Annotated in this window: 96 protein-coding genes and 18 pseudogenes (1 of these 114 running past the window's edge); 46 read left to right on the plus strand and 68 right to left on the minus strand. The window is 39.7% G+C overall.

Annotated elements, in window-relative coordinates; all coding sequences use genetic code 11:
• Positions 1-1,955 (minus strand): annotated as a pseudogene (locus IPK31_00005) (elongation factor G).
• Between the two features lie 155 nt (positions 1,956-2,110).
• A complete protein-coding gene (locus IPK31_00010) occupies positions 2,111-2,488 on the minus strand; it encodes a hypothetical protein (GenBank protein MBK8086491.1) in 378 nt (125 codons plus the stop codon).
• Positions 2,489-2,660: 172 nt separating this feature from the next.
• Here IPK31_00010 and IPK31_00015 point away from each other — a divergent pair, with 172 nt between their 5' ends.
• From IPK31_00015 to IPK31_00040, 6 genes are all read left to right on the plus strand, one after another.
• Complete coding sequence (locus IPK31_00015) at positions 2,661-4,001, plus strand: OmpA family protein (protein MBK8086492.1); 1,341 nt, start codon at positions 2,661-2,663, stop codon at positions 3,999-4,001.
• A 154-nt stretch (positions 4,002-4,155) separates the two neighbouring features.
• Positions 4,156-4,656 (plus strand): BON domain-containing protein, encoded by a 501-nt coding sequence (locus tag IPK31_00020; GenBank protein MBK8086493.1) that lies wholly within the window; start codon positions 4,156-4,158, stop codon positions 4,654-4,656.
• A gap of 20 nt (positions 4,657-4,676) precedes the next feature.
• On the plus strand, positions 4,677-5,099 hold the full coding sequence (locus tag IPK31_00025; GenBank protein MBK8086494.1) for an SH3 domain-containing protein: 423 nt from the start codon (positions 4,677-4,679) through the stop codon (positions 5,097-5,099).
• A 114-nt stretch (positions 5,100-5,213) separates the two neighbouring features.
• Complete coding sequence (locus IPK31_00030; GenBank protein MBK8086495.1) at positions 5,214-5,714, plus strand: YkgJ family cysteine cluster protein; 501 nt, start codon at positions 5,214-5,216, stop codon at positions 5,712-5,714.
• 66 nt (positions 5,715-5,780) lie between these two features.
• On the plus strand, positions 5,781-7,292 hold the full coding sequence (locus tag IPK31_00035) for a hypothetical protein (protein ID MBK8086496.1): 1,512 nt from the start codon (positions 5,781-5,783) through the stop codon (positions 7,290-7,292).
• Positions 7,193-7,522 (plus strand): hypothetical protein, encoded by a 330-nt coding sequence (locus IPK31_00040; GenBank protein MBK8086497.1) that lies wholly within the window; start codon positions 7,193-7,195, stop codon positions 7,520-7,522. Before IPK31_00035 ends, IPK31_00040 begins: the two co-directional genes overlap by 100 nt.
• Here IPK31_00040 and IPK31_00045 read toward each other — a convergent pair.
• Both IPK31_00045 and IPK31_00050 read right to left on the minus strand, forming a co-directional pair.
• Positions 7,519-8,571, minus strand: coding sequence for a formimidoylglutamase (locus IPK31_00045; GenBank protein MBK8086498.1), 1,053 nt, complete (start codon positions 8,569-8,571; stop codon positions 7,519-7,521). The genes IPK31_00040 and IPK31_00045 overlap by 4 nt on opposite strands.
• 51 nt (positions 8,572-8,622) lie before the next feature.
• A pseudogene (locus IPK31_00050) lies at positions 8,623-9,863 on the minus strand (imidazolonepropionase).
• A 60-nt stretch (positions 9,864-9,923) separates the two neighbouring features.
• On the opposite strand from IPK31_00050, the gene IPK31_00055 reads away from it, so the two are divergent.
• Both IPK31_00055 and IPK31_00060 read left to right on the plus strand, forming a co-directional pair.
• Positions 9,924-10,442 (plus strand): DUF1905 domain-containing protein, encoded by a 519-nt coding sequence (locus IPK31_00055; protein MBK8086499.1) that lies wholly within the window; start codon positions 9,924-9,926, stop codon positions 10,440-10,442.
• 181 nt (positions 10,443-10,623) lie between these two features.
• On the plus strand, positions 10,624-10,914 hold the full coding sequence (locus IPK31_00060; protein ID MBK8086500.1) for an isoamylase early set domain-containing protein: 291 nt from the start codon (positions 10,624-10,626) through the stop codon (positions 10,912-10,914).
• Between the two features lie 124 nt (positions 10,915-11,038).
• Here IPK31_00060 and IPK31_00065 read toward each other — a convergent pair whose 3' ends face one another.
• Together IPK31_00065 and IPK31_00070 are read right to left on the minus strand one after the other, a co-directional pair.
• Complete coding sequence (locus IPK31_00065) at positions 11,039-13,624, minus strand: cation-translocating P-type ATPase (protein ID MBK8086501.1); 2,586 nt, start codon at positions 13,622-13,624, stop codon at positions 11,039-11,041.
• Positions 13,625-13,707: 83 nt separating this feature from the next.
• A complete protein-coding gene (locus tag IPK31_00070) occupies positions 13,708-14,250 on the minus strand; it encodes a GNAT family N-acetyltransferase (protein ID MBK8086502.1) in 543 nt (180 codons plus the stop codon).
• A gap of 146 nt (positions 14,251-14,396) precedes the next feature.
• On the opposite strand from IPK31_00070, the gene ric reads away from it, so the two are divergent.
• Positions 14,397-15,116 (plus strand): iron-sulfur cluster repair di-iron protein, encoded by a 720-nt coding sequence (ric, locus tag IPK31_00075; protein ID MBK8086503.1) that lies wholly within the window; start codon positions 14,397-14,399, stop codon positions 15,114-15,116.
• 140 nt (positions 15,117-15,256) lie between these two features.
• Here the strand turns inward: ric and IPK31_00080 are convergent, their stop codons facing one another.
• Positions 15,257-15,649, minus strand: a complete 393-nt coding sequence (locus tag IPK31_00080) for a VOC family protein (protein ID MBK8086504.1) — start codon at positions 15,647-15,649, stop codon at positions 15,257-15,259.
• Between the two features lie 255 nt (positions 15,650-15,904).
• On the opposite strand from IPK31_00080, the gene IPK31_00085 reads away from it, so the two are divergent.
• The 4 genes and pseudogenes from IPK31_00085 to IPK31_00100 all read left to right on the plus strand — a co-directional run bounded on the left by IPK31_00085 (position 15,905) and on the right by IPK31_00100 (position 18,137).
• On the plus strand, positions 15,905-16,177 hold the full coding sequence (locus IPK31_00085; GenBank protein ID MBK8086505.1) for an RNA-binding protein: 273 nt from the start codon (positions 15,905-15,907) through the stop codon (positions 16,175-16,177).
• A 60-nt stretch (positions 16,178-16,237) separates the two neighbouring features.
• Entirely contained in the window at positions 16,238-16,480 is a 243-nt protein-coding gene (locus IPK31_00090) for a short-chain dehydrogenase (protein ID MBK8086506.1), read from the plus strand.
• An 80-nt stretch (positions 16,481-16,560) separates the two neighbouring features.
• Positions 16,561-16,956: a hypothetical protein gene (locus tag IPK31_00095; protein MBK8086507.1), complete on the plus strand. Its 396-nt coding sequence runs from the start codon at positions 16,561-16,563 to the stop codon at positions 16,954-16,956.
• Between the two features lie 107 nt (positions 16,957-17,063).
• A pseudogene (locus IPK31_00100) lies at positions 17,064-18,137 on the plus strand (ketoacyl-ACP synthase III).
• Positions 18,138-18,146: 9 nt separating this feature from the next.
• Here the strand turns inward: IPK31_00100 and IPK31_00105 are convergent.
• The 5 genes from IPK31_00105 to IPK31_00125 all read right to left on the minus strand — a co-directional run bounded on the left by IPK31_00105 (position 18,147) and on the right by IPK31_00125 (position 22,772).
• A complete protein-coding gene (locus IPK31_00105) occupies positions 18,147-19,394 on the minus strand; it encodes a DEAD/DEAH box helicase (GenBank protein MBK8086508.1) in 1,248 nt (415 codons plus the stop codon).
• Between the two features lie 203 nt (positions 19,395-19,597).
• Entirely contained in the window at positions 19,598-19,819 is a 222-nt protein-coding gene (locus IPK31_00110) for a ferredoxin (protein MBK8086509.1), read from the minus strand.
• Between the two features lie 3 nt (positions 19,820-19,822).
• Positions 19,823-21,073 (minus strand): U32 family peptidase, encoded by a 1,251-nt coding sequence (locus tag IPK31_00115; GenBank protein MBK8086510.1) that lies wholly within the window; start codon positions 21,071-21,073, stop codon positions 19,823-19,825.
• A 122-nt stretch (positions 21,074-21,195) separates the two neighbouring features.
• Positions 21,196-21,630: a hypothetical protein gene (locus IPK31_00120; protein MBK8086511.1), complete on the minus strand. Its 435-nt coding sequence runs from the start codon at positions 21,628-21,630 to the stop codon at positions 21,196-21,198.
• 152 nt (positions 21,631-21,782) lie between these two features.
• Positions 21,783-22,772 carry an ABC transporter ATP-binding protein gene (locus IPK31_00125; protein ID MBK8086512.1) on the minus strand — a complete coding sequence of 330 codons (990 nt, stop codon included), beginning with the start codon at positions 22,770-22,772 and terminating at the stop codon, positions 21,783-21,785.
• A gap of 271 nt (positions 22,773-23,043) precedes the next feature.
• On the opposite strand from IPK31_00125, the gene IPK31_00130 reads away from it, so the two are divergent.
• Together IPK31_00130 and IPK31_00135 are read left to right on the plus strand one after the other, a co-directional pair.
• Positions 23,044-23,487 (plus strand): cold shock domain-containing protein, encoded by a 444-nt coding sequence (locus tag IPK31_00130; protein MBK8086513.1) that lies wholly within the window; start codon positions 23,044-23,046, stop codon positions 23,485-23,487.
• Positions 23,488-23,666: 179 nt separating this feature from the next.
• Positions 23,667-24,553, plus strand: a pseudogene (locus tag IPK31_00135) (patatin-like phospholipase family protein).
• Positions 24,554-25,144: 591 nt separating this feature from the next.
• Here the strand turns inward: IPK31_00135 and IPK31_00140 are convergent.
• The 3 genes and pseudogenes from IPK31_00140 to IPK31_00150 form a co-directional block, all read right to left on the minus strand.
• Positions 25,145-25,531, minus strand: a complete 387-nt coding sequence (locus IPK31_00140; GenBank protein MBK8086514.1) for a DUF3037 domain-containing protein — start codon at positions 25,529-25,531, stop codon at positions 25,145-25,147.
• Positions 25,509-26,306: an aminotransferase class I and II gene (locus tag IPK31_00145; protein ID MBK8086515.1), complete on the minus strand. Its 798-nt coding sequence runs from the start codon at positions 26,304-26,306 to the stop codon at positions 25,509-25,511. The genes IPK31_00140 and IPK31_00145 overlap by 23 nt, the downstream gene beginning before the upstream one ends.
• A gap of 57 nt (positions 26,307-26,363) precedes the next feature.
• Positions 26,364-28,854: pseudogene (locus IPK31_00150) on the minus strand (cation-translocating P-type ATPase).
• Between the two features lie 219 nt (positions 28,855-29,073).
• On the opposite strand from IPK31_00150, the gene IPK31_00155 reads away from it, so the two are divergent.
• From IPK31_00155 to IPK31_00165, 3 genes are read left to right on the plus strand one after another with little or no spacing between them, the layout of a single operon-like run.
• Complete coding sequence (locus IPK31_00155; protein MBK8086516.1) at positions 29,074-29,682, plus strand: hypothetical protein; 609 nt, start codon at positions 29,074-29,076, stop codon at positions 29,680-29,682.
• Positions 29,658-30,140 (plus strand): OmpA family protein, encoded by a 483-nt coding sequence (locus tag IPK31_00160; protein ID MBK8086517.1) that lies wholly within the window; start codon positions 29,658-29,660, stop codon positions 30,138-30,140. The genes IPK31_00155 and IPK31_00160 overlap by 25 nt, the downstream gene beginning before the upstream one ends.
• Before the next feature lie 9 nt (positions 30,141-30,149).
• On the plus strand, positions 30,150-31,145 hold the full coding sequence (locus IPK31_00165) for a hypothetical protein (GenBank protein MBK8086518.1): 996 nt from the start codon (positions 30,150-30,152) through the stop codon (positions 31,143-31,145).
• Positions 31,146-31,151: 6 nt separating this feature from the next.
• On the opposite strand, the gene IPK31_00170 is transcribed toward IPK31_00165, so the two are convergent.
• On the minus strand, positions 31,152-31,562 hold the full coding sequence (locus tag IPK31_00170) for a hypothetical protein (protein MBK8086519.1): 411 nt from the start codon (positions 31,560-31,562) through the stop codon (positions 31,152-31,154).
• 268 nt (positions 31,563-31,830) lie between these two features.
• Here IPK31_00170 and gndA point away from each other — a divergent pair.
• From gndA to IPK31_00185, 3 genes and pseudogenes are all read left to right on the plus strand, one after another.
• Positions 31,831-33,700, plus strand: a pseudogene (gene gndA / locus IPK31_00175) (NADP-dependent phosphogluconate dehydrogenase).
• 32 nt (positions 33,701-33,732) lie between these two features.
• Positions 33,733-35,323 (plus strand): annotated as a pseudogene (locus tag IPK31_00180) (beta-lactamase family protein).
• 94 nt (positions 35,324-35,417) lie between these two features.
• On the plus strand, positions 35,418-36,002 hold the full coding sequence (locus tag IPK31_00185; GenBank protein MBK8086520.1) for a PhnA domain-containing protein: 585 nt from the start codon (positions 35,418-35,420) through the stop codon (positions 36,000-36,002).
• A 75-nt stretch (positions 36,003-36,077) separates the two neighbouring features.
• On the opposite strand, the gene IPK31_00190 is transcribed toward IPK31_00185, so the two are convergent.
• The gene (locus IPK31_00190; protein ID MBK8086521.1) at positions 36,078-38,081 is read right to left on the minus strand and encodes a carbohydrate-binding domain-containing protein; all 2,004 of its coding nucleotides are present in this window, start codon (positions 38,079-38,081) and stop codon (positions 36,078-36,080) included.
• A gap of 130 nt (positions 38,082-38,211) precedes the next feature.
• Here IPK31_00190 and IPK31_00195 point away from each other — a divergent pair, with 130 nt between their 5' ends.
• On the plus strand, positions 38,212-38,367 hold the full coding sequence (locus tag IPK31_00195; GenBank protein MBK8086522.1) for a hypothetical protein: 156 nt from the start codon (positions 38,212-38,214) through the stop codon (positions 38,365-38,367).
• Between the two features lie 97 nt (positions 38,368-38,464).
• Here the strand turns inward: IPK31_00195 and IPK31_00200 are convergent, their stop codons facing one another.
• On the minus strand, positions 38,465-39,454 hold the full coding sequence (locus IPK31_00200) for a Gfo/Idh/MocA family oxidoreductase (GenBank protein ID MBK8086523.1): 990 nt from the start codon (positions 39,452-39,454) through the stop codon (positions 38,465-38,467).
• Positions 39,455-39,899: 445 nt separating this feature from the next.
• Here IPK31_00200 and IPK31_00205 point away from each other — a divergent pair, with 445 nt between their 5' ends.
• A complete protein-coding gene (locus tag IPK31_00205) occupies positions 39,900-41,141 on the plus strand; it encodes a PQQ-dependent sugar dehydrogenase (protein MBK8086524.1) in 1,242 nt (413 codons plus the stop codon).
• A gap of 88 nt (positions 41,142-41,229) precedes the next feature.
• Here IPK31_00205 and IPK31_00210 read toward each other — a convergent pair whose 3' ends face one another.
• Positions 41,230-41,943, minus strand: coding sequence for an SDR family oxidoreductase (locus tag IPK31_00210; GenBank protein ID MBK8086525.1), 714 nt, complete (start codon positions 41,941-41,943; stop codon positions 41,230-41,232).
• A gap of 241 nt (positions 41,944-42,184) precedes the next feature.
• Between IPK31_00210 and IPK31_00215 the strand changes: the two genes are divergently transcribed.
• Positions 42,185-42,850: an EcsC family protein gene (locus IPK31_00215; protein ID MBK8086526.1), complete on the plus strand. Its 666-nt coding sequence runs from the start codon at positions 42,185-42,187 to the stop codon at positions 42,848-42,850.
• Positions 42,851-42,922: 72 nt separating this feature from the next.
• Here IPK31_00215 and IPK31_00220 read toward each other — a convergent pair whose 3' ends face one another.
• A complete protein-coding gene (locus IPK31_00220; protein MBK8086527.1) occupies positions 42,923-43,327 on the minus strand; it encodes a hypothetical protein in 405 nt (134 codons plus the stop codon).
• A 24-nt stretch (positions 43,328-43,351) separates the two neighbouring features.
• On the minus strand, positions 43,352-44,530 hold the full coding sequence (locus IPK31_00225; GenBank protein ID MBK8086528.1) for a beta-lactamase family protein: 1,179 nt from the start codon (positions 44,528-44,530) through the stop codon (positions 43,352-43,354).
• A 147-nt stretch (positions 44,531-44,677) separates the two neighbouring features.
• Here IPK31_00225 and IPK31_00230 point away from each other — a divergent pair, with 147 nt between their 5' ends.
• Positions 44,678-46,606 carry a hypothetical protein gene (locus IPK31_00230; protein MBK8086529.1) on the plus strand — a complete coding sequence of 643 codons (1,929 nt, stop codon included), beginning with the start codon at positions 44,678-44,680 and terminating at the stop codon, positions 46,604-46,606.
• A gap of 112 nt (positions 46,607-46,718) precedes the next feature.
• Here the strand turns inward: IPK31_00230 and IPK31_00235 are convergent, their stop codons facing one another.
• Positions 46,719-46,988 (minus strand): hypothetical protein, encoded by a 270-nt coding sequence (locus tag IPK31_00235; protein MBK8086530.1) that lies wholly within the window; start codon positions 46,986-46,988, stop codon positions 46,719-46,721.
• A 135-nt stretch (positions 46,989-47,123) separates the two neighbouring features.
• Here IPK31_00235 and IPK31_00240 point away from each other — a divergent pair, with 135 nt between their 5' ends.
• A complete protein-coding gene (locus IPK31_00240) occupies positions 47,124-47,777 on the plus strand; it encodes a response regulator transcription factor (protein MBK8086531.1) in 654 nt (217 codons plus the stop codon).
• 8 nt (positions 47,778-47,785) lie between these two features.
• Here the strand turns inward: IPK31_00240 and IPK31_00245 are convergent, their stop codons facing one another.
• On the minus strand, positions 47,786-48,277 hold the full coding sequence (locus IPK31_00245; GenBank protein MBK8086532.1) for a DinB family protein: 492 nt from the start codon (positions 48,275-48,277) through the stop codon (positions 47,786-47,788).
• Between the two features lie 320 nt (positions 48,278-48,597).
• Between IPK31_00245 and IPK31_00250 the strand changes: the two genes are divergently transcribed.
• Positions 48,598-49,422: a hypothetical protein gene (locus IPK31_00250; GenBank protein ID MBK8086533.1), complete on the plus strand. Its 825-nt coding sequence runs from the start codon at positions 48,598-48,600 to the stop codon at positions 49,420-49,422.
• A gap of 84 nt (positions 49,423-49,506) precedes the next feature.
• On the opposite strand, the gene IPK31_00255 is transcribed toward IPK31_00250, so the two are convergent.
• Entirely contained in the window at positions 49,507-49,899 is a 393-nt protein-coding gene (locus IPK31_00255) for a DoxX family protein (GenBank protein MBK8086534.1), read from the minus strand.
• Between the two features lie 12 nt (positions 49,900-49,911).
• A complete protein-coding gene (locus IPK31_00260) occupies positions 49,912-50,784 on the minus strand; it encodes an SDR family oxidoreductase (protein MBK8086535.1) in 873 nt (290 codons plus the stop codon).
• Between the two features lie 122 nt (positions 50,785-50,906).
• Between IPK31_00260 and IPK31_00265 the strand changes: the two genes are divergently transcribed.
• A complete protein-coding gene (locus IPK31_00265; protein ID MBK8086536.1) occupies positions 50,907-51,269 on the plus strand; it encodes a helix-turn-helix transcriptional regulator in 363 nt (120 codons plus the stop codon).
• A 58-nt stretch (positions 51,270-51,327) separates the two neighbouring features.
• Here IPK31_00265 and IPK31_00270 read toward each other — a convergent pair whose 3' ends face one another.
• The 3 genes from IPK31_00270 to IPK31_00280 all read right to left on the minus strand — a co-directional run bounded on the left by IPK31_00270 (position 51,328) and on the right by IPK31_00280 (position 53,128).
• A complete protein-coding gene (locus tag IPK31_00270) occupies positions 51,328-51,801 on the minus strand; it encodes a flavodoxin family protein (GenBank protein MBK8086537.1) in 474 nt (157 codons plus the stop codon).
• 125 nt (positions 51,802-51,926) lie between these two features.
• The gene (locus IPK31_00275; protein MBK8086538.1) at positions 51,927-52,475 is read right to left on the minus strand and encodes a GNAT family N-acetyltransferase; all 549 of its coding nucleotides are present in this window, start codon (positions 52,473-52,475) and stop codon (positions 51,927-51,929) included.
• Positions 52,476-52,855: 380 nt separating this feature from the next.
• Positions 52,856-53,128: a hypothetical protein gene (locus IPK31_00280; GenBank protein MBK8086539.1), complete on the minus strand. Its 273-nt coding sequence runs from the start codon at positions 53,126-53,128 to the stop codon at positions 52,856-52,858.
• A 656-nt stretch (positions 53,129-53,784) separates the two neighbouring features.
• Between IPK31_00280 and IPK31_00285 the strand changes: the two genes are divergently transcribed.
• Positions 53,785-54,597, plus strand: a complete 813-nt coding sequence (locus IPK31_00285; protein ID MBK8086540.1) for a lytic transglycosylase domain-containing protein — start codon at positions 53,785-53,787, stop codon at positions 54,595-54,597.
• Between the two features lie 184 nt (positions 54,598-54,781).
• Here IPK31_00285 and IPK31_00290 read toward each other — a convergent pair whose 3' ends face one another.
• The 4 genes from IPK31_00290 to IPK31_00305 form a co-directional block, all read right to left on the minus strand.
• Positions 54,782-55,099, minus strand: coding sequence for a hypothetical protein (locus tag IPK31_00290; GenBank protein MBK8086541.1), 318 nt, complete (start codon positions 55,097-55,099; stop codon positions 54,782-54,784).
• Between the two features lie 150 nt (positions 55,100-55,249).
• Positions 55,250-56,623, minus strand: coding sequence for a carbohydrate binding domain-containing protein (locus IPK31_00295; GenBank protein ID MBK8086542.1), 1,374 nt, complete (start codon positions 56,621-56,623; stop codon positions 55,250-55,252).
• A 203-nt stretch (positions 56,624-56,826) separates the two neighbouring features.
• Positions 56,827-57,507: a GNAT family N-acetyltransferase gene (locus IPK31_00300; protein ID MBK8086543.1), complete on the minus strand. Its 681-nt coding sequence runs from the start codon at positions 57,505-57,507 to the stop codon at positions 56,827-56,829.
• 365 nt (positions 57,508-57,872) lie between these two features.
• Positions 57,873-59,135 carry a PDZ domain-containing protein gene (locus IPK31_00305; GenBank protein ID MBK8086544.1) on the minus strand — a complete coding sequence of 421 codons (1,263 nt, stop codon included), beginning with the start codon at positions 59,133-59,135 and terminating at the stop codon, positions 57,873-57,875.
• A gap of 430 nt (positions 59,136-59,565) precedes the next feature.
• On the opposite strand from IPK31_00305, the gene IPK31_00310 reads away from it, so the two are divergent.
• The gene (locus IPK31_00310; GenBank protein ID MBK8086545.1) at positions 59,566-60,861 is read left to right on the plus strand and encodes a rubredoxin; all 1,296 of its coding nucleotides are present in this window, start codon (positions 59,566-59,568) and stop codon (positions 60,859-60,861) included.
• Between the two features lie 2 nt (positions 60,862-60,863).
• On the opposite strand, the gene IPK31_00315 is transcribed toward IPK31_00310, so the two are convergent.
• From IPK31_00315 to hutH, 6 genes and pseudogenes are all read right to left on the minus strand, one after another.
• The gene (locus IPK31_00315; GenBank protein ID MBK8086546.1) at positions 60,864-61,844 is read right to left on the minus strand and encodes a Gfo/Idh/MocA family oxidoreductase; all 981 of its coding nucleotides are present in this window, start codon (positions 61,842-61,844) and stop codon (positions 60,864-60,866) included.
• Positions 61,845-62,096: 252 nt separating this feature from the next.
• On the minus strand, positions 62,097-63,167 hold the full coding sequence (locus tag IPK31_00320; GenBank protein MBK8086547.1) for a T9SS type A sorting domain-containing protein: 1,071 nt from the start codon (positions 63,165-63,167) through the stop codon (positions 62,097-62,099).
• Between the two features lie 231 nt (positions 63,168-63,398).
• Positions 63,399-63,887 (minus strand): T9SS type A sorting domain-containing protein, encoded by a 489-nt coding sequence (locus tag IPK31_00325; GenBank protein ID MBK8086548.1) that lies wholly within the window; start codon positions 63,885-63,887, stop codon positions 63,399-63,401.
• On the minus strand, positions 63,865-65,301 hold the full coding sequence (locus IPK31_00330; GenBank protein MBK8086549.1) for a LamG domain-containing protein: 1,437 nt from the start codon (positions 65,299-65,301) through the stop codon (positions 63,865-63,867). The genes IPK31_00325 and IPK31_00330 overlap by 23 nt, the downstream gene beginning before the upstream one ends.
• A 149-nt stretch (positions 65,302-65,450) precedes the next feature.
• Positions 65,451-67,193 (minus strand): urocanate hydratase, encoded by a 1,743-nt coding sequence (gene hutU, locus IPK31_00335; protein ID MBK8086550.1) that lies wholly within the window; start codon positions 67,191-67,193, stop codon positions 65,451-65,453.
• Positions 67,194-67,377: 184 nt separating this feature from the next.
• Positions 67,378-68,852, minus strand: a pseudogene (hutH, locus tag IPK31_00340) (histidine ammonia-lyase).
• A gap of 203 nt (positions 68,853-69,055) precedes the next feature.
• On the opposite strand from hutH, the gene IPK31_00345 reads away from it, so the two are divergent.
• Together IPK31_00345 and IPK31_00350 are read left to right on the plus strand one after the other, a co-directional pair.
• Positions 69,056-70,060: an oxidoreductase gene (locus tag IPK31_00345; GenBank protein ID MBK8086551.1), complete on the plus strand. Its 1,005-nt coding sequence runs from the start codon at positions 69,056-69,058 to the stop codon at positions 70,058-70,060.
• A 118-nt stretch (positions 70,061-70,178) separates the two neighbouring features.
• Positions 70,179-70,592 (plus strand): hypothetical protein, encoded by a 414-nt coding sequence (locus IPK31_00350; GenBank protein MBK8086552.1) that lies wholly within the window; start codon positions 70,179-70,181, stop codon positions 70,590-70,592.
• A 105-nt stretch (positions 70,593-70,697) separates the two neighbouring features.
• Here IPK31_00350 and IPK31_00355 read toward each other — a convergent pair whose 3' ends face one another.
• The 7 genes and pseudogenes from IPK31_00355 to IPK31_00385 form a co-directional block, all read right to left on the minus strand.
• A complete protein-coding gene (locus IPK31_00355) occupies positions 70,698-71,489 on the minus strand; it encodes a DUF4382 domain-containing protein (protein ID MBK8086553.1) in 792 nt (263 codons plus the stop codon).
• 113 nt (positions 71,490-71,602) lie between these two features.
• The gene (locus IPK31_00360; GenBank protein ID MBK8086554.1) at positions 71,603-71,935 is read right to left on the minus strand and encodes a DMT family protein; all 333 of its coding nucleotides are present in this window, start codon (positions 71,933-71,935) and stop codon (positions 71,603-71,605) included.
• 6 nt (positions 71,936-71,941) lie between these two features.
• Positions 71,942-72,874, minus strand: coding sequence for an aspartate carbamoyltransferase catalytic subunit (locus IPK31_00365; protein ID MBK8086555.1), 933 nt, complete (start codon positions 72,872-72,874; stop codon positions 71,942-71,944).
• A 137-nt stretch (positions 72,875-73,011) separates the two neighbouring features.
• Complete coding sequence (gene pyrR / locus IPK31_00370) at positions 73,012-73,521, minus strand: bifunctional pyr operon transcriptional regulator/uracil phosphoribosyltransferase PyrR (GenBank protein ID MBK8086556.1); 510 nt, start codon at positions 73,519-73,521, stop codon at positions 73,012-73,014.
• Between the two features lie 275 nt (positions 73,522-73,796).
• Positions 73,797-75,426 (minus strand): annotated as a pseudogene (gene pruA, locus IPK31_00375) (L-glutamate gamma-semialdehyde dehydrogenase).
• Between the two features lie 24 nt (positions 75,427-75,450).
• A protein-coding gene (prfB, locus tag IPK31_00380; protein MBK8086557.1) for a peptide chain release factor 2 occupies positions 75,451-76,546 on the minus strand; the annotation gives its coding sequence in 2 pieces (ribosomal slippage) (positions 75,451-76,485 and positions 76,487-76,546; 1,095 coding nt in all).
• Positions 76,547-76,611: 65 nt separating this feature from the next.
• Complete coding sequence (locus IPK31_00385; GenBank protein ID MBK8086558.1) at positions 76,612-77,028, minus strand: DM13 domain-containing protein; 417 nt, start codon at positions 77,026-77,028, stop codon at positions 76,612-76,614.
• Positions 77,029-77,169: 141 nt separating this feature from the next.
• Here IPK31_00385 and dnaG point away from each other — a divergent pair, with 141 nt between their 5' ends.
• Positions 77,170-79,101 carry a DNA primase gene (dnaG, locus tag IPK31_00390; GenBank protein MBK8086559.1) on the plus strand — a complete coding sequence of 644 codons (1,932 nt, stop codon included), beginning with the start codon at positions 77,170-77,172 and terminating at the stop codon, positions 79,099-79,101.
• 47 nt (positions 79,102-79,148) lie between these two features.
• Here dnaG and IPK31_00395 read toward each other — a convergent pair whose 3' ends face one another.
• From IPK31_00395 to IPK31_00440, 10 genes and pseudogenes are all read right to left on the minus strand, one after another.
• On the minus strand, positions 79,149-79,979 hold the full coding sequence (locus IPK31_00395; GenBank protein ID MBK8086560.1) for a hypothetical protein: 831 nt from the start codon (positions 79,977-79,979) through the stop codon (positions 79,149-79,151).
• 111 nt (positions 79,980-80,090) lie between these two features.
• Positions 80,091-80,729 carry a phosphatase PAP2 family protein gene (locus tag IPK31_00400; protein ID MBK8086561.1) on the minus strand — a complete coding sequence of 213 codons (639 nt, stop codon included), beginning with the start codon at positions 80,727-80,729 and terminating at the stop codon, positions 80,091-80,093.
• A complete protein-coding gene (locus IPK31_00405; GenBank protein ID MBK8086562.1) occupies positions 80,719-81,240 on the minus strand; it encodes a class IV adenylate cyclase in 522 nt (173 codons plus the stop codon). Before IPK31_00405 ends, IPK31_00400 begins: the two co-directional genes overlap by 11 nt.
• A gap of 62 nt (positions 81,241-81,302) precedes the next feature.
• On the minus strand, positions 81,303-81,746 hold the full coding sequence (locus IPK31_00410; protein ID MBK8086563.1) for a hypothetical protein: 444 nt from the start codon (positions 81,744-81,746) through the stop codon (positions 81,303-81,305).
• Positions 81,747-81,898: 152 nt separating this feature from the next.
• Entirely contained in the window at positions 81,899-82,714 is an 816-nt protein-coding gene (locus tag IPK31_00415) for a M48 family metallopeptidase (protein MBK8086564.1), read from the minus strand.
• 171 nt (positions 82,715-82,885) lie between these two features.
• Positions 82,886-83,515: a glycerol-3-phosphate 1-O-acyltransferase PlsY gene (plsY, locus tag IPK31_00420; protein ID MBK8086565.1), complete on the minus strand. Its 630-nt coding sequence runs from the start codon at positions 83,513-83,515 to the stop codon at positions 82,886-82,888.
• 1 nt (position 83,516) lies between these two features.
• The gene (prmA, locus tag IPK31_00425; GenBank protein MBK8086566.1) at positions 83,517-84,215 is read right to left on the minus strand and encodes a 50S ribosomal protein L11 methyltransferase; all 699 of its coding nucleotides are present in this window, start codon (positions 84,213-84,215) and stop codon (positions 83,517-83,519) included.
• A gap of 184 nt (positions 84,216-84,399) precedes the next feature.
• Positions 84,400-86,579 (minus strand): annotated as a pseudogene (gene pnp / locus IPK31_00430) (polyribonucleotide nucleotidyltransferase).
• A 164-nt stretch (positions 86,580-86,743) separates the two neighbouring features.
• On the minus strand, positions 86,744-87,016 hold the full coding sequence (gene rpsO / locus IPK31_00435) for a 30S ribosomal protein S15 (protein ID MBK8086567.1): 273 nt from the start codon (positions 87,014-87,016) through the stop codon (positions 86,744-86,746).
• Positions 87,017-87,106: 90 nt separating this feature from the next.
• Complete coding sequence (locus IPK31_00440) at positions 87,107-87,613, minus strand: nuclear transport factor 2 family protein (GenBank protein ID MBK8086568.1); 507 nt, start codon at positions 87,611-87,613, stop codon at positions 87,107-87,109.
• On the opposite strand from IPK31_00440, the gene IPK31_00445 reads away from it, so the two are divergent.
• Positions 87,595-88,734, plus strand: coding sequence for a glycosyltransferase (locus tag IPK31_00445; GenBank protein MBK8086569.1), 1,140 nt, complete (start codon positions 87,595-87,597; stop codon positions 88,732-88,734). The two genes, IPK31_00440 and IPK31_00445, sit on opposite strands and share 19 nt — an antisense overlap.
• Positions 88,731-89,850, plus strand: a pseudogene (locus IPK31_00450) (glycosyltransferase). Before IPK31_00445 ends, IPK31_00450 begins: the two are co-directional and overlap by 4 nt.
• Here IPK31_00450 and IPK31_00455 read toward each other — a convergent pair.
• The gene (locus IPK31_00455; protein ID MBK8086570.1) at positions 89,831-90,517 is read right to left on the minus strand and encodes an ATP-binding cassette domain-containing protein; all 687 of its coding nucleotides are present in this window, start codon (positions 90,515-90,517) and stop codon (positions 89,831-89,833) included. The pseudogene IPK31_00450 and the gene IPK31_00455 sit on opposite strands and share 20 nt — an antisense overlap.
• Before the next feature lie 60 nt (positions 90,518-90,577).
• On the opposite strand from IPK31_00455, the gene IPK31_00460 reads away from it, so the two are divergent.
• Positions 90,578-90,982: a hypothetical protein gene (locus IPK31_00460; protein ID MBK8086571.1), complete on the plus strand. Its 405-nt coding sequence runs from the start codon at positions 90,578-90,580 to the stop codon at positions 90,980-90,982.
• An 8-nt stretch (positions 90,983-90,990) separates the two neighbouring features.
• Here IPK31_00460 and IPK31_00465 read toward each other — a convergent pair.
• Positions 90,991-92,154, minus strand: a pseudogene (locus IPK31_00465) (phosphoribosylformylglycinamidine cyclo-ligase).
• Positions 92,155-92,229: 75 nt separating this feature from the next.
• Here IPK31_00465 and IPK31_00470 point away from each other — a divergent pair.
• Positions 92,230-93,162, plus strand: a complete 933-nt coding sequence (locus IPK31_00470; GenBank protein MBK8086572.1) for a bifunctional riboflavin kinase/FAD synthetase — start codon at positions 92,230-92,232, stop codon at positions 93,160-93,162.
• Between the two features lie 10 nt (positions 93,163-93,172).
• Positions 93,173-94,797 (plus strand): annotated as a pseudogene (gene pgi, locus IPK31_00475) (glucose-6-phosphate isomerase).
• A 51-nt stretch (positions 94,798-94,848) separates the two neighbouring features.
• On the opposite strand, the gene IPK31_00480 reads toward pgi, so the two are convergent.
• On the minus strand, positions 94,849-95,631 hold the full coding sequence (locus IPK31_00480; GenBank protein MBK8086573.1) for a protease: 783 nt from the start codon (positions 95,629-95,631) through the stop codon (positions 94,849-94,851).
• A gap of 190 nt (positions 95,632-95,821) precedes the next feature.
• Between IPK31_00480 and IPK31_00485 the strand changes: the two genes are divergently transcribed.
• Positions 95,822-98,482: a S8 family peptidase gene (locus IPK31_00485; protein MBK8086574.1), complete on the plus strand. Its 2,661-nt coding sequence runs from the start codon at positions 95,822-95,824 to the stop codon at positions 98,480-98,482.
• Here IPK31_00485 and IPK31_00490 read toward each other — a convergent pair.
• Positions 98,479-99,376 (minus strand): annotated as a pseudogene (locus tag IPK31_00490) (nucleotidyltransferase). The gene IPK31_00485 and the pseudogene IPK31_00490 overlap by 4 nt on opposite strands.
• Positions 99,377-99,469: 93 nt before the next feature.
• On the opposite strand from IPK31_00490, the gene IPK31_00495 reads away from it, so the two are divergent.
• From IPK31_00495 to IPK31_00505, 3 genes are read left to right on the plus strand one after another with little or no spacing between them, the layout of a single operon-like run.
• Positions 99,470-99,721 (plus strand): hypothetical protein, encoded by a 252-nt coding sequence (locus IPK31_00495; GenBank protein MBK8086575.1) that lies wholly within the window; start codon positions 99,470-99,472, stop codon positions 99,719-99,721.
• Between the two features lie 31 nt (positions 99,722-99,752).
• Positions 99,753-100,334, plus strand: coding sequence for a pyridoxal-phosphate dependent enzyme (locus IPK31_00500; protein ID MBK8086576.1), 582 nt, complete (start codon positions 99,753-99,755; stop codon positions 100,332-100,334).
• Positions 100,335-100,386: 52 nt separating this feature from the next.
• Entirely contained in the window at positions 100,387-101,091 is a 705-nt protein-coding gene (locus tag IPK31_00505; GenBank protein ID MBK8086577.1) for a hypothetical protein, read from the plus strand.
• Positions 101,092-101,400: 309 nt separating this feature from the next.
• Here the strand turns inward: IPK31_00505 and lipB are convergent.
• Positions 101,401-102,173 (minus strand): annotated as a pseudogene (gene lipB, locus IPK31_00510) (lipoyl(octanoyl) transferase LipB).
• A gap of 59 nt (positions 102,174-102,232) precedes the next feature.
• On the opposite strand from lipB, the gene IPK31_00515 reads away from it, so the two are divergent.
• A complete protein-coding gene (locus tag IPK31_00515; GenBank protein ID MBK8086578.1) occupies positions 102,233-103,309 on the plus strand; it encodes an RluA family pseudouridine synthase in 1,077 nt (358 codons plus the stop codon).
• A 195-nt stretch (positions 103,310-103,504) separates the two neighbouring features.
• On the opposite strand, the pseudogene IPK31_00520 reads toward IPK31_00515, so the two are convergent.
• The 5 genes and pseudogenes from IPK31_00520 to IPK31_00540 all read right to left on the minus strand — a co-directional run bounded on the left by IPK31_00520 (position 103,505) and on the right by IPK31_00540 (position 106,202).
• Positions 103,505-104,082: pseudogene (locus IPK31_00520) on the minus strand (peptide deformylase).
• Between the two features lie 64 nt (positions 104,083-104,146).
• Positions 104,147-104,557: a Holliday junction resolvase RuvX gene (gene ruvX, locus IPK31_00525; protein ID MBK8086579.1), complete on the minus strand. Its 411-nt coding sequence runs from the start codon at positions 104,555-104,557 to the stop codon at positions 104,147-104,149.
• Between the two features lie 114 nt (positions 104,558-104,671).
• A complete protein-coding gene (locus IPK31_00530) occupies positions 104,672-105,505 on the minus strand; it encodes a UbiA family prenyltransferase (protein MBK8086580.1) in 834 nt (277 codons plus the stop codon).
• Positions 105,466-105,666 carry a hypothetical protein gene (locus IPK31_00535; GenBank protein ID MBK8086581.1) on the minus strand — a complete coding sequence of 67 codons (201 nt, stop codon included), beginning with the start codon at positions 105,664-105,666 and terminating at the stop codon, positions 105,466-105,468. Before IPK31_00535 ends, IPK31_00530 begins: the two co-directional genes overlap by 40 nt.
• Positions 105,667-105,680: 14 nt before the next feature.
• Positions 105,681-106,202 (minus strand): RNA methyltransferase, encoded by a 522-nt coding sequence (locus tag IPK31_00540; protein ID MBK8086582.1) that lies wholly within the window; start codon positions 106,200-106,202, stop codon positions 105,681-105,683.
• Positions 106,203-106,472: 270 nt separating this feature from the next.
• Here IPK31_00540 and IPK31_00545 point away from each other — a divergent pair.
• Positions 106,473-108,205, plus strand: a pseudogene (locus IPK31_00545) (DEAD/DEAH box helicase).
• Between the two features lie 140 nt (positions 108,206-108,345).
• Here the strand turns inward: IPK31_00545 and fusA are convergent.
• The 3 genes from fusA to IPK31_00560 form a co-directional block, all read right to left on the minus strand.
• Positions 108,346-110,490 (minus strand): elongation factor G, encoded by a 2,145-nt coding sequence (gene fusA, locus IPK31_00550; protein ID MBK8086583.1) that lies wholly within the window; start codon positions 110,488-110,490, stop codon positions 108,346-108,348.
• 368 nt (positions 110,491-110,858) lie between these two features.
• Complete coding sequence (gene rpsG, locus IPK31_00555) at positions 110,859-111,326, minus strand: 30S ribosomal protein S7 (GenBank protein ID MBK8086584.1); 468 nt, start codon at positions 111,324-111,326, stop codon at positions 110,859-110,861.
• Positions 111,327-111,351: 25 nt separating this feature from the next.
• Positions 111,352-111,732 (minus strand): 30S ribosomal protein S12, encoded by a 381-nt coding sequence (locus IPK31_00560; protein MBK8086585.1) that lies wholly within the window; start codon positions 111,730-111,732, stop codon positions 111,352-111,354.
• Positions 111,733-112,090: 358 nt separating this feature from the next.
• Between IPK31_00560 and IPK31_00565 the strand changes: the two are divergent.
• Positions 112,091-112,237, plus strand: a pseudogene (locus IPK31_00565) (PKD domain-containing protein).
• A gap of 102 nt (positions 112,238-112,339) precedes the next feature.
• Positions 112,340-115,343, plus strand: partial view of a PKD domain-containing protein gene (locus IPK31_00570; protein MBK8086586.1) — the 5' portion only. 1,391 nt of this gene lie beyond the right edge of the window; the window shows 3,004 of its 4,395 coding nt (coding positions 1-3,004); its start codon is at positions 112,340-112,342; its stop codon lies off the right edge, out of view.

Below are 115,343 nucleotides of genomic sequence, written 5' to 3' on the forward strand. Positions count from 1 at the left end.
TTACAAAATGACCTTCAGCATCCATGCCTTCAACAGTTGCCCTTCTTGTTTGCAGATCACCAATTACTGCACCGGTGAGGTCTTCAGAACAAAGTACCTCGAGATGATACATGGGTTCAAGTATCTGCGGATCGGCCTGTTGAAATGCCTGGCGGAAAGCCTGCAGCCCTGCAATCTTAAACGATATATCATTACTGTCAACAGGATGCATCTTACCATCAAACACACATACACGCACATCACGTACATAAGAGCCGGTTAACGGACCTTCATTCATTTTTTCCATCACACCTTTTAATACAGAAGGAAGAAAGCGTTGATCAATGGCACCGCCAACTATACAATTATAGTAAACAAGTTTGCCGCCCCATGGCAGTTCATTGATTTCCCTGGCACGTACGTTAAAATCAGCTGGCTCGGGCATTCCTTCATACCAGGGTTCAATACGTAAATGCACTTCACCAAACTGTCCGCTGCCACCACTTTGTTTTTTATGACGGTACATACTGTCTGCACTGCGACGGATCGTTTCACGGTAAGCAATCCTTGGGCGTTTGAATTTCACTTCAATCTTTTGCAAATGTTCGATTTTCCATTTGGCAACAGCAAGATGCATATCGCCCATACTGTGAATCAGCGTTTGCTTTAATTCCGGTGAAACTTCAACACGAAGAGTTGGATCTTCATGACGGAGCTCATGCAATGCAATGGACAGTTTTTCTTCCTCCCCTTTCTTAGTAGTTTCAATAGCCATTGTAAGATTTGCTGCCGGGAATTCAATGGGAAGCAATTCAATATTTTTCCCTTTTTCGTGCAGTGTATTATTTACATGTGTGTTTTTAAGTTTTAAAGTGGCTCCAATATCACCTGCTGTTAATTCATTTACAGGTGTACGTTTGTTCCCTTCCACTACAAAGAGCTGATTAATTTTTTCTGATGAACCTGTGTTTTCATTCACCAGTTCCATACCTGCTTTAACAACTCCGCTGAAAACTTTAAAAAGAAAGTTCACCCACATGCGGTTCAGACATTGTTTTGTAAACAAAAATGCAGGTCGGGCCGGCGTCTTCGCAGGTTAATTCTCCTCCTGTTCTTGTTTTTTGCGGCGGCATTTCATTGGCACTCGGGCACACATTATCAATAAAGCCCATGATCCTGCCACTGCCCATATCTCTTGTTGCGCTTAAACAGAACACAGGAAACAGGTCATGATTAATGAGTGATTTTTTTAACCCGATTCTCATTTCATCTTCATCGAGTTCACCTTTATCAAGGTAATGTTCCATTAAAGTTTCATCATTTACAGCAACTGCTTCTACAAGGATGCGGTGCAGGTCATCTGCTTTTGCTTTTTCTTCATCAGGGATGGGAAGTTTTTCAGGTTTTCCACCTGCATCCGGAAATTTATACATCGTCATTTTCAGTACATCCACAATAGCATTAAATCCAACACCCTGGTTTAACGGGTACTGAACTACAATAATTTTATTTCCAAAATGCGACTGAGCTTCATGAACGGTTTTATCAAAGTCAGCTGTTTCATCATCCAGTTTGTTTACTGCAAAAAGCATGGGAGTTTTAAACTGTTCGGTATAATCCCAGATGATATCTGTTCCTACTTCTACTCCATGTGCCGCATTCAGCAGCATTACTCCGGTATCGGCTACACGGAGAGCACTGATTACTTCGCCAACAAAATCATCATAGCCGGGAGTATCAATGATATTGATCTTATAGCCTTTCCATTTTGTGTGAAGTAATTTAGAGAAGATGGTGTTGCCACGTTCATGTTCCAGTTCATGATAATCAGCAACAGTATTTTTTTCGGCAATCGTTCCACGGCGTGTAATTATTCCAGCTTCAAAAAGCATACATTCCGCTAAGGTTGTCTTACCTGAGCCGGCATGGCCCAGCAAGACAATATTTTTTACGTGTGAGGTATCAAAGTCTGCCATAACAATTTTTTTTATATTAAAAGAATAGCCGTCTTACAAAAATTTGTAAGAAGCACGGCAAGCATAATCGCAGAGCACGGATAGAATTCGAATGGGTGGTTGGGAATTGTTATGTGGTTTGAAGGGTACATTGTTTTTGTACCTGGAAACTGGCTTTAAGCTTTCGCTATAAAATTGTTGAAATCGTTACGTAATTCGCTTAACGTAAGCGTTAGGGATTCATACTGGTTGTGCAAATCCTCGTGTTCATGTAATGTGTCTTCGGAAAGTTGACCATCGGCAGCAGAGTGCTCAGTTTGCAGTTTGCGGTCGTGATTTTTGATGGCCTGTTTCAGATCATGAATATTGATCTGCTGAATGTAGAACTGGTTGTGGTAGTGTTCAACTTCGGTAAGAACTTCTTTGTCTTTTTGTCCTGAGGCCAAGACCTGTAAATGATCTCTTAATTGGCCCATTTCATTGCGATAGGAACGCAGTTGCTCCCTCCAGGAGCTGCATTCCCTGTTTAACTGTGTGGAATCTAAGGAAACCATGGGAAACAGTTTTAAAAGTTAATAAATATGTTATCATCAAAGAGCTAACTAAATTTAAGCCATACTTTCCAGATAACCTATAAATATGTTGAAATAATACGCACAAAAAGAATCTTCCCGTTTTCGCATAAAATAACACTTTGTGCGTTACTTTACCTACCAAGACATTTCTATGAAACTGACCCAAATTCTAACCGCTGTGGCCTTGCTGGCCTTTTCTTCTGTTTATGCACAGGAGAAACCTGTAAAAAAAGGGAAAATGCTTTCCTACAATATCAGCTTTGCTGATTATCGACTACCGAAAAAAATCAACGATTCTTCGCTCAGTACAGCACTGAAAGAGAAAGACTGGCTGAAACCAGTCAATAAATCATTGGGTATGGGCCTTAGTTTCTGGAAAGGGCTAACCCCGCATATCGACTTTTCAGGGTCATTAACCGGAACTTTTTCCAACTTCCCTGCTTTTTTTATTAAAGGTGATACGATTGGTGAGGCAAGGTTTACACCGCAGTTAGATGCCCTGCTGCACTTCAGAATGTTTAGAGAAACAGCAGTTGTGAATCCTTTTTTAACGGGCGGTATCGGGGCGGGATATTTTCATAACCAGTTTGCAGCCTATGCTCCTTTAGGAACAGGTTTGCAATTCCGATTCAACCAGGGGGTGTACCTGTTTGTACAGATGCAATGGCGCATGAAATTAACTTCAGGGATCAATGAGGATTACATATTATATAGTGTAGGTTTTGCACAGGATGCAGTACTTAAAAAGAAAAAAAAGCCAGCTGCTGATAAGCCCGTAAAGTCAGCCCTTTTGCCTGATAAAGACGGAGATGGTGTGGAAGATAAGAACGATCAATGCCCAACTGTAAAAGGAACGGTGAATGGTTGTCCTGATGCAGATGGCGATGGTGTTGCAGATAAAGATGATAAATGTAAAGATGCAGCCGGTGTTGCAAGATATAGCGGATGCCCTGTGCCGGATGCAGACAAAGACGGCATTAATGATGAAGAAGATAAATGTAAAGACAAATCGGGTGTTGCACGATATGATGGATGCCCGATTCCTGATACAGATAAAGATGGTGTTAATGATGAAGAAGACAAATGCCCTAAAGAAGCAGGCACAGTAATAAATGGCGGCTGTCCTGAAATTAAACAGGAAGTAAAACAGAAAGTGGATTTTGCTGCCAGGAATATTTCCTTTGAATTTGCAAGTGATGTAATCCTTAAAAAATCAAACAAAGCGCTTGATGAAGTAGTTAAAATCTTACAGGACAACCCTGAACTGAAGTTAAACATCGAAGCACATGCTGACAACCGTGGTACTCCTGAACGGAATATGATGTGGAGTGAACGCAGGGCAAAGGCCGTTGCCGTTTACTTTATCCTGAAAGGAATTGCGCCAAACAGAATTAGCTATAAAGGCTTCGGCGACACAAAACCTCTGGCCGATAATGCAACCGAAAAAGGAAGGGCAAAGAACCGGAGAGTAGAAATGAAAGTGAATTATTAATTATTTAATAATATCAAAAATGGCCGGAAGTTCCGGCCATTTTTCGTTTGTAAAAAGGTTGCACGCACTGAAAAAATGTGTATAAGTATTTTTATTATCCACGCATGCAAAACACAATTAAAATACTCTACTTTAGCCTCCTAAAATTTACAAAATGAAAAAAACACTCCAACTGAGTCTGGTGCTGATAGCATCATTGCTTGTGCTCGGAATTACCGCCTGTAAAAAGAAATTAAAAGATGCCGACATTCAAACAGCGATTGAAACCGTTTTAAAAGCTGATGCTGATATGGCGGGTACAATGGTAAGCGTAAAAGATGGAGTTGCTACTTTAAGTGGGGTATGCACGGATGAAGCCTGCAAAGCCAAATGCGAAGAAGCGGTAAGAAAGATTGAAGGTGTAAAATCAATTGTCAACAATTGTACTGTAGCTCCCCCTGAAGTTGTTGTGCCTCCTGTTTCGGATGCATTAAGCCAGGCAATTGCTGATGCGGTAAAAGATTTCCCTGGTGTTAAAACAGAACTGAAAGATGGCGTACTTACACTTACCGGTGAAATTCAAAGAGCTAGTCTGCAAAAAATGATGCAGGGATTGAATGCACTGAGATCATTAGGATTGAAAGATATTAATTCAAAAGAACTGGTAAAAAAATAAACTAACGGAGGAAATAAATTATGGCATTACAAGATAAATACAAAGAACTGGTTGATACCGCAACTGCAGCACCTGTTATAAATTTAAAGGTTCGTGAACAGGATGGCGTACTATACATTGATGGTGAAAGCACAGGTGCAGTAAAACAGCAGTTGTGGGACATCTATGGCAAACTTGATCCTGATTATGCTTCAGGCGACCTGATGCTGAACATTAACAGTGTAGCAGGTATCAGCGAAGGTGCTAAATTAAAAGTAACCACCAACCGCAGCAACCTCAATATCCGCAGCGGCCCCAGTACTCAGGATACCATTGTTGGTAAAGCAGCAAGACATGAAGTTGTTACACTTGTTCGCAAAGAAAACGATCAGTGGTGGTTTATTAAAACCGATGCAGGCGAAGAAGGATATTCCTTTACACAATACTTAACACCTGTTGAATAATCTTTTAGTATAATTTTCTGAAAAGGCTTTCGAAAGGAAGCCTTTTCTATTTTTGCCGCAGCGATTAAAAGCAAACTCTATTTCAAAAAAAGAATTGACCAATAACAACAAACTGTGCACCTGCAAACATCACTTAATATCATTCAGCAACTGGCAACTGAAAAAGAAGAAGAAAACAACCGCTTTGTTTCATTCCTGAAGCAACAGGATATGGATACGACGGATGAACAGGTTAACACACTGAACAAACTCATTGAACCGCAGATTGACTGCACTGCCTGCGGCAACTGCTGCAAAAATTTAATGATCAATGTAACGGAAGAAGAAGCTGACCGTGTTGCAGCAAGATTACAACTCGACAGAAAAAATTTTGATGAACAGTACCTCGAAAAAGGCGGTTATGGTTTAATGGTCATCAATACAATTCCCTGTCATTTCTTAGCAGATAATAAATGCACAGTGTACGAAGACCGGTTTGCCGGTTGCCGTGAATTCCCCGCCCTGCATCTCCCCTATTTTACAAAGAGATTATTTACGGTGATGATGCATTACAACCGCTGCCCGATTATTTTTAATGTGGTGGAAGAACTGAAAGCAGAAACAGGATTTCATTAAAAAAAATCTGCTTTTCTTTTAAGAAGATAAAAATTATTGTATTTTTTATTCCCTTAAATCATCAGCATGAAACTAAAACTGCTCTTCCTTACAATTTCTGCCTTCTTTTCTGCACAGCTGGCAGTACAGCTAACTGACAGTTATCAGAATAAACAACTCATCAAATCAATCAGCAGTTATAAACAAAAAACAGTTCTCCGTTGCGGACCCGATTGGGAAGCCCTGAAACCTTTTTTAGAAGAAGCTGACATTCCCCCTGTACCCGGTGCAGGTAACTATAAATGGAAAATCAGCACAAAAAATGACAGTGCTCAGTTCTACTTTAACCAGGGCATTAACATGTATTATGGCTTTCACATTATTGAAGCCATGGCTTCATTCAGGAAAGCGGAGAAATTCGATCCCGGTTGTGCTATGATGCATTGGGCAAAGGCACTGGCTTTCGGGCCGAATATTAATGATCTTGGTTATGCTGCTTCTCCGGATGCATTACTTGCAGTGAATAAAGCTGCGGAGTTAAATGCATCATGCACAGCAGTAGAAAAAGCACTGATTGAAGCACAACAGATTCGGTATTCATCCGATTCAACCCAAACAAGAGAACATTTAAATCACTTGTATGCAGACAGAATGAAAGCAATTTATGAACACTTTCCGGCACATGCAGACATTGCCGCATTATATGCTGATGCTCTGATGCTGCAGCATCCATGGGACCTTTGGTTCACTAACGGCAATCCCAAACCGTGGACTCCGCAAATCAGAACGGTGCTTGAGAAATTATTGAAGAATACTCCCGCCCACCCCGGTGCTAATCATTATTACATTCATGTAATGGAGCCATCTCCGTTTGCAAGTCTTGCAATTCCAAGTGCTGACAGGTTAGGCAGTTTAACACCTGCCCTTTCGCATATGGTACATATGCCCTCACATATTTATCTGCGTACCGGTAATTATAACAAAGGCGGTATAGTAAATGAAAAAGCTGTTGACAGTTATAAAAAAATGATTCCCCTGTACAGTGCAGTTACAGGAAATGATTTTCTATACATCATTCATAACCTGCATATGCAAACCAATCATGCAATGCTTGCCGGAAAAATGAAGTATGCTGTTAAATCAGCTGAGGCAACAGCAAACAGCATCCCGAAAGAATACTTAACAATGGAAGGCGCATTGGGCAGTTATATTCAGTACATCTATATGACTACTGTATTTGTTGACATTCGTTTTGGAAGATGGGATGCATTACTTGCACAAACCAAGCCGGCTGAAAAACAGGTATACGCAACCGTTCTTTATCATTTTGGAAGAGGTATGGCAATGGCAAATAAAAACAAAACTTCAGAAGCAAAAGAAGAGTTGGCACAAATCAGTCACCTGCTTAAAGACAGCAGTCTGTATCTTCCATTCTTACCTTTTTCCCCATCTATTGAAGGAGCTGAAATTGCCGCAAGCCTGTTGGAAGGAACCATTGCATTAAAAGAAAAAACTATACAACAGCAATTGAACATTTCTCCAAAGCATCTGCATCCGAAGAACAAATGGTGTATAATGAACCAAGAGACTGGATACTGAACCCCAAACATTATCTTGGAAACGCATACCTGGAAAATAAACAGTGGAAGGAAGCTGAAACAGCTTTCAGGAATGATCTTAAAAACAATAACAATAATATCTGGGCATTAACAGGCTTGTACACTTCATTGCTGAAACAGCAGAAACAAACAGAAGCAGAAAAAATAGCACTACAAATAAAACAGGCTGCTGCTCAAACAGATGTTAAGATCAGTGCAGCAGTTTTTTAAATTGCCGTATGCGCTTTTATAAAATCGCTTACCAGGTAACTGATGAGTTTACCGGTAGTGTCGTTCTTTCTTCCATCATTTAAAAAACTGGCGCCTTCACAAATATGGAGGTAGGCAACCTTGCAGTCAGTAGCAGCAAAGCTGATGTATTTTCTTGCATGTAAGGCTGTAATGCCGCTTGGCGTAATGGCGCTGCTGAGTGTATGTTCAATACAATCAAGATCCAGCTCAATACCGGTATGCATGTCTTCCGTAAAACCGGTTGCATGTGCTACAGACTGAATAAAGTTTCTTTTTTCGTGAAGAAAAATATCTTCATACGTAATTAAATCAATGAACGGATTATTCACAATGTCGATCCACACATTCTGGTGAATATAATTTTCATGTACGCCTACCACACAGTATTTCTGCAGGTAACCATCATCTTCTGCGTAGCGGAATGCGTTACCGCTGTGTCGTCCTTCTGCAGGACGGTAATCAGTATGTGCATCGAGATTAATGCAATTAATTTGTGCAAGTGGTAAAACGCCTGCCTTATGTAAACCCTTGGCTGCACCTTTAATTAAAGGATAAGCATTATTATGTCCGCCACCAATTGCGATTGGAATTTTATTTCTTGCTGTAATGATTTTTGTTAATTGCTCTACATCTTCATCCACCAGCGTTACAGCATGACGGTAGGCTTCAATCTTTTCATCATGCCCATGAGCATTTCCTTCAATTAAAGTTTCTATGTCAGAAAAATCAAAATGACCCAGCAGCATAATTTCATCACCCTGCAAAAAATCACTGCTCTGAGTATTTAAAAAAGCATTTAAGAATGGAAACCAGGCTGTATTTGTTCCTCCTACTCCACCATTTGCTTTTACACCAATATCCTCCGGAATACCAAACAACACATACTTGGCATTTGATTTTTCCAGCACCTGTTCAAACTGTTCACGGGTATTTACAAGCTGAACCCTTTCACCTAACTTGGTTTCAAAACGGCGGATCTTGGTAAGCGTAAGAACATCCTCTTTATTATAAAAACGGAAGCGTTGCATAGTATCAAATTTGTGTCAGAATGAAGTTAGTTGTTTTATTCTAACAGAGCATCAGCTAAAAAACTCCCCGGCTATCATTACTTTATCGATAAGGTTTGAACCAAATGAATACGGAAGATATGCCAGTGAAGGGATAGGTTTTGTAAAGATGAGGTTAGCCCTTTTCCCGACTGTAATACTTCCCAGTTCATGTTCCAGTTCCATAGCACAGGCTGCATTGATGGTTGCTGCGTTGATGGCTTCTTCCGGCAACATCTTCATGCCAATACAACTCATCGCAACCACAAGGTTCATATTACTGCTGGGTGAAGAGCCGGGATTAAAATCACTTGCAAGGGCAACAGCAGCACCTGCATCAATCAATTGACGGGCCGGTTGAAAAGGCATCCGCAAAAAGAAAGCGGCAGTGGGCAGCAATGTTCCAATAGTTGATGAAGTTGCTAAATCTTTGATATCTTTTTCTGTCATTGTTTCAAGATGATCAACAGTCAATGCATTTAGCTCAATCGCTTTTTGCAGGCCGCCAATACTGTTAAGCTGATTAACATGCAGTTTGGGTGCTAACCAGTACTTTGATGCAGCTTTGCAGATCGTTTCCATTTCATCTGCAGAAAAGAACCCTTCTTCACAAAATACATCCACATAATCAGCCAGTTCTTCTTCTGCTATCACCGGAAGCATTTCATTTATGATGAGATCAATATAACCCCGATGATTTTCTTTATACTCCGGCGGGTATGTATGCGCTGCAAGAAAAGTTGCTTTTACAGGAATGGGTGAGGTTTCTTTCAGTTTTTTAATTACACGTAACATTTTTAATTCAGCTTCAACAGAAAGACCATATCCGCTTTTATTTCTACGGCACCTGTGCCTGTTTGTATCAACTCCTGCAAACGGCTCCATGCAAGCCTTACCAATTCAAGTTCTGTTTTCTCTGCCAACTTTTTTGCAGAGTTTAAAATACCTCCACCCTTTGCAGCAATTTCTGAATAGCTGAGTCCTTTTATTTTATCAACAAACTCATCTTCACGGCTGGCGGCAAACACGAGATGGGTATGACTGTCGCACCAGGTGGGTAAAACACATTGACCGGTTGCATCAAATTTATTATGAATAGTTTCTTCCCTGTTGCCAATCGCCTCCATCGTTCCATACTCAGCAATCAACCCATCTTTAACTACTAAGAAAGCATTTTCAATACAAGGCAGATTTGCCAATTCATTTCCACGGAGTAAATTCGATTTTTCTCTTACCCCAACCAGTTGCTGAATATTTGTAACAAGAACAGTCATGTTATAAATGTAGCAGATTTATTTTTGTGAACTAAATTTACAAAGTAAGTTTATTCAGTAATGGAACGCTTTACCACAATAATATTGAAATACAGAAGCCAGGGTGAAAAAACCGGCTGGACCTATATTGAAATTCCTGAAGAAATACCACAAAAACTAAAACCTGGAAATAAAAAAGAGTTTAAGGTAAAAGGCAAACTCGATCAATATAGTTTTCAACGCATGTCGTTATACCCGGTTGGTGGCGGGAAATTTATTATGTCGCTGAATGCTGACATAAGAAAAGCAATCGGAAAAAGGCAAGGCGCATCAATTAATGTTCAGATATCAGCTGACGAAAGTGAATTTATTTTTAATGCTGATTTTATGGAATGTCTGAATGATGAGCCAAAAGCACTGAATCATTTCAAAACGCTGCCCGGCTCCCATCAACGCTATTTCAGCAAATGGATCGAAAGTGCAAAAACAGAAATAACCAGGGCAAAACGGATTGTAATGGCAGTAAATGCTTTGTCGAAAAAATGGGGTTACGGGGAAATGATCAGGGCCGGTAAGGACCGAAAAGACTCTTTTAGCTGAACTCTTATCAACAAAAACAATTGTTAGTGTGCATAATCAGTCGCAAAAAATACTTTTTGGCCGGGTTACTTTTTTTTGAAATATGTATAAACAGCGGAAAGAATTGCTTTCCGGCCGGGCTTTTTGTTTACACCGCTGAACAGTATCGCCTGGCTAAACACTTAAACTTACATTAAGAATTATGGTACAAAAAACTTATTTCAAGACAAAAGATTACTGCAAAGTGAAGTTTGCATTTAAGCCTGAAAATGCCGAAACAGTTGAAATCCTTGGCTTGAACAGTGACTGGAAGAACTCTATTGTAATGAGTAAAAAGAAAGACGGAACCTTCAGTGATGAAGTTAACCTGCCTAAAGAAACAAAACACGAATTTAAATACTTAGTGAATGCAACTGAATGGCTGAATGAGCCCGAAGCTGACGAATTACTGCCAAACGAATTTGGTGGAAGCAACAGTGTAATCGTGTTGTAATTTTTACTAACCTTTTATCAATATATAAACCGGTAGTTTTTGCATCATGTTTGAACATGATGCAAAAACTACCGGTTATTTCTATGTTCCTGATATGAATTTTAATTCAGAAATTAAAATCATATCAGTAGCCACCCATTCTTCTTCGCCTGATAATTTCTTTTATCAGCTTCTCCATTTCAACTGCGTGAAAAACAATTGCTGATGCACCAAAACAAATGGCCAGTTCATTTACTGTAAGTGGATTGGTTTTAAAAATTTCATTTGCAAAAGGCAGATAAATAACTCCCATCTGCAATAAAATTGTCAGCAACACAGCGCCAACCAGCGGCATATTACTGAAAATGCCCTGTTTAAATAAAAATTCCCTTTCACTCCTGATCGCCATAACATGTCCTAATTGTGTTAAGGCCAAAACTGTAAACACCATTGTTTGCCAATGTTCATTTCCATTATTAATGGCCCATGCCTGTACCCCAAGCGTAACACCGGCCATTAACAAACCAACCCATGCAATATGATAGCCAATGCCTCCTGCAAATAAGTTCTCCGTTGTTTTACGGGGTGGGCGATTCATAATATCTTTTTCTTCTTTCTCACTTGCCAGCGCAAGACCGGGCAATCCATCAGTAACAAGATTGATCCACAAAATATGAATGGGCAATAACGGAATAGGCAATCCTATCAACGGAGCAAGAAACAAAGTCCATATTTCTGCACCATTACAGGTCATGATGTACTTTACAAACTTGCGGATATTATCATAAATGCGTCTTCCTTCTTTTACAGCTTTTACAATGGTGGCAAAATTATCATCGAGCAGAATCATATGTGCTGCTTCTTTGCTTACATCCGTACCATTAACTCCCATGGCCACTCCAATGTTGGATGCTTTCAACGATGGTGCATCATTCACACCATCACCGGTCATGGATACAAAATTTCCTTTACGCTGCAATGCTTTTACAATATTCAGTTTCTGTTCAGGCGAAACCCTTGCATACACTCTTATCTGTTCTACCTGCTCTTCAAATTCTTCAGCAGACATGGCCTGTAATTCCTTACCGGTGATTACAAGATCATTCTTTGTCAGAATTCCAATTTGTCTTGCAATAGCTGATGCAGTTGCAGGATGATCGCCGGTAATCATTACCGTATGAATCCCTGCTGTTTTACATTCCTGGATTGCCAGCTTTGCTTCTTCTCTCGGAGGATCAATCATACCGGCTAAACCGGCAAATAAAAGATCCGTTTCAACACTTTCATAATGAAAAGGCTCAGGAAGTTTATCAATTAATTTATATCCGAACGCAATTACACGAATCCCATCAGAAGCCCATTCCTCTGCTTCTTTTAAATACAGCTCTGTATCCGGATTGCTTTTTAAAGCTGCGGTAACAGATTCTACTGCCCCTTTTGAAATAATAAGAAACTGATTGTTGAAACGATGAACAGTAGTCATGCACTTCCTGTCTGAATCAAAAGGCAATTCAGCAACTCTTGGGAGCCGATCTTCTAACTCTTTCAGTTCTACAGTTGAATGTTGCTGAATAAAATATTCCACCAACGCCATCTCAGTAGGGTCACCCAGTAAAGAGCCCTGCTCCGTTTCTTTTACATCATGATTTAAAGCCATTGCACATTCCAGTACTGCCAGCCGTTTAAAAAGAAATTTTTCGTTTTGCTGATCATGCACCTGCACTACTTTCATTTTGTTCTGTGTAAGTGTCCCGGTTTTATCAGAACAGATGAATGTTACAGATCCCAGCGTTTCAACAGCAGGAAGTTTTCTGATCAGTGCATTTATCTTCACCAGTCTTTTTGCTCCTTTTGCAAGTGCAATTGTAATCAGAGCAGGCAATGCTTCAGGAATAGCAGCTACTGCCAATGATATTGAAATAAGGAGCATCGTCAGTGGTGGTTCGCCACGTAACAATCCAATTACAAATAACAAAAGGCAGATAAATAAAATAAGATAAGATAATTTCCGTCCGAAATCGGCCATACGTTTTTGCAATGGTGTTGCTGCTTCATCTTCCTGCAGCAATTTTGCAATCAAACCTATTTCCGTTTGCATACCGGTTGCTACAGCAATCCCTTTTCCTCTTCCATATGTAACAAGTGTACTTTTAAAAGCAATATTGAGCCGGTCGCCAATTGACAGATCAGCCTGTTCAAGTATTCGTTCTGTTTTTTCTGATGGAACTGACTCTCCCGTTAAGGTCGACTCGTCAATTCGAAGCCCGTTAATTTCTATCAACCTGAGATCAGCCGGTACTACATTTCCTGCTTCCAGTAAAACAAGATCCCCCGGCACTATTTCTGCAGATGGAATGAGGAGTGGTTTTTCATTCCTCACAACCTGTGCCTGGAGAGCTGCAATTTTCTTCAGCGCTTCAATTGCTTTTTCAGCTTTGTACTCCTGTACAAAACCAACAATTGCATTAAGAATAACTATGATGAGGATAATGATTGTATCAGTTAAATCACCTGCAACACCTGCAATAACAGCTGCTGCCATTAACACAACAATCATAAAATCCTTAAACTGATTGAGAAATAAAATCCAGGGGGGCCGCTTCTTTTTTTCCTGTAATTTGTTAGGGCCGAATTCGGCCAGCTTTTGTACTACTGAATCTGATGTTAGTCCGTTTAAAGAAGACCCTGTCTTCTCAATGACTTCGGAAGTGTCAAGGATATGCCAGTTCATAATGTATAAGTATCATTTTAAAGATACTGATAATTATGCCTTTTTCGAATAGAAAAACACAATGACTGAAGTATGACTTTATTTTAACTTCGAAAAATAATTGTATCATAAAATTTGTTTCTGAAACAAAATTCTTCCTTCAGGTATCCTTCCTGTACAAAGCCTGTTGATTTGAGTATTGCAGCAGACGCAAGATTGCCGGAAGATGTTCTGGCTTCTACGCTATGCAGTTTCATTTCTTCAAATCCATATTCCAGTACTTTCAATAAAGCTTCTTTCATAATTCCCTTTCGCCAGTAAGCAGGATGCAATGTGTAACCTGTTTCTGCACGGTGATGCTGCGACTGTATGCGCCAGTAACAGATATTGCCAATGAGGATTGAGGGATTCTCACTTAAAGCAATACCCCACATGATTGCCTGGTTTGCATCTATATCAAGATTAATACTTTCAATAAACTCTTTTGCCACTTCTTCATTTGCCGCAGGCTCTTTACCTATAAACTGCAGCACCTGCTCATCCGACCGGAGAAAAAAAATCTCAGGTGCATCACTGATTTTTATTCTGCGTAACAGCAGCCGTTCAGTTTTTAATTCGGGGAATGGATGAAAATTCAGATGAAGCATAGATGACAGGTTTATTATTAATAAGGAAAACACTTCAGATGAAGTTAATATGATTTGACAATTCGATGAGAATAAAAAAGATGTTTTGTGATTGAAATCATAATGACCTCTGTTGATGCAGAATAATTTTGTGAAAATTAACACAAATGCAAATAAGTACACAAAGCACACTTGGCAATATTGTTAAACAATATCATGCAACAGCACTTATCTTCGAAAAATATAACCTTGATTACTGCTGCAACGGTAAACGGAGCCTGGAAGAAGCATGTAAAGAAAAAAACCTGCCTCTTGATACGCTGGTATATGAACTGGCGAAAGCAATTGGCGACCCAACAGAAAATGACCAGGATTTTGATTCATACGATCCCGAACAACTCATCAGCCATATTATTCTGAAACACCACTCTTTTGTAAAAAAAACAATTCAACCAATTGAAGAACATTTACTGCGTGTAGCTTCTAAACATGGCGACCGCTATCCCGAAATGAAAAAAGTATATACAACCTTTCTTGAAGTTGCAGATGAACTTCAATCACATATGCAAAAAGAAGAAATGATTCTCTTTCCACGTATTCGTGAAGTTTATTATGCCGGTAAAAAAATTGAACATACTGAATTCAGTTCTAATTTTATCAGTGGCCCTGTAAGTGTAATGGAGGCTGAGCATACACATGCAGGAAATGGGCTGGATGAGATCAGGCAGCTTACCAACAATTACACAGCTCCTGTCGGGGCCTGCAATACATTTGCATTAGTGATCAATGAACTTAAAGCATTTGAAGAAGATCTGCATCAGCATGTGCATCTTGAAAATAATATCCTGTTTCCAAAGGCAGAAGAGCTTTTGCTGGCAGCACTTTAATTAAATTAGTCCTTATGTAAAACTATTGTTCCTGGCAGTGTAAGCTGTCAGGATTTTTTTTAAGAGGATAGCCTGCTATATGAATTCATCACTTAGTCAAATGAATTGCTGAGGGTTTCAAATGCTTAATAAAAGCCATGTCATTTTTTAGGCTCAATCAAATCCCAAAGGTTTCCATACAAATCTTTAAACACTGCTACTGTTCCATAAGGTTCCGCAACAGGTTCCCGCACAAATTCAATCCCTTTTTTAAGCATTTGCTGTTGATCACGCCAAAAATCATCGGTATAAAGAAATAAGAATACACGGCCACCTGTTTGATTGCCGATCCTGCTTACCTGTTCATCCTTAGCAGCCTTCGCCAGTAAAAGCTGAGTACCTGAGGAGCCGGGTGGAGCTATGCGGACCCACCGTTTTGTCTCACTTAAAACCGTGTCTTCCACTAATGTAAAACTGAGTTTGCCTGTATAAAAATCAATTGCTTCATCATAATCCCGAACCACTAAAGCGATATGTGCAATTTGCTGTTTCATATAGATTGCTTGTTTTTCAAATGTAAATCATCGGCTGATATCATAAGTTAAAATGCTGTGAATTAGCTATATACAGGCAGGCAAAGAAGTTACAACAGCATAAAATTAAAATCGACCGCCTCGCAAATAAAACCTACCTTTACAGCGTCATTTGAGTTAATCTCTTGTAAGCGATCAATCATTCTTCTGTTCTAGTATTTTTCTTTTACACCAGCATTCCGCTCAAGTTTTATTAAATTATAATTTTTATCAGACATGAACATTTATGTTTCAAATTTAGGTTTCAACGTACAAGACGCTGACCTGAAAAATTTATTTGCCACTTACGGCAACGTTTCTTCAGCTAAAGTAATTTTTGACAAAATGACCAATCAGAGCCGTGGCTTTGGATTTGTTGAAATGCCCGACGATGCATCTGCACAAAAGGCGATCGATGAGCTCAATGGCACTACCACTGATGGCCGTGCAATTAAAGTAGTAGAAGCAAGACCACGTGAAGAGAAACCACGCAGCAATACAAGATGGTAATCTGATTGCAGGTACAGTCATCATTTTCTTAATCAAACAATTTCACGTATGACGAATGACATGATTGAAAAATTCATCGATAACAAAGGACAGAAAAATGCGAAGGTGAATATTCATTTTAAACAAAGAGATACGGTTAAAGGTGTGTTTATCCGCACCAATGATTATGATGAACTGAAATCTAAAAACTTTTGGCGCATTGTATCTGCTTCAAAAGTGGAAGAATGGGAAAAAACGAAAGACAGTAACCTGGCACGTATTTATAATGGCGCAGAGTTTACACGTTTAAGTGAAAACAATTAACCTGGCATTGTAAGTAATTACCGGAGTACTGAGCTTTCTGCTCAAACATCCGAAAAGAAGAACAGAAAAACAATTGAAGTATGTTTACACAAACCTGGAAAAAATATTTGCCCGTTATTGTAATTCTTTTGAAACGGTCGGCAAGCGGCGCTCAAACGCTGAATATGAACCATACCGATTTTGAAAGAGCAGCAGGCGGACGTAAAATAAAATATAGTTTTTCACAGCTTCAGTTAAATAACGGCCGTATCAATACTGCAGTAAAACAACTTCCACTGGCTAAAGAATTTGCTGTTTTGTTACAGGAAGACGAGCTGACAAGGAAGTTACTTCCCGGTCAGAATTTTGAATTTTCGATGAGCAATGATTTTTTGCTTACGATCAAAAACAATACACCGGTACCTGAAGCAGAAACAGAGGAAACAAATGAAATTACTGCAGATGAAGCAACAGCAGAAACTGTTGAATCAGCCTGATTTATTTGTTGAATGCTGTTAATGATTAACTTTATAACAGAACATTAGTTTAACTGCTGACCGATTAAAATCGTCAGCAGTTTTTTTTGACCTCAATTTGAATCAATATGCATCGCTCAGTTATTACAGGCACCGGATCTTATATTCCACCTGTTGTACAATCAAATAACGATTTTGCCAAACAAACCTTTTTATGCTGATAACCAGCAACCCCTTCCAACTCCTCTACTGTAATTGTAGAAAAGTTTAAACAGATCACTGGCATTGAGGAACGTCGTTATACAACAGATGATTTAACCACTTCAGATATTGGTGCTATTGCTGCGCAGAAAGCCATTGAAGACAGTGGTATAAATCCGGAAGAACTGGATTATATTATTGTTGCCCATAATTTCGGCAATGTTATTAAGCATACCATTCAAACAGATGCAGTGCCTTCTTTAGCTGCACTTATAAAACATGAGCTTGGTATTCACAACCCGAATTGCGTTGCTTATGATATTTTATTTGGCTGTCCAGGCTGGATACAGGGTGTAATACAGGCAGATGCTTTTTTTAAAGCAGGTATTGCAAAGAAAGCTCTTGTAGTTGGCACAGAAACATTATCGAGAGTAATTGATATGTACGACCGTGACAGCATGATCTTTAGCGATGGTGCAGGTGCTGCAGTACTTGAATACAAAGAAACAAATGAAGAGGGTTCAGGGATACTGAGCGCATCTGTGCAAACGCATTCAATAGAAGAGGTGGATTACATCCACATGGGCCAATCCTTTTATCCGGAAAGTGATCCGAAAATCCGCTATATCAAAATGAAAGGGCGTAAGGTGTATGAATATGCAATGAAGTATGTGCCTGCAGCCATGAAAGATTGCTTAGATAAAAGTGGTGTTGATATCAGCCAACTGAAGAAAGTATTTATACACCAGGCGAATGAAAAAATGGATGATGGCATCGTTAAACGTCTTTACCAGTTATACGATATACCAAAGGCCCCTGAACATATTATGCCCATGAGTATTCACTGGCTGGGTAACAGTTCTGTAGCAACAGTTCCTACTTTGTATGACCTTGTATTGAAAGAAAAAGTAGAACATCACCAGGTGAACCCCGGTGATGTAATTATGTTTGCATCTGTTGGAGCCGGCATGAACATCAATGCTGTTTGTTACCGGTATTAAGATGATGTATTAACGTTGCATGAATGCCTTCCCGTAACGCTTGCCTCTTGCAGCATTATGGAATCCGGCAACTGGTGCCCCGGCTGGTTTAGCAGCAACCGGCATACTGTGCATGGAACTGATGTCGTACATATGATCTTTTACAACAGGAATTGTTTTCTTAATGAGCTTTTGAATATCAGTCAAAAAAGTTTTTTCACTCCAGTCGCAGAAAGAAATTGCAATACCGCTGGCTCCTGCCCTGCCGGTACGGCCAATACGATGCACATAAGTTTCAGCAACATTCGGCAACTCAAAGTTGAGAACATGCGTTAACTCATCAATATCTATTCCACGTGCTGCAATATCAGTTGCAACCAATACACGGGTTTTTCTGTTTTTGAAATTCTCCAATGCACGTTGTCTTGCATTCTGTGCTTTATTACCATGAATCGCTTCTGCACGGATCCCTGCACGGTTAAGCTGCACAGTTAATTTATCAGCAGCGTGTTTCATCTGTGTAAACACCAATACAGTTTCAATGGTTTCATCTTTCAGCAACTGAATGAGTAAAGATTGTTTGTTATGCTTTTCAACATAATAAACTGATTGCTGAATCATATCAACCGTAGAAGCGGGAGGAGTTACCTCAACTTTTACAGGATTAGATAATAAAATATCTGCCAGCTGTTTAATTTCATTGGGCATGGTTGCTGAGAAAAACAAGGTTTGTCTCTTGGCAGGAAGTTTCGCAATGATGCGTTTTACATCATGCACAAAACCCATATCAAGCATACGGTCAGCTTCATCAAGTACAAAATATTTGATATCTTCTAATGAGATTACTCGTTGCTGCATCAGATCGAGTAAACGACCGGGTGTTGCAACAATAATATCAACTCCATTACGGATGGCCTGTACCTGGCTAAATTGCGGCACGCCTCCAAAAACCACTTTATGATTGAATGGAAGAAAATGTCCATACGCCTGTATACTTTCCCCGATCTGGATAGCCAGCTCACGGGTTGGAGTAAGGATCAGCGTTTGAATACGGCGATACTTTGGTTTTTCAATTTCGAACTGCTGAAACATCAGCTGCAGAATCGGAATGGTAAACGCTGCTGTTTTACCGGTACCTGTTTGGGCACAACCGAGTAAATCACGTTTTTGTAAAATAGCTGGAATGGCTTGTTCCTGGATAGGTGTTGGAGTGGTATACCCCTCTTTGCTCAAGGCCTGTAATACAGGCTCAACGAGCTGCAAATTGTTAAATGACACTATAAAATTCTTTTTGATTAATAAATGTGATAAGGCTACCAAAAAACGATCGGGTACTTTATCTGCCTTAGGTTAGAACATCACTTATTTGGGGAGAAAGACCACACAAACAGAGAGGGCAATAACATTAAGAACTGTAAAACTACATTTTTTTACCGGAAAAGGAAGCTTTTTCTTTTAGGCCCTGCTATTAGCTTACAGTATTATTTAACACGAATAATTTTAACAGGACAGAGTTTAGCCGCTTTTTCATTGGCTTCCCTCTCATCATCATTCACTTTAACCGTCCAGAATCCTCTGCTGTTTTTTGCATCCACCAATGTACTTCTTCCATCACGCTTCGACATACGCCAGCGGTCAGGAGCAGCCTCCACACAGTAGTTACAGCCAATACACTTTTCTCTTTGCTGGGTAATAATGATCATAATTTATTCTGCATCTGCTGCAACTATCTTATATAATTTATCTGAATGATGAACAGGTGTATCCAGCGGGAATGCACAAAGATCGCCTTTCTCAGCTACAGTTGCTGCACCAGAATTATTTACATGCAGTGATTCAACAATTGTTTCTACAACGCCGATGTTTTTTCCAATGATCATTACCCTGTCGCCAACATGCAAAGGGTAACTTTCAATTTTAAACTCAGCAATTTTATTGCGGGGATAATAATGATTGCCTTTACCAAGATAGATTTTTTTAACCGTTGCTTTTGAACCTGACATATCTGTCCACTCACCAATTTGCTGACCGTGAAAATAACCACCCCAGAAACCCCGGTTATATACTTCTTCCATGCGCTTTATCCATGCTGCTGCTTTTTCAGATGAATAGGTATTCTTGTAATAACTGTCAATCGCTTCACGGTAACATTGCGTAACAGTCTTTACATAATCAGGGCCTTTCCCTCTTCCTTCAATCTTCAGCACTTTCACTCCTGTTTCAAGTAGCTGATCGATAAAATCAATTGTGCAGAGATCTTTGGGCGACATGATATACTCGTTGTCAATCTCCAGCTCATGACCATCTTCAATATCAATCACTTTGTATTTTCTTCTGCAATTCTGTAAACATGCGCCTCTATTGGCAGATGCATTTTGCGTATGTAAGCTGAGATAACATTTTCCTGAAACTGCCATGCACAAAGCACCATGAGCAAATACTTCAATCTCAATTAAATTACCTGAAGGGCCTTTGATGTTTTCTTTTTTAATTCCATCGCAAATTGATTTTATCTGCCGTAAACTCAATTCTCTCGATAGCACCATTACATCTGCAAACAACGAATAGAAGCGAACTGTTTCAAGATTGGTGATATTTAATTGCGTAGAAATATGCACTTCCATTTGCTGGCTGCGTGCATAAGCAATCACTGCCTGATCGGATGCAATCACAGCTGTGATCCCTGCGGCTTTTGCTTCATTGATGACTGTTTTCATCAACGACAGATCATGATCGTAAACAATTGTATTGAGAGTAAGATAGCTGCGAATATTATTTTTATTGCAGAGAGAAGCAATTTCAGGTAAATCATCAACAGTGAAATTCATGGTGGCTCTTGCACGCATGTTGAGTTGTTCTACGCCGAAATAAACAGCGTCTGCACCTCCCTGTATGGCAGCCTGCATTGATTCAAAGCTGCCGGCAGGCGACATTAATTCCACTTTAGTTAAATCCATGAATTGACAATTGAGCTGCAAAAATACTTACATGCCTCAAGTTTATAGCTGAGTTTAATCAGTAAGCAAACCAACCTTGTTCAGAGGGGGATGATTATAGCTGCCGGAAGAAAATCCATCACTTAATTGCTAAACTGTTGCGACAGTGCATTTGAAATCACCTTAAATCCATTTTCTTTATTAATCAGGTGATAACGGTTATTGATGGCCCTGATATTGGGGTTTGAAAAATGTTTTTCATTGTAAGGAATAACCAGGTCTGTTTCATTCAGAATTTTTCCTGTTTCATCTACTGAACGTGTAAACACCCTGTAATGAAAATGCCAGGGATTTAAATCATCTTCTGATCCCGTAGATGAATACGTATCATTGTACCCTTCAAAAATCAATTCACTTGTATGATGCGGATGCTCTGCAAGTGCTTCAGAAATATTGATGAAATGATTCATTTCAGGATCATTATGGGTAATTCCACTGTCCCAGATTGTTTCACCATTCAGGAAAATGACCATTCTGTTATCTACATGTTTTACATTGATCCAGTATTCTTTTTTCATTTTTTCTATTTTTCTATGAAAGGTTATTGTTTAACGGCATAAAGTTTAAACTTAATGCCGAAGCAGGAAATGATTAAAATTATCTGCCGGACTGATGATCGTTAATTCCGGCTACCCGTAAATATTGTTAGTTACCCGCCATATGGGAGAAATCAATCATTAATCAGCCATATATCTTCTGTGTTACAGGAGAGAAACACCCTGCTACCAGTTGTTAGCTCATTTTTGTTTGTTTTTACTCTTACTGATTGTTGGTCAATCAATACATCAATGGTATAATAACTGCCCCAGTAAAGTACCTGCTCTACAATACCCGCAACTGAATTGCTTTCGAAATCAGTGATGGTAAACTGTTCGGGGCGGATAAGCATCTTCTTACCCATTAAATCAACATTGCTCAAAGATGTAAATGAACAAGATTTCCTGACATCGATTAAATTATAATCACCCAAAAGACCAGCACAATATTCATTGATGGGCTGCTGATAAACTTCTTTTGGCGTTCCTTTCTGAACAACCCTTCCATCTTTCATTAAAAGAATGGTATTCGCCCATGAAAGGATATCCAGTGCGTCATGCGAAACCATAATAAAGGAGATGTTCATTTTTTCACCCAGGTCATGAATTACTTTTTTGATGGTTCGTTTATGTACAGCATCAAGATTGGAAAAAGGCTCATCGAGCAATAATAAACGGGTTGACCCGATCAGTAACCTGGCTAAAGCAATCCGTTGTTTCTCACCGCCTGAAAGCTGATCAGTTTTACGGCCTGTTAAATGATCAATCTGGCAAATACGGTACAGGTTAGCCGCTTCTTCTTCGCTAAGCTTATTAAACATTTCCAGCAGATCCCGTACCCAGTAATTATTCCGCAGCTCAAAATACTGGCTCAGGTAGCCAATACCTGGGTGCCCCGGAATCAACTGATCATTCGGGCCAAGAATTTTCTTACCCTCAAACCGTATTTCACCGGCAGAAGGTTCAGCCAATCCGCCAATCATTTTCAGCAAGGTTGTTTTACCCGACCCCGTTTCACCTGCGATGGCAATGTTTTGAGCGTATTCCTGAGTAAAGTTGATATCCTTTACTGAAAAGTTCCCCTTCCCTTCAATACTGATTCCTGTAACTGATAACAAAGCCATGGTTCGAAAATAAACCATACGCTGCAAATGACAAGAAAAGCCAGTTTCTGCAGAATCAGTTGTGGTTACTCAAGATTAAGAAGTTGAGCAATTGACAATGAAAAACAGCAACTGACTTTTTATTCACAAGTCTTAAGCAGGAACGAGTTGCGGCTGTAAAAAGCTTATCTTTGACCTAATCTGCTGAAAATATTCCCCCTTTTTCCCCAGATCAACTTCGTCATTATCCTTCTCCGTTTGGAGAAATATTCATCACTCGATAAAAACAATTATGGCAGAAACCTGGAATAAAAAAGAAAGAGAAAAGAAAAAGCAGCAAAGCAGGAAAGAAAAAGAAGAAAGAAAGCAGGAACGGAAGGAAACCGCTAAAAGCAAAAATCCTGATGATATGCTGGCGTATATTGATGAGAACGGGAATATCTCATCAACTCCCCCAGACCCTAAAAAGATGAGAAAAGTGCGACTGGAAGACATTGAAATCGGTGTCCCTAAACACGAACCGGTTGATCCTGCAGATCTCATCAGAACAGGTATTGTTACCTTCTTCAACGAATCAAAAGGGTATGGCTTTATCAAGGATATGGAAACACAGGAAAGTGTGTTCGTACATATCAATGGTTTAAAAGAAGCCATTAAAGAAAACAACAAAGTAACTTTTGAAGTGGAAATGACGCAGAAAGGTGCAAGTGCGATTAATGTTAAAATGGCAAATTAAAATTACCTTATTTATAAAATAAAAAAGAGGGCGTTGCCCTCTTTTTTATTTTCAGCATTCTTTGCTTTCTATGAATTTAGTTTATAGCAAATTAACTCAGCAGATACTTTATATCATTAGTCAGGATAAACTTGTTTCGTACATTTAATTTTAAGAATCACAGTCAGCAGGAATTCACCATGCAAAAGAAAGTACATCTGGTATTAGGAAGTGGTGGCGCAAGAGGTATTGCACATATTGGCGTAATTGAATTACTGGAAGAACAGGGCTTTGAAATCATCAGCGTAACCGGCTGCTCCATGGGTGCAGTAGTTGGCGGCATGTATTGTGCCGGGTACTTAACTGCCTATAAGGATTGGTTGCTTACAATGAACAAAACAAAAGTGTTCAACCTGTTCGATTTTACATTTACCAAACAGGGCTTTGTAAAAGGCGAACGTGTGCTTGCCCAGTTACATGGATTTACGGGTGAACAGAAAATAGAAGATTTAAAAGTCAGGTTTACAGCTGTGGCTACAGATATCATGCACAAAAAGGAAATCCACTTTCAATCGGGCAATTTGTATAAAGCACTGCGTGCTTCCATTGGTATTCCGGGGTGTTTACACCTGTTCAGGAAGCAGATTCTTATTTGGTGGATGGTGGAGTATTAAATCCATTACCGTTAAACTTAGTAACCAGAAATGAAGGTGAGTTGATTGTTGCAGTGAATCTCAATGGACATGCAAAACCGAAACAACCTGCACCTGCGAAACAGGAGATAACGGAGAATGCAGCTGATACATGGGCATGGTTAAAAACCATTTCACTTCCCGTAATAAAGAAAGACAACAACAGCAACACATTAAATTATTCACTGGTTGAATTATTAAGAACCTCTTACAATTTTACGCAAGACAGGTTAACGGAGATGATGATCCGGTTTTATCCGCCTGATGTGTTAATTGAAATTCCCCGTAACACCTGTTCTTCTTTTGAATTTTATAGGGCTGCTGAATTGATTGCATTGGGAAAGGAAGCTTATAATGAAGGGATGAATAAATATGAAATCAGTAAGTTTTCCTGAAAATCTCCCAAAAATCAGCCTACTTAAGAACGCTTTCAAAATAACCTTTCAGATTATAACCGTGTTTAATGTCAAACTCTAAACATTTAGTGCTTACTTTTTTTGTTTAAACACGCTATAGGATATTATACATCCAATGCAAAGCCCGATGAATAAATAAAATTCAAAGTTTATCTTGCTAATGGGATAGTTTACCGTGAATTTTTCATTGGCTGTATTTAAGCCCCTCGCCATAGTTGAAAAATATGATCGTATCATTTGTTGTCTTACTAAAATAGAAAGAGTTATACTGGCAAGTATAATCAGAATGCTTATCATTTTCTGCTTTTTTGAAATAATGGGTGTCACACGCCAGATTAATAATAGGAAAAACGGCATTAACCCAAATACCAATGAAAACACCAATGCTATTCTGGAAATGCTCAAAAAATCCGTCTCTGAATAATATCCATTGTCAGCTTTTGGAAGCATAAATTCAAACAAGTCGCTAAATGCAAAGTATACAGATACGAACAGAATTAGTGAAATGAAAAAAGCCAGAAGGACTTCGATTTTAGAGCTTTTCATTAGTACTTACATTTAAATTTTTTCTTACCCTAACACCAATTGCTGATGTAAATGAGTAACTGTTTCAGAAGCATCTTTACATAATCCTGAATGCACTGCTGAACTTTGTACTACAGTACTCCGTTTAGCTGTTAACCAGCGAAAACGGGAAGCAAGATCAAGTGCGGCAATTGGGCCGGCATCGCTGTTACCCTTGCTGATTTGTTCAAACGCTTCGAGATGAGAACGCACATCGTCAATATCTATTTCAGGAAATAAGGTGAGCAGTTTCTTTTCATCCAGCGTATACATCATCTGTAAAAAAGCCGGCTTCTTACTGTACACAATAACACCCACGTTCAGGAATTCTTCCCGTTCCACCCGTGGTACAACCCTGATGACAGCATATTCAAATAAGTGATTGTCTTGCATGCAGTGCTTCGTTTACAAAAATAGCAGAGTGTTGAACCCTGCTGATTAAAAAATTACTGTATACTTCACGCATTGCTTCCGCACTTCCCTGCATGTCCTCATTCTGCAGCCACAGATCAGGAATTAAGGAAACAACTGATTTTATTTTTTCTGCTGTCAAAATCACTCTTGATGATTCATCTGCCTTTTCAATTTCTCCTGCCTGGCTCAGCAACACATGATCTTTAATCTGTACAAATGGCTTCAACGACTGCTCTTCCCAGTTCTGCCATGAATGATGAAAGTACAAAGCGGCACCATGATCAATGAGCCAGAGTTCATTCCGCCAGCTGAGCATATTCGTATTTTTAGCAGTACGGTCAACATTGGTTAAAAAGGCATCAAGCCAAACAATTTTTGAAGCCAGTGCTGAATCAAGCCGTTTCACTGCAGGATCATAAGTAATGGCTCCTGATAAATAATGCAATGCCAGGTTCAGTCCAACACTTGCCTTCAGCAGATCCTGAATTTCTTCATCGGGTTCTGTGCGGCCAAATGCTTCATCGAGGTTGGCAAATACAATTTCAGGAATTTTTAATCCAAGAGCTCTTGCAATTTCACCGCCAATCAGATCAGCGATCAACGCTTTACTTCCCTGCCCTGCTCCACGGAATTTCAAAACATATAAAAATCCGTCGTCGGCTTCGGCAATTGCAGGCAATGAACCTCCTTCACGCAAAGGAGTTACATAGCGCATTACCTGTACTGTTCTTATTTCTGTTTGTTGCACATTCATATTCCTGCAACAAAGATTACAGTTTTCAGCTGAATATTAAAAGTTTGTTTCTGTGAACTAACTCCTGTTGCGTTTAATGAATTTCCACACTTCAATCCATAAGGTAGCAAGCACGGCAACGGCAGCACATATACCGATTGTGGAAATTGACAGTTGATTTAAGTTGAACAGATTCCTGATAAATGGAACATAAATTAATGCTGCCATAAACAACAGGGTAATTCCAATAATCAAAGGAACAAGGTTGTTCTTATAGGTCCATGTTTTGATAATTGAATAATAAAAGGAACGGTTGACAAGTGTTAAGAAAATATTACTGAATAAAAGTGTAATGAAAATGATTGTACGAATAGTGGTCTCATCACTGCCCTGCTGCATGAAATAATAACCTATGCCCAAACATCCTCCTGTAATCATCAACCCCTGAAGAATACTGACAGTTAATTGCCGAAGTGATAAGAATGTAGCTCCTGCTTTTCTTGGAGGACGTTGCATTGTACCGGGCTCCATCGGTTCATTTTCATAAATGATGGAACAGGTTGGTCCCATTATAAGTTCAAGGAAGATAACATGAACCGGTGAAAAAATATTTGTGAACTTCCATGCAAGTAATAAAGGAAGTGCTACAATTAGAATGATTGGGATATGAATGGAAACGATATACTGAATGGCTTTTTTGAGGTTATCATAAATCTTACGTCCCAACGCTACAGCATCTGTCATATGTGCAAGGTCATCATCGGTAAGAATTAAGGATGCAGCACTTTTTGCAACTTCACTGCCACGTAGTCCCATTGCAATTCCGATATGTGCAGCTTTTAATGCCGGGCCATCATTTACTCCATCACCGGTCATTGCAACCACTTCACCATTTTCTTTTAAAGCATCAATCACTTTCAGTTTTGCTTCCGGAAACATGCGTGCATAGATATCAACGTCTTTTACTTTTTTCTGTAAATCCTCTTTGCTTAGATGTAAAATCTCTTCGCCTGTCAAAACATTGCTGTTATGTTCTAATTGTATTTGTCCAGCAATAGCCAGAGCAGTTTCAGCATAATCACCTGTAATCATTTTTACCGGTATTCCCGCTTCACGAAATGTTTTAATTGTTTCTGCAATTTTTTCTTTTGGTGGATCCTGAAAAGCAATCAACCCGAAAAATTCATACTCAAATACTTCCTGTGCTTCCGGCCAGTCTTTTTCGTTCCAGATTCCTTTACCCACACCGAGAACACGATAGCCCAATCTTGCATACGCCAGCGATTGTTCTTCGATTTGTTTTAATTCTTTACCGGATAATTTCGATTGCCGTAAAATACCTTCCGGTGCACCTTTCACTGCAATAATTGTTTCGCCTTTTTCATTCCTGAAAATATGGGTCATCTTGGGAGGCTTACCCCCAATAGGATACTCATGCACCTGCTTAAATTCCTGTCGCCTGTCTGATGCTGTAGTTTTTTCATACAGCTCATGAATGGCTTTTTCCATCGGGTCAAATGGATTTGTTTCACTGCTCCACATTGCATATTCAATCAGTTCAGCCGGCAACCCATTGTTGTCTTTTATTTGTACAGATAAGTTTGTTTTAAAATCATAAACACTTTCAATACTCATTTTATTTTGAGTAAGTGTACCCGTTTTATCTACACATATCACCGTAGCAGAACCTAATGTTTCAACATACTGCGGTTGCTTGACAATAATATTATTCTTCAGTAAAACGGAAAGCACCCAATGCCTGAAATGTGCTGAAGGCAACGGGAATTTCTTCGGGAAGAACACTCATTGCTAAAGTTAATCCCTGTAGAAAAGATTGCAGCAGATCACCTGAATGATAAAAATTAAATCCAACCACAATTAAAAAAGCTGCTGCACCAATCCAAACCATATTACGTACAAATGAACGGATCTGATTTTGCAAAGGCGTTTTTACAACAGAGATTTCTTTCAATGACAAGCCAATCTTTCCAAACATAGTCTTTAGCCCAACCTCCGTAACTTTTACTGTTGCGCTTCCACTTGTGACTAATGTTCCTCTGTAAACTGTATTCTTGTTGTCGGCTGTTTTAATCACCGCAAAAGATTCGCCGGTAAGGATTGATTCATTGAGAGAAAAATCATTGGCACCAACAATTAATCCATCTGCTGCAACAACCTCACCTTCTTCCAGTATCAGCAGGTCATCGACAACTATTTCTTCTGTTGTTATCTGAACCAGTTCTCCATTACGCATCACTTTCGCATGTGCAGCCGACAGTTTCTTTAAAGCCTGTACAGCATTTTTGCTTCTGTATTCCTGGAAAAGTGAAATGCCGGCCACAATGAAAATGGACACCAGCATAATAATTCCTTCTTTATACTGACCAACAACAAAATAAATAATACAGGCAGCCAGCAACAATATAAACATCGGTTCCAGTATCACTTCTTTCAATACCTGCAACAGCACACGATCTTCCTGCATTTCAAGTGTATTGGTTCCATGCCTGCTGCGGCTGATGCCAACCTGTTCTGATGTTAACCCTGATTTAACTTCTGAAAACTCCATCTAAAGCAATTTACATTATAATCGTTTATGATATCCACTCCAATTACCGTAAGAAAATTGGTTCATTTAAATAAAACTGACGGAAAACATACAATAAGTGAAGTTTACAAAGTCAGTTCTTATCGTTTTGAAATAGAATGACATTAAAAAGAATTTGAAATGATTAAAGTCATAAAAATGAGAGCCTCCCTTATATAACTTCAATAAAACTTTTGCTTTATGAAAAAAAATCATCTATTCTTTATAAGTCTGTTCTTGCTTTCTCTTCAACTGAGTGCACAGGATGAAAATAAGATCGTTTCAAAATTCGACTTTATTCCCGGTGAGAAAATTATTTTCTTCGATGATTTTTCATCAGACAATATTGGTGATTTCCCAGCCTTATGGAATACCAACAGCAGCGGCGAAATTGTTACTATTGGCAAATTTCCGGGCAGATGGTTTCAAATGACAGGTGGCGGTTATTATATTCCGGAAGCCAAAGAAAAATTCTCTGATAATTTTACAGTAGAGTTTGACCTGGTACCTATGAACACAGAAACAATTGACTACATGTTCAATGTAAATTTTCTGTTTGTGTCAGGTACACTCAGTGACCCTAATGAAGGGGGTGCCATTCCGGGAAAAGCAGGAATAAGTATTACTCCCGGATATGAACAGGTAAACTGGACCAACTGGTCAGAAAAAACAGAAGGCTATAAAGACAACGGCAGTTCAATATTTAATTTTACTACCGGGGAAAAATATCATATTGCTTTCTGGGTACAGAAGCAGAGGATACGCATGTATGCCAACGATAAAAAGTGCTTGACTTACCCCGTGGATTAATTGACGGCTATGTGTACAATATTTTCAGGATACAAACTACTGCCGAAATAAAACCCATCATAGCGAATTTCAGAATAGCTGCGGGATTACCGGATATGCGTAATAAGTTATTAACTGAAGGTAAACTGATTTCTTACGGAATTCAGTTTGATGTAAATTCTGATAAAGTAAAACCTGAATCTTACGCTACAATCAAAGAAATTGCACAGGTACTGAAAGAAAATCCTGCACTTAAACTAAAAATTGTCGGGCATACAGACAGTGATGGTGATGATGCGTCAAACATGGATCTTTCCAAACGCAGAGCATTGGCTGTTAAAGCAGAACTCAATAAAACTTTCGAAATTGATAACAGCAGAATTGAAACAGACGGAAAAGGCGAATCTGTTCCAATAGCCGGCAATGATAATGCTGTAAATAAAGCCAAAAACAGGAGGGTTGAATTTATAAAACTGTAAATAAACTTTATGAAACGCATCTTAACGAATGCAGCATTCCTGTTTGTCTGCATGCCTGTTTGGCTAACTGCTCAGAATACAAAATACTTAACTGAAAAAAGCGGTATATGGTCTCTCTACAATAATAAACACCAACAGGGTGCAATGTTTGCTGCGTATGATAAAAATGTTACAGCAATCGCTGAATGGTTTCACCATAAGATTCCTTTACTGGCTAATCCAAAAGGCTTCGACCTTAATACCACCATCTTCGGAATGTGGGATGACAACTATAAAAAGAGAGCTTGTAATTATGCCATCAGGTCTCAACTCGTTTATAACTTTGAATTGTTTCTGCTTGAAAATGGAAAAGAAAGCAAGTGGGTAGTAGAACCTCCGCACTGGAGTTTTTACATCAACAATACCCATGCAGGTCACAGCTCAAATTTTTATTACGAAGGCTTTAAAGTGCAGGATGATCATCCATCATTAGAACTGCCTTTTGAAAAAGCAACCGCAGCCCTGGCTGATCTCTTCGCCGTTTTTCCTCTTGAAAAAGAAATTGCCCCTGGCGTACATCTCTATGGCGATGGCAACCTGGTTGTCTTTAATCCCGAACGCCCGGCTTTCTGGCTTCCTGTAATAGTGAAAGAAGTAATGGACATGAAACTTACTTATTACAGCATCAGGCCGCAGGATAAAGAAATACTATATGCCTACCTGAAGAAAGCCTATGATGAAATGACTACTGAAGAACTGAATGCCCCTGCATATTACGGTAGTGAAGATGGAATTGTACAGGTAAATGGTAAGAAAGAAGGATTACAAATTATGAAGTTCAATAAAGATTACTGGGATCGAAGTTTACCGTCTTCTGCAATTCAGTTCATCTGCATGTATTACAGCCCGAACAATGAAGAGTGGATGCAGGAATACATAAAAAATAACGGGCATCCGGATTATGCACAACTGGTAAGAAATGTAATTCCATTAAATGAACTGGCCGGATTGATTCAAAAGAAATAAAAACAATTAGTTTACTTTCCTATATTTCACAGTGTAATCAGCCGACATGTAATGCAGCAGTTGATACAATTTCACTTCAAATTCCTGCCCTTCTGAAGTCCAGTTAAAACTTTCGGCTGAATAAAACCCAAGACTGGGATCGGCATAATTGATGAAAGTCAGTTTACCATTTTGAAACTTATATTCTGTTTCAGCTGTAGATGGCCAGGCTGGTCCGGGAGAACCTGAACAGTTGAATTGAAGAACATGTTTTCCATTCTTTAGTGTAAACTGGAGTGTGCCTGCCGGCCCAGTTCCATCAGAACCTACCTTCACCCAAGTTCCAAGTATTTGGTCTTCTTCACTTATGGGTGCCTTGCCGCAACCGGTAAGCAACAGAGCAGAAAAGAAAGCTGCAATTATTAATAAATGTTTCATGATTACCAATTGACCCGCTAAAGTTAGTAAACGTTGCAGCAGGCTGCAATTTTTAAAGAAAAATATTTCATTCCCTGTATACGAGCAATCCACCTGCGAATTTATACCCTCATTCTTTCTTTCCTAAACTTTCAACTGCTTCATCCCTTTTTGGAACCGCCTGATCATCCTTGCAGTAATCATTTCCCAAAGCAGAATTTCCGTACATGGATAAATCTTATCTTCAATTTCATTCAATAACTGTTTGTCGAACAAAGTGATCTATATCATGGGAGTTGCCGGTTCGGGGAAAACCACCATCGGGCAACAGCTGTCTGCCAGAACAGACTATCCTTTTTATGATGCAGATCAGTTCCATCCACAGCAGAATATTGACAAAATGAAAAGCGGCACCCCGCTTACAGACGAAGACCGTTGGCCCTGGCTCGCCAATATTCATGCGTTTGCAAAAGAAAAATTAAGTTCAACCAGTATCATCATAGCCTGTTCTGCATTAAAGCAGGTGTACCGGGAGCGGCTCAGTAAAGAGATAGAACAGGATTGCAGATGGATATTTTTAAAAGGCGATTATACAACCATTCTGCAACGGATGAGTAACAGAGCCGGACATTATATGCCGGCAGCGCTGCTTCAATCGCAATTTGATACACTTGAAATTCCATCTGGTGCGCTGGAAATAAATATTGAACATTCACCGGAAGCAATCATTCATCAAATCATATCAAACATAGAGCCCATGCAGGAGTTTGGATTAATCGGGTTAGGTGTGATGGGTAAAAGCCTCAGCCGCAACCTTGCCGGTAAAGGATTTCGCTTATCATTATTCAATCGCCATGTGCCCAAAAAAGAAGAAGATGTAGCAAAAGAATTTATTGCAGCATTTCATGAACTCGCAACCGCAAAAGGATACGAAGACCTTACTCTTTTTACGGCTTCTTTACAATCACCAAGAAAAATTTTCCTCATGGTTCCTGCCGGTGAAGCAGTGGACGAAATGATTGAAATGCTGTTACCTCATCTTTCAGCAAATGATATTTTGATTGATGGTGGCAACTCTTTTTATAAAGACACCGAACGCCGTTGCAAACAATTGCAGGAAATGGGAATACCTATGTAGGCACAGGTGTTTCCGGTGGAGAAGAAGGTGCATTAAAGGTCCTTCGATTATGGCAGGTGGATCAGCAGAAGGATATGCAGCTGTGAAAATTTATTTAGAAAGTATTGCAGCAAAAGATCAGGCAGGTGGAAACTGCTGTGCGTATATTGGCAAAGGCGGTGCCGGTCATTTTGTAAAGATGGTGCATAATGGAATTGAGTATGCTGAAATGCAACTACTCGCTGAACTGTATTCAATATTAAGATGGACCGGGAATTACAATCCCGATGAAATAGCAGCATTATTCAAAGAACAGTTATCTGCCAATCTCAACAGTTATTTATTAGAAATCACTACTAAATTATTACAAAAGAAAGAAGGAGAAAAATGGCTGATAGATCTTATTCTTGATAAAGCAGGCAATAAAGGAACTGGTGGCTGGGCAACTGTTGCGGCCTGTGAGCTCGGTGTACCGATTCCAACTTTAACAGCAGCTTTGTTTGCCCGTTATCAATCTGAATTTTTAAGCGAACGGAAAATAGCTTCTGCCCTCTACCCTCTTCATCAACCAAAAGCAACAGTTGATACAACTGAATTATTCAATACATACCGCCTTGCAAGAATCATCAATCACCAGCAGGGATTTCATTTAATTAATGCAGCATCTGAAACTTATCATTGGAATATTGATATGCCGGAACTTGCAAGAATCTGGACCAATGGCTGCATCATCCGGTCAGAGCTGATGAGCACCTTGAGTAAATTACTGCAAGAACAGAAACACATTCTGCAACATCCTTTCATTGTAAAGCAGGTGGCAGAACATTCTTCTTCGCTAAACAAAGTTGTTGCAAATGCAACAGAAAACAATATCGCAGTTCCCTGCCTGGCAAGTGCCGCACATTACCTGTATGCTTATACACAGGAACAATCAAGTGCAAATATCATACAGGCACAGAGAGATTTCTTTGGAGCACATACCTATGAACGGAAAGATGATACAAGCGGTAAAAAATATCATACAAACTGGTTAGCTGAATAATTTCAATTATGCACTATCAAATCAAGAATTACATGAAACAATTAATCATCCTTACAATCGGCTTCATTCTATTCTCATCCTGTAAAAACCAGCAACAGGAAAAACCTGCCGCTACTCTGTATAACACTCTGTATCAGCCTGCCGTGTTTGCTGACCCTGCCCGACTGGAAAAAATCAAACAGACATTTGCAATTGTTGATAAAATTTACAAAGACTATGCAGACTCCAATCACTTTCCAGGTCTTTCATTTGGAATAGTGGTCGATGGAAAATTAGTTTACACCGGCAATTATGGCTATACAGATATTGAGAAGAAAATTCCTGTTACATCTTCTTCCATGTTTCGTATTGCATCCATGAGCAAAAGTTTTACTGCCATGGCTATTTTAAAACTGCGTGATGAAGGGAAACTGAATCTTGATGATCCAGCTTACCTGTATATCCCTGAATTAAAAAATATCAAATACCCAACTGCAGATGCACCGCATATTACGATCCGTCATTTACTATCGCATAGCGCAGGGTTTCCCGAAGATAATCCATGGGGCGACCGTCAGCTGGCTGATACAGATAAGGATCTGATGGAATTTATCGGCAAACAAATTTCGTTTTCCAATCCCCCCGGTATTGCTTATGAATACAGTAACCTCGGCTTTGCATTACTCGGAAAAATTGTTACCACTGTTTCAGGAATACGTTACCAGGATTATATCAAAACAAATATCTGGGAACCGTTAGGAATGAAAACTGCAGAATGGGAATATGGAAACGTTGCTCCTGATAAATTAGCACATGGCTACCGCTGGCTGAATAATAAATGGAACGAAGAAGAATTACTGCACGATACACCGGACGGTTCATGGGGCGCTATGGGAAGTATGATTTCCTCTGTTGATGAATTTGCCAATTATATGGCTTTGCATCTTTCTGCATGGCCGCCAAACAATACTGCAGATGATGGACCCATTAAAAGAAGTTCCGTAAGAGAAATGCATCATCCATGGCGATGGAATGGATTTAATCCTTCCTTTCAATATCCTGATGGAAGACTTTGTGCAGTAACAACTGCTTACTGTTATGGTTTGGGATGGATGAAAGATTGCGATGGTAAAACGTATATCGCTCACAGTGGCGGTTTGCCCGGCTTTGGAAGTCAATGGCGTATTATGCCTGATTATGGAATTGGTGTAATGGCTTTTGCAAACCGTACCTATGCCCCAATGGGATTTGTGAATTTAAGAGTACTGGACACGATTGTGAAACTGGCTGGTTTACAGCCACGGCAATTACCTGCATCAAAAATATTAGAGCAGCGCAAAAACGAACTCGTAAAAATTCTTCCCCGACTGGAACAATGCAAAACAAAGCGGCATCTTCGCTGAAAATTTTTTTCCTGATTATCCGATTGACACATTGAAGAAATATGCAGGAGAACTTTATGCAAAAGCAGGAAAAATTATTGCTGTGAGAGAAGTAAAACCGGAGAACCAACTGCGTGGATCATTTATCATCGAAGGCGAAAAAACAAATATTGAAATCTATTTTACACTTTCACCCGAAAACCCTGCACTGATCCAGGAATATTATATCCGTGAACAGCCAAAACTGGAAATAAAAAAATAACACGACAATCAGCCTGTTAAATGCTCTGTTTTACATGAAATTGGAATGCAATCTGAAAGAATTACCTTCGCCGCCTTAATCAAACAAAGACAGCATGAAACTGGAAGATGTACTGCTTCAGAGAAGCGAGCAAAAATGTGAACTATGTAAGGGTGAGAACAATGTAAAAATCTATGAAGTTCCCCCTGTTGACCGTACTACCGAAGACAACTGTATCATGATTTGTGATACCTGTCTTGCACAGATTGAAAAGAAAGCAGAACTTGATAATAAGCACTGGAATTGTTTATCAGAAAGTATGTGGAGTGAAGTACCGGGTGTACAGGTAGTATCATGGCGGATGCTGAACCGTTTACGGAATGAAAGCTGGGCTGCAGATAATCTCGATATGATGTACCTCGAAGATGAACGTCTTGCATGGGCCAAAACAACCGGCGATCATGATAATGACTCATCTGTTGATCTGCATAAAGACAGTAACGGAAACCTTTTACAAACTGGCGACACAGTGATCTTAACAAAATCACTGGATGTAAAAGGATCATCACTGAATGCTAAGATGGGAACAATTGTAAAAAATATTCATCTTGTAAAAGACAATATAGAACAGATTGAAGGAAAAATTGAAGGGCAGTTAATTGTGATTCTTACAAAATATGTAAGGAAGCAGAATGCTTAAACAATCTTTTCAATAATATATTACCAAAGAGGCGGACTGTAAACAGTCCGCCTCTTTTTTTTTTCTGTCAATTAATTAAAGTGATACAGTAGTCAGCTTTCCTGAAACTGTAACAGTTCCTTTCTGTGTTCCTCCACTGTAAGTACCGCCGGAATAAAACCCATTGGTAACAGTTGCACCTGTGCAGGTTCCGCCGGTATACACTTTATAAGCAGAACCGCTTTGCAATGCAGATGAAGAGAAAACAAAATAATAAGCAGTTCTTGCAGGTGCAAAAGTTACAAGACTGCTGCCGGATGCATCCTGGATATTAAACAAAGTTCCTGCTGTAACATTACCATTTACTTTTACCAGCACTGTATATTGTGCAGATGTATTACTGGTTGCTTCAATCATATTTCCTGAGTTGGGACCGGATGCAATTAATAACCCGCCTGAAATATTAAACGTACCATTTACATCAATGGCAACTTCCGGTGAAGATGGCGGGCCCTGTACAATTACAGTACCTCCAGTCATTACAACATTTCCATTACCATCAATCGGGTCACCTCCTGTTGAACTTAAAGAAACATTGCCGCCTGCAAAAGTTAGTAAACTTCCATCGCTTGCTTCACCGCCATTACCGTAAGTAGCATTTACACAATCATCAGATGAAACAGCTGTGATATTACCGTTAGTGAATGTAATAACGGGTGCTTCTATTCCTTCTGTTGATTTAGTAATATTCACTGTTCCGGTATTAAATATAATCGCTGCTTCCGATTTTATTCCATCATCAGTTGCAGCAATACTGATGTCTCCTCCATTCACAGTTAAAGCACCGTCGCTTTTCATTCCCTTTGCTTCACTTGTATTTGCACCATAAGTAAATGAAGTTCCTGAAGCAGTGATGCTAACAGCTCCTCCATTTACAGTAAGCGTACCATCAACACTGATGCCTTTACCTGCTGTGCCGGTACTTGTTATTGTTACAGTTCCCTGTGTCATTACAAAATTGCCATCACAATTAATTCCTGCAGCCGCAGCAATATCTGCATCATCCGTATCATAAAAAGCATTGCCGGAAGTTGTAACGGTTATGTTGCCATTGGTCAACATAAAATTTCCGCCTGTTTTAAATCCTTTCGCAGCTTTACCTGATACTTTTATTGTAATAGCATCACTGCTGTTAACAGTTGTATAGCTTTCACTTTTTATGCCGTTGCCTTTATCGCCTGTGGTGGTTACTTTAATTACAGCACCTTTAATTTCTACATAAGGAGTAATTGCTGCATCTGTTCCATCATAAGAAGCAGTAATGCCGTCATCCACACTGTTTACAGTAATTGTTCCTCCGTTAATCGCTACATATCCTTCCCCGCAATCAATCCCGTCGCCTAATGAAGTAACGGCAATTGTACCTGCATCCATTTTAAAATAATCATTGGCATGTATACCGTCAGATACTGCTTTGGAAATTGTTATGTTTCCCTGTGTGATATAAATGTAATCGTCGCTGCAGATACCATGTTTATAATTACCTATAACAGTTAAAGCACCTGTACCGCTGAAATTCAACTGACCTTCACTGAAAAAAGCTGCCTTTTGATCTTCGATACTTGTTGCATAAGTGCTGCCGTCAATCAGCCGGTTATTGGTACCGTTGAGTACATTCACAGAAACCTTTTTGCCGCACTGAATATTAATAGCAGGGCCATCGGCATTTGTAATTCCAACTCCATTCAAAACCAGGTTGAATTTATACTCACCATACAGTTTAAACGAACCATCGGTTGCATTGCGTGATAAAACATAGTTTATTTCCGCAGAAGTTACAGTGGAAGTAACCACTACATCGCCATTTGTAATAACCACACTTATGCCTGAACCTTCATAAGAATTGGTAACCGTTGCTGTTTTTCCGGCATACTTTATCATAACGGCATTGGCAAATGTTGTGTCTTTACTGTTGGTAACAATTGTATCAGTTACTGTTCCCGGATCAGCTGTTCCGGCACTATCCTTTTTGCAGGATTGTATTCCCGTCATTAGAAGAATTGTAAGAACAACTGCTGAGAAGGCTTGATTTCGTTTCATACTATACTATTTATTGAAGGGTTATATTCAGTTTTCAAACGTGAAAGTAAAAATGGCATTGTTAAAGAAGAGTTATCTGCCAGTGAAACGGACATATCTGCCAGTGAAGCGGACATTTGAAATATCAGGTATGAAATCATTTACAACAGAACCTGGGATTGCTTACACACGTTTCATCACTTACATTTCTTTTTACAATTTTCAACAGGAAAACATCAGCATCATTGCAAAAACACTGGAAGCTTATACGGTACAGGTAAAAGTGACCAATGATTTACTGCGGTAGTCTTATAGTTTCAAATCAGTAACCATTTACCGATATATTAAAAATCCCCGTCAAACCAGGCGGGGATTTTTAATAATGCACAAAGAAGTATTTCAAATTAAATACTGATCAGTTTTTTTTCAGCTGAACTTTTAAACACGGCTTCAATTACTTTCATGTTATTAACAGCATCGCTTAAATCAATCGGCACCGTTGTGCCATCGAGAATTGATTTTGAAAAAAGATCACACTGTAACGTATACTGATCAACCGCATCAAAAATAATTTCTTCAAGTCCGCTTTTTGTACTGAGCCAGATACTGGTTGCTGCCAAAACCGGAGCATTAAATGGAATTTCTATATCAATTCTGCCGGTTGTACCAAGAATGTTAACACGCTGGTAAGGCATTAATTGTGTTGAACAGGAAAAGGTAGCAGTTCCTTTATTAAAATGCAGGATGCCCGATGCCATCCTGTCTGTTTGCAAAACAGGATCAAACTCCACATCAGCAAAAACAGTTATGGGTTCTTCATCAAAAAGAAAACGTGACAGTGAAACACAGTAGCATCCAATATCCATCATACCTCCACCTCCTGCTTCCTTTTTATTGCGGATATTATTGGCATCCACGTTATAATAGGAAAAAAAAGACTGAATGGTTTTTAATTCACCGATTGAACCATCCTGGATCATTTTTTTTGTTTTCTTCCACTGCGGATGAAAGCGGTACATGAATGCTTCCATTATTTTCAGATGCGGTCTTTGCTGAGCTGCCTGCTGTAATTGTATTGCTTCAGCAGAACTGAGACCTATTGGTTTTTCACATAATACATGTTTATCTGCCTCCAGTGCTTTGATGGCCCACTGCACATGCAGGTGATTGGGCAATGGAATATACACCGCATCAATATCAGCATCGTTCAGCAAAGCTTCATAAGAATCATAAGCCTTTGGTATACCAAGTAAGGCAGCGGTGTCTTTTGCCTGTTCATGATTGCGTGATGCAATTGCATCAACAGAACAATAACTGCCTGCCTGCATAGCAGATATTACTTTTTCACGGGCAATTTTTGCCGTACTCAAAACTCCCCATCGGATTTGATTCATAGTGCATGCTTTAATCTTTATGTATTCATGTAAAACTAAATTATTTCAGGCGAACAGTCTTCGCTGTTATTGATTTATTCATTTACCTCTTCAGCTGTGCGTTTATATTAAACCTGATAGTAATAAACTCCATTTATACCTGCTCGATGATGTTGTGCTGAATATATGGGATATCAAATTATTCCGGTCATCTGGCTAAAGTATTTCTGCTTTGGACCGTTTGAATGGCTTTGCCGTCATTGACTTACTGGCAAATACAGACAATGGAGAGATAAGGATTGTGAAGCTTTTACATCATTGATCAATACATCAAAAAACTACGCATTGAACTTAAGCCTGGAATTTTCTTTTTCGGGGTGTACATCGTAAATAAATGAAGTCGATAATACCTTTCAGTATGAGTTCCAGTTTCTTTATTTTTACTGCTCACTTTAAAGAAACAAACATGCCAGCCAAACAATTTATTTATGGAGCTGCCCTCCTGTTAGTAATATCAACTTCAGGATGCGCCGGCAAAAACACTTCATCAAAAACAATAACAGACGGGGATACCAGTAAAGTTCCATCCGTAGAAACCCAGAAACCAAACACGAATTATAAACCTGCCTTTGAAGGACAAACAAGAATTGCTGCTGTAAAAACAGCAACTCCTTACAAGGTGGAAAAAATTGCTGAAAAATTAGGCAGGCCATGGGCTATTACCCCACTCCCTGATGGACGGGTGATTATAACTGAGAAATCAGGATACATGGAAATTCATGATGGTAATGGCTTATTAATAAAAAAGATTACCGGTTTACCTGCAGTAGATGATGCCAGCCAGGGCGGGTTACTTGATGTTGCACTTGATCCTGATTTCGCCAACAACAAAACAATTTACTGGTCTTTTTCTGAAAAATATGGAGTGGGCAACCTCACATCTGTTGCCAAAGGTCAGTTGAATGAAGCGGCAGGAACAGTTGATAACCCGAAAGTAATCTTTCGTGCAACTCCTGCTTTAGTCAACAGTAAACAACATTATGGATCAAGATTACTTTTTGATAAAGATGGAAATTTATTTGTGAGCAGTGGTGAACGATCTGTTCTTGAAGGAAGAGTGCAGGCACAATCGCTGCAATCGGGATTGGGAAAAATATTTAAAATAACTCCTGAAGGTAACCCTGCTCCCGGTAATCCATTCACCAACCAGGCAGGTGCAATGCCGGAGATTTATGCGTATGGTAACCGTAACGTACAAAGCCTGGCTTTACATCCTGTAACAGGTGATTTGTGGGAAGCTGAATTCGGGCCACGTGGTGGTGATGAACTCAATCTCATTAAGCCGGGAAAAAACTATGGCTGGCCCATTATTACTTATGGCATTGAATACAGTGGTGAACCAATCGGTTCTGCTATTCAGCAAAAAGAAGGTATGGAGCAGCCGGTGTATTACTGGGATCCTGTTTTATCACCGGGCGGTATGATTTTTTATAAGGGTAATGCAATTCCTGAATGGGAAAACAATCTGTTCATCAGCGGACAAAGCAGCGCACACCTTGCAAGGTTAGTGATCGTTAATAACAAAGTAGTGGGTGAAGAACGCATTATGGAAGATGTAAAAGAACGTGTTCGTGATGTTGCTTATATTGATGGCATGCTTTATACTATTACTGATTCAGGGAACATGTACCGCATCAGTAAAAAGTAACTATAAAATAAACCTCCGGAATTTTAGCAAGGCTGAATTTTTCTTTGATCAGCTGTAAAACTCCGGAGGTTTTTTATGCAGATTTGTTTTACTTACCCGGCATACTTGGTCTTACTTCAATCTTGCTCGGCAGTGTACGGGGATTCATATGTAACAGATCTGCTACTATCTGACCAATATCTTCCGGTTGGATTTTCCATGCATCCGCATCATTGGGAACATGGTTATTAAAATTCGTGGCTACTGAACCCGGCATAATTGTACTGATCTTAATTCCGTACTTACGTAAATCAAGCATGATCGCCTGTGTAAATCCAACTAATCCAAATTTACTGGCATTATAGGCAGAAGCAGATTCAAAAAAGTTGGTGCCTGCCAAACTTGCAATGGTAATGATATATCCCTTTGTTTGCTTTAATGGTTCAATACAGGCTTTCACACTGTTAAATACACCGGTAAGATTTGTATTAATGGTTTCTTTCCATTGTTCTTCAGTGATGTTTTCAATATTTGCAAAATGACCCACACCGGCATTGGCAATTAATACATCCAACTGTCCGAAATGAGTAAGAGTTTCCTGTACTGCTTTTGTTTCAGATGCCAGAGAACTTACCTCCGATTCAAGCGCCAGTATTTTTGAAGCATCAGCAGTTAATGATTGAGCAGCTTCTTTTACAGCTGCCAATTTCCTTCCGGTAATGGCAACTTTCATTCCCTGCTCCAGTAATATTTTTGCAATTCCATGTCCTATTCCTTTGCTTCCGCCTGTTATATAAGCTACTTTGTTTGTAAGATCATTCATGATAAATTATAATTGACTTGTTTTTAATTATTCGTTTGCTTCCTCAAAGTAAATCAATAAACGCATACTGATTGATGAACAAATTGTTTGGCGAAAAATTGAGAAATACCCGGTTAAAAATGTGCTGAGCCATAAATACCGGCACTAGTCGGAACTGCAGTATCTTTAAACAATTGAATTTATTTTGACAAATCCATACAATATCACCGTTAGTAAGGAATTGGCGGCATGGCAAAAAACCATGCTGCGCAGACCATCATTGCTCAATGATCTGTCAAAAAGAATGCAGACAAAAATCAACTCATGGATTCCTGAAAAAATACATACGGCCATTACCGCCACTATTAAGCAGCTAATTAGAGGTGTGTTATTTGGTGCAAAACATACAACCTCAAAACCAATACCCTTTGCAAGTTTCCAGGAAACAGAAACAGCTGTTTTAAAGAAAATCGATAACTATAAAAAAACAGCAGCGGCAGAGGGAGGCATTACAGGAGCCGGTGGCATTTTATTAGGGCTTGCAGACTTTCCCATTTTACTCGGCATTAAACTGAAATTACTTTTTGAAATTGCAAACCAGTACGGCTTTGATGTGGAAGATTATAAAGAACGGGTGTACTTGCTGCATATTTTCGAACTGGCTTTTTCCAGCCATGCCCACCGAAAAACAGTATATCTTAAAATGACTGACTGGGAAAATAAAAAACAACTGCTTCCGGATGATATTAACCAGTTTGACTGGAGAAATTTTCAACAGGAATACCGGGACTATATTGATCTGGCAAAAATGGCTCAGCTAATACCCCTGATAGGCGCACCTGTTGGAATAATTGTGAATTACCGTTTAATTAAAAAATTAGGCATTACCGCTATGAATGCATACCGGATGAGAATATTGAATCAGTAAACTACTTCAGCAATAACATTTGCCCTATATGATTCGCATATGTAATTGCGTTTACCGATTCAGGTTTTGAATTTACCTTGTTGCCGTCCAGGTGCCTGTTGAAACGCCGGCATCTGCAACTGCAGTGCCGCTAAGGCTGTTATCAGTTACTTTGATTCCCGTATAACTGGCAAGCCCGGAAAAGTTAAAAACAAAATTGATGGTATTACCCGAAAATGACCATGTACCTGCGTCAATTTTGCTAAAGCCGCCTTCAACATAATCCCATTTTCCATTTGATTGTAAGGTTGCAGTAAATGTACCCTTTGCCTTAGAGCCTGTGGTAAAATTGTAATTAACAGTCCATTTACCCACATAGGTAAAGGTGTTACCTTGTGATTTTTTTTTGCAGGAAGTAGCATTGAAAAAAACTATTCCCAACAGCAGCAGGCAAAATAACTTATTAAAGTTTGCTGGTCTTAAAGAAAGTGAAGTCATGTATATGTATTTATTGTTTGATTCTTAAAACTGGTCAATGCTTTGCCATGTGTAACTGCTATTCTTAACCAGGTCAAGCATTACATCCTGCATACCAAACACAAAAGGGTTTTCACCGGCTGTTGGGTCTACCCTTGAATTAAGCAACAGTGCCACACACATTCCATTTGAATGCCGCATAAAGCCGGTACGGGTACCCGGTAAACTGCCATAGTTATACCATACATTTTCAGCACTCCAAATACCAATACCGCAGGCATACCCGGAGAATGCAGCAGATGGCGTGGTAAATAAAGTAAGATGGCCTGCATTTAAAATATCAGGCCTTGTACTAAAACCATCAATTGCGTTTACAAACCGTAACAGTTCAGGTGCGGTGGTCATCAATCCACCATCTGCATCCCTGCGTGGAAAAGCAATACTGTAAACATAAGGTGCATCATTGCCCTGTCCGTAATAACTAACTTCATTTGCTTTTTTCTCCGCTGCTGTTTTGCCACTAATGTCAGTTTGGTTACCGCCAATAGGTGTCATTATATCTTCCTTTATATAATTGCTGTAAGTTTTACCAGAAATTTTTTCGATGATTCTTCCCGCAATACAAAAATTTATGTTAGAATAATCATACACTGTACCCGGTGCAGCAGGATTTGGCCGTGTGTTTATAATCCAGTCTATTAATTGCTTGTATGTATAAGAAGGGTTTTGATCAATTACATCGCCACCGGTAGCTGAACCCCATGAGCCGGAAACGTTCTGCAACAAATGCCTGACAGTAATATTTAAAAGATTGGCATTGTAAGGTGCAGTACCATAATCAGTAGCAAAAACACCACCAGTGCCAAACACTTTTGCATCCAGACCCAGCTTTCCATCCTGCACTAATTTTAAAATGGCCGCACCTGTAAATGTTTTAGATACACTTGCGAGGCGGAAACGATGAGCAGGTGTAACGGCTTCACCAGTAACAGTATTGGCTTTACCATAGCCTTTCATATACACTAATTTTCCATTTTTACTTACTGCCAGTGAGGCCCCGGGAATATTGTAGGTACTCATAAACGTGGCAATCTTATTATCAACTGCTGCAATATCTGTTTGAGTAACGGGTGCTGCAGGCGTGCTATCGCCGCCAGGTTTCTTACAGGAATGGGATGAAAGAAGAAAGATTACAAAAAGTAAAAAAGGAAGAATCTTTTTCATGTTTTCGGTTTAATAGTTGTTTAATTTCATCAGGAATGCAACGGCCTTTATGCAGGTAAAAATGCAGTAAGCAGCAACAGCAAGGAATACTCCATTTGGATAGATTTTCAGGAAATTGAAACCTCTATATTTGTTCTTACTTACAACATGAAATACAGTTTTTACATTTTTTTATTTCTTATGACGGCAGGCATGCCTGCCGTAATTTTTTCTCAAACTTCAGGCATAGAAAAAGCGAAGCATCTTATTTACAATTCTAAAACAAATGAAGAAAAACTGACTAACCTGGTTGCTATCAGTAAACTGAAAAATGCCTTACATGCTGATACCATATACTATTATGCAGCTTGGGCAAAAAAACTGGCTTATCAATTAAAGGACAGCAAGAATCTTGCATGGGCAGAATACAGCTTAATAGCCGGAGATTTGGCGAAAGGCAAAACCGACAGTATTACTTACAAAATTGAAAACAGTAACTTATTTAAAGACATTAAGAAAACAGATAAAACGCTGTATTATAAAATACAGTTACTGAAAGCAAACGCTTTAAACCGTCTTGACAAACGCACAGAAGCATTGGATTTACAATTGAAATTATTAAACGAGGCAGAAGAAGAAGGCAATATCAATGCACAATTATTTGTGTTGAATTTTATTGGCGCTACCTATTTAAATGTAAATAAATCAGCAGAAGCAAAACAAGCCTGGCTGAAAGGTCTGGAAATAAGTAAGGAAGCCGGTAATGCTGAAAACAGTGAAATTGAAGCTTATATTTTATCCAACCTTGCCCTTTATTATTTCAATGCTTATTACAGCACCCACACAAAACAGATAAAAGACAGTTTTTTCATCTGCATTAACAAAGCCATTGAATTATCTGAACAGAATGAACATTTAGGTGTACTTGCATCTTCTTTCATATTACGGGGGAATTTTTATGGAGTAATTCAACACCCGGAAGCAGGAGAAACTGATTTTAAAAAAGGCCTGGAAATACGAAAAAAAATTGGCGACCCGCTTTACATTGTAAATGACTTTGTTGGTCTTTCCAATTTTTACTTCAGTCAAAAAGAATACAGTAAATGCATAGAAACCGCAAAAGAAGGTCTGACAATTGCAAATAACAACAGTATAAGAGGAAGCGAAGTCTTTTCGTTGTATACAGTAATGGGTGCTGCGTATAAAGCTTCAGGTGAGTATGTGCAATACAGCAAAACACTGGAACGGTTTATTGCTGTATCAGATTCAGCCAACCAAATAAATGCTGCTGATAAAATTGCTGATATACAAACCAAATACGAAGTGCAAAAAAAAGAAACCCTTATTGCACAGCAGAAACTAGATTTGTTTCAGCGCAACTTTTTTTTACTTGGCGGTGGCATTTTGTCTGTTCTGCTGTTTGCTTACATGGCATTCCGGTTTAAAAAATACAGGCAGAAACAAAAAATCAAAAACACGATAGCAGTAAAAGATGCCGAAGAGAATGAAAGAAAACGTATTGCATCCGAATTGCATGACAACTTAGGTGTACAGGCCAATGCAATACTGCATAACAGCAGTTTGCTGCTTTATGAAACAGTTTTTGATCGAAAGATTGCAGTTAATCTGCAGGAGACCGCCAAAGAGATGCTTTTAAATTTGAGAGAGACTGTATGGGCCATGAAGACGACTGACATATCTGCAATTGATTTGTGGTTACGCATAATTAATTTCATGAAACAAATGGGGCGGCATTACACTTCCATTAATTTTAAGGTAGAGGGAGAAGCACCGGGTAATTATATAATCCCATCCGCTAAAGCATTGAATATTATCCTGATACTGCAAGAGGCAGTAAACAACGCAGTAAAACACGCTCAAGCCTCTACAATTACTGCCAGCAGTTTAGTTGAAGAAAAAACATGGATAATTTCCATGCAGGATAACGGAAAAGGATTCGATCTAAATCTTGAAAAATCAAAAACAACCGATAGCCACGGTTTGCTGAATATGCAGGAAAGGGCAACAGCTTCAGCCATTACCCTTTCATTAATTAGTGAAGCCGCAAAAGGAACAAGGGTAACGCTTCATTTATAAGGTTGTTACTGCAATAATTCTGTATAGATTTTGCCGGCAAGATATTCTGCATTTCTGTAAACATAACCTGAACAACTGGCATTTACCGGTTGTTGAGCAGTGCAATTTATTACTACAACCAGTTTTCTTTTCCCGGGAAGTATATCATTTTTTGTAACAGAACTTTTGGCTGCACATCAATATCCAATATTTTGTCAGGAAAGGGATAGAGTGTATCTCCAGTGCCGGTTCCGGTGAGGATGACCCTTTTAGGGAAAAGATCATTGTTGGTAAATGTAACAGTGACATTAGTACTCTGCCCGCCGGTATTAGATGACTTTGATTTTTTACAGGCAATAAACGTAAGTGCTGCAAATAAAAAAGGGAAAAATATTTTTTTCATTTTGTTGTGAATTTTAGAAATGCAATATCTTTTTAAAGCTCATTGATACCTTTACTCCATTTGGATAGTTATGAAGAGTACCTGAATGGAGTATTACTTTATGATTATCTTTAAAGGAACTTTGAAAAAACAGGCATGATCAGAATAGCAGTGGTGGATGATAAACTAAATAACCGGAAGGTTATTACTGATAAATTATCCCGTAACACTTTTTTTAAACTTGCCTTCCAGGCTGTAAACGGAGATGATTTTCTGCTGCAAATGCACCAACTGCCACAGGATCAGCATCCGCATATTGTACTAATGGATCTTGAAATGCCGCATACCGATGGTGTTTCTGCTATTGGAACTGCTTCTTCCTTATATCCCCATATCAAATTTGTTGTGCTTACCATTTTTGATGATGACGATAAAATTTTTAGGGCTATACGTGCAGGTGCCTGTGGTTACTTACTGAAAGAAGAAAGCGGTGAAGTAATCAATGATATGCTGATGAATCTTTGGGAGAGCGGTGCAGGTCCTATATCCCCCAGCATTGCCTATAAAATTCTGCAAATAGTTCAAAAACCTGCTGTTGAAACTGTGAAAAATGAAGGAAACCCTTTTCAGTTAAGTGAACGGGAAAAAGAAATCTTACAATTACTCAGCCAGGGTTTAGAATATAAAGAGATTGGCAATAAAATTTGCATCAGCCCCAATACAGTAAAAAACACTGTATTAATATTTATCAAAAATTGCATGTCAACAGCAGAGCGCAGGCGTTGCGTATTGCCTATACAAAAGGGCTGATCGGTTAATTACTTCAACAACAGCATCTGTCCGATATGATTCGCCATATGATTGGTGCGGCTGATGACAACATTCAATTTATTTCGGTGTAGCTCATTTACAAAATCTTCTGCAGAAACAGCTGTATGCCTGCTTAGCCATTCATCAGCAGTACATGATTGAAAAGCCGATGAGAGTTTTGCATTCACTGCATCCAGGTTTCCTTTTAGTTCAGAAACTGACGGCATTTCAAGTCCTGATTTATCCGGGTTTTTAACAAACACATTTTCCAAAGCAGGAAATAAGCGTTCCCCAAAGCCAAGCAGGGGTAACATTGCATCGCTTACTGCAATTAAATGACCCAACAGGTAAATGCCAGTATTTCTGCCTGGGGCTATTTCCTTTTGCAGCTGCTCATCAGTTAAAGATTCAAGCAGTTTACTGAGATATTTATTTTGGGCATCCCATGCGGTAATGGTCATCTTAATAATTAAATCCTGTTGGGCAGTTGTTATTGACATGAGTTATTGTTTAAGAGTCAAAGTTAACAGCCTTACAGTAAAAGACATTTTAAAAATATACAATACACGATGTAATCTAACCGGCATCATACTGAAATGTGACAAAAATCACATTGAACAATTGCAGGTTCTTATAATTTTGCGTTAGGTGTTTTTCATAGGTTAGCAACGGCCGACTCTTTCCAGGGACGGCCTTTTTTTAGGGTTTACTGAGCTTTTCTCAGATTGAAAAACAGTCATCCATTGCACAAGGCTAATTGAGCCTTCAACTCCTGTTGCAAAACCCGCAAAATTGTATGAACTTTATACAAAGCAGGTGTATGAAAACAATTCTTTCCTGTTCACTGATATTCTTACTTGTTTCCTGCGTCAATGGAAAAGAAAGAGTTTATACTGCCAGCACTCCGGCTGCTCCTGTTATCCGTTCATTCCTTAAAATTTCAGCCACTGATTCTATTGACTTTATCCGGTGGAAATTAACCCTTCTTGATAACAGGTATATGCTTCAGTGCAATTATGGTATTGGAAAACCAAACACAAATGGTTTTTTAAACGGCGGTACAAAAATTGAACTCAGTGGAGAGTTAAAAAAGGAAGCACATCTTTTCCTTCTGCAGAATGAAAATAAAATCTTAGCACTGGCAGAATTAAATGCAGACCTTCTGCATTTGCTGGATACAGACAAGAGCTTACTCATTGGAAATGGAGGCTGGAGCTATACCCTGAACAATGTTTCACCTTTACTTACCGATCAGGTTAATATGGCTGCATTGCCGGCTGTTCTGAAAGATTCGACAGTATTTGACGGGCGAACACCCTGTGCAGTGCCGGGCATTATTAATCCAGGCTCGCCCTGCTACAAAATAAAATGGCGCATCACTTTTTATGGCAATGCAAAAACCAATCTGCCACTATCCTATAAAATTTTGGGAACTTCCTGGCGTGAAGAAAATGGCAAAGCAGGAACCTGGGAAATTATAACATCAAAAACAGGAAAGATCATGTACAGGTTAAATGACAAAAATGGGAAAGCATTTATTTACCTGCTAAAACTTGATGAGCATATTCTTGTATTTACAGATGCTGATGGCAAACTCCTGGTGGGCAATGAAGATTTTAGCTATACGCTGAACAGAATAATATAAACTCATTCCATCACAAACAGAAAGCCCGCCTATTTACCGTATGTGAATAAAGTTGATAAATAAGCGGGCCATTCCAAATCGATTTTATTTCACTGTTGCAATATTTACTGCTTTCCCCTTGTTGAGTGTAAGCAAATCACTATAAGAACCAGCAAGTATCGCTGCAAATACCAATGGAGGAAATGCAACCGAAAACGGATCACCACTTGAAATATGCGCAATAAATGCCGAAACAAAAGTGATGGCAAAACCGGCATAAACAAATTCTTTTACTTTAACTGAAACAGCCGGAATAATCAGCAGAACTGCACCTGCAGCTTTTGCTGCGCCAAGTTCCAGTCTGAAATAATCAGGAAAGCCGAGATGTGTAAACGCTCCTTTGATATCGGCATTGGTAAAATAGCTGTACGCACTGAACAGCATCATGATGGCTAGTATACCGGTTGTAATCCAGTAAATAAGTTGATCTTTTTTCATGTTGATTAAAGTTTAATTTTTTGTGTAAACAGATTGTAAATATTCTTTCAGAGTGGTTGGCTTCCTGTTGAGCAAAGTCTCCAGTTCTGATGTGGAAGTTTCAAACTCTCCCTGTTCAATGGCTGCACCAAAACCGGCAAACATTCCTGCATACTCAAGAGGCACGCCTGCATTTACCATTGTATTGGTGTACACATCTGCAGCCGGGATTGTGTAAGCAACTTCTTTCCCTGTTAATTCAGTTAAAAAAACAGCCACATCATTTAATGAATAGTTACTGTTACCGGCAAGAATGTATTCTTTGTTTTCATGACCATTACCGGTTAATACTGCTGCTCCTGCTTCGGCCATATCAAGCCTTGTTGTAAACGCAGCCTTTCCATTTCCTGCGGGAAGATATACACCCGTCTCCAAAACCTTCTCGCCAAGAAACATTGGTAATACTTCTGCATACAATGAATTCTTCAGAATAGTGAAGGGAATACCGCTTGCCTTAATGAACTTCTCCGTTTCAATATGCGATTTAGCCAGCATAGCAATAGGTGAAGTTGCAGTATCATTCTTCCGCACAAAACTTGTGTAAATAAGATGTTTCACTCCTGCTTCTTTTGCCGCATTCACAACATTCGCATGTTGCTCCAGGCGGTTCACAATATCACTGCCTGAAACAAGTAATAATTTATCAACGCCTGTAAATGCTTCAATAAGAGAAGAATAATCATTATAATCTCCCACCTTTGTGTTAATTCCTTTACTGATAAGATCAGTTGCTTTTGTGCGGTCCCTTACCAGTGCTCCAATAGTGTTTGCCGGCGTTCCCTTTGCCAGAAGAAAATCAATAACAGCCTTTCCGAAATGCCCGGTTGCTCCTGTAATAAAAATCATGTTTGTAAATTGTAGTTGAAAAATAAATATTCAAACACAAAATTACCTACCTTCGCTATACATTAGTAACCACTATACTAAAGTATAGCACTATCCTTTTGTATAGCAACCCTCAGTAAGTTATGGCAAGAGTATCAGAACTGGAACAGGTAAAACAATGTTCATCATCTTTTGTACTGGCAGTTAATGACACATTGAATGTCATTACCGGTAAATGGAAACTGCCCATTATTGGATCACTTATCTATGGAAAGAAACGATTCAGAGAACTGGAACGTGAAATACCCAGGATTACACCACGCATGCTCTCCAAAGAATTAAAAGAACTGGAGATAAATGGCATTGTAATCCGTACTGTGTATGATACCATTCCTGTTTCGGTGGAATATGAACTCACAAAATCAGGCGACTCTTTAAAATCAGTACTCGATGTAATGGTTCAATGGGGCCTTATTCACAGGAAAAGTGTAATGGGCAAACGGTAAATAGCTTTTACAACCAATGTAACGAAGTGCAGCATAATGAAATTAAACCCGGCAATTATCACGGTTTCCTTTTTAACAGCTCCCCTGCCCATTTCTTTGACCGTTCAATTTCACCCTCTTTAAGCGGGCCTTCTTTATCAAGAACAAAAAAAGTTTCTGCTGCAAGAACAGCAGCTCCATTTTTCTTTAAAGCATTTGCAATATGTTTTGATGCGTATCCAAAAAACCGGATAACAAATCTTACAAATCCCTTCTTCACCTCAACAGGAATGCCTGTATCAAAAGCTGCTGCCTGTGTATTCTTCAGAGAACCTGCAGGAAGAGAGTTGAGAAAATCTTTCATACCCTGCGAAGGCCGTCCTCCATGTGTAGGTGACCCGGCAACCAGTAAATTCACAGCGGTAAGGTCTGACGCTGAAAAACCTTTTACAGGCATACAACGCACCTGCTGTTCAGCATAAACTTCTGCAATGGAAAGGGCAATCTTCTCTGTATTGCCATACAGCGAATCATACACAACAAGGATTTTCATACAAATTAGTTTACTTGTAAGTCAATATTAATCCTGTTGTTTCAAATGATCACTGATAACTGTCAAAGAAGAAAATGATTGTTGTTTTGCAGTTTGGTAAAGCAGCCGGGAACTGCCAATATGTTTTATTGATTATTGTGCTGATGCTTAAACTGTTCCCATTCTTCTTTTGTAATGGTGTATACATAATCCAGTTTGGCAGGTTCACCAAAATAAGCCATTTCCACTTCTCCTGTCTTAACAGCACCAAACCTTTCAATAGAAATTTGCGAACGTTTATTCACAGCCCCAATATAAAACTCTACCCTGTCTACGTATTGAAAGATATGATTCAGCATTAATTGTTTTAATGCATAATTATACCCCTTCCCCCAACAACTGCGGATAAAAAAAGTATAACCGATTGAAACGGTATTTGTTCCAGGAACATAATCACTGTAACGGGAGCTGCCGATCACTTCATTTGTTTTGGCATCCTTCACCATGAATGCTCCGCCTGATTTGATCGCACCATCAAAATAATTTTCAAATGCCTGCAACTGCCACCTGTTCTTATTAGGATGCTGCTCCCAGATGAGTGGATCACTGGCAGCTTTGTACAATAGTTCAAAGTCGGTTTGCTGTAAAGGTTCTGCAATAACCAGTTCATTTTTCAGAGCAGGTTGAAAATTGATAGTTGTATTTTCCAAAACAGTGATAATTGAAATAACTAAATGAATGTAAAACTACTGAAGAAAAAGAATTATAAATCTGTGATTAAAAAATACATACGCTGGCCATCATGACCTCATGGCTCATCATATTATTTCCAGAAATACAAGTAAAGAGAAGCAAACAGAATATAGACAACCGGTAGAACTGCCATTTTCAAAGCAAGTATCCTCAGTTTCTTTTCCCCGTTTATAAAAGAAACGATCATCATAACAAATGAGGATGCAATAGTTGCTATGGACAGTATAAAAAATAAAGGAAACAGAAGGTTAAGTAAGACAGCCATTGTTATAAGAATAAAGTAAACAAATGCAAGTCACGAATCCGCTCCTTAGAAACAGCTCTACTTCTTTTTCCTGCTGTTTAAAATATTACCCGCCGCTTTGTTTGATTTAATTACCTGACTTATTACAACCAGCACAGCACCTGTAACCAGGAATGGAAGTAATGTACTGATCATGGAATCGGCATTTGTCCGGTTAAGAAGCAGGTACAGGATTGAAAACAACAAAAGAATCAAACCGAAATAAAGAAGTACCTGGGAAGTTAACCCTGGCTTTGGTTTTTGATGCTGATTTCTTTTTGCAAAGCTTCCTGTTTTTTGATGATGTGCCATAATCATAATTTAATGATACAAAGCTTCGTATATAACCCAGACAAAACCAATGACCCTCATCAGGAAATGCTTATACCGGCCGTACAGTTAACAGCAAATAGTAAGATGCAGCTATAAGTTTCTTAAAGAAAAAATAAACTCACCGCTCATTTTTTAAATACAGTTCCATAGCTGTTAGCTGCAAAACATTTCATGTATAGCTGTACAACCTAGCTGCCGGCAGGCAGGTTCGTGGCCATTTCTTTCTTGAAATTGATTCGTGTAAATCTGTGTAATTAGTGGCCGTTCTTACTTATTTGCAGTTAAAAAATATTACCTGTAAAAAACAGTCAGGTATCTAACACAATGAAACACAGCACTTCAGCTTAATCGTAAATATCCCTGACATAATTTCTGTGGAAAAGTTATTACGATGGTATTCAGTGCATTAACCTGTCAGGGTAGTTTTACTAACCCTGTTTATTAGGATGCTGAAAAAAGGCAGTATAGTTTTGTACTCAGATCACATGCACATGTGAATGCAATTACTGACGTACCCTAAAAGCAAACATTCATAACACAACAGTAACTGCACATCCTATCTCCAATACTTTACTGAAAAACTTTTTTTTTAGAAATCCATCTCCTGTGAGTATTTCTTTACGAAAAAACGTACAATGAAAACAACTCTATGGAAAGGCATTGGATTGCTGAGCATGCAACTGCTTGTATTCAGCAATACCCATGCGAAAAAACCCACACATCAAAGCGAAATACTGTTACCGCTTTTGATGAATGATTCACTGGTTATTAAAGCCGCTGCAAATAAAAAAATAACTGCAGCAAATGTCCGGCTTCAGTCTTCTGTTCAGCAATTTGTTGTTGACTATTTAGATGAACATGGAGAAATGCTGGCAGGAATCAAACAACACAACAGTGCCCGTTTCAAAACCATTCAATCAATACTGGTGAAACGTGGAATACCTGCCGAGTTATTATATCTCGCTGTGGTAGAATCTAAATTAAAAAACAATGCATCTTCCGGTGCCGGTGCTGCAGGCGTATGGCAACTGATGCCTGCTACTGCAAGAACACTGGGATTAAAAGTCAGCGGTAAAACGGATGAAAGAAGATATACTCATCAAAGTACAATAGCCGCTGCAAAATATTTAAATGAACTGTATAAACAATTCGACGACTGGTTACTGGTAGTGGCAGCCTATAACTGCGGCGCAGGTAATGTGCAGAAAGCAATCAAAAAATCAGGAAGCCGTGAGTTTTGGAAAATGCAGCGTTATTTACCGGGCGAAACAAGGGCCCATGTAAAACGCTTTATTGCCACTCACTTTTATTATGAAGAAAAGGGAAGCCTTGTTACATTGACTAAAACAGAACGCAGTAAATATCTTGCTTCACTAAATGAATCAGTAAACCCTGAAACAGAAAATAAGCAGGAAGACAGCCCTGAAGAAATGAAAATAATGATCTAAATCATTTTTGATTTATGAAAAGTTTGCCTACATTAGCAGTAGGTGTTTTTCATAGGTTAGCAACGGCCGACTCTTTCCAGGGATGGCCTTTTTTTTTGCACATACAGATACCTGCTGATATTGGCACCCCGCCATCAAACCAGTTTTCCTGTAAAATCAGCTGTAAAATAAAGTTGTGAAGAAATTATTCTTTCTTTTTAACGGGAGTTGCAGGCTTGGGTTCAATGAGCTGAAACCAGTTAACATTAAAGCGGTTGTTAACGACTACTCCCTGTACTTCTGCCTTGCGCACTGCATTGCAAAAACCATCATCGGCATGAGCATCACCATGCGAGTCAATATCTGTACCATCTACAAAATAAGCTGTACCATTAATACGCACGGCTAAATGACAGCCGTTTCCCTTCAGTTTAAACTGGCATTCACCACAGGCAGTTTCCACCACCTGTACTTTTTTGGTTGAATCTTTTTTTAATGGAACCACTGTAGTTTTTTGTGCTATTGCTGAACCAAGAAACAAAACAAAACCGCAAAGAAGGAAGACTGCTTTCATCTGTATTTTTTTAGAACGATGAAGTTAATTCATTTTCTGCCTTTGCAGGTCCCTAACCGGAAAAGATTCAGTAACGATGCAGTCAGTTAACAGGTACGGTTATTTCCCAACTGCTATTTTCTTATTCAAAACAGCACCCGACTTCTTTGAATAAATCTGAAGAAAATACAACCCGTCATTTAATTGATTGATCTGTATTGTATTTCCTGAATAATTGTAATAGCTCTTTATTTTCACCCCGTTCGACTGAAAAAGAATAATATCAAACAGACCATCACCAGTCCAGTTTACTGTTAAAGTTCCATTCACTGCAGGCTGCGGATAAACTGATATAGACGGAGAATGGTTTCTCATCGTTACCAAAACAATTTTGCTGTAAGATATTTCCCCGCTTTGCTCTGCAATTTTAAGACGGTAATAAAACTGATCGTTTCCGGCAGCATATACATAGTCGGTGAACTTATAAGAGGCATTGATTTTGTTATCTGCTGCTGCTGTTGTTTTGATTGAATTAAAGATTCTGCCATCAATACTGCGTTCAATTTCATAATGGTCAATGTTTGCCTCCTGTTCTGTACTCCAGCTAATGCTTACCTGTCCATTATTCGTTCTTTGGCATTGAAAAGAAGTTACATTTACCGGTAAAATATGTGCAGGACATACAATTGATGCTTCTGCACCGGCACTAATCTGCTCCAGTTGAATATCATCTACATAATAATCATTGCCAAAATCAGAGCTGTAGGAGTTTTTAATAAACAGTTCAATATTACCTGTAGAAGCATGTGAAGTACAGTTTAGCGGAACGGCAAAATCAAACACATATTGAGTCCAGGCATCTTCTGTGCCTATATACCCGGCACTGTAAGCAGCCAATACATCATGCGTGCTTACATCACGTACCTGCATATCAAATGTTGAAGAAGAGTTCACCAGGTAAAACCAGAGAGAGAACCGGTAAGAAACACCCTGTGTTACAGCAACTGTCCGTTGATAAATACCCTGTTGTGTCGATCCTGCATTCACTGCTAATACACATCCGTTCACATCAGCAGTTGTATGATCATCAGTTGCAGGATTTCCACCACCACCCCATGTATTTCCTGCTGGTTCAGCGCCTGTCCAGAACCACCACGATGGTACAGGCCAGCCATCTTTAATATGAGCAGGATCAATGACTGCGTAAAAGCCGTTTTCAATCATTTTTTCATTACTGCTTCCGGCAGGGTTTGCAAAGTTGTAAGAACCCGAAGGCATATAGGCAGATGTTAAGCGGGTAACAGAAGTACCAAAGGTTTCTGTAAACACTACCTGGCTGATGCCCGCCTGACAAACTGAAAAAAAGAAAATCAGTAAAAAATAAATACGGGATAACTGTGGTTGCCTACGGAAAAAAACTTGTGAAGCTAAAACAGAAACTAAGAAACGGCCGCCGTTTCTCACATACAAGCTTCTGTAACCTATTTGTTTCATAAGGGGTAATTACTATTAGGATTGGGATTCTCCGCTGGAAAATTTTCGGAACAAAGTTAATACACTTGGTAGTACTACGCCAAAAATAAATAGCCTTCCTTACCTGTAGTAAGCCATTTCCAACGCTTGCTTTCAAAAAGTGCTGAGGCAGCCTGTAACAATTCTGCCTTTGCCGGCCGCAGACCAATAAGGGTTTGCAAATGCTATTGCCTCTTCATAAAGTAGAAATTCATTGGGCGGGATATACTGAACCCAAGCCGTAGATAAAGTGCAATGGCCCTTTCGTTATCGTCCCTTACATGCAAAAAAGGTTGCTGACCTTTTTGCAGGATGAGTTGTAACTGATGCTGTAATAAAACAGATGCATAACCTTTGCCCAAATGACCGGGGTGTGTGCATACAGCACTGATCTCTGTACAGTTTCCAACATGCAGGCGTTGCCCCGTCATGGCAATTAATTTCCCCTGTTCAAAAATGCCGAAGTACGAACCAAACTCAATTGTTCTTGATCCAAAAGGACCAGGCTTGGTTAGTTTCACTAATTCTATCATCTCCTCCACATGTGTTTGCGTTAATGGTATTACGTTAGAGAATTCAACTTTGATTTCCTTACTGCCTTCATATACAAACTGCAATCCTTTTATTTCATGTTGCAATTGCCAGCCTGGAGGTTCTGTGATAAAAGAAGGAATGGCATATAATATTTTACGGCCAGGAGGAAGCAGATCATACAGATCGGAAAAGCCTTTCGTATAATCATGATCAAAGCCGGCAAAGGGAGAAACCTGTTCATCAAAATATTTCACCTGCTCATTACCAAGGCTGAGATGCTGATCACCGCTGAGCAATGCATGATAAACAGGATTATGCAGTAATTTTTTCACTGCGCAAAAGTATCAGTTATACCGGGAGTTGCCAACCTTTAGAAGGTTGGCACTCCCCTTGTCGCCACGGAAACACCCGCCCATGACTATTGATCGCCAAGAATGTCAACTGCGCATATCTGCTTTTGCTGAAGGCAGCCCTTTACCGTTTTGGCAACAACCTCTGCAGTCATACTTAATGTATCTTCAAAACAAGCTTCTTTCAATTGCCCACGGCATAATTGTACTAATCTGTCTGCACCTGTTGTGTTGTCTGATGATTATTTTAGCGGTACAAACATCCCTTGCATGGCCTGTCCGGCACGGGCTGTTTACGGCAATATATACGAAAGTGCAGGGCCATCTGCAACAGATGAATGCATTTTCTAACGGTCCACCTCCGATCTTACCCTGCCTGCTTCGCTCACTCTTTCCTTAATATCTTTCACATGTTCTGAAGGTGTACTGCTTTCATATTTCTTCAGATACTCATTACACAAACTGATTAATTCGTTACAGTAATTCGCCACCTTTTTACATGCTTTACTCATCCTCATCACATTAATACCATAGTTGGCATCTTTCTGACAGTCTCTTAAATAAGGTGCCATTGCACCATCAATCGTTTTAATCCGTTCATACAAACGAATCCTTGCTGCACGTGCTTCTTCTGTTTGAAATGAACCAGCCGTCGATTGAGACGAACTTGTATTACCCACACCTGTATTGCTGTTTGGTGTTGTGTTTTGTACAGCCTTCCTGTATTGCTCTTCAATCTGTTTATAACTGGTCATGTTAGAAAGATAAACCAGCTTTGTACTGCCAACAGTAAATAAACCCGACCAGCTGTGATTTCGTTCATCGTAGTTAAGCTCATTGCCCAGCTTTTTCCCCGTACTTAACTGCTGCAAACTATGCGATATCTTCATTCCCCTGTTATAAAGAAACGACCACTCCAGGTCATTCTCATAATCATACCTGTAAAAATAATCAACCGGCTGTCCATCATTGAAAGTACCCCTCCATAACATCTTTTTTGAATCAGGATCTGCATAGCATTTTACAACACCGTTAAAACTAGTACCACCTGCAAACTGATACTTTGTTACATCATGGCCTTTTACCTCATACCAGCGCACACCCTCTTTTACTTTAGGATCAATAAAAACTCCAGTAAATCTCTCTCCTGCTGAAGTCATCTGTCCTCTTTTTACAAGTACCCCTTTCTTATTAATATCTGTTCCATTCACATACCAGCTCCCGTCAATCAATTCTCCGTTTTGAAATACGCCATCAAGAATATTATTACTCAGTTTGCCAATGGCCACCCCTTTCCCATTTACACAATCACCCCACAGGCAGGTTCGGTTAAATGTATAGGCTGGCACTTTCAGCACGTTCGCCTGTTTCGGTTTTCCCATACGTAAGAATGTAAGGGAAGATTGATCGGGAGCAGCAGCCAACAGTTTTGATACTTCTGCAGTTGTTTTATTCAGCAGCGAAACTCCATTTACCTGCTGCAGCAGATCGCCGGTTTTTAATCCTCCTTTTTCTGCAGGGCTTTCGGTGATCACTTTATCTACCCGTACAGAATCCTTTCCGTTACAAATAAATGTAAAACCAAAACTCTTTGGGCTTTGTGCGTACATATGAAAGGATACAAAACAAAACAGTAAAAAGAAAAAAATAAAATCTGGACATGTGTAATGATTGATCACCAAAAAAAAGGAATTTACCTGTAAGCTAAAAATAAAAATTACCGCTATACGGCCGATGACCAATGGAGGGGTTACTTTGAATGATGCTTTTGCCGGCGAAACCTATAGTTCTTGCTGTTCTTGACAGCACAGCCAACTACTTTTTTTCTTCTTTCCACGTTAGCGGAAACGTCAGCATGAACTGAAACTATATTTAACTTGTTCTCCCCTGCCTCTGCCATTCACTCAGGAGAAACATTGCTGATAAGGCAGGAGCCAGTATTACTCTGAGCATTAGTAAATTTTAAAATGATGAGGATCATATTTTTTACAAACAACTGTTAATTGATTAAAAGCAGAACTTTGAAACAAACCAAACAGCATGAAAAATAGTAATACCATTAAAGTAAACTTCAAAGGGGGCATTATTGAACCTGCTGAACTGTACAGCATCCTGCTCATTGCAAGAAAAGCAAAACTGCTGTATGTACGTTTTGGTTTACGCCAGCAATTACTGCTTGATGTGGATATTGAAGAAGTGGATATGGTATCGGCTGAACTGGAACAGCTGGGTATTGCTTTTGAAATTAACCGTGAACAGCAGCCGAATATTGTGAGTTCGTTTCCGGCAGTTGATGTTTTTATTACCGACAGCTGGCTCACTGAACAGCTGTACAAAGAAGTATTTGCATCGTTTAACTATACGCCGCATTTAAAAATCAATATCAGCGAAGCCAACCAGAGCTTTACACCGCTGCTTACAGGAAATATCAACTGGGTATGTTCACCTAATGAACAAAACTTCTGGCACCTGTATATCCGTTTCCCCAAAACAAATATCATTTACGAATGGAAAGATGTGGTGCATACAAAAGACCTGGCTGCCATGTCTTCACGCATTGAAGAAATCATTTTACATGAAGCAGGGAAATTTTATGATAACAATGAAGCAAATGGTGATGAATTATATGCATTAGTAAAAACAGAGGGGCTTACTGTGAAACCAACTCCCGGATCATTGTCGTTACCGCCGTTTAAACTTCCTTACTATGAAGGATTGAACCGTTATAACAGTCATTACTGGCTTGGTATTTACAGGCGTGATGAATTGTTCAGTATTGAATTTTTGAAAGAAGCCTGTCAGCTTGCTTTAAGAACAGAAAGTGGTGCCATGTGTACCACACCGTGGAAAACAATTATCATTAAAGGCATTAAAGAAGAAAACAGGAACGACTGGAACAACCTGTTAGATAAATTCCAGATCAACCTGCGTCATGCACAGAATGAACTGAACTTCCAGGTTGATGATAACAGTGAAGAAGCTTTACAGCTGAAACAGTATTTGGTGAAATACCTGAATGATGATGATACCAGATCTTTTGGTGTGTGCATTGGTATTAAAACAAGAAGAAAGAGTGAAGTGTTCAGCAGTATCCTGGTACGCCGCAAACCAATGATCCGTATTGGTAAACTGGGACTGTTTTATACTTATGATATTTTATGTGCAAAGGATTATAACCCCAATGAGCGTACTGATTTTGTATACAGTTCGGGCAACCCCAAGTTTGTACTGGCCGAGCAGCTGAGAAGGGCGATCCTTTCTTTCTATGAATACCAGGAAAGAAAAGAAGCGGGTGTTCCGGAAGAATCTGCTGGGATGGAATTGGTAATTGAATAGTTTTATTCCGCAACAAAGGCTTCCATCAAACGCATTACTTCTGCTCCTTCATCGGCGCTGCAGGGGTTATCAGCTGTATCTAAAAAATAATTCACGGTTGCTTCAATCATGGGTTGCTGCACATGTTGCAATGCATCGAATGTATGCACTGTTGTTACACCGTTAGCGAGTACGGTAACTGTAAATCCTTCAAAGATGGAGAAGCTGATTTTACCATGTGTTCCAATAATTTCACAATGATCTTTGGCTGTATCTGCTGCTGCATTAAAACACCAGGTACCGCTGAAGGCAACTCCGTTTTCAAATAAAATAGTTCCTGCCACCAGGTCATCAGCCATATAATGACCGCCTTGATTTGTTGCAATACCATTTACTTTCTGTACAGGTCCGAAGAAATAATACATCAGGTCGAGCTGGTGCGGTGCAAGATCATGAAAGAGTCCGCCGCCGGCAATGGCAGGGTTTACACGCAATGCAATTTTGGGATCGTTGAGTTCAGTTATTGTTAGTGGAGGTTTGGTTATTTCAAGCTTTGCAAGTAATGGTTCTCCAATCACCTTATCATTGAGCAGCTGTTTGATCGTTTGAAAGATGGGCTGCTGCCGTCTGTAATGTGCCACCACCAGTTTGCTGTTGGTTTGCTCTGCAAACTCTGCCATTCTTTCGGCAGCTGCATAACCGGTTGCCATTGGTTTTTCTACATACACTGGTTTGCCTGCTTTGATTGCTTCAAGTGCATAGTGTTCATGTGAGGATGGTGGTGTTGCAATATAAATGGCATTTACTTCGGGATCGTTGATGAGCTGACTTGCATCGCTGTACCATCTTGGCACTCCATGACGTTTTGCATAGTCTTCTGCTTTGGCTGCATCACGGCGCATGACTGCAACGAGTGCAGAGTTCTTTACTTTATTAAAGGCGGGTCCGCTTTTGATTTCGGTTACATCACCGCAACCAATGATGCCCCAGTTTATTTTTTGCATGAGTGATTTTTTACCTGGATCAAATGTAAAACTTATGGGGATTGGTGGTTATATTTTTTGTGCTGTTGCCGGAGAAAGAAGTAAGAGGTAAGAAGTAAGAAAGCCGGGCTTACTATTCTTTGTTGGGCATTTATTCAGCAACCCTTTACTTCGACAGGCTCAGTATAAACTCAACTCAGGGTGACAGTAACGCATAAAAAAACTGCAGGCTGATGAACAGCCTGCAGTTGATAAATTGTAAGAAAGCAACTATTATTGAACGATGATCCGTTCGCTGTGTGTGCCTTTATCAGTGATAAACTGAAAATAATAAACACCGGGAGTTAAGGATGCAGGGAGCTGCACCGTTACACTTCCATTGACACGGATATTATTTTTCTGCACCAGGGTTGTTCCAAATGCATTGATCAGTTTCCAGCTTTCAAGTGTTGCATTATGTGTACTGATTTGTACTGAACCTGCTTTTTGTACAGGGTTCGGGTAAACCACAACGCTTACTCCTTTACCACCCTGTTTCACAAGAGCGATATTGCTGTAAGTAATTTTCCCTTCCTTATCGGTCATTTTTAACCGGTAGTAAGTGGTGCCATTTTTTACCGACTGATCAGTGTAATTGAAACTTGTACTATGCATATTACCACGCTGTATATTGATGGAGTAAAAACTTCTTCCATCTGTACTGCGCTGCAGATTATACTCTGCATCTTCTTCTGCTTCTGCTATACTCCACTTCAATTCTGCATTTTCGTTTTTCAGTTGTGAACTGAAGGATATTAATTTGATGGGCAATAACACTCCTGAATACAATTGTACTTCCGCAATCTGCATGGAGTTTGAATTCAGGGCGTCGCACACAGTTGAAAAAGATACCCTGTACCAGGAATAAGCGGTGGCATTACTGAAGGTATAACTGTGCGTGTAACCCCTTGCCGCAACACATGGCAGTGAACCTGAAGTAATAGTTGTCCATGAACTCCCATCATTTGAACCTTCCAATGTATAATCTCTCGGGTCACGGTTGGCAGCATCGTTTCCAGTTGTTAAATCAATGCGGTTGGTAACAACCGCTGCCACATTTGTATTGACAGTAAAACCAGTATTTACCTGGTTAAAGTCAAGAAATTTTGTTGCATAACTTCCGTCAATTACATTATCAACAATGTCGCCCCCGCTGTTACATCCATTTAAACAGGTGATTGTCATACCGGGTGAAAAAATGGGAGTCTGTGCATTTGCCAGTGAAGTGATCCAGGTGGTACAAATCAAAAACAGAGTGAGGGATTTTGTTTGAGAAATACATTTAAATAGTAGCCTTTTACTCATAATATTTTTTTTTAGGGTTATTGATATGCCGTAAAAATACTGAAAAAAATATCGAAAAAAATATTCCGTTTATTTATATATGGCGTAGCTGTATTGCGACGCCCTTACTGATAGAGTGTTTAGCTTTTCAGATCAATAAATTATAATTTTTCAACAAAAAAAACTGCAGGCTGATTAACAGCCTGCAGTTTCTATTTTCATGAATCAGTTTTACTAAAGAACCAATTGAATTTATTGTATAATGATACTTGCAGTTAAATCATTGAACTTAACCATGTACACGCCTTTTGCAAGATGAGAAATATTCATCTGCTGAATGCCTGCACCTAATTGTTTGTTCAATACCAATTGACCCTGCTGCGTAAACAACTGAACCTGTCCTGCCTGTTCCATTCTGATAGAAAGGATTCCGTTAGAAATCGGGTTAGAATAGATCAGTGGTTTTGATACACCTGCAAAACGAACACTTACTGTTTTACTGTAAGCAAAACGTCCGTTTTCATCACGCTGTTTCAAACGGTAGAAATTCAGGGTTTTGTCAGGTAAACTATGTGTAAACTGATAGTAGTTTGCAGCTGCAGTATTTTTTGCCAGTTCAGTTCCAACTGAACGCCAGTTAATGGCATCAGTACTGTGTTCAATCACAAAGTCTTTAGCTTCTTCTTCCAGTGATGTAGCCCAGTTCAGCACTACTCTTTCACCCCTGTTTCTTAGCCGCAAAGCTGAGCCAGTTTACAGGTAATGAAGCAAAGCCTGGATTTTGTGCTACATAGTTTGATGTTGCACCTGTTAATGCAAAAGTGGTTGGCGTTCCCCTGTAATTACCACTCAAATCAAACACTAACGGAAGCAGGGTATTTGTACCTCCGGCTACACCCTGGTTAAAGGTATAATACCCAATGAGGCCTGATTGAGAAGAAGCATTCAGTTCTGTTAACATCGCTCCCTGAATTTGCGGTTGAGTACGTGCAACATTCCATACTCTTACTTCATCCATACTGCCGGGGAAAAAGCCGGCACCCGGAGTCCATACTCCCCCGCCAATAGTGAAAAAGAAACCAGATGCTCCATAAGGAGAAGCTGTATTGGCAACTGTAGCCCTTAATACTCCATCAGTATATATGCGCATGTTAGCACCATCTGCAGTTAAAGCAACGTGGTGCCATGTGTTCAATGGAAAAGTTGAGCCATCGAATGTCCAGTCAATATTATTGCTTCCGGAAGCATTACCCAGCCATGCTCCGATTGAAGTAGCAGTTGAGAAACCAAATTCAAACGCATCATTTTGTCCGAAAAAACTGGTGCCTGCAGCAGCAGCTGTTGGAAACACCCAGCCTTCAATTGTAAAGCTTGTTAACCCACTCATATCAAGTGTTGTTGTGACAACATCACTCACACCATCAAAATTGATTGCATTAAAACCAAATACAACCTGGCTGGCTGCCCATGCTGAACCATTTACAATTGTACCGTCAAGAGCCGGAATATTTGTACCGCTGTTAACCAGTGTGGTTCCGCCATTTTCATTGCATTTATAATATGCTACTAAACCCGGTGCATTATTAGCAGGTGCTTTAAAAGCAAATTCTTTTATCTGAAAGGCTGTACGTGCTGTATTCCAGATACGTACTTCTTCTAAATCACCGGTAAAATATTTATTCCCATCACGAAAATCATAACCAATGGCAACATATAACGGATTCATTGTTGCAACAGTACCTGCGCCTGATTGATCCAGAACACCATCTATATAAATACGTCCTGATGCATCAGCTTCACGGGTTGCTGCCACATGATGCCAGTTACCATCGTTGATTGATGTAACTGATGTTACGTTAAAACCGTTTCCACCCTGGTAAATTAACCAGTTCACCTGTCCGCTTGTTGTAAGCGACAGCATGTACTCTCCTTCGAAACCAGCGCCACCACCTTCTCTTTGCTGAATAATATATGCATCTGCCGTGCCGGTTGTTTTCACCCAGGCTTCTACTGCAAATGCTCCTGTACCTGTAACGGCTGCAGCTGTTCCGATGTTAACAGCCTGAGAGGATGTTCCCAGTAAGCCCAATGAATAATTTTGTGATTTTGCCTGCAGTACGAATAACAAAAGCAGGGAGAGTAAACTTTTTTTCATGGTCTCATAATTTAAGTAAGTAATAATAAGTTCAGATTGGATTCAAATATAAATGAATTTATGTATTAGTTGTAAGCATATTTTCGATTACATTTTACGAAATCAGGATATCAAGATTTTACGCACATTAGCTGGGAATATCCCTTATTTCATTTTAGTTTTTCGTTTATATCCAGATGATGTTGTTTGGCTGTTTGTTTAGCCATTTCATAGCCTGCATCTGCATGACGTATTACGCCCATTCCGGGGTCATTCCTAAGCACCCTGTTTAATCTTTGTTCTGCATCATCGGTTCCATCTGCCACAATCACCATTCCTGCATGAATACTGTAACCCATTCCCACTCCACCTCCATGATGTAATGATACCCAACTGGCTCCGCCCGCTGTATTCACCAATGCATTTAATATGGGCCAGTCGGCAACTGCATCACTTCCATCGAGCATAGATTCTGTTTCCCTGTTGGGACTTGCAACGGAACCCGTATCTAAATGATCACGCCCGATAACAATGGGTGCTTTTACTTTTCCAGTACGAACAAGCTCGTTAAAAGCCTGCCCTGCTTTTTCCCGTTCGCCCTGCCCCAACCAGCAGATGCGTGCAGGTAATCCCTGGAAAGCAATTTTTTCCTGTGCCATTTTCATCCAGCGGATCATGCCTTTGTTTTCGGGAAACATATTCATGATGAGCTCGTCAGTTACTGCAATATCATTTGGGTCTCCGCTTAAAGCTGCCCAGCGAAAGGGACCTTTTCCTTCGCAAAATAATGGACGGATATAGGCCGGAACAAAACCGGGGAAGGCGAAGCAACGGCCAAGCTTAAAGCCCTGAGCCGATAGCCTTGAGTCGTTAGTAGAAGACTCGCTACTACCGGCTGCCAGCTGCCGGCTTTCGAACTCCTGCGCTCTTGCCCTGATGTTATTTCCATAGTCGAAAGTGATGGCACCTTTGTCCATCAGTTGAAGCATCAGCTGCACATGGAGATACATACTTTCATAGCTATGCCGGATATATTCTTCAGGGTTTTCCTGTCGTAATTTATTTGCCTGCTCATTAGTTAATGTATGTGGTATATATCCAATAAGCGGATCATGTGCACTTGTTTGATCGGTTAATGTATCGGGAATAATGTCTCTTGAAATCAAATGATCGAGCAGGTGAATAGCATTGCATACCACGCCGATACTTCTTGCCATTCCTTCTCTCCGGTAATGCACTGCAGCGTTAATGGCTTCATCAATACTTGTATGTTTTTCATCTAGGTATTTTGTTTCGATGCGTTTATCAATCCGCCATTCTTCCACTTCTGCAATTAATGCAACACCTTCGTTCATGGTGATAGCTAAAGGTTGTGCCCCACCCATTCCTCCAAGACCTGCGGTAACATTCAAGGTTCCTTTTAATGTTCCATTGAAATGTTTGTCTGCAATTGCACCATAGGTTTCATAAGTTCCCTGCACAATTCCCTGTGAACCGATGTAGATCCATGATCCGGCCGTCATCTGTCCGTACATCATCAATCCTTTTTTCTCCAGCTCATCAAAATGTTTCCAATTGGCCCAGTTGGGTACGAGTTGCGAATTACTGATGAGAACTCTTGGCGCATCTTTATGTGTTTTTAAAATGCCGACTGGTTTACCACTCTGAATTAATAATGATTCATCATTCTCTAAAATCTTTAATGCAGCAATGATATTATCCAATGCTTCAAAATTTCTTGCTGCTTTTCCACGGCCACCATACACAATCAAATCATCGGGACGTTCTGCTACGTCGGGATTTAAATTATTGAGCAGCATACGCAATGCGGCTTCCTGGATCCATCCTTTGCAGCTGAGTTTGTTTCCTGTGGGAGTTTTATATTTAACGGGATCATATTTTGTCTGAACCATGATTTATAAGATTTAAGGATTGTAAGAATTTGCCACAAAGGCACTAAGACTGAAAGTTCCCAAAGAAGTCCACGAATTACACGAATGCAGAAATTAAATTATTTGATGAAGCCTGCTCTTTCACTAACAACTATCGACTATCCACTACCGGCTTTCTTCTTCGTGTTCCTTTGTATCTTAGTGGCTATACCTGCTGATTTATAAACGACACCGCTTTCATCATATCATCATGAAGTACTCTGTCTTTATCTACAAAGCTTACTTCTTTTCGGAAAGCAGCCATTATGTTTTCAATCTTCGCAGAACTTTTTAACGGTCTTCTGAATTCCATTGCCTGTGCGGCACTTAATAATTCAATTGCCAATACTTTTTCCAGGTTCTTCATTACACGAAATGCTTTTGTTGCTGCATTGGCGCCCATACTTACATGATCTTCCTGGTTGTTACTCGAAGATATACTGTCAACACTTGCAGGTGTGCAGAGTTGTTTGTTTTCACTCACAATTCCTGCAGCGGTGTATTGCGGAATCATGAAACCGCTGTTGAGCCCTGCTTCTTTTACAAGGAACATCGGCAATCCTCTTTGTCCACTGATAAGCTGATAGGTTCTGCGTTCACTGATATTCGCCAGTTCACTCATGGCTATTGCAAAATAATCCAGTGCTATTGCCAATGGCTGACCATGAAAATTTCCACCACTCACTATTAAATCATCTTCAGGAAATACATTGGGATTATCTGTTACAGAATTAATTTTACATGTTCAATGGCATCTTTGCTCGCACCATGTACCTGTGGTATGCAACGGAAACTGTAAGGATCCTGTACCTGTTGCTTTTTCTGCTTTCCTATTTCACTGCCAGTTAAGATATTTCTCAATTGCTGAGCAGTATGTATCTGTCCGCTATGCGGACGGATGGCATGAATTTTTTCATGCAATGGCTGATCAATACAATCAAACGCATCAAATGAAATGGCAGCAATGAGATCGGCCCATTGTATTAACCGTTCAGCCTGCACCAAACAATACAATCCATAAGCACTCATGAATTGTGTACCATTGATCAAAGCCAATCCTTCTTTACTTTTTAAATGAATAGCATCCCAGCCTTTTTCATTTAATACTTTTACTGCATTCTGTTTTGCTCCATTATAATTCACTTCTCCCATCCCAATCAATGGCAAACTCATATGGCTGAGCGGAGCCAGATCACCACTTGCACCCAGTGAACCCTGCTGGTAAATAACAGGCAATACATTGTTGTTGTGCATATCCATCAACCGTTTCACTGTATCAATCTGCACAGCACTGTATCCATAGCTGAGTGATTTTATTTTCAGCATCAGCATCAGCTTTACAATTTCCTGTGGTACTTCATCGCCCATACCACAGGCATGACTCATGAGTAAATTGTTCTGCAATTGTTCCAACTGATCATCGGCAATAATTACATTTTGTAAAAAACCAAACCCGGTATTGATACCATAGAAAGGTGTATCACTTTCTGCAATTTTTTTATCGAGATAGTTGCGGCAGGTTTCTATTTTTTCATGTGCACGGAAAGTAATGGACACATGCTGCCTGTATTGCAGATAATTCTGCACCTGGTCAAACCCGAGGGTATGATCATCTAAGGGGAGATAGTTATAGTCGTTCATAATGCAATCAATCAGGGCGAAAATAGGGAAAATGGCCCCCAAACACCGTCTTCCCAAAGGGGGACAGAGACAGTTTAAATATCGCTGCTTAGAAATAAGATGCTGAATAGGAAGAACAGAAGTTTGTGAAAGTAATGAAATACCGCTCTTTCTCCTTTGGGGAAAGAGATGGAGATAGGGGCCGATTCTGTATTTTTGGAGCTATGAAACAAGCCATCTTCTTCTTTTTTCTTTCTGTTGCATGCATTTCGCTTTCTGCACAAACTATCCAGGTGCTCGACAGCAGTCAGAAAGCTTCTTTCCGTGGATTGAGCGTAGTGAATGACAATACAGTTTGGGTGAGTGGGAGTAACGGAACTGTTGGACTAAGCACCAACGCAGGAAAGAACTGGAAATGGATGACGGTAAAAGGATTCGAAAAAAGAGACTTCCGTGATATTGAAGCCTTTGATGAAAACACAGCCATCGTTATTGCCATTGCCGAACCAGCACAGATTTTAAAAACAACTGATGCTGGCGAACATTGGAAAGTGGTATTTACAGATACTGCAAAAGGAATGTTTTTAGATGCGATGGAATTCTGGAATGCGGAAAGTGGTATTGTTATCGGCGATCCCATCAATGGAAAAATATTTGTGGCCCGCACGTTTGATGGTGGTGAGCATTGGCGTGGATTGCCGGATGCTTATTATCCAACCGCTGAAACCGGTGAAGCTATGTTTGCCAGCAGTGGTACCAATATCAGGAAGCTGGCGAAGGATGAAGCGTGTTTTATTACCGGCGGAACAAGATCAAGATTATTTATCCGTGATCAAAAAATTGACCTGCCTATTATTCAGGGAAAAGAAAGTACCGGCGCTAATTCCATTGCTGTTTGGGATAAAAAAACATTTGTAATTGTTGGCGGCGATTTTGCGAATGCCGCATCCACAGAAAAAAACTGTGTGTTATCAAAGGATGGCGGCAAAACCTTTGTTGCTCCCACTACTCCACCGTTGGGTTACAGAAGCTGTGTTGAATATCTTTCTAAAACAAAACTGGTTACATGTGGTATTACAGGTGTTGATTTTAGTGTTGATGGCGGCATGAACTGGAAAAACATTTCCTCCCAGGGCTTTCATGTGGTACGCAAAGCAAAAAAAGGAAAAGCCGTTTTTCTCGCCGGTGGGCGGGGGAAAATTGGCTTGCTCATTCCTCAATTACACTGAATTATCTAATTCACTCACAAGAATAAAAAATCTCTGACAGCGATCATAGCTGTTTCTGATGACAGGCATCCATTTATCCCGACAGCCCTGTCTAACTTTAGCGTTTCAAAGAAGCTATATGCACATCAAAATACACGACGACATTACTCTCCAGCAGATCAAAGATGTCTTTTCAGCTTATTATCCATTTCTGAAACTTGAATTCTTTTCGAAGCCACACCAGATTTTTGAATCATCCGAAGAAAAAGCAATGCTCTGCGGATCAAAAAAATTAAAAGAAATCAACCCAACACATACAGACGCTGTGATTAATATACAGCCAACAGAACTTGTATCAGACCTGGAGAATGAATTCCAGATACGCTTTGGATTACCTGCACAGGTGTTCCGCAAAGAAAAAGGTGAATGGTCTCAAACAACAGGTATGGATGTATTTTCTTTAAAAGATGTAAATGATTTCAGCAAAAATGATTCAGATGCTTTTCTTGTAGAAGATTATGACGAAGGATTTGACGAAGAAATAGAGGTATAAAAGTTTTGTCGTTAACGTATGCTTCCAACCGTTGAAAAGTGAAAAACCGGGATCTGCTTTTACACAGAGCCCGGTTGGTTTTTCCGGATATTTCATTGGTCCACTTTACTTTCTCAAAACGATTGTTGGCAGTTTCACTTCCTTATTGCCAACAATAATATTTTTAATAATCGTATCTCTGTATCCATTTGCGGTTGCGTTCACCATCAGATCAACTGTCCCGGCTTTTATTCCACGGATTTTAAATTTACCATCACGTTCAGGTATAGCGAGTAAAGTTTGATTGCCAAAGGTTACTGAAACAATTGCTCCTGCTTCACGTGGTGTAACTACACCTTCAATGCGTCCGTCATGGTCATCTGAAAATGTTCTGATCTTAGGCTGCAGTTCAAACTGGTTGTTATTAATTTTTATAATTGAACCGCATGCATCAAAATCAAGATTGAGCTTAATATCATTGGGATTGATAACTGAAATATCATCCACATCAATTATTACCTGTGGTTTCTTTAAGGTAAGCGGATAGGTAACACTGTCAACCATTACTGAATTTCCTGTACCAAGTGTAATGCGTATTTTTTTAATTTCTCCTTTTGTAATGTAGCCTTGTGCAAACAAAGTATCAACACCATTACGGAAGTTGAGGATGTTATAAATGCCCGGACGGATGATCAGTGAATCCCAGAATTCATGTTGAACTCCCGCACTGTCTACTTCTACTTTTACTTCCACTTTCAGAATATTAATGTTCACTGCATGGAAGTTGACCGGGTTATCAGTTAAATAAATACTCACTTTTTGCTTATTGACATTCTGTGAACTTTCCTTTTTACAGGAGAGAAGTAAAAAAGTAATCAGAACGGTAACTGCCAGCAAAACTTTCACAACTGTTTTCATGCATTTTAATTTTTTTCAGGAATTGAATAACAGTTCAAAAGTATAAGTACAGCATGCAGTACAAAAACGAATACTGCTGAAGTGGTAAGATGAATGACTGAACGGGGATGAAACTATTTCTTAAACATAAAATACACTGCTCCAAGCAGCAAAATAAAACTCAGAATATACTTCCAGTGAAAAGGTTCTTTGAGATAGGCAACTGCAAACACTCCAAACACAACCAGGGTAATTACTTCCTGAATCATCTTTAACTGAAATGCATTTACTCCGCTTTGATAGCCTACCCTGTTGGCAGGAACCATGAAACAATATTCAACAAAAGCAATCATCCAGCTGATGAGTACTACTTTCCACAAAGGAACATTCTGATAACGCAAATGTCCGTACCATGCAATGGTCATAAATACATTGGATGCTACCAGAAGAAGAATTGCACGAACCATGAAGGATTAGTTTTCTGAACGTTTACCAGCAAGCAGATACAATGCTGCCATACGGACAGCCACTCCATTTTCTACCTGCTGCAGAATGATGGATTGTTTACTGTCGGCTACATCACTGTCCAGTTCCACACCACGGTTAATGGGGCCGGGGTGCATAATGATGATTTCTTTATGAAGAGAATCTAACAATTTTCTACTGATGCCGTATGCAAGATTGTATTCACGCAATGAAGAGAACAATGGCTGATTCTGACGCTCCAGCTGAATACGCAGCACATTCGCCACATCGCACCATCTTAATGTTTCTTCAATATTGTACGATACGTTTACGTCAAATGCTTCCTGCAAATATTTTGGAATAAGTGTGGGCGGACCGGCAACTGTTACCTCAGCTCCCATCTTTTTCAATAAATAAATATTACTGAGTGCAACACGGCTGTGCATGATATCACCAAGGATGGCAATCTTCTTTCCTTCCAGTGTTCCTAATTTTTCACGGATAGAAAATGCATCGAGCAAAGCCTGTGTAGGATGTTCATTGATCCCATCGCCTGCATTCACAATAGCCGCAGGAATATGTTTGGCTAAAAAGTGCGGAGCGCCACTGGCACTGTGCCGCATTACCACCAGGTCAACTTTCATGCTGAGGATATTATTTACTGTATCCAGCAAGGTTTCTCCTTTGGCTGCTGAAGATCCGGAAGCTGTAAAATTGATGGTATCGGCGCTTAAACGTTTTTCGGCCAGTTCAAACGAAATCCTGGTACGGGTGGAGTTTTCGTAAAACAGGTTCACAATGGTTACATCACGAAGTGAAGGCACTTTCTTAATGGGACGCTGTAAAACTTCTTTGAATTGAGTAGCTGTATCAAGGATTAACTGAATATCCTGAGCCGTTAAATCTTTAATGCCGAGCAGATGACGAGTAGATAGTTGCATTAAAAAGCAAAGCTAAGGGAAAATGAGGAGATGAAAAACCGGATCATCAGTTCAGGCATTAACTTTTTTTATTCTGATATTTTTAAAGCAGGATGACTGGATAGTCCATACTCCTTGCCTTTTGCCTCTTTGCCTGTTCAATACAACACAACTTCCGGTTTTTCCCAATCGACAATTACTTTTTGCGAAAGGATGGAATCGATTGTTTTTCCTGTATAATCGGGTTGAATGGGGAGCTGACGGTTAAAGCGCCTGTCGATCAGCACACAGAGCTCAACCTTTGCCGCACGGCCAAAGTCGAGCAGGGCATCCATACCGGCACGGATGGTACGGCCGGTGTACAGCACATCATCAACCAGGATCACATTCTTATTTTCAATGTTGAATCGAATGGTGGTTTGATTGGCTACATGCAATTCTTTGTGTACATCATCTCTGTAGAAAGTGATATCCAGCTTTCCGTATTCGAGTTTCTTTTCGGGATAAATTGCCTGAATGGCGGCAACTATTCTGTCGGCCAGTAAATAGCCTCTTGGCTGCAAACCAATAAAAACGGTATCAGTAAATGGAAAATGATTTTCGATCAGTTGATGACTGAGCCGCTGTATGGTTAATTGTAACTGTTCGTTTGATAAGATGGTCTTCAAAGCCTGAAATTTGTATAAAAATAAACACTTCGTCTTAAAATAGTTCAAAAGGTTTTACCTCACCCGCCTTCTCCCTCTCCAAAAGAGAGGGAGCGGTTCAGCAGTTATAATCCAACCTTCTTTTCTGCCACTTCTGCAACTGCAAATAGTTGAGCAAAGAAAAAGACTGCAAAATAAATTACAGTCTTTAAATTTTTTTTCACTTATGATTATTCAACCATTCTAAATAAGCTGGCCCTGTGTCATGCAGTCCCCCCTTCAGGGGGCGGAGGGGGTTATTCCTCTCCCAGGAACGGATAACGGTAATCTGTTGGCGGGTTGAATGTTTCTTTGATTGTTCTTGCACTTAACCAGCGGTAAAGGTTGAGAATACTACCTGCTTTATCATTGGTGCCGCTTCCTCTTGCACCACCAAACGGCTGCTGACCAACCACTGCACCTGTTGGTTTATCATTGATATAAAAATTACCTGCACAGTTGCGGAGTTTGGCTGTTGCCAGTTCAATGGAGTTTCTGTCCTGTGAAATAACTGCACCTGTTAATGCATACGGTGAAGTGCTGTCAACCAACTCCAGCGTTTTTTCAAAACTGTTAGCAGGATAAATATAAACTGTCAGTACAGGCCCGAAAATCTCTTCACACATGGTTACATATTTCGGGCTCTTTGCTTCAATGATGGTTGGCTGAATAAAATATCCTTCTTTCTTATCGCATTTACCTCCAACCCATATTTCAGCTTTCTCATCTTTCTTTGCGTTATCGATATAACGTTTAATGCTTTCAAAACTTTTTTCATCGATCACAGCATTAATGAAGTTGGAAAAGTTTTCAACTGTTCCCATTTTAAAACTCTTCACACCTGCAATTAATTTCTTCTTTACCTCTTCTGCAATATTTGATGGAATATATGCTCTTGATGCTGCTGAACATTTCTGACCCTGGTATTCAAATGCGCCACGTAATAATGCTGTTGCCACCACATCAGGATCTGCTCTTTTGTGCAATTACAAAATCCTTACCCCCGGTTTCTCCAACTATCCGTGGATAAGAACGGTACATGCCCATATTCTTTCCTATCGTTTCCCACATATTATTAAATACTCCAGTTGAACCGGTAAAATGTACGCCTGCAAATTCTTTGTGATTGAAACAAACTTTTCCAACAGTTGGTCCGCTTACGTAAACTAAATTGATAACACCATCCGGCAATCCTGCTTCTTTTAAAATACGCATGATCATCTGCGCACTGTATACTTCTGTATTGGCTGGTTTCCATACAACAACATTGCCACACATAGCAGCACTTGTTGGCAGGTTACCTGCAATAGCTGTAAAGTTGAAGGGTGTTACTGCCAGTACAAATCCTTCCAGTGGACGATACTCCATTCGGTTATGCATACCCGGACTGCTGATGGGTTGCTGGCGGTAGATATCACTTAAGAAATGAACGTTGAAGCGAAGGAAGTCAATAATCTCACACGCTGAATCAATTTCTGCCTGGTACACATTCTTGCTCTGACCAAGCATTGTTGTTCCGTTCATGTATGGACGATACTTAGTTGCCATCAGATCAGCAGCACGTAAGAAAATATTCGCCCTGCTTTCCCAACTCATATTGGCCCAGCTTTCTTTGGCTGCTAATGCAGCATCAATAGCAAGCTGCACATGCTTTTCTTCGCCTGCATGAAAATAACCCAGCACATGTTTATGTTCATGCGGGGGATGCATGGCTACTTTATTATTCGTACGTACTTCTTTATTGCCGATGTACATGGGCACATCCACTTCCGTACTTTTTAATTCGGCTAAAACTTCTTTTAATCTTTTTTTCTCTGCTGAACCGGGTGCATAATGTAAGACTGGTTCATTTACCGGCATCGGGTAGTTGAAGTAACCTAAGTTCATAATGCAAGTTTTTAGTTGAAGAAATTATTTCGCTTCTGTTTCTTTTTCATTCATCAGGTAAGCTTTAATAAATCCATCCAGTTCACCATCCATTACAGGACCAATATTCCCCACTTCATAATCAGTACGGTGATCCTTGATCATTTTGTATGGATGAAACACATAACTGCGGATCTGGCTGCCCCATTCTATTTTTTTCTTCTTTGCATTGGTGGCATCCTTCAGCTCATTTCTTTTCTGCAGTTCCATTTCATACAAACGGCTTTTCAGCATCTGCATGGCGAGTTCCCTGTTGCCCAACTGACTTCTGTCCTGCTGACAAACTACAACAATACCTGTGGGAATATGTGTTAACTGTACTTTCGTTTCTACTTTGTTTACGTTCTGTCCACCGGCACCACCACTTCTTGATGTTTCCATTTTCACATCTGCCGGATTGATTTCAATGTTGATTGTATCATCCACTAACGGATAGGCATACACACTTACAAAAGAAGTATGACGTCTTGCATTACTGTCGAATGGTGAAATACGAACCAAACGGTGAACACCGCTTTCTGCTTTTAAGAATCCATAAGCAAAAGGCCCATCGAATTGATAGGTACAGGTTTTAATACCGGCACCATCCCCATCCTGCCAATCGATTTCGGTTACTTTCCAACCCTGTTTTTCACCATACATGCGGTACATACGTGCCAGCATTTCGGCCCAGTCCTGGCTTTCGGTTCCACCGGCACCAGAGTTAATCTGCAGTACAGCAGGTAATTCATCTTCAGGCTGATTGAGTGTGCTCTTAAATTCAGTGTCGTCGATTGCGGCGAGAGCTTTTTCAAATGCTTCTTTGGTTTCTTCCTCCGTAGCATCTCCAGCTTTCCAGAATTCAAAAAGCACAGCAAAGTCTTCAACGGCAGAATCGGTATCCTCATAGAGCTTTACCCAATACTCGTTGTTCTTTGTTTCTTTCAGAATCTCTGTTGCACGCTTATTATCGTCCCAGAATCCGGGACTCAGAGTGAGTTGCTTGTCTTCATCAATTTTATATCGTCGGTTCTCGACGTCAAAGAAACCTCCTCAAGACAAGCACACGGTCTCTTATATCATTTAATTTTTCAGTTGTCATAACGGGTGCAAATGTAAGGAGAAAGTTGGTTCTTTCCTGCCTTTCATTAAACCCTGAATAAGTTGTTACTTCAGCAAAGCACTGCCGAACAAATGATTATACCGTTCGCAATGGATCAGTGCATATTTATATTGAATAAAATCAGGTACACCGGGAATTTCATAGAGCTGGTTTCCATTGGTTGATTTTAAATTATCCAGTTTAATAAATTCTACCGGGCCTCTGTCTTTGGAGAGATACACTTTTAAATCAGGCCCATTACTGGTGAGGAAATTCTCCAATGCAAGAATATATTTTCCGCTCTTAAGGTAAATCTTTGCCTGACCTGAAACCTTACCCCAGCGTTCGTCCATAAACACTCCTTCAAATTTTACACGGGCTGTAGTATCCATGATCGTTTCATCCAGCCTGACCTCTGAGCTTTTTTTACAGGAAAAAAGACTGCTGCTGGCTACTAAAAGAAAGAATACATAGTTTTTCATGCTGTTTTGTTTAGTTACTTCATAAAACTACGCAGCCAGCTATTTTGCAGATGTCGGGTTACTGACATTAGAAATTTTTAACAACTTTACTGCTGTTTTTCTCTTCCTTCCAATTGAAGTCTATTTCGTAATTTGCCCGACTTGATTACACAGGATACCATACAGCAAATTCTCAGCCGCATCGATATTATTGAGATCGTTGGCGGTTTTGTGAAACTGAAGAAAAGAGGCAGCAGCTATCTCGGTCTCTGTCCGTTTCACAACGAGAAAACCCCCTCTTTCACCGTTTCACCCACCAAGGAAATTTATAAATGTTTTGGTTGTGGAAGAAGCGGCAATGCAGTAAGTTTTTTGATGGAGCATGAAAAGTACAGCTATGTGGATGCCCTGAAATTCCTGGCAGCCAAGTACAATGTAACCATTGAAGAAACCTATGCTTCACCTGAAGTTGTACAGCAAAGGCAAACTGCCGACAGCCTGTTTATCATCAATAATTTTGCTCAACAATTTTTCAGCAAACAGTTATTTGAAACAGAAGAAGGAAAGGCTGTTGCATTAACCTATTTAAAAGAAAGAGGTTTCCGGGAAGATATCATCAAAAAATTTCAGCTGGGTTATTCGCCACAGCAACGTGACGCTTTTGCAACGGAAGCAATCAAACAGCAATACAATGCTGAACTGCTTACTAAGACAGGGCTCGTTGTAGAACGCAATGGCGATCTGTATGATAATTACAGGGAGCGGATCATCTTCCCCATTCATAACAGCACCGGAAAAGTATTGGGCTTTGGTGCAAGGATCATTGGTAAAAAAGAAAATGCGCCGAAGTATATCAATACACCTGAGAATGAAATTTATGTAAAGAGTAAACTCTTATACGGCACCTACTTTGCAAGGCAGGCAATTGATAAGAATGATGAATGTTTACTGGTAGAAGGTTATACGGATGTTGTTTCATTGCACCAGGCAGGTATTGAAAATGTTGTGGCAAGTGGCGGTACATCCTTAACGCCTGATCAGTTAAGGCTGATCAAAAAGTACAGTAATAATCTTACGATTTTATATGATGGAGATGCAGCCGGTGTAAAAGCAGCCATGCGTGGTTTGGATCTTGCACTGGAAGAAGGATTGAATGTTCACCTGGTACTGATCCCTGACAATGAAGATCCTGACAGTTATGTAAATAAAGTTGGAGCTTCTGCTTTCATTGACTTCATCAAACAGAATAAAAAAGATGTCATTCTTTTTCAGCTGGAAGTAATGCTGAAAGATGCAGGAAATGATTCAACGAAAAAAGCAGCAGCTGTTAATACCATTGCGGAAAGCATCAGCCGTATTAATAAGGTTGAAGACTTTACAAGGCAGCAGGATTATATTCATAAAAGTTCGGAACTCTTAAAGATTGATGAAACAGGATTGCATGCACTGGTGAATAAATTCATCCGTGAACGTGTAACTAAATTTGAACAGAAACAACTGCCAAGAGAAGAAGAACTACTGAATGAAACCTTCACTGATGAAAACTTTGACGATGCCACAACTCAGTTACTCAATACCGATGAAGTACATGAACGTGCGCTGGTAAGATGTTTACTTGATTTCGGGTTGATTCCATGGGATGAAACAACCTCCTCTGCACAGCATATTTTAGCAGAAGCAGAAGAATGGGAAATGATTGAGCATCCTGATCTGCTCCGGATCGTGGATCAATACAAACAATGGCTGGCTGATGGATTTGAACCAACTACAAAAAGTTTTTTGTTTCATGAAGATCAGAACATCAGTAAAGCAGTTGTTGCATTGGCAGATTTCAGTGAAGAGTTGAGTCCTAACTGGATTAAAATTTATGAAAAGCCTTTTGCAACGAGAGAAGATTTATTTAAACAGGAAACCGTTTCTGTTCTTACTTATCTCAAGCTGAGGAAAATAAAAAAGATGATGGATGAGAATCAGCGTGATATGGAAAAGCCGCATACATCTGATGAATTGATTACTTTGATAAAAACACATCAGCATTTAAAAGGGCTGGAAATGGAGTTGACCAAAGAAATGGGAACAGTTATTTTTCGTTAAGGCTTAATACAAGAAAAAACAATAAGAGGCGATTTGAGTTGCAACAGTTAGGCATCCTTTTCAGCCTCAGATTGATCTGCAATATCTATAACTGCATTAATTTCAGGCGGTAATGAGCTGCGCCAATTTGAATAAGCCTTGTCTTTTTCTTCTTCACTAAGTCCAGAACGAAACATCTCAAACATCGGTGGTTTTTCGTAAACAGTTAAATTCACATATTTAATTGAGCAGTCTTTAATAGAAAGATGAATTTCAACTTCTTTAGCCTTCCCTGTCATTATTAATTCATCCTCCCTTTTCCATTTCCCATACTGGAAAAACTTATCAAAATAATAAAGATTAGTCAAGCCTGAATATAGATGAACTCTGCATTTCTCAACGTTATCCTTTTTTATTAAAATATAGTAGTCAAACTTGTCCGGTTTTGGATCAACTATTATCACTGCGATTAATGACTTACTATTTCTATTATTAATTTTCTTACAACCGATCTCAAAAGTGAACTCTTTATTTATTATTTCCTCCTTTATTTTACCGAGTATTTCTTTATCCAACTTATTATCAAAATCAGAAATTCGTACCATAGCAGAGTGAATAACATCCAATCGGATTATATTTCTTTCAGCAAAACTTAATCTTTCAAAGTCTTTATTAGCAGAGTAACGGATATTAACATGAATCTTTTCTCCTGGCTCCTTAACAATAAACTCCTGTAACTCTTCATCTATTTGATTAATACTAATATATCTGTAAAAGTTCTGCTCATATTTAAGAAGCAGGAATGAATAAATTAGGTCAATGGCCCCGGCTTCCGGACCACCAACTCCATTTGGAACAACAGAACCTAATCGAATTAGTGTTTTCATACCATCTAACACAATTGAGTTTAATATTGACGAATTCTTCGTCAAGAATTAACTTGATAAAAATGTGAATTAACTTTTCAGCAGACCCCTTCACTTCAAATCTACCTTTATTTTTTATTGAATCTAATCCCAATCTTTATTCCTGAACAACCAAAACAGAAAATAAGAAGTCAAAAAACCCAACGCAGCTCCTGCTAATACATCAGCCGTAAAATGCTGCCCAAGATAAATGCGGGAATAGCCAATTGTGCAGGCAGCAACAAAATACACTAACTGTAATCCTCTACTCCTGGTTGCAAAAGCAAGTAAGCTGAACATGGCAAAAGCAGTGGTTGTATGTCCGCTGGGAAAACTATTTTTTCCTTTCAGCAGTTCGCCATCAACATTATGAATCATTTCAGGTTTGGGAAAATATAAACCCGGTCTTGGATTGTCCTCTACTCTTTTCAAACCCTGCGCCAGCAAACCGCTTACTGCAAAACCAACAATCAGCAGAATACCAAGTTTACGTTGTTTCAGAAAAAGAAGAACAACACCCAGCAGTGCCATCACTAATCCTTCACCTGCATAGGTAAAATACTTTAGTACAATATCTGAAAGATCGGAATGCTGATGATTCAGTTTCAGAAAAACAGCTTCCTTTCCCCAATACATTAATACAGCAATTCCCGTAATCAATAAAATGAGTACAGCATATGTAAATAAATTTCGTAGCGGGTGATTGTATTTCCAGTTCATGTCAGGTACAAAACTAAGATGCATTCATCAACAGATCGCTGTAAGAATGCGTTAAAAGATGTTCTTCCTGTATATTAAATTGCTGCAGGTAATGATCGCATTGCTCTGTTATCTTTTCCAGGCCAATACTTCCATCTTTATCAATGGCTTCAATTTCAACAAAGCTTCCCAACCCTTCCACTTCATCAATATGAAACTTCACATTATCAATAAACCAGATCTCCCGCTTTTTCTTCACCACCACTTTAATTCCGTTGGCGTTGGTGAGGATCTGTTTCAACAGGTCGCTGTCATGATCAACTTGGAACAGGTTTACCTGGCTCATTTTAGGTCCGGCAATATTTTCCCTGTTGTAAAAAATGAGTGAGTTTTCAATATTTCCCTGCCTCAGTTTCAATCGGCCATTACCTACATTGAAGTATGTATCGGTTTGTACATCCGTTCCTTTAAACTCAGCCATATGATCAGTTAAAAACTGCCTGATGAAAGAAGCATCGGCACAACGGGCCTTGATTTCAATATTCCGGTGACTCATTTGATGGAAAATAAAAAGCCGCCTGTGAAGACGGCCAGTAATTTGATGATAGCAGGAAAAAATTACGCTTCCGCAGGACTTAACCTTGAAGCTCTTGTTCTGGTTGGTTTTGGAGCTAAAGCCATGGCTCTTTCAAAGCGCATAGCAGTCCAAACATGATCCAACACAACTTCTTCTGAGGTTTCAAATCCGCACTGGCAAACAAATTGCCAGCTGCCGTCACGGTTTAAATCGCTTACAATTTTGGAAGCGGTTTTAGGATAGGCCACCCAAAACTTAGCATTCGAGCTGAGCGCAGGTAACACTTCCTTCAAAATTCCATTTAATTGATTCTGATTTACTGCAAAAATCAGGGCGAAATCGATCTTTTTACTGCGAAGCAGGGGAGTTACGTTTTTAGCAAACGATAACTTCACAAATTGCTTTTCAATAGAAGAGGGTAATCCCTGAATGAGTAAGTTCCTTTCTTCGTTAAATTGGAGTTTTTCCAAAAGAGAAATAGACATGCCAATGTAAATTTTGATGAGAACTAAAGTGGACGGCAAAGGTAGCCTTTTTAAGCCGGTTTTTGCGGAAATGGCAGAAGTATTTTACTTTGTAAATATAAAAAATGCCCCTGCTAAAGACAGGGGCATTCATGTAATCAACTGATTTATAGTTATTTCTTTATCGGCTTGTAATAAGGCAATGCTTCCTGAACATATTGCTGCATCTTCTGAATACGGGTTTCATCAGATGGATGGGTACTCAAAATTTCCGGTGGCTTTTGACCTGCTCCGCCTGCTTTTGCCATCCTTTGCCAGAAGGGAACAGCTTCATTTGGGTTATACCCTGCCATGGCAGCAAAGCGTAATCCAAACTGATCGGCTTCCAGTTCCTGCTTGCGGGAAAAAGGCAGAGTACCAGCTACTGTTGAACCAACTCCATAGGCTGTCATAAATAAGTTTTGTGTTTCAGCCGGTTTATTGGCGACGGCCACTGATAAAGCAACTCCACCTAACTGTTGCATCATCCCCTGGCTCATTCTTTCATTACCGTGCAACGCAATGGCATGGGCAATTTCATGTCCCATTACAACTGCGAGAGCGGCTTCGTTTTGAGTAACCGGTAACAAGCCCGTATACACTACCACCTTACCACCGGGCATACACCATGCGTTTACTTCTTTATTATCAACTAAATTAAATTCCCAGGTATAACCATCGAGGATTGCTGCCTTACCCTGCTGTTCATAATATTTTGTAATGGCATAAGCAATACGTGTGCCCACACGGCGAACCATTTCAGCATCCTTATTTACATTCACTGCAACAATCTTATTTTCCGTTAAGAACTGTTTGTATTGCTGTCCGGCCATGGACTGTAATTCTTTCTCCGGCATTAAGATTAACTGTTTACGGCCGGTTACCTGATTTTTTGCACATCCGGCAAACAGGAAAGCAACGAGGATAAATGAGCTGAGAATCTTTTTCATGTGTTTATTTTTATTGATATTAGCCACATAGTATGCCCATAATCATCTATGGTTGGTATCCCGATAGCTATCGGGATTGTATATGGGCATTTCATCTGTTCAGATTTTTAATATAACATTTCAATTAACGTACCAACTTAGTGTAAGCTATAGCAAAGAAAGTTAAGATTGTTATTCCTTTTTTTTCTTTCGCCAGCTGAATTTGTTTTCACTGCCTTTCAGTAACCGTAAAAGGTTAGAGCGATGCATAAATATAACAAGGGCTGCAGCTATGATTGAAAACCACCGCATGTACACATTGCTTTCCTTATATGCAAACCATACACAGGCCATGAATACAATTACTGCAATAATAGAGCCTAAAGAAATATATCTTGTCAGGAACACAACAATCAAAAAAGCTCCGATACTGATCAATGCAATCCACGGCTGAATAGCCAGCACTAACCCAAATAAAGTAGCTACCCCCTTTCCACCTCTAAACCCTGCAAACACCGGAAACACATGCCCCGCCACTGCAACCAATCCAAACAACAGCTGCCAGAATGATTTTTCAGTTCCCAGCCAGTCAGTTGAATGAACCAGCAACGCTAATTGTACTGCTGCCATTCCTTTACCCAAATCAATGATCAAAACAATGATTCCCCAAACCGGGCCAAGTACTCTGAATGTATTGGAAGCACCCATATTCTTACTGCCATGTTCACGGATGTCAATATTGAAAAAAGCTTTCCCGATCCAGTAAGCTGTAGGAATTGAACCAATGAGGTAAGCAGCAATAATGAGTAAAAACAAATTCATCTTAACTGATCTTTTGGAAAAGCAAAGAACTCCAGGTATGACGTTCAGATGCTTTGATGAGTTGCAAGGCATTATTAGTTGCAGCATCAATGAGCAATTGATTTTCTTCTGCATAAAAACCACTCATCAGCAAATAGCCTTTATCAGTTAAAGCATTTGCCATTGCCTGCATATTTCCCAGTAAGATATGCCGGTTGATATTTGCAAGAATAATGCTGAATGTTTTATCTGCTGGTGGTGCATCGCCTTTTTCAACTGTAATACGTTTACACTGATTTTCTTCTACGTTCTCAATCGAATTCTCAATACACCAATCATCATAGTCAACTGCAAGAATGGATGTTGCCCCGAGTTTCTCAGCAAGAATGGCCAGTACACCTGTGCCGCAACCAAAATCAAAAACTGTTTGCTTGGAAAAATCAATTCCCTGCATCAACTTCATCATTTGCCAGGTAGTTGCATGATGACCTGTACCAAAACTCATCTTTGGTGTAATCACAATTTCATGCTGAACAGTAGCAATGGGTTGATGAAAGTGTGCTCTTACTGCAACAAAATCATCAACAATCACCGGCTCATAATTACTCTCCCATTCTGCATTCCAGTTCTTCGGCGCAATGATTTCCTTTTCGTACTGTTTTGAAATGGCAATAGAATTTCTTTCAGCTTCTCTTCTATAAATTCTTCTTCGGGAATAAATGCCTGCAGATCGGTTTCGGTTTCTTCAAAACCATCATATCCCTCTTCACTTAGGAATGCAATCAGCATTTCATGTTCCTGTTCATCAGCCGAGTTGATCCTGATTTTAATATAGTTGTTCATAATGCAATAAAAAAGGTCCCGCCTTTGGCGGGACCGTAAAGTTCTTTTATTTCGATGAATAATTACATTCTCTCTTCACCATCATTCTGACCTTCCTGCTTCGACTGAATCTGCGGTCTTGGAGCAGCATCAGGTTTTGGCATCAGCACTTTGCGGCTTAATTTAAACTTACCGGTTCTTGGATCCAGACCAATGAGTTTTACTTTCACCACATCACCCACATTCAGCACACCTTCCATACTATCCAAACGCTTCCAGCTTATTTCACTGATGTGTAACAACCCTTCTTTCTTTGGTAAGAATTCAACAAAGGCGCCAAACTCTTTAATGCCTTTTACTGTTGCTTCATAAACACCCCCAACTTCTGGTATTGCTACCAAACCTTTCACCCATGCAACAGCTTTTCAACACCTTCTTTTGCAGAAGAGAAGATACTTACTTCACCATAGTTGCCCACTTCTTCAATGGTAATGGTTGTTCCTGTTTCACGTTGAATTTCCTGAATCACTTTACCACCTGGTCCGATGATACCGCCGATAAATTCTTTATCGATGATAATCTTCTCCATGCGTGGTGCATGTGGTTTTACTTCAGAACGTGGTTCAGCAACACACTCATACATGGCATCAAGAATATGTAAGCGACCTGCTTTCGCCTGGTTCAATGCTTCACGCATTACATCCATACTCAAACCATCTACTTTAATATCCATCTGAATACCGCAAATTCCTTCACGTGTTCCGGTTACTTTAAAGTCCATATCACCCAAATGATCTTCATCACCAAGGATATCAGTCAAAATTGCATATTTACCATCGGCACGTGTAATCAATCCCATTGCCACACCACTAACGTGTTTCTGAACAGGAACACCTGCATCCATCAACGCTAATGAACCGGCACAAACTGTTGCCATAGATGATGAACCATTTGATTCAAGAATATCACTTACCACACGAACTGTGTATGGATACTCACCACCCGGTAACATTTGTTTTAATGAACGTTGTGCAAGCATACCATGACCAATTTCACGACGTCCTGCTCCACGCATCATTTTTACTTCACCTGTAGAGAACGGAGGAAAATTATAATGCAGGAAGAATTTTGAATACACACTGCTGGCAGCACTTTCAACTAATAATTCATCAAGTTTTGTACCTAATGTAACAGTTGTTAATGATTGGGTTTCACCACGTGTAAATAAAGCCGAACCGTGTGGTGTTGGTAATGGTTCAATTTCCATTGCCAGTGGGCGTACTTCATCAAGCTTACGGCCATCCAAACGAATACGATCTTCCAGCATCATATCACGAACCACTTCCCATTTGAGATCTTCATAATACTTCTTTGTCAATTTCTTTTCAAGATCAGTTGGTGTTTCACCAAGATTTGCAATCAACTCATCTTTCAGTTTGCTGAAGGCTTCGCTGCGTTCATTTTTGCTACTGCCTGCTTTGGCAATAGCATACACTTTATCTTTTGCAAAGGCTATCACTTTCTGATTAACCTCTTCATTTAATTCAGGTTTCTTATAATCCCTTTTTGCTGTAACTCCTTTTGCATCTCTCACCTCTTTCTGCGCATTGATCTGTACACGGATAGCATCATGAGCAAGCTGCAATGCTTTCACTAAATCTTCTTCACTGCATTCTTTTGCTTCACCTTCCACCATCATCAGGTTCTTTTCAGTAGCTGCAATAAGGAATTCAGAAGTTGCCATTGACAATTGTGAACGGGTAGGATTAACAATCATTACACCATCTACAGTTGCAATACGTACTTCAGAAATAATTTCTTTAATTGGAATATCTGAAACAGCTAATGCAGCAGATGCAGCAAGACAAGCTAATGCATCGGGCATAACCTCTGCATCAGATGAAACAAGACTGATCAATACCTGCACATCGCATAAATAATCTTCGGGAAATAAAGGACGTAAGGCACGGTCAATTAAACGGCTGGTAAGAATTTCATAATCGTTTAATCTTGCTTCACGCTTAAAAAATGAACCGGGGATACGGCCTGCAGAAGCGAATTTTTCCTGGTAGTCAACTGACAATGGGAAGAAATCCTGTCCTTCTCTTGGCTCTTTATTGGCTACAACGGTAGCGAGTAAAATACAATTACCCTGTTGAACGGTTACAGCACCATCTGCCTGGCGGGCCAGTTTACCTGTTGAAATGGTGACAATACGACCATCGCCCAGATCGAATGATTTGCTGATAGGTTGTGATAACATAACAATGTTGTTTTTGAATTGACGTGCAGGAATGTGAGGGAGGGAAAATTACCGTGCAAGCAATTCTGTGAATAAATGAATGAAGGGAGAAACCAGTAAGAAAAACAAAATTCCCAACCGCATAAATAACAAGTTGGGAATAATGATTTATTACATATTCGTAATTATTTACGAAGTCCGAGTTTCTCAATTAATGAACGGTAACCCTGCAGATCGGTTTTGCTGAGATAACTCAGTAAACGCTTACGTTTACTAACCAAACGCATTAAACCACGACTTGTAGAAAAGTCTTTTTTGTTCAATTTCTGGTGCTCAGAAATGTGGATGATGCGCTCTGTAAGGAGGGCAACCTGCCCTTCAATGGATCCGGTGTTCTTTTCAGTACCACCGTAGTTTGCGAAAATGCTTGCTTTTTTTTCTTTTGTAATTGCTGACATCTGAATTTTTTAAATTACATCTCTGTTTTACATCTATAAAAGTGGCGGCAAAGGTAGGGGAAAACTCCGGAAATTCAGGAACCTGAAGCATTAAATATTCTTAGAAAGGAAGCGATTCAGCCCTTCCCTGGCAGTTTTCTGCACTTTTTTACGGAAAAATGGCAGCCCGCCCAGCAATTTGCCCTTGAGACCAAAGGCCTGCCCCGCCCATTTATGCAGATCGAACTGATCTCTATGCCTGAAAATCTTCCCATCCCTGAACTCAAATTCGGCATGAATACGGTTGATAACAGTACGGCCGGTTGTTGAAAACAGGTACCTGGCCACCCATTCGGCCCTGCCGGTTTTTTCATCAGCCACCACATTTGCAAAACTGATACTGAGATTTCCTTTGCTCCGTTCAATCAACATTCGCCACATGGCAGGCACTTCCTTTCCTTTTAATCCAACAAATGCGGGGTCAGTGAATTCAGCTTCTTCATGATAGCAGTTGGCCATGGTTTGCCAGTCGCCATTGGCAAAAGCTGTATAAAAAGTGGTGATGAGTTCTTTCATTGCTGAAAAGGTTTTGTTATGGAATGAAAGATAAACAATCATTTGCTTTATATTGCCAGTCTAATTCAGCATCCTTGTCACAAATCATCTTTACTGTTACCAATGATTTAAGTTACGATCAGCGAATGATGCGTATCTGCACTTCATTGGCACTGCATGGATACGATGTAACATTGGTGGGAAGAAAACTTCAACAATCCATTCCGCTTCAATCATTCCCATTCAAACAAAAAAGACTCAGCTGCTTCTTTACAAAAGGAGCTTTGTTTTATGCTGAATATAATCTGCGTTTGTTTTTCTGGCTGCTGTTAAATAAAGCTGATTGTATTTGTGCCATTGATCTTGATACCATTCTCCCCTGCTACTTTGCATCGAAACTGAAAAATACCAGGAGGGTGTATGATGCACATGAATTGTTTTGTGAAATGAAAGAAGTGGTAATAAGACCATCCCGCTACAAAATCTGGAAAAGCATTGAACGGTTTGCCGTACCAAAATTCAAACATGGATATACTGTTTGCGTACCAATAGCAGAAGAGTTTAAGAAAATGTATGGCGTGGATTATGAAGTGGTGAGAAATGTATCAGCAGCCGATAGCCACAAGCCGGCAGCCGACAGTCATCAACCAACTTTCTTCCTCTACCAGGGTGCAGTGAATGAAGGTCGCAGTTTTGAAACTCTGATTCCTGCTATGAAAAAAGCAGAAGCTCCTTTACATATTTATGGCAATGGTAATTTTATGGAGCAAACAAAAGAGCTGATCAAAAAAAATCAACTGCAGGAAAAAGTATTGCTGAAAGGAAAACTGCAACCGAAAGAATTAAAACAAATCACATCAACTGCCTATGCAGGGATTACTTTGTTTGAAAACAACGGGTTGAGTAATTATTATTCACTCGCCAACCGTTTCTTTGATTATATACAGGCTGGTGTTCCGCAGGTATGTGTAAATTATCCTGCCTACAAAGAAATCAATCAATCATACGATATTGCACTTCTGATCCCTGATACAGGAGAACAGTCCATTGCAGATGGATTAAACCTTTTGCTGCATGATACTGTTCTATATAAAAGATTAAAAGAAAATTGCCTGAAAGCCCGTGAAGTGCTGAACTGGCAGGAAGAAGAAAAAAACTCATCAAATTTTATCAACACATTTTGACTAAACATCTCCATATTGTATCCTTTGATGTTCCCTACCCTGCGGATTACGGCGGTGTTGTTGATATTTTTTATAAGATCAAAGCCTTGCATGAAACCGGGGTTGCCGTTCACCTGCATTGTTTTGAATATGGCAGAGGTGTTCAGGATGAATTGAAAAAATACTGTGCTGAAGTGTATTACTATGAACGGCAGAAAGGTCATAAAGGTTTTTCATTACAGCTGCCGTATATCGTTGCATCACGCAATGATGAACAATTATGGGAACGATTGAATGCAGATGAACATCCTGTTTTATTTGAAGGAGTTCATTGTACATATGGATTAACGAGCGGGGCGGTAGAAAAGAAAAATATTGCTATCCGTCTGCATAATGTAGAATATGAATACTACAAACAACTGGGTCAATGGGAATCATCATTGGTACGCAAAGCTTATATGCATCATGAAAGCCGGTTGCTTCAACGGTATGAAGAGAGATTAAAAGATTATAATATCCTTGCAATTTCAGAAGCTGATCTGAAAACATACAAGAAACAATTCAAAGCAAATTCTATTGTACATCTTCCTGCTTTTATACCCAACCAGATGGTAAGAAGCAAAGAAGGTACCGGAACATTTGCTTTATATCATGGAAACTTGTCTGTTGCCGAGAACGATAAAGCAGCAACCTGGTTATTGGAAAAAGTGTTTAATGAACTTGAAATTCCGTTTGTGATTGCAGGAAAAAAATCCATCGGCCAGGCTCATTGAACTGGCGCATAAAAAACCATACACCTGTATTGTAGAAAATCCCGGCGACACTGAACTGAATGATTTAATTCAGAAAGCACAACTGCATATTCTTCCTTCATTCACACATTCAGGTATTAAGCTGAAACTGCTGAATGCTGTTTTTAACGGCCGTCATGTACTGGTGAATGATGAAATGATCAAAGGAACAGGTTTGGAAAAAGCCTGTCAGTTGGCCAATAACCCAACAGAGTTTAAATACCAGGCATTCCGTTTATTTCACAAGGCATTTACTGCCGATGAGATACAGATAAGAGAAGGTTTGTTACAGGAACGTTTTAACAATGCAAAACATGCAAAGCAGCTTATGCATGTTCTACAGTAGCATTATCCCACACTTTACCGCCTTCTGTTTTTACCATTCGTGCAGGGAATTTTTTAATCACCATAAAATCATGTGTTGCCATCATTACTGCCGTGTTGTAATCTTTTGCAACCTGTATGAGCAGCTGCATAATTTCATCGCTGGTTTCCGGGTCAAGATTTCCGGTAGGTTCATCGGCCAGTATTAATTTAGGAGAATTGAGCAAAGCTCTTGCAATTTCAACACGCTGCTGTTCACCACCGCTCATTTCAAAAGGCATTTTAAATCCTTTCGATTTCAGTCCCACTTTATCCAGCACATCGTTGATTTTTTCTTCCATGAGGTTTTCATCTTTCCATCCGGTTGCCTTCAACACAAACTTCAGGTTTTCATAAACGCTTCTGTCTGTAAGCAATTGAAAGTCCTGGAACACCACACCAATACTGCGGCGGAGGAAAGGAACATTTTTCCAGGTTACATCTTTCAGATTAAAGCCCGATACAGTTGCTTCTCCTTCTGTTAAGGGAAGTTCACCATACAAAGTTTTCAGCAAAGATGATTTGCCTGTTCCTGTTTTACCAACGAGGTACACAAACTCACCTTCATTCACTGTAAGGTTAACGTTACTGAGAATAAGATTACCGCTTTGGTAAATATTGACATTCGATATTTCTACAATAGAAGACATTATATTCAGCTTTTGGCAAAAGTATGTAAATTAGTATCAACAAAAAGCACCTTGCATATAATGAAAAGCATATTAACTCTCCTTTTCGGAATCATCTGTAATTACTCATTCGCTCAACCTGATACTATTCTTTCAAAAACTGCAAAAGATCCTACTGCAATGGTCGCCGGATCTTATGGAGGCAGAATTGAAGCTGCGAAATTTAAAGCAGCAGGAAAAATAGATATAGAGGGAGGATTGAGAGACTCATCAGTTGTTATCTCTTATACATTTTATGCAACAGGTAAAGGTTTTGAATCGGGGCCTGTGTATATATCAGGTTTAAAAGGGAACCTGTTTACAAAAGAAGTTCTTGAAATATTACAAAAATCGAGACCCGGAACAACTATTGTTATTGACGATATAAAGGTCAAACAAAGGAATGTTACTAAAAGAGTTCCTTCAATTACATTTCATTTATACTAACTGTCGCTTTAGAAAACCAACTCCTCATTCTTCAACTTAATCAGCAACTCTTTCTTCTCACTTTCTTCCACCCTGCCAATTACCTGTGCTTCTACACCAAATGATTGTGCAACAGTAATCATTGCAGCTGCATCTTTTTCATTAGTATAACTTTCCAAACGTGTGCCCATGTTAAACACCTGGTACATTTCTCTTGCATCAGCACCTGATGCTTCCTGTATCAAATCAAATATAATTGGGGGAGTAAATAAATTGTCTTTTACAACTTTCATCGGGCCGGGCAGGTATTTCAAACATTTGGTTTGTCCGCCGCCACTGCAATGAATCAATCCATGCACTGCATCAAAATGATTGGTAAGAATTTCTTTCAGCACCGGTGCAAATGTTCTTGTTGGCGAAAGCAGTAAACGTCCAATCAGTGAAGTTTCACCATTCTTCAATTCAATTTCATCAGTGAGTTTATGTTTACCAATATACACCACTTCTTCATTCAGTTTCGGTTCAAAGGTTTCAGGAAAATGCTGTGCATAATATTTATTCAATACATCATGTCTTGCACTGGTGAGTCCGTTACTTCCCAACCCGCTGTTATAAGAAGTTTCATAATTGCACTGACCAAATCCTGCCAGCCCAACAATTACATCGCCTGCTTTTATTTTATCATTACTGATTACTTTGTTCTTTGGCCAGCGTGCTGTCATTGTCCCGTTCACTGCAATACTGCGAACCACATCTCCCACATCAGCCGTTTCACCACCGAGATAATGAATGTTTACACCATATTCTTTCAATTGTGCAAATAATTCAGCAGAACCATTGATGATCTGTTCAAGCACTTCACCGGGAATCAACGTTTTGTTCCGGTCAACCGTACTGGAGAATAAAATATTATCATAGATCCCAACGCAAAGCAAATCATCAAGGTTCATTACAATTGCATCCTGTGCAATTCCTTTCCACACAGAAAGATTTCCGGTTTCTTTCCAGTACAGGTAAGCAAGAATGCTTTTGGTTCCTGCTCCATCGGCATGTAACATTTACCCAATCTGCATCTCCACCCAGGTAATCGGGATAGAGTTTGCAAAAGCATTGGGGTACAGACCCTGATCCAGATGCTGTACTGCCTTGTGCACTTCTTCTTTTGCGCCGATACTCCCCGCTGATTGTATAATGACATGCTGATTGGTTTGAGGCCGCAAAACTAACACTTCCACCGTTCAAATGTGTTACTTTTGCCACTTCAAATTATGAAGGTTTACAGAAGTTTAGAACAACTGCCCGTTTTTACCAAGGCCGTCATTACCATCGGAACCTTTGATGGTGTGCATTTCGGCCATCAGCATGTCATCCGCCAATTGCTGAAGGAAGCCATTACAACCGGCGGCGAATCGGTGCTGATCAGCTTTTATCCGCATCCACGCAAAATTTTACAACCCGACAGACAGATTGAACAGTTAACCACTCTCGATGAGCGGATTGAACTCCTGAAAAAACAGGGGCTTGATGATCTGGTGGTGGTGCAGTTCAATAAAACATTTTCTGAACTCACTGCTGAGCAATACATCAAAGAGTTTCTTGTTGACCGTTTTCATCCATCTGTTATCATCATTGGTTATGACCATAAGTTTGGGAATAAACGTGAAGGTGATTACCGGCTGCTGGAAAAAATGGGCGAACAATACAATTACCGTGTAAAAGAAATTCCGCAACAGGTGCTGAATGAAATTTCTGTAAGCTCCACCAAGATCAGGCAGGCATTGGCAAATGGCCAAATTGAAACTGCCAACCAGTTACTGGGTTATTCTTATTTCTTTAAAGGATATGTAATTGAAGGAAATAAATTAGGCAGAAAATTAGGCTACCCAACTGCCAACCTGCAAATGCAGGATACTGAAAAACTTGTGCCTGGAAATGCTGTATATGCAGTGGAAGCGCAAATTGAAGGCGAACGGAGAATCCTGAAAGGAATGATGAACATTGGCACAAGACCAACCGTTGACGGAACAAGAAGAAGTATTGAAGTGCACCTTTTTGATTTTGACGAAGATATTTACAACCGACATTTAAAAGTATATGTAAAATATCACCTCCGTAATGAAGTGAAATTTGAAGGACTTGATAAATTAATTGAGCAACTGCATCTTGATAAAGAGAAAAGCGTTGCATTACTGAACCAATAAAAGATAAACTATGTTACCTGCAATCGACCCCACTAAAACAAATGCCTGGAAACAGCTCACAGGACATGCTGTAAAAATGAAAGAAGTGCAGATGAGAGATTTATTTAAAGCTGATACAAACCGTTTTCAGAAATTCAGCTCCTGCGAACAGGATATTGTGTTTGACTATTCCAAGAATATTATTACGGAAGAAACCATGCAGTTGCTTTTACAACTTGCGGATGAATGTAAAGTGAAAGAAAGCATCGAACAGATGTTTACCGGTGAAGAGATCAATCATACAGAAAAAGAGCGGTGCTGCATACTGCACTCCGTAACTTCTCAGGTAACCCAGTTTTATTTGAAGGAAAAGATGTGATGCCTGATATTCAGCGTGTGTTACTGCAGATGAAAAATTTCTGTGCAAAAATTCACAGTGGCGAATGGAAAGGTTATACAGGTAAAAATAAAATACATTGTCAATATCGGTATCGGCGGAAGTGATCTCGGTCCGGTAATGGTAACTGAAGCGTTGAAACCTTACTGGGTGGATGGCATTCAAACTTATTTTGTAAGTAATGTTGACGGCACACATATTGCCGAAACACTGAAGAAAGTTACTGCAGATGAAACCCTGTTCCTTGTTGCTTCCAAAACATTTACTACACAGGAAACCATGACCAACGCACACAGTGCAAGAACCTGGTTTTTAGCATCTGCAAAAGATAAAGCATTTGTTGCCAAACATTTTGCAGCATTATCAACCAATGAAAAGATGTAGTGAAGTTTGGTATTGACAAAGCCAATATGTTTGAATTCTGGGATTGGGTTGGCGGACGTTATTCATTATGGAGTGCGATCGGCTTATCCATTGCATTAACCATAGGTTATGACAATTTTGAACAGTTATTAAAAGGAGCCGAGTACAGTGATGAACATTTCCGTACAGAAAAATTTGCAACCAATATTCCGGTGATCATGGCTTTGCTTGGCACATGGTATGTAAATTTCTTTGATGCAAAGAGTGAAGCCATTCTTCCTTACGATCAGTACATGCACCGTTTTGCAGCCTACTTTCAACAGGGAAATATGGAAAGTAATGGCAAGTATGTTGACAGAAATGGCAACAAAGTATCGTACAGCACCGGACCAATCATTTGGGGTGAACCAGGTACAAATGGTCAGCATTCTTTTTACCAGCTGATTCACCAGGGAACACATTTAATTCCAGCTGATTTTATTGCTCCTGCCATCAGCCATAATCCGTTGAGTGATCATCACAACAAACTCATGAGTAATTTCTTTGCGCAAACAGAAGCACTCATGAACGGCAAAACAACAGAAGAAGTGATTGCTGAAGGAGTGAAAGAAGAATTGATTCCTTATAAAGTTTTTGAAGGCAACCGTCCTACCAATTCGATTCTTGTGAAACAAATAACTCCGTTTACACTGGGAGAACTGATTGCAATGTATGAACACAAGATCTTTGTTCAGGGAGTTATCTGGAACATTTACAGCTTTGATCAGTGGGGTGTTGAACTGGGTAAACAGTTAGCGAATAAAATTTTACCTGAGCTTATTACCCAAGACCCGGTTTCATCGCATGATGCATCAACCAACAACCTGATTAATCTTTATAAAATCTTACGCAAATAAAAAGAGCCCCCCGATGAAACATCGGGGGCTCTTTTATAGCTCAACAAAAAATTAATACAAATAATTTAATGCTGTTTTATCGTTAGCATTGAATGGACGGTTCGTTGTTGCACTTAAGCAGGCAAGCATCCATGAATTTGGATCAGGACCTGATGGTGTACCGGGAATAAGAATAGCACCTACTGTACTGGCACCTTCATTATAAGCTGAACCACCGCAACTGTATTGACGGCTCATATAATCCGTATGACGGAAACCAATGCAATGTCCCATTTCATGAGCAACAACAGTTGTCATAAAATCTACACCATATGTAGTGTATGTTTTGGCATAACTGATCGTATTGTAAGGATTGCCACCGGTAGGAAAACCAGCTGATGCAATATACTGTCGTGTGTTTACAATTTTAATATTGATATTACCCCCGCTTGCTACACGTGAAAACGTAAGTGTTAAGTTTTCTGCGTTGTAACGGGCAATGGCCGCATTTACTGCTGTAGAAAAATTAGCCGGTACTGTGCCGCTTACACTAACAGTGATGTTACGGGGACCGGTTACCAGGTTTGTTGTTCTGTACTGTTCTTCATTTGCAACAACTAACTTATGAGTTGTTTTCATCGTGGTTAAATCCTGTGCACTCAGGAAAATATCACCTTCTACTACATAACCGCCATTCTCGGCAATTACATTACCGGTTGAAAAACCGAGTGCAGAAATCTGATTTAAAACATCCTGTGAAACTTCCGGGGCTGATTCTTCAGACGCCTTGGAACAGGCTACAATAAAAAGAGCAGCAAACATAGCTGCACCAATAACCGAAAAAATTTTTCTCATGTTGCTTGTTGTTTAAGTTTAAAATAAAAAGACAATGTCAATTTATCTAAATTTATTTGATATTCACTATTTTTTTTACAGTAATTCAAATCTTACCTGATAATTCAGAAAAAAAAGTAAAACTCCCTCGAAATAATACTGAAAATTTTAACCGATCTTGTTTGACAGTTTTTAACGGCAGATATATTTCATGAAATTTTATTTAACCAACTTACAGCCCGGCAGCTCAGCAGGAAAGAAACTAAGCATTTCCCTGTTTATACTGTTTATGCAGTTCCTGGCTACTGCACAACCAACTGGTAAAAAGACGGTGGATAAAATGTCGCCCTTACTTTCCCTTCAGGTAAGAACTGAAAAACCAAAAGGCATCAATTTGTACACAGTTGCCACAACTGATCTCAAACAATTGAAAACCTTTCTTGAGCAAAATAACTCAATCAGACTGATTTCAGTTTACGAACCTGCTAACCTTGCAGTCATTGAATGCAGCTGGGCTGAAATGGAAAAACTATTGCTTAACTCAATTATAACAGCTGTTGACAAAAAGAAAAAAGCAAAAGAAGAATTACTTTTTGGCTTTGTTGATTATGCTGCTAATAAAATATCCACTATTCAGAACAGGTTTTCATTATTGAACGGCAACGCTATTACTATTTCAATTAAAGAACAAAAGTTTGATACAACAGATATTGATTTGAAAGGCAGAGCCCTTCCCTCCCCTTTTGCTGCCACTACCTCATCGGATCATGCATCTATCATGGCAACAATGATGGCCGGCGGAGGGAATGCCTGGTACAATACTAAAGGAGCAGCCTGGGGAAGTACTGTAAGCTCAGCAAGCTTTCTGAATTTATTACCTGAGCCCAACAGCTATTATCAATCATCGGCGATTCTTGTTCAGAATCATTCTTACGGAACAGAGATTGAAAACTACTATGGACCTGAGGCTGCAGGATATGATGCATCAATTATAAATAACAACTCACTGCTGCATATTTTTTCTGCAGGAAATTCAGGAACTGCCACGCCCAATACCGGCAGTTACACAGGTATTGCAGGTTATTCAAATCTTACCGGAAATTTTAAACAGGCCAAAAACATTATTACTGTCGGACATATTGATTCGTTCGGAATTGTATTAGCACCAAGTTCAAAAGGCCCGGCTTATGACGGAAGAGTAAAACCTGAACTGGTGGCTTTTGGTGAGGATGGAAGTTCAGGCGCTACAGCCCTGGTATCAGGTGTTGCAGCAGTTCTTCATCAAACTTATAAGGATAGAAACAACGGAACAATAGCCCCGGCATCATTAATTAAAGCAGTGTTGCTTAACAGCGCTGATGATGTTGGCCCTGTTGGAATTGACTTTCAATCAGGCTATGGAAGTATGAATGCATACAAAGCAGTCATCAGCATTTTATCGGGAAGATATTTTCAGGGTGCTGTTTCAAATAATACACAACAGCAATTTTCCATCAGCATACCTGCAGGTATTAAACAGGTAAAGCTGACTTTAGTATGGACCGATCTGCAGGCTTTGCCAAATGTTTCTAAAGCGCTGGTCAATGATCTTGATTTTGAACTAAAGCAAATTTCTAACAGTACTTTATGGCAACCATGGGTTTTAAATTCAGCAGCAAACATTTCTGCCATACAGCAAACACCTGTAAGAAAAAGAGACAGCTTGAATGTTGCAGAGCAAATTACTGTTGATAATCCACTTGCTGGAAATTATGAATTAACAGTTAAGGGATTTGCCGTTCCATCAGGCACACAAAATTTTTCCATTGCTTACCAGTTAGATTCGGCCAATACTTTTAATTGGTATTTTCCAACCTCAACAGATCATTTATTTTCGGGTGAAACCAATGTGATACGGTTTGAATCCGGATTTCCAGCATCCACTGGTTTACTTGAAATGAGTACAGATAATGGGAACAGCTGGCAATTGATTTCACCAACAGCTGATATTACAAAAGGATATTACAAACTGCAGACGCCCTCTTTAACCAGCAAAGCAATACTGCGAATGACTATCAACAGCCAGGTGTTTACAACGGATACATTTACCATTTCAAAACGCAATGTTCCAACAGTTGGTTTTAACTGTATTGATTCCTTCCTGTTAATATGGCCAAAAGTTACTGAAGCAAGCTCCTACCGACTTTCCCGTTTAGGAAATCAGTACATGGAATCTTTCCTTACAACAACAGATACGTTTGCTGTTTTTCCGAAAAGTACAAACCCTGTAAAATATTATTCCGTCACCCCTCTCATTGGAACAAAAGCTGCGGTGCGTTCATATACATTTAATTATGAAACGGCAGGAACAGGATGTTATATCAAAAATTTCTTCGCTGATCTTAATCTTTCAAATGAAGCAGAGCTGACACTTGAGCTTGGAACCACCTTACGTATTAAATCAATTGCATTTGAAAAACTGACAGCTGCCGGATTTAAACAGATTGATAAAACAACTGCCATTAATACGTTCCAATATTACTCACTTGACAAAACGATCAGGCCCGGCAGTAATATTTACAGAGCAGTGATTGAACTCACTGACGGTCAGCTGATCTATTCAACCGATGCAACAATCTATTTCATTGGGGCTGATCCACTGGTCGTTTATCCCAACCCCGTGCAGCGGAATGGTTCACTCACAATCCTGTCCCGCCTTGACGACGGATTGATCTTTCAGTTAATAGATAACTACGGGAAAGTTGTACTGCAAAAAAAAATAACAGAATCCCCTCAGCAGCTTTCGCTTTATTCTTTACCGAAGGGAATCTATTATTTCCGTTTATTAAAACAAAATCAAAAACAACAATCAGAAAAACTGATTATTCATTAATTCCATAATGAAGTTGGATACTCACCTGCGGCTACGAGTGCATTTACACTTGCCTGCACACCTGGAGCATCTTCTTTATACGTAACACCGAACCATTGTGAAGATGTAGGGATCACTTTAATAACACCCAGGTCATCTTTAATGTATGCATCGGCCACAATTGGAATAAAGAATTCAGATTTTTCTTCTGTTCCTTTTTCAGCCAGGAAGCCTTTAAATAATTTCTTTGTGAGATAGAAAATAGAACTGTCGAAACACCAGAAGTTCATACTTACACTTGAATGATAAGGCACTTCATGTTTTCCATCAGCATCTTCATAAATGATTTTTCTCCGTCGCCATAGATCTTGGTGCGTTCAGCAATGCTTACAAGATTATTATCTGCATCCACTTCACATACACCACGGCTTACTGTTCCGTTTGGACTCAATGTCTTTGATAAATCATAACCAATGATTGCATGCTGTTCAGGATTACAATCCGTGTTTAAAAAAGCAGCTGCTTTTTCAAACGCATCTCTTCCGTAAAAATCATCTGCATTGATAACTGCAAATGGTTCTTTAATGGCATCTTTGCGCATAAAATAGCATGCGCAGTTCCCCATGGTTTTGTACGTGTTGATGGGATTTCATAACCGTCGGTTAACGAATCGAGTTGCTGGTATACGTAATCAATTTCAATCTTTCCTTTTAGTTTCGGTTCAAATATCTGTTTGAACTGATCTGAAAAATCTTTACGGATGATAAAGACCACTTTGCCAAATCCTGCACGGATAGCATCGTAAATGGAATAGTCCATAATTGTCTCACCTGCCGGACCAAATCCTTCAATCTGTTTCATACTGCCATAGCGACTGGCCATTCCTGCTGCTAAAATCAATAAAGTAGGTTTCATATAATCATTTATTTTTGGGCGCTGCGAAGATAAGCAACAATCTTTCCCCGAACCATGCAAAGAAGCCCTGTTTTTATTAAATCTAACGAAGTTGTGTGGACATTATCCACCGGCAGTTCCTTTGGATTTACGGTGGCCAGGCTCGATGAAATTCATCCGTTTATTTCAGGGAACAAGTATTTTAAACTCAAATACAACCTGCAATCGGCACTGGCACAAAACAAAAAAGGAATTATTACGATGGGCGGGGCTTTTCAAACCATCTTTCTGCAACAGCTTTTGCCTGCCACGAAGCCGGGCTGGAATCGGCAGGTATTATTCGTGGAGAAATTATTCAGCCTTTGAATCCACATTATCTTTTTGTGAACAGATGCAGATGAAATTAATTCCCGTAGAGCGAAAAGATTACAACAGGCACAGTGAAACAGTAGAAGAAATTCGCAGGAACAACGATCATTTGTTCTTCATTCCTGAAGGCGGAGATAATGCAGAAGGCTTGCGGGGATGCAAAGAAATTCTATCAATGATTCCCGATGCTGATTCATTTACACATATCCTTTGCTGCATGGGTACGGGCACAACCTTTAAAGGAATTGCGGCATCTGCCAAAATACATCAAACGGTTATTGGAATTCCGGTTTTAAAAATCAGAATTGATGAAAGGGATTTGTTTATTCAGCAACATGCAACCATTGAATCAGCAGCAGAAAAGCAGGTGTTGTTTGATTATGCCGGTGATGGTTATGCGAAACTGAATGAAGAACAACTCAATTTTATGAATTCATTTTATACCAAAACAGGCATTCCAACCGACACTGTGTATACGGGTAAATTAATGCAGGCAGTAATTACACTTGCTGAACAGGATTATTTTACCCGAAAAAATAAAATACTCGTACTGCATACAGGCGGGTTACAGGGCAACAGCAGTTTAAAGCCCGGTATGTTATTATACTGAACGGCATTATATTTGCGAATCAACAACATCAACTGATTATTATACAACATCCATGAAGAAACTGTTTTTACTGATATTCACTTTTCTCAGCTTCACCCTTCTTGTATCTGCACAAACAGATACGCTTCCTAAATTCAAAGCAATTAAAAAAAATGGGGAGATCAGTATCAGCTGGATCAATAGTTTTAAGAATGTTTCGCAGGTAAATATTCAGCGGTCAAAAGACAGTACAAGAAATTTCAGCACCATTCATTCACTGTCGAACCCTAATGTAAAAAGCTATTCGTATGTTGATAAAACAGCGAAGAATGACAGTGGTTATTATCGCATCTTCGTTTTGTTTGAAGGTTCCAATTATATTTTCACTCCATCCAAACGTCTTTTTATTGATACAACGAAAATAGTTGCTCCCACGCCCAAGATTACTGCGATGATTGAAAGAGAAAAGGAAAGACCCAAAGAAGAAAAACCAAAAGAAGAAAAAGCACCTCCTCCTCCACCGAAACCTATATGGGTCCCTTCCATTTATGTGTTTACAGGAGATGATGGTAATGCGGTGATTAAAATTTCTGATGCAGCTTCAAAAAAATATTCAATCAGATTCATGAAAGAAGATGGCAGTATCCTTTTTGTAATACCACAGGTAAGGGAACAATATCTTACACTCGACAAGGTGAACTTCCTGAAATCGGGCTGGTATTATTTTGAATTATCGGTAGATGGAAAACTGAAAGAGAAAAATAAATTCAATCAATAAACTATTTTCACGAGTTAAAAGGAATGACAGAACTGAAATTAGAAAAGGCGAAGAAGTGTATTCCTAAAAAAGGTATAGCCTATTGATGGTAATGGGGGCGTGAAGCCATAAGCCTTTTTATTTGGGGCGGGGCCTGGTATTCCTAAAAAAAAAGGGCATCCTGAGAGTTACTATATCTCTTACTTTTATCTCTGACTTTTTATCTCTTACTATATGAGATAGAGAATCTCTTACTTCTTATCTCTTACTTTAAATCCTAAATTACATGAATTGTTGTATCTCTTACTTCTTATTTCTTACTTCTTACTCTTACTTCTTACTTCCTGCCTCCAGCTTCACATCAAACACTTTCTCAAAGTTCCGCTTCACTCGTTCTTTGGCTTCCTCAAAATCAACAGCTCTGCCTAATTCTTTTTGCAGCGAAGTCACCTGTTTGTTTTCAATACCACAGGGGATGATATAATTGAAGTAATCAAGATCAGTATTTACATTGAATGCAAATCCATGCATAGTGATCCATCTGCTGCAGCGTACACCCATTGCACAGATCTTCCGTTCTTTTCCTTTGATATCAGGATCAAGCCACACTCCTGTTTCACCCTTACTGCGATCTCCTTTCAATCCATAATCAGCCAGCGTTAAAATAATGATCTCTTCCAGTTTGCGCAGGTACTTACCAATATCTGTTTCAAATTTTTCCAAATCAAGAATAGGATAACCAACAATCTGCTGCGGACCATGAAAAGTTATATCGCCGCCACGGTTGGTTGGAAAATATTCAATCCCTTTTTCATTTCGTTCTTCTTCACTGATCAGGATATTCTTTACATCACCGCTTTTACCTAAGGTATAAACAGGAGGATGTTCTACAAAGAGTAAATAGTGGTTAGTCGTTAGCCGATAGTCAGGTTAGTCAAAGGTAAGTCCATTTTATTACTATCCGCTACCGGCTTCAGACTATCTGCTAATTTCCTCAGCTCCGACTTCACTTTCAAATTCTGCTGCATCAAAACTTCCTGGTAATCCCAGGCCTGCTGATACGGCATTTGCCCTAAATCTTCAAATTGTACTTCCTGCTTCATGAGCGGCAAAACTACAATGAATTCATTTCATAATTCCGGAGGGCTTATTTTTGCAGACAATGAGTAAAGAAGAACTGATAGAACTGGAAGGTGAACTCGATAACGGTGATGGCTCGGAAGAGTTATATGAGCGGATGCGTTTTGTGGTGAGTAAGGGGCAGGAACCACTGAGGATCGATAAATTTTTACTGACTAAGATCGAAGGTGCTACCCGTAATAAAGTGCAGCGTGGTATTGCATCTGGTCTTGTACTGGTGAATAACAGCCCGGTTAAGGCAAACTATAAGGTAAAGCCGGATGATGAGATCATTACCTTCTCTGATACTGCCCCTGCGGATACAGAGATCAAACCTGAAGAACTTCCGCTCAATATTGTGTACGAAGATGAATCTGTTGTAGTGGTAAATAAAGTGGCTGGTATGGTGATGCATCCCGGCAGTGGTAATTACAGTGGCACACTGGTGAATGGAATTGTATGGTATTTAAAACAGCAGCAACCCGAATTAACAGAAGATCAGCTGCCACGTTTCGGCATGGTACATCGCATTGATAAAAATACAAGTGGTTTGGTAGTGCTTGCAAAAAATGAACAGGCAAGTCTGCACTTAGCCAAACAATTTTTTGATCATACAGTTGAACGCAAATACATCGCCTTGGTTTGGGGCGATTTGAAAGAAGAAACAGGAACCATTACCGGGCATGTGGGCAGGCACCAGCGTTTCCGCAAAATCATGGATGTATATCCTGATGGTGAATATGGTAAAGAAGCCACCACACATTACAAAGTCTTAGAACGCTTTGGCTATACTACATTGGTTGAGTGCCGGCTGGAAACCGGACGCACACACCAGATTCGTGTTCATATGCAGCATATCGGTCATCCATTGTTTAATGATGATACGTATGGCGGCGACCGAATTGTAAAAGGAACCGTTTATACCAAGTATAAGCAGTTTGTTGATAATTGTTTTAATATTTGTGCAAGACAGGCATTGCATGCTCAAACACTTGGCTTTACACATCCAAAAACGCAGAAACGGATTTTGTTTGAAAGTGAACTGGCCATTGATATGCAGAAAGTGATTGAAAGGTGGAGGGTGTATACAAAAGCAAAAAATCTACTGGAAGAAGAATAAAAAAGCCTCTTCCCTCTTATCCCTTCTCCCGTAGAGAAGGGACGGTACACCATCACTTCTCTAAACATTTAATTCTACCACATCAACTATAAATCGCTATTGATCCTTATAGACGCTTGCAAAATATTATAGACTCTGAATAGTGTGGGCTGTGCAATGCAGTTCCCCCTTTAGGGGGCGGAGGGGGCTTTGGTTTTATTTTGGAAACACCATCTTATAATCTACATTCACTTTCCCTCTTGAAATATCATCAAGTTTGCCTTTTAACAGTTTACGCTTTAAAGGCTTGAGGTAATCAATAAACAGCTTGCCTTCAATATGATCGTACTCATGCAGGATCACTCTTGCAGTAATGCCATCAAATGTATTTACATGTTCTTTGAAGTTCTCGTCCATGTATCGGATGGTAACTTCTTCCGCACGGTAAATATCTTCACGGATCTTCGGGATACTTAAACAACCTTCATTATATACCCAGTCATCCCCAACAATTCTTCCACCTGTGCATTGATGAATACCTGTTTTATCCCCGGCGCATCAGGATACATCAGCGTTTCTTCTTCATCCATATTGGCAAACATCTGGGAGCTGTCCATTACAAACAGACGGATATCACGGTTTACCTGCGGTGCTGCAAGTCCAACGCCGTTGGAAGAGTACATGGTTTCCCACATGTCTGCAATAAACTTGTCCAGGTTAGGATAATCGGGGCTGATATCCTTGCTCACCTTTCTTAACACTTCAAAACCGTATGCAACAATGGGTAAAATCATGGCTGTTCAAAAAAATTGATTTGCAAAAGTAAGTGTTGGAGTTTACAATTCCTTAACCGGATGCTTATGTGCGCTGCATATATTCCTGCAGCATAATGGTGGCGGCTATTTCATCCACCAGTTTTTTATCCCGGCGCTGCATTTTCTTCATTCCCATTTCCAGCATGGCATTTTTCGCCATTTTGGAAGTATAGCGTTCATCAACGGTTTCAATGGGCATAGTGGGAAAGTTTTTCTTCAATTGTTCGATTGCCCGTTTTACCAAAGGAGTTGCATGCGTATCCGTATCGTCCCAGTTAGTGGGCATACCGATGACGATCTTTTCCACCTGCTCTTTGCTGAAATAGTCTTTCAGAAAAGGGATGAAGTTTTTTGTTTCGATGGTGGTTAATCCTGTTGCAATGATTTGCAAAGGATCAGTAACGGCAATGCCGGTGCGTTTACCGCCATAGTCAATGCAAATTATACGGGCCATAAACCCCTCCCGTCCTCCCCTGAAAGGGAGGTGATTTGCTGTTGTACTGCGATTGAAGTTTCTATTCTGTATTTCATCAATGAACAAAAGTAACAAGTCTCCCTTTAGGGAGATTTAGAGGGTTAATATATCAGCGATTACAAACACCGCAAACACTACACTCGCTATTCCATTTGCTGTCATGAAAGCAATATTTACTTTTCGCAAATCATCGGGCTTAACTATGGAATGCTGATAGATGAGCATGCCTGCAAATACAGCAACGCCGATCCAGTACAACCATCCGAAACCTCCACAAACTCCGGCAGCAATCACACATCCCGCACCAAACACATGTAATACTTCTGAAACATGCAAGGCTTTTGCTTTTCCCAACGAGGCAGGAATCGATTTTAATTCATACTCCTTATCAAATTCTTCGTCCTGTAAGGCATAAATAATATCAAAACCACTTACCCAGAACAAAACAGTGAATGAAAACAAAATGGGTAGCAACGCAAACTTACCTGTTACGGCAAGATATGCACCAATTGGTGCTAATGCCAAACCCAATCCCAGAACCAAATGACAAAGTGGTGTAAAGCGTTTGGTGAAACTGTAACCCAATACTACTAGCAAAGCAACCGGCGATAAAGAAAAACAAAGTGAATTGATGAAATAAGTTGTGATGATAAACAGCACACTGGTTAATATCGTAAACAGTAAAGCACTGTTGGCTGAAATGATACCGGCAGGTATTTCACGGATAGCAGTGCGTGGATTTTTTGCATCAAAGCTCCTGTCTAAATATCGGTTGAAGGCCATTGCCGCACTACGGGCGAAAATCATACAGAGAATGACAAGAAATAGATACTGAATGATAAGCAAGTTGCAAGGTTGCTCTCTAAAAATAGAGATCGGTTGAATCTTTATTCTAAAAGGAATGCAACAGCTCGATTCAAGCCCCATTTAAAATTTAAAAAATTATATCCCCATCCTTTGGGAAGATAGTTTGAAGAGTCTATTTTTAATAAAATCACTCCTAACGCAAATCCAATCAATGCAAATGGCAAGGCAAAAATTGTATGCGAAAATTTAATGAGGCTTAAATAGTTTTTTACTTTAGTCATCCCTTACAAATACTTTATTTTTTTACAATCCTGTTCCGGGTTATTTCCCATAATACCACTCCTGCCGCCACAGAAATATTCAGCGAATGTTTCATTCCAAACTGGGGTATTTCAATACATCCATCGCATTGCTGCAATGTTTCCTGCTCCACCCCTTCTGCTTCATTGCCAAAGATGATAGCGATCTGTTCATCCTCTGCTTTTTTATAATCCTGCAACAATATACTTCCTTCCGTTTGTTCAATCCCAAAGATCTTATAACTGGCTGCTTTCAGTTCTGCAATCGCATCGGCTGTCCGTTGAAAATATTTCCAGGTAACAGTTTCGGTTGCACCCAAGGCTGTTTTATGAATATCACGGTGTGGTGGTTGAGGCGTGTAGCCAATGAGATAGATCGCTTCCACTAAAAACGCATCAGCCGTGCGGAACACAGAGCCCACATTCTGCATGCTGCGGATATTTTCCAGCACCACAATTACTTTATTCTTCTCCGCTTCTTTGAATTCATCTACTGACTTGCGGTTTAGTTCATCCATACTCAGTTTACGCATTCCGGCAAAGATAATTGGCGATCTGCAATGGGCAATGGATGAATGCCTGTTCTCAGCTTATCAAACAGAAATGCAAAGAAATCAGCAATTATTCACAGACTAACTCGCTGCAACTCACAGCCCTCTCGTCTTCCCCACACAAATACACATTGACTCTGAGTTTGGGGTACTTCGTACATCATACATCTTACATCGTAGTTCCTCCCCCATTCCGCCCTTAATACCTTACCTTTGCCGCAAATTTTGATAAAGTATATGAACACATTTGAAGCGCTTGGTTTGGACGAAAGATTGATGAAAGCGATTAGTGAACTCGGTTTTACAACTCCCACCCCGATACAGGAAAAAGCAATTCCCGTTTTGTTAAGCGGAACAACGGATTTAATTGGCCTTGCCCAAACGGGTACAGGTAAAACAGCAGCATTTGGCTTACCCCTTTTGCAATTGCTCGACGAAAACAAAAAATTTCCACAGGCATTGATCGTTTGCCCTACACGTGAACTCTGTTTACAGATTGTAAAAGAGATGGATATTTTTAAGAAACACATGAAGCATGTTAACGTGGTTGCTGTGTACGGTGGTACTTCCATCGGCATGCAGATCCGTGACATTAAAGAGGTGTACAGGTTGTTGTGGCAACTCCCGGCCGATTAATTGATTTGATAGAACGTAAAGCAATCAACCTCGGAGAAATTCAGTACGTGGTACTTGATGAGGCAGATGAAATGCTGAACATGGGTTTCCAAGATGACATTGAATTTATTCTGCAGAACACACCCAAGAAAGAAAGTACCTGGTTATTCAGTGCAACCATGCCTCCTGAAATCCGCAAGGTGAGCCGCAAGTACATGAAAGATCCGGTAGAAGTTACAGTTGGTAAAATGAATACGGCTAACGTAAATATCGATCACCAGTATTTTGTTGTTTCATCGCAGCACCGTTATGAAGCATTAAAACGTTTGATCGATTTCAACCCAGGCATTTACGGTATCATCTTTACACGTACTAAAGTTGATGCACAGGCTATTTCAGAAAAGCTTACCCGTGAAGGTTATGATATTGATGCATTGCATGGCGATCTTACCCAGCAGCAGAGAGATGCAGTTATGGGCCAGTTCCGTGATAAAACATTACAGCTGCTCATTGCAACCGATGTTGCTGCACGTGGTATTGATGTAAAAGATATTACCCATGTTATCAACTATGAGTTACCCGATGATATGGAAGTATACACCCACCGTAGTGGTCGTACAGGCCGTGCTGGAAAGACGGGTATTTGTATGAGTATTGTACACAGTCGTGAAATTGGAAAGATCCGCCAGATTGAACGTATTGCACAAACACAGTTGAAAAAATTTGAGATCCCTACCGGAAAAGATGTTTGCCGCAAGCAATTCTTTTCGTTCATGGATAAAGTGATCAACACAGATGTAAGCAATGAAGAATATGAAACCTATGTTCCCATGCTGCAGGAAAAATTTGCTGAAATGAGCAAAGAAGATATCCTGAAGCGTGTGGCAGCAATGGAGTTCGACCGTTTCCTTAAATATTATGAAAATGCGGAAGATCTCAACATCCGTGAACGTGGCCGTGACTTCGACAAATTCAAAAGAGATGATCGTGGACAGGGTCGTAGTCGTGAAAGAGAGCGTGAGCGTATTGTACCGGGGCGTACAGTAGAAGGCCGTAAACCATACCGTGATACACAGGGTCGTGACTTTGGCGGTGCTGGCAACAGTGGCGGCGGCGGTTATACCAAACTGTTTGTGAACCTTGGCACTAAAGATGGTTTCTACAAAGCAAGTTTCTTACAATTCATTTTAGATATGAGTGAACTGCGTAAAGAATCACTGGGCAAAATTGATATGCGTGAGCTGAACACATGGGTGGAAGTTGACAGCAAATCAGCAAGGCAAATGATCAGTGCAGTTGACGGTAAAAAATTCAAAGGCAGAAGTATCAGGATGAATGATGCAAACAGCAGATAAGAATTTGAAATATTAAAAGCAAAACGCCGCATCATTCAATGCGGCGTTTTTTTATACATCATATTAGACATCACTCAACTTCATTCAATAAAAAACCCCGACGTTTCCGTCGGGGTTTGTATTCTAAAGTATTACTTTATTTATGCATTCACTTTGCCCTTCACCTTTGCAATCACTTCTTCAGCGATATTGTTTGGTGCAGGAGCATAATGACTGAACTCCATGGTTGAAGTTGCACGGCCTGAAGACAATGAACGCAACTGTGTAACATAACCAAACATTTCACTTAATGGAACTTTGGCTCTGATCACCTGTGCATTTCCTTTTGTATCCATTCCTTCCAGCATACCACGACGACGGTTTAAGTCACCTGTTACATCACCCATGTACTGATCAGGAGTTACCACTTCTACTTTCATGATTGGTTCGAGCAATGTTGGTTTTGCTTTGCGGCCGGCTTCACGGAAACCACCCTTTGCACAAAGTTCAAAACTCATTGCATCAGAATCCACATCATGGTAACTGCCATCAAATACACGAACTTTCATGTTCACCATCGGATAGTTAGCCAGTACACCATTGGTCATTGCTGATTCGAAACCTTTTGTAATAGCAGGAACAAATTCTTTTGGAATTGATCCACCAAACAAATCGTTTACGAACTGGTAGCTCTTACCCGGGTTCTCTGTTAACCATGTTTCATCAGCTGGCCCGATTTCGAAAATGATATCGGCAAACTTACCACGACCACCAGACTGTTTCTTCAACACTTCACGGTGCTCAACTGATTGTTTGAACGCTTCTTTATAAGCCACCATCGGTGCACCCTGATTGATTTCAACCTTGAATTCACGACGCATACGGTCAACAATAATCTCTAAGTGTAATTCACCCATACCACTCAGGATGGTTTGTCCTGTTTCTTCATCTGTTCTTACACGCAGAGTAGGATCTTCTTCTACCAGTTTAGAAATAGCCAGGCCCATTTTATCAACGTCGGCCTGTGCTTTTGGTTCAACTGCTAAAGAGATTACAGGCTCAGGAATAAACATGTTCTCCAGAGTGATCGGATGATTTTCATCGCACAAAGTATCCCCTGTTTTAATTTCCTTGAAACCTACTGCAGCACCAATATCACCAGCTTCAATAAAGTCGATTGGATTTTGCTTGTTGGCAAACATCTTCATGATACGGCTGATACGCTCTTTCTTACCGCTTCTTACATTCAACACATAAGAACCTGCATCCAGATGACCTGAATACACCCGGAAGAATGCAAGACGACCAACGAAAGGATCAGTCATGATTTTAAAGGCCAGAGCTGCAAAAGGTTCTTTCGCATCAGGATGACGTTCAATTTCAGCACCAGTATCAGGATCTGTTCCTTTAATGGCTTCAATATCCATTGGTGAAGGCAGGTAACGGCAAACAGCATCGAGTGCAGTTTGTACACCTTTATTTTTGAAAGAAGAACCGCACATCATTGGCACAATGCTTAAATCAATGGTTGCCTTACGTACTGCTTCATGAATTTCATCTTCCGTAATGGAATCAGGATTATCAAAAAACTTCTCCATCAACCTGTCATCGTATTCTGCAACGGCTTCTACTAACTGTGCTCTCCAGTCTTTTGCTTCTTCCAGCATATCAGCAGGAATTTCGATTTCATCAAAGGTCATTCCTTCTGTTTCCATGTGCCAGATAATTCCTTTCATTTTGATCAGATCAACCACACCGCCAAAATCATCTTCAGCACCAATTGGCAACTGAAGAGGAACTGCTTTTGAACCAAGCATTTCACGAACCTGCTTCACTACATTGAGGAAGTCGGCACCGCTGCGGTCCATTTTATTTACGAAACCAATACGTGGTACATTGTAACGGTTTTCCTGGCGCCAAACAGTTTCAGATTGTGGTTCAACACCATCAACCGCACTGAACAACGCAATCAAACCATCCAGTACACGCATGGAACGTTCTACCTCAACGGTAAAATCCACGTGGCCCGGAGTATCAATGATATTGAACGCATATTTTTTTGTATCAGCATTTACAACACCTTTTGTTGTAGGAAAACTCCAATGACAGCTTACAGCCGCAGAAGTAATGGTTATACCTCTTTCCTTTTCCTGCTCCATCCAGTCGGTAGTAGCTGCACCATCGTGCACCTCACCAATTCTGTGGATCATACCCGTGTAGCGCAGGATACGCTCAGTGGTAGTTGTTTTACCGGCATCAATATGAGCCGCAATACCGAAGTTTCTCTGAAATCTTAAATCTGCCATGACTATTTGATTTGAATGTTTATCTTTTTAAAGATTGAAAATGAAATTATTTTATCAGCTATTGTTTCTTTGTTGATCACCTGTTGCGTCGCACACTTCAGGGCTTTGGGATAGTTATCAGCTTATAGATGGGAAGGAAGCCCGGTTTATCCGGAACACCTGAAGCTGATATGTAAGATTTATACTCTCATATTATGCCGGTCAACAAATAATCCAATTCCACGTAGATCAAACACCTCTTTTGATTATCTATTTAGGCGCCGCAAAAGTATGGATTTTTCCTGAGTGAAAAGCCAGCCCTCCCAAAAAAGTGGAAAACAAAAATCCCCCCGAAATACGGAGGGATTTGACTATAATGAAAGCTTTTATTAAGTTCTGAAGTGAGCAAATGCTTTGTTAGCTTCTGCCATACGGTGTGTGTCTTCTTTCTTTTTGAAAGCACCACCTTCACCTTTACTTGCACTTACAATTTCATTGGCTAATTTATCAGCCATGCTGCGTCCGTTTCTTTCACGGCTGTAGCGGATGAGCCATTTAATGCTCAATGAAATTTTTCTGTCTGTACGTACTTCAGCAGGAATCTGGAAAGTTGCACCACCAATACGGCGGCTTCTTACTTCAACTGCAGGAGTTACATTAGCAATTGCCTTTTTCCAAACTTCGTAACCATCTTCACCGGTAGTTTTTGCTACCTTATCAACAGCATCATAAAAAATATTGAACGCAATACTTTTTTTACCCTGCCACATTAAATTGTTTACAAAGCGGCTCACCAAAACGTCGTTAAACTTTGGATCTGGTGCAAGCGCAATTTTTTTAGGTTTCGTCTTCCTCATTGTATATAATAATTACTTTATGAGATTATTTTTTAGCTTTTTCTTTCTTGGTACCATATTTCGAACGGCTCTTCTTACGGTCTTTTACACCGGCAGTATCCAGTGAACCACGAACGATATGATAACGTACACCCGGTAAATCTTTCACACGACCACCACGCACCAGCACAATGGAGTGCTCCTGCAGGTTGTGACCTTCACCGGGGATGTAAGCAATCACTTCCACTTTGTTGGTTAAACGCACTTTCGCTACTTTACGCAGTGCTGAGTTTGGCTTTTTAGGCGTAGTCGTGTAAACACGGGTACAAACTCCTCTGCGGAAAGGACAACTGTCCAACGCACGGGATTTGCTTTTCGCCCTGATAATTTCTCGTCCTTTTCTTACTAATTGTTGAATTGTAGGCATTCGTGACCTTTTATTTTTCGGACGGCAAAGGTAAGCGGTAATATAATACAAACAAAAACTTTAGGATATTTTCTGCTTCTATTAATCCACAGGCAACGCTATTTTTGTGGAGAGAATCTGAAAAATGGATAAATATTCATTAAATTCAAAGTATTTTCGAGCAATAACCCAACTGAAAACAAGTTTAATAACTTACATGAAACTTACCCCCAACCTTAAATATCATTGTCTTTTTTTAAGGCTGGGTATCTTTACGTTATCCCTGTTGGTATTTAATTTTCAATCGTTTTCACAGGCTCTTGTGGCGAATTTTACAGCTACCCCCTTTCCGGGTGTTCTCCGTTAGTGGTAACATTTACTGACCAATCAACCGGGGGCTACTTCCTGGCTTTGGGATCTGGGTAATGGTGTAATTTCTACTGATCGGAATCCTTCTACCATTTATGCAAACCCCGGGACTTATACGGTTATCCTAACAGCAACAAACGCAAGCGGATCAAATACAGTAACCAAAACAAATTTTATTACTGTAAATCCCACTCCGATTCCGGATTTTAATGCAAGTACCAGGTCTGGTTGTTTCCCCTTACGTGTACAGTTTAGCGATTTGTCTGATCCCGTTTTTGGAACAATTGTAAGTTGGGACTGGAACTTTGGAAACGGCGGAACATCTACTTTACAAAACCCCCTGTATGTATATACCACAGCAGGCAGTTTCTTTGTAAGCCTTACTGTAACTAACAGTTCGGGCTGTACTAAAACAATTGTCAGGTCTAATTACATTACTGTATTGAATGGTGTAAAAGCAGACTTTAATTTTAACCCGGCTCAAAACTGTAAACCTCCTGAAACAATAACATTCAATAATCTTTCTACCGGTCCGCCTGTTTTAAGTTACCAATGGGACTTTGGCGATGGTAATACTTCAACAGCTCTTAACCCAAACAATAACTATTTAAGCGCAGGGCCATTTACAGTACGATTAATTACAACCAGTACCCAGGGATGTGTTGATACAATTGTAAAAACAAATTATGTTCAGCTTAATAATTTTCAACCAACCATCGGAGCTCCTGACAGTGCCTGTGTAAATACTCCAATCAATCTGCAAAATTTATCTGTTCCAACACCTCCTAACTCATTATGGAATTTTGGCGATGCAACAACATCATCACAAACCAACCCCGTAAAAACATATACTGCTGTTGGAACTTATACAATCAAATTAATAAACTTTAATGCTGCCTGCAGTGACTCGATAACAAAAACAATTCTCATACGGCCAAAACCAACTGCCAATTTTGTAACCACAGATCTCATTGCATGTAAAGCTCCCCATACAGTTAACTTTCAAAACCTTTCTGCAGGTGGAACAGGTTATGAATGGGATTTTGGTGATGGTAATACATCCACACTATTAAACCCGGTACATACTTACACCGCTACCGGCAATTTTACCGTTCGCTTAGTTGTAACAAATGGTTCAGGATGTACCGATACGTTAACAAGAGCAGCATATATTCAGGTGCAGCGACCTTTATTTAATCCATTAATCAACCCGAATGAAGGTTGCAGATTGTTAAATGTAAATTTCCAGGCAAACTCAAGTTCACTTGATGGAATTACATCCTGGTTCTGGGATTTTGGTGATGGCAATACATCTGTTTTACAAAACCCAAATCATGTGTATGATTCAGGAAGCTATTCTGTTAAACTCAGAATTGTTACCGGGCTTGGCTGCATTGATTCAACCCGTTACGACAGTGTGCGTGTTGGTGTGAAACCGGTAGCAGCTTTCAGTGCAGTTCCTTTAAATGTCTGCGCATTTGCAGATGTTCAGTTTACTGATTTATCAACTGGAAATCCCAATCAATGGTTCTGGGATTTTGGCGATGGTAACAGTTCAATCCTTCAAAACCCAACTCATACTTACCAAGATACAGGTCTGTTCTCCATCCGGCTTTTTATTTACAACAACCGATGTCCGGATACTTCAATTGTTTTAGATTATATCAGGGTGCTTCCTCCCATTTCCCGGTTTAATTATGCTGTCAACTGCGGAGTAAATAAACGGGAAGTAATTTTTACTGATCAATCTGTTGCACCGTTAACTTGGAACTGGGATTTTGGTGATGGCAATACATCAACCGCACAAAATCCTTCACATGTATACGCAGCACTGGGCACATACACTGTTAAACTAACGGTAACTAATGGAAGCTGCTCCCACGATGTGTCACATACTTTTACATTGGTTGATGAAACACCCGACTTTACTGCAGTAAAACAAACTGCATGCAGAAATGAAGTCATCCAGTTTAACGGCATCAATTTCAATCCTGCAAATATCAGTTCCTATAGCTGGGATTTGGGTGATGGCGACACATCTACTTTACTCAACCCTACGCATAGTTATCCCAATGCAGGCAATTATGCCATCCGGTTAATCATTACAGATATCAATGGCTGCAGCGACACTTTACTGCGTAATAATTACATCCGTGTAAACGGACCTGTTGCAAGTTTCACCATTAATCAAACGCAATTATGTTTAAGCAGCAGTGTGAGTTTAACCAACACTTCAACACCGGATGGAGTAAATGTAATCAACCGTGTGGTGTGGGATATGGGCAATGGTGATATTCAAAATACATTAATCAATCCATTCGTTTATGTATATCCTGCTGCAGGAAACTATACAATTAAGCTCACAGTTACAGATGTTTCTGGATGTGCTGATTCTGTTTCACAAAATAATCTTGTTACAGTTCTGCAGCCAATAGCAAAATTTATTGTCGATACCCTCTCCTGCCCGGGCACTGTTTTACAGTTTACTAATCAATCAACAGGTGGTTCAGGTGCTGAAACTTATACATGGGATTTTGGTGATGGCAATACATCCACACTTGGAAATCCAACACACAGTTATGCTTCCGTTGGAATATATGCAGTTAAATTAATCATAAGCGAACCGATTGGCTGTTTGGATTCGATGACACTTAATATCCGTATTGATACACCAAGAGCTGCCTTTACTGTAAATGACACATTAACCATTTGTCAGCCATTTGAAGCGAAGTTTACTAATAACAGCAGTTACTTCATCAGTTCAACCTGGGATTTTGGCGATGGATTTGCATCAACTGATTTAAACCCTACTCACTTTTATGTTGTTCCCGGATATTACACCATACGGTTAATTGTACAATCAAATGGTGGTTGTACTGACACTGCTTATCAAACAATCAGGATTGGAAGGGATACCGGCACTCTCAATTATTTACCGTTAGATGGCTGTGCACCGCTCACTGTTAACTTCCAGGTAAGAACAGATTTCCCTTTGACATATACCTGGGATTTTGGCGACGGTCTTACACTTGTTACAACTGATTCAAACCAGGTGCATACTTATGGGCCCGGAATATTTATTCCAAAAATAATTATTAAGGACAGGCTTGGGTGTACCGGCATCATTGAAGGAATTGATTCAATTAAAGCATATGGATCAATACCCAACTTTGGTGTTGATTCGGCATTGTTCTGCGACAGGGGAACTGTTCAATTTATTGACTCATCTTTCTCTTCAGATATTATTACCGGTTATGTATGGG

The sequence above is a fragment of the Chitinophagaceae bacterium genome (genome assembly GCA_016713085.1).
GTDB lineage: Bacteria > Bacteroidota > Bacteroidia > Chitinophagales > Chitinophagaceae > Lacibacter.

Coding starts and splice junctions, on each gene's coding strand:
- IPK31_00010 (MBK8086491.1), bottom strand. CDS start 2,488: ATGGTTTCCTTAGATTCCACACAGTTAAACAGGGAATGCAGCTCCTGG.
- IPK31_00015 (MBK8086492.1), top strand. CDS start 2,661: ATGAAACTGACCCAAATTCTAACCGCTGTGGCCTTGCTGGCCTTTTCT.
- IPK31_00020 (MBK8086493.1), top strand. CDS start 4,156: ATGAAAAAAACACTCCAACTGAGTCTGGTGCTGATAGCATCATTGCTT.
- IPK31_00025 (MBK8086494.1), top strand. CDS start 4,677: ATGGCATTACAAGATAAATACAAAGAACTGGTTGATACCGCAACTGCA.
- IPK31_00035 (MBK8086496.1), top strand. CDS start 5,781: ATGAAACTAAAACTGCTCTTCCTTACAATTTCTGCCTTCTTTTCTGCA.
- IPK31_00045 (MBK8086498.1), bottom strand. CDS start 8,571: ATGCAACGCTTCCGTTTTTATAATAAAGAGGATGTTCTTACGCTTACC.
- IPK31_00055 (MBK8086499.1), top strand. CDS start 9,924: ATGGAACGCTTTACCACAATAATATTGAAATACAGAAGCCAGGGTGAA.
- IPK31_00060 (MBK8086500.1), top strand. CDS start 10,624: ATGGTACAAAAAACTTATTTCAAGACAAAAGATTACTGCAAAGTGAAG.
- IPK31_00065 (MBK8086501.1), bottom strand. CDS start 13,624: ATGAACTGGCATATCCTTGACACTTCCGAAGTCATTGAGAAGACAGGG.
- IPK31_00070 (MBK8086502.1), bottom strand. CDS start 14,250: ATGCTTCATCTGAATTTTCATCCATTCCCCGAATTAAAAACTGAACGG.
- ric (MBK8086503.1), top strand. CDS start 14,397: ATGCAAATAAGTACACAAAGCACACTTGGCAATATTGTTAAACAATAT.
- IPK31_00080 (MBK8086504.1), bottom strand. CDS start 15,649: ATGAAACAGCAAATTGCACATATCGCTTTAGTGGTTCGGGATTATGAT.
- IPK31_00085 (MBK8086505.1), top strand. CDS start 15,905: ATGAACATTTATGTTTCAAATTTAGGTTTCAACGTACAAGACGCTGAC.
- IPK31_00090 (MBK8086506.1), top strand. CDS start 16,238: ATGATTGAAAAATTCATCGATAACAAAGGACAGAAAAATGCGAAGGTG.
- IPK31_00095 (MBK8086507.1), top strand. CDS start 16,561: ATGTTTACACAAACCTGGAAAAAATATTTGCCCGTTATTGTAATTCTT.
- IPK31_00110 (MBK8086509.1), bottom strand. CDS start 19,819: ATGATCATTATTACCCAGCAAAGAGAAAAGTGTATTGGCTGTAACTAC.
- IPK31_00115 (MBK8086510.1), bottom strand. CDS start 21,073: ATGGATTTAACTAAAGTGGAATTAATGTCGCCTGCCGGCAGCTTTGAA.
- IPK31_00120 (MBK8086511.1), bottom strand. CDS start 21,630: ATGAAAAAAGAATACTGGATCAATGTAAAACATGTAGATAACAGAATG.
- IPK31_00125 (MBK8086512.1), bottom strand. CDS start 22,772: ATGGCTTTGTTATCAGTTACAGGAATCAGTATTGAAGGGAAGGGGAAC.
- IPK31_00130 (MBK8086513.1), top strand. CDS start 23,044: ATGGCAGAAACCTGGAATAAAAAAGAAAGAGAAAAGAAAAAGCAGCAA.
- IPK31_00140 (MBK8086514.1), bottom strand. CDS start 25,531: ATGCAAGACAATCACTTATTTGAATATGCTGTCATCAGGGTTGTACCA.
- IPK31_00145 (MBK8086515.1), bottom strand. CDS start 26,306: ATGAATGTGCAACAAACAGAAATAAGAACAGTACAGGTAATGCGCTAT.
- IPK31_00155 (MBK8086516.1), top strand. CDS start 29,074: ATGAAAAAAAATCATCTATTCTTTATAAGTCTGTTCTTGCTTTCTCTT.
- IPK31_00165 (MBK8086518.1), top strand. CDS start 30,150: ATGAAACGCATCTTAACGAATGCAGCATTCCTGTTTGTCTGCATGCCT.
- IPK31_00170 (MBK8086519.1), bottom strand. CDS start 31,562: ATGAAACATTTATTAATAATTGCAGCTTTCTTTTCTGCTCTGTTGCTT.
- IPK31_00185 (MBK8086520.1), top strand. CDS start 35,418: ATGAAACTGGAAGATGTACTGCTTCAGAGAAGCGAGCAAAAATGTGAA.
- IPK31_00190 (MBK8086521.1), bottom strand. CDS start 38,081: ATGAAACGAAATCAAGCCTTCTCAGCAGTTGTTCTTACAATTCTTCTA.
- IPK31_00195 (MBK8086522.1), top strand. CDS start 38,212: ATGAAATCATTTACAACAGAACCTGGGATTGCTTACACACGTTTCATC.
- IPK31_00200 (MBK8086523.1), bottom strand. CDS start 39,454: ATGAATCAAATCCGATGGGGAGTTTTGAGTACGGCAAAAATTGCCCGT.
- IPK31_00205 (MBK8086524.1), top strand. CDS start 39,900: ATGCCAGCCAAACAATTTATTTATGGAGCTGCCCTCCTGTTAGTAATA.
- IPK31_00210 (MBK8086525.1), bottom strand. CDS start 41,943: ATGAATGATCTTACAAACAAAGTAGCTTATATAACAGGCGGAAGCAAA.
- IPK31_00215 (MBK8086526.1), top strand. CDS start 42,185: ATGCTGCGCAGACCATCATTGCTCAATGATCTGTCAAAAAGAATGCAG.
- IPK31_00220 (MBK8086527.1), bottom strand. CDS start 43,327: ATGACTTCACTTTCTTTAAGACCAGCAAACTTTAATAAGTTATTTTGC.
- IPK31_00225 (MBK8086528.1), bottom strand. CDS start 44,530: ATGAAAAAGATTCTTCCTTTTTTACTTTTTGTAATCTTTCTTCTTTCA.
- IPK31_00230 (MBK8086529.1), top strand. CDS start 44,678: ATGAAATACAGTTTTTACATTTTTTTATTTCTTATGACGGCAGGCATG.
- IPK31_00235 (MBK8086530.1), bottom strand. CDS start 46,988: ATGAAAAAAATATTTTTCCCTTTTTTATTTGCAGCACTTACGTTTATT.
- IPK31_00240 (MBK8086531.1), top strand. CDS start 47,124: ATGATCAGAATAGCAGTGGTGGATGATAAACTAAATAACCGGAAGGTT.
- IPK31_00245 (MBK8086532.1), bottom strand. CDS start 48,277: ATGTCAATAACAACTGCCCAACAGGATTTAATTATTAAGATGACCATT.
- IPK31_00250 (MBK8086533.1), top strand. CDS start 48,598: ATGAAAACAATTCTTTCCTGTTCACTGATATTCTTACTTGTTTCCTGC.
- IPK31_00255 (MBK8086534.1), bottom strand. CDS start 49,899: ATGAAAAAAGATCAACTTATTTACTGGATTACAACCGGTATACTAGCC.
- IPK31_00260 (MBK8086535.1), bottom strand. CDS start 50,784: ATGATTTTTATTACAGGAGCAACCGGGCATTTCGGAAAGGCTGTTATT.
- IPK31_00265 (MBK8086536.1), top strand. CDS start 50,907: ATGGCAAGAGTATCAGAACTGGAACAGGTAAAACAATGTTCATCATCT.
- IPK31_00270 (MBK8086537.1), bottom strand. CDS start 51,801: ATGAAAATCCTTGTTGTGTATGATTCGCTGTATGGCAATACAGAGAAG.
- IPK31_00280 (MBK8086539.1), bottom strand. CDS start 53,128: ATGGCACATCATCAAAAAACAGGAAGCTTTGCAAAAAGAAATCAGCAT.
- IPK31_00285 (MBK8086540.1), top strand. CDS start 53,785: ATGAAAACAACTCTATGGAAAGGCATTGGATTGCTGAGCATGCAACTG.
- IPK31_00295 (MBK8086542.1), bottom strand. CDS start 56,623: ATGAAACAAATAGGTTACAGAAGCTTGTATGTGAGAAACGGCGGCCGT.
- IPK31_00305 (MBK8086544.1), bottom strand. CDS start 59,135: ATGTACGCACAAAGCCCAAAGAGTTTTGGTTTTACATTTATTTGTAAC.
- IPK31_00310 (MBK8086545.1), top strand. CDS start 59,566: ATGAAAAATAGTAATACCATTAAAGTAAACTTCAAAGGGGGCATTATT.
- IPK31_00315 (MBK8086546.1), bottom strand. CDS start 61,844: ATGCAAAAAATAAACTGGGGCATCATTGGTTGCGGTGATGTAACCGAA.
- IPK31_00320 (MBK8086547.1), bottom strand. CDS start 63,167: ATGAGTAAAAGGCTACTATTTAAATGTATTTCTCAAACAAAATCCCTC.
- IPK31_00330 (MBK8086549.1), bottom strand. CDS start 65,301: ATGAAAAAAAGTTTACTCTCCCTGCTTTTGTTATTCGTACTGCAGGCA.
- hutU (MBK8086550.1), bottom strand. CDS start 67,193: ATGGTTCAGACAAAATATGATCCCGTTAAATATAAAACTCCCACAGGA.
- IPK31_00345 (MBK8086551.1), top strand. CDS start 69,056: ATGAAACAAGCCATCTTCTTCTTTTTTCTTTCTGTTGCATGCATTTCG.
- IPK31_00350 (MBK8086552.1), top strand. CDS start 70,179: ATGCACATCAAAATACACGACGACATTACTCTCCAGCAGATCAAAGAT.
- IPK31_00355 (MBK8086553.1), bottom strand. CDS start 71,489: ATGAAAACAGTTGTGAAAGTTTTGCTGGCAGTTACCGTTCTGATTACT.
- IPK31_00360 (MBK8086554.1), bottom strand. CDS start 71,935: ATGGTTCGTGCAATTCTTCTTCTGGTAGCATCCAATGTATTTATGACC.
- IPK31_00365 (MBK8086555.1), bottom strand. CDS start 72,874: ATGCAACTATCTACTCGTCATCTGCTCGGCATTAAAGATTTAACGGCT.
- IPK31_00385 (MBK8086558.1), bottom strand. CDS start 77,028: ATGAAAAACTATGTATTCTTTCTTTTAGTAGCCAGCAGCAGTCTTTTT.
- IPK31_00400 (MBK8086561.1), bottom strand. CDS start 80,729: ATGCATCTTAGTTTTGTACCTGACATGAACTGGAAATACAATCACCCG.
- IPK31_00405 (MBK8086562.1), bottom strand. CDS start 81,240: ATGAGTCACCGGAATATTGAAATCAAGGCCCGTTGTGCCGATGCTTCT.
- IPK31_00410 (MBK8086563.1), bottom strand. CDS start 81,746: ATGTCTATTTCTCTTTTGGAAAAACTCCAATTTAACGAAGAAAGGAAC.
- IPK31_00415 (MBK8086564.1), bottom strand. CDS start 82,714: ATGAAAAAGATTCTCAGCTCATTTATCCTCGTTGCTTTCCTGTTTGCC.
- plsY (MBK8086565.1), bottom strand. CDS start 83,515: ATGAATTTGTTTTTACTCATTATTGCTGCTTACCTCATTGGTTCAATT.
- rpsO (MBK8086567.1), bottom strand. CDS start 87,016: ATGTCAGCAATTACAAAAGAAAAAAAAGCAAGCATTTTCGCAAACTAC.
- IPK31_00445 (MBK8086569.1), top strand. CDS start 87,595: ATGAAAGATAAACAATCATTTGCTTTATATTGCCAGTCTAATTCAGCA.
- IPK31_00440 (MBK8086568.1), bottom strand. CDS start 87,613: ATGATTGTTTATCTTTCATTCCATAACAAAACCTTTTCAGCAATGAAA.
- IPK31_00455 (MBK8086570.1), bottom strand. CDS start 90,517: ATGTCTTCTATTGTAGAAATATCGAATGTCAATATTTACCAAAGCGGT.
- IPK31_00460 (MBK8086571.1), top strand. CDS start 90,578: ATGAAAAGCATATTAACTCTCCTTTTCGGAATCATCTGTAATTACTCA.
- IPK31_00470 (MBK8086572.1), top strand. CDS start 92,230: ATGAAGGTTTACAGAAGTTTAGAACAACTGCCCGTTTTTACCAAGGCC.
- IPK31_00480 (MBK8086573.1), bottom strand. CDS start 95,631: ATGAGAAAAATTTTTTCGGTTATTGGTGCAGCTATGTTTGCTGCTCTT.
- IPK31_00485 (MBK8086574.1), top strand. CDS start 95,822: ATGAAATTTTATTTAACCAACTTACAGCCCGGCAGCTCAGCAGGAAAG.
- IPK31_00500 (MBK8086576.1), top strand. CDS start 99,753: ATGAAATTAATTCCCGTAGAGCGAAAAGATTACAACAGGCACAGTGAA.
- IPK31_00505 (MBK8086577.1), top strand. CDS start 100,387: ATGAAGAAACTGTTTTTACTGATATTCACTTTTCTCAGCTTCACCCTT.
- IPK31_00515 (MBK8086578.1), top strand. CDS start 102,233: ATGAGTAAAGAAGAACTGATAGAACTGGAAGGTGAACTCGATAACGGT.
- ruvX (MBK8086579.1), bottom strand. CDS start 104,557: ATGGCCCGTATAATTTGCATTGACTATGGCGGTAAACGCACCGGCATT.
- IPK31_00530 (MBK8086580.1), bottom strand. CDS start 105,505: ATGGGGCTTGAATCGAGCTGTTGCATTCCTTTTAGAATAAAGATTCAA.
- IPK31_00535 (MBK8086581.1), bottom strand. CDS start 105,666: ATGACTAAAGTAAAAAACTATTTAAGCCTCATTAAATTTTCGCATACA.
- IPK31_00540 (MBK8086582.1), bottom strand. CDS start 106,202: ATGGATGAACTAAACCGCAAGTCAGTAGATGAATTCAAAGAAGCGGAG.
- fusA (MBK8086583.1), bottom strand. CDS start 110,490: ATGGCAGATTTAAGATTTCAGAGAAACTTCGGTATTGCGGCTCATATT.
- rpsG (MBK8086584.1), bottom strand. CDS start 111,326: ATGAGGAAGACGAAACCTAAAAAAATTGCGCTTGCACCAGATCCAAAG.
- IPK31_00560 (MBK8086585.1), bottom strand. CDS start 111,732: ATGCCTACAATTCAACAATTAGTAAGAAAAGGACGAGAAATTATCAGG.